General features: G+C 48.7%; 122 protein-coding genes, 1 pseudogene and 2 other annotated features (2 of these 125 running past the window's edge). Of the genes and pseudogenes, 87 read left to right on the forward strand and 36 right to left on the reverse strand.

Features of this window, described 5'->3' with window-relative positions; all coding sequences use genetic code 11:
- A protein-coding gene (locus KNP00_RS05470) for an ABC1 kinase family protein (RefSeq protein ID WP_215143027.1) crosses the window boundary here: on the reverse strand, positions 1–381 show its 5' end (the start). It extends 1,257 nt beyond the left edge of the window; only the first 381 of its 1,638 coding nucleotides appear in the window; it begins with the start codon at positions 379–381; the stop codon falls past the left edge of the window.
- A 93-nt stretch (positions 382–474) separates the two neighbouring features.
- Between KNP00_RS05470 and KNP00_RS05475 the strand changes: the two genes are divergently transcribed.
- The 3 genes from KNP00_RS05475 to KNP00_RS05485 all read left to right on the forward strand — a co-directional run bounded on the left by KNP00_RS05475 (position 475) and on the right by KNP00_RS05485 (position 3,398).
- The gene (locus KNP00_RS05475; protein ID WP_215143029.1) at positions 475–1,080 is read left to right on the forward strand and encodes a trimeric intracellular cation channel family protein; all 606 of its coding nucleotides are present in this window, start codon (positions 475–477) and stop codon (positions 1,078–1,080) included.
- Between the two features lie 12 nt (positions 1,081–1,092).
- On the forward strand, positions 1,093–1,458 hold the full coding sequence (locus KNP00_RS05480; RefSeq protein WP_215143031.1) for a DUF423 domain-containing protein: 366 nt from the start codon (positions 1,093–1,095) through the stop codon (positions 1,456–1,458).
- Positions 1,459–1,859: 401 nt separating this feature from the next.
- The gene (locus KNP00_RS05485) at positions 1,860–3,398 is read left to right on the forward strand and encodes a M23 family metallopeptidase (RefSeq protein ID WP_215143032.1); all 1,539 of its coding nucleotides are present in this window, start codon (positions 1,860–1,862) and stop codon (positions 3,396–3,398) included.
- Positions 3,399–3,482: 84 nt separating this feature from the next.
- On the opposite strand, the gene KNP00_RS05490 is transcribed toward KNP00_RS05485, so the two are convergent.
- The gene (locus tag KNP00_RS05490; RefSeq protein ID WP_240542747.1) at positions 3,483–4,796 is read right to left on the reverse strand and encodes an amino acid permease; all 1,314 of its coding nucleotides are present in this window, start codon (positions 4,794–4,796) and stop codon (positions 3,483–3,485) included.
- A 241-nt stretch (positions 4,797–5,037) separates the two neighbouring features.
- Positions 5,038–5,265, forward strand: a binding site (T-box leader).
- 48 nt (positions 5,266–5,313) lie between these two features.
- Positions 5,314–5,541, forward strand: a binding site (T-box leader).
- Positions 5,542–5,596: 55 nt separating this feature from the next.
- Between KNP00_RS05490 and trpD the strand changes: the two genes are divergently transcribed.
- The 5 genes from trpD to trpA are packed head-to-tail and all read left to right on the forward strand — an operon-like array spanning position 5,597 to position 9,822.
- Positions 5,597–6,586, forward strand: coding sequence for an anthranilate phosphoribosyltransferase (trpD, locus tag KNP00_RS05495; protein ID WP_215143035.1), 990 nt, complete (start codon positions 5,597–5,599; stop codon positions 6,584–6,586).
- The gene (trpC, locus tag KNP00_RS05500; protein WP_215143037.1) at positions 6,583–7,344 is read left to right on the forward strand and encodes an indole-3-glycerol phosphate synthase TrpC; all 762 of its coding nucleotides are present in this window, start codon (positions 6,583–6,585) and stop codon (positions 7,342–7,344) included. The genes trpD and trpC overlap by 4 nt, the downstream gene beginning before the upstream one ends.
- Entirely contained in the window at positions 7,320–7,874 is a 555-nt protein-coding gene (locus KNP00_RS05505) for a phosphoribosylanthranilate isomerase (protein ID WP_215143042.1), read from the forward strand. The genes trpC and KNP00_RS05505 overlap by 25 nt, the downstream gene beginning before the upstream one ends.
- Positions 7,871–9,058, forward strand: coding sequence for a tryptophan synthase subunit beta (gene trpB / locus KNP00_RS05510; protein ID WP_215143045.1), 1,188 nt, complete (start codon positions 7,871–7,873; stop codon positions 9,056–9,058). Before KNP00_RS05505 ends, trpB begins: the two co-directional genes overlap by 4 nt.
- Positions 9,055–9,822 (forward strand): tryptophan synthase subunit alpha, encoded by a 768-nt coding sequence (gene trpA, locus KNP00_RS05515; protein ID WP_215143047.1) that lies wholly within the window; start codon positions 9,055–9,057, stop codon positions 9,820–9,822. Before trpB ends, trpA begins: the two co-directional genes overlap by 4 nt.
- A 34-nt stretch (positions 9,823–9,856) precedes the next feature.
- Here the strand turns inward: trpA and KNP00_RS05520 are convergent, their stop codons facing one another.
- Complete coding sequence (locus tag KNP00_RS05520) at positions 9,857–11,353, reverse strand: potassium/proton antiporter (RefSeq protein WP_215143049.1); 1,497 nt, start codon at positions 11,351–11,353, stop codon at positions 9,857–9,859.
- A 147-nt stretch (positions 11,354–11,500) separates the two neighbouring features.
- On the opposite strand from KNP00_RS05520, the gene KNP00_RS05525 reads away from it, so the two are divergent.
- Positions 11,501–12,439, forward strand: a complete 939-nt coding sequence (locus KNP00_RS05525; protein ID WP_215143051.1) for an ATP-grasp domain-containing protein — start codon at positions 11,501–11,503, stop codon at positions 12,437–12,439.
- A gap of 3 nt (positions 12,440–12,442) precedes the next feature.
- Here KNP00_RS05525 and KNP00_RS05530 read toward each other — a convergent pair whose 3' ends face one another.
- Complete coding sequence (locus KNP00_RS05530) at positions 12,443–12,589, reverse strand: hypothetical protein (RefSeq protein ID WP_215143053.1); 147 nt, start codon at positions 12,587–12,589, stop codon at positions 12,443–12,445.
- 75 nt (positions 12,590–12,664) lie between these two features.
- Positions 12,665–13,441: a hydrogen peroxide-dependent heme synthase gene (hemQ, locus tag KNP00_RS05535; protein WP_215143055.1), complete on the reverse strand. Its 777-nt coding sequence runs from the start codon at positions 13,439–13,441 to the stop codon at positions 12,665–12,667.
- Between the two features lie 336 nt (positions 13,442–13,777).
- Between hemQ and pta the strand changes: the two genes are divergently transcribed.
- The 4 genes from pta (at position 13,778) to KNP00_RS05555 (ending at position 16,062) form a co-directional block, all read left to right on the forward strand.
- A complete protein-coding gene (pta, locus tag KNP00_RS05540) occupies positions 13,778–14,767 on the forward strand; it encodes a phosphate acetyltransferase (protein WP_215143057.1) in 990 nt (329 codons plus the stop codon).
- Between the two features lie 73 nt (positions 14,768–14,840).
- Positions 14,841–15,560, forward strand: coding sequence for a DUF2711 family protein (locus KNP00_RS05545; protein WP_215143059.1), 720 nt, complete (start codon positions 14,841–14,843; stop codon positions 15,558–15,560).
- Between the two features lie 38 nt (positions 15,561–15,598).
- Positions 15,599–15,898, forward strand: coding sequence for a rhodanese-like domain-containing protein (locus KNP00_RS05550; protein ID WP_215143061.1), 300 nt, complete (start codon positions 15,599–15,601; stop codon positions 15,896–15,898).
- A complete protein-coding gene (locus KNP00_RS05555) occupies positions 15,895–16,062 on the forward strand; it encodes a hypothetical protein (RefSeq protein ID WP_215143317.1) in 168 nt (55 codons plus the stop codon). Before KNP00_RS05550 ends, KNP00_RS05555 begins: the two co-directional genes overlap by 4 nt.
- Positions 16,063–16,097: 35 nt before the next feature.
- On the opposite strand, the gene folE2 is transcribed toward KNP00_RS05555, so the two are convergent.
- On the reverse strand, positions 16,098–17,009 hold the full coding sequence (gene folE2, locus KNP00_RS05560) for a GTP cyclohydrolase FolE2 (protein WP_215143063.1): 912 nt from the start codon (positions 17,007–17,009) through the stop codon (positions 16,098–16,100).
- A gap of 257 nt (positions 17,010–17,266) precedes the next feature.
- Between folE2 and KNP00_RS05565 the strand changes: the two genes are divergently transcribed.
- The gene (locus KNP00_RS05565; protein WP_215143065.1) at positions 17,267–18,097 is read left to right on the forward strand and encodes a TerC family protein; all 831 of its coding nucleotides are present in this window, start codon (positions 17,267–17,269) and stop codon (positions 18,095–18,097) included.
- A gap of 36 nt (positions 18,098–18,133) precedes the next feature.
- On the opposite strand, the gene KNP00_RS05570 is transcribed toward KNP00_RS05565, so the two are convergent.
- Positions 18,134–18,613, reverse strand: a complete 480-nt coding sequence (locus tag KNP00_RS05570; protein ID WP_215143067.1) for a GNAT family N-acetyltransferase — start codon at positions 18,611–18,613, stop codon at positions 18,134–18,136.
- Positions 18,614–18,688: 75 nt separating this feature from the next.
- Here KNP00_RS05570 and KNP00_RS05575 point away from each other — a divergent pair, with 75 nt between their 5' ends.
- Positions 18,689–19,069, forward strand: coding sequence for a VOC family protein (locus KNP00_RS05575; protein ID WP_215143069.1), 381 nt, complete (start codon positions 18,689–18,691; stop codon positions 19,067–19,069).
- 28 nt (positions 19,070–19,097) lie between these two features.
- Here the strand turns inward: KNP00_RS05575 and KNP00_RS05580 are convergent, their stop codons facing one another.
- On the reverse strand, positions 19,098–19,406 hold the full coding sequence (locus KNP00_RS05580; protein ID WP_215143071.1) for a winged helix-turn-helix transcriptional regulator: 309 nt from the start codon (positions 19,404–19,406) through the stop codon (positions 19,098–19,100).
- Between the two features lie 118 nt (positions 19,407–19,524).
- Here KNP00_RS05580 and KNP00_RS05585 point away from each other — a divergent pair, with 118 nt between their 5' ends.
- Entirely contained in the window at positions 19,525–20,016 is a 492-nt protein-coding gene (locus KNP00_RS05585) for a lactoylglutathione lyase family protein (protein WP_215143073.1), read from the forward strand.
- Between the two features lie 2 nt (positions 20,017–20,018).
- Entirely contained in the window at positions 20,019–20,999 is a 981-nt protein-coding gene (locus tag KNP00_RS05590; protein ID WP_215143075.1) for a zinc-binding dehydrogenase, read from the forward strand.
- Between the two features lie 142 nt (positions 21,000–21,141).
- On the opposite strand, the gene KNP00_RS05595 is transcribed toward KNP00_RS05590, so the two are convergent.
- The 6 genes from KNP00_RS05595 to KNP00_RS05620 all read right to left on the reverse strand — a co-directional run bounded on the left by KNP00_RS05595 (position 21,142) and on the right by KNP00_RS05620 (position 26,449).
- Positions 21,142–21,642 carry an SRPBCC family protein gene (locus KNP00_RS05595; protein WP_215143077.1) on the reverse strand — a complete coding sequence of 167 codons (501 nt, stop codon included), beginning with the start codon at positions 21,640–21,642 and terminating at the stop codon, positions 21,142–21,144.
- Positions 21,639–21,971: an ArsR/SmtB family transcription factor gene (locus KNP00_RS05600; protein ID WP_215143079.1), complete on the reverse strand. Its 333-nt coding sequence runs from the start codon at positions 21,969–21,971 to the stop codon at positions 21,639–21,641. Before KNP00_RS05600 ends, KNP00_RS05595 begins: the two co-directional genes overlap by 4 nt.
- Before the next feature lie 62 nt (positions 21,972–22,033).
- Entirely contained in the window at positions 22,034–24,325 is a 2,292-nt protein-coding gene (gene gshAB / locus KNP00_RS05605; protein ID WP_215143081.1) for a bifunctional glutamate--cysteine ligase GshA/glutathione synthetase GshB, read from the reverse strand.
- The gene (locus KNP00_RS05610; RefSeq protein WP_215143083.1) at positions 24,309–25,637 is read right to left on the reverse strand and encodes an MATE family efflux transporter; all 1,329 of its coding nucleotides are present in this window, start codon (positions 25,635–25,637) and stop codon (positions 24,309–24,311) included. The genes gshAB and KNP00_RS05610 overlap by 17 nt, the downstream gene beginning before the upstream one ends.
- Before the next feature lie 129 nt (positions 25,638–25,766).
- On the reverse strand, positions 25,767–26,243 hold the full coding sequence (locus KNP00_RS05615) for a hypothetical protein (RefSeq protein WP_215143085.1): 477 nt from the start codon (positions 26,241–26,243) through the stop codon (positions 25,767–25,769).
- Complete coding sequence (locus tag KNP00_RS05620) at positions 26,240–26,449, reverse strand: helix-turn-helix transcriptional regulator (protein ID WP_215143086.1); 210 nt, start codon at positions 26,447–26,449, stop codon at positions 26,240–26,242. The genes KNP00_RS05615 and KNP00_RS05620 overlap by 4 nt, the downstream gene beginning before the upstream one ends.
- 119 nt (positions 26,450–26,568) lie before the next feature.
- Between KNP00_RS05620 and KNP00_RS05625 the strand changes: the two genes are divergently transcribed.
- Positions 26,569–27,501: a ring-cleaving dioxygenase gene (locus KNP00_RS05625; protein WP_215143088.1), complete on the forward strand. Its 933-nt coding sequence runs from the start codon at positions 26,569–26,571 to the stop codon at positions 27,499–27,501.
- Positions 27,502–27,538: 37 nt separating this feature from the next.
- Positions 27,539–28,027: a hypothetical protein gene (locus KNP00_RS05630; protein ID WP_215143090.1), complete on the forward strand. Its 489-nt coding sequence runs from the start codon at positions 27,539–27,541 to the stop codon at positions 28,025–28,027.
- Positions 28,028–28,067: 40 nt separating this feature from the next.
- Here the strand turns inward: KNP00_RS05630 and KNP00_RS05635 are convergent, their stop codons facing one another.
- Positions 28,068–28,508 (reverse strand): RrF2 family transcriptional regulator, encoded by a 441-nt coding sequence (locus KNP00_RS05635; protein ID WP_215143092.1) that lies wholly within the window; start codon positions 28,506–28,508, stop codon positions 28,068–28,070.
- Between the two features lie 186 nt (positions 28,509–28,694).
- Between KNP00_RS05635 and KNP00_RS05640 the strand changes: the two genes are divergently transcribed.
- Complete coding sequence (locus tag KNP00_RS05640; RefSeq protein ID WP_215143094.1) at positions 28,695–29,795, forward strand: globin domain-containing protein; 1,101 nt, start codon at positions 28,695–28,697, stop codon at positions 29,793–29,795.
- A 49-nt stretch (positions 29,796–29,844) separates the two neighbouring features.
- Here the strand turns inward: KNP00_RS05640 and KNP00_RS05645 are convergent, their stop codons facing one another.
- From KNP00_RS05645 to KNP00_RS05665, 5 genes are all read right to left on the reverse strand, one after another.
- Entirely contained in the window at positions 29,845–30,402 is a 558-nt protein-coding gene (locus KNP00_RS05645) for a hypothetical protein (protein ID WP_215143096.1), read from the reverse strand.
- Between the two features lie 70 nt (positions 30,403–30,472).
- Complete coding sequence (locus KNP00_RS05650; protein WP_034770831.1) at positions 30,473–30,886, reverse strand: DUF350 domain-containing protein; 414 nt, start codon at positions 30,884–30,886, stop codon at positions 30,473–30,475.
- Entirely contained in the window at positions 30,883–32,112 is a 1,230-nt protein-coding gene (locus tag KNP00_RS05655) for a glutathionylspermidine synthase family protein (RefSeq protein WP_215143097.1), read from the reverse strand. Before KNP00_RS05655 ends, KNP00_RS05650 begins: the two co-directional genes overlap by 4 nt.
- Positions 32,109–32,477 (reverse strand): hypothetical protein, encoded by a 369-nt coding sequence (locus tag KNP00_RS05660; protein WP_215143099.1) that lies wholly within the window; start codon positions 32,475–32,477, stop codon positions 32,109–32,111. The genes KNP00_RS05655 and KNP00_RS05660 overlap by 4 nt, the downstream gene beginning before the upstream one ends.
- Positions 32,474–32,932 carry a hypothetical protein gene (locus KNP00_RS05665; RefSeq protein ID WP_215143101.1) on the reverse strand — a complete coding sequence of 153 codons (459 nt, stop codon included), beginning with the start codon at positions 32,930–32,932 and terminating at the stop codon, positions 32,474–32,476. The genes KNP00_RS05660 and KNP00_RS05665 overlap by 4 nt, the downstream gene beginning before the upstream one ends.
- Before the next feature lie 111 nt (positions 32,933–33,043).
- Here KNP00_RS05665 and KNP00_RS05670 point away from each other — a divergent pair, with 111 nt between their 5' ends.
- The 6 genes and pseudogenes from KNP00_RS05670 (at position 33,044) to desA (ending at position 37,879) form a co-directional block, all read left to right on the forward strand.
- On the forward strand, positions 33,044–34,063 hold the full coding sequence (locus KNP00_RS05670) for an ion channel (RefSeq protein ID WP_215143102.1): 1,020 nt from the start codon (positions 33,044–33,046) through the stop codon (positions 34,061–34,063).
- Between the two features lie 11 nt (positions 34,064–34,074).
- Entirely contained in the window at positions 34,075–35,202 is a 1,128-nt protein-coding gene (locus tag KNP00_RS05675; RefSeq protein WP_215143104.1) for a YfbR-like 5'-deoxynucleotidase, read from the forward strand.
- Between the two features lie 130 nt (positions 35,203–35,332).
- Positions 35,333–35,665 (forward strand): PadR family transcriptional regulator, encoded by a 333-nt coding sequence (locus KNP00_RS05680; protein ID WP_215143106.1) that lies wholly within the window; start codon positions 35,333–35,335, stop codon positions 35,663–35,665.
- Positions 35,662–36,189: a DUF2812 domain-containing protein gene (locus tag KNP00_RS05685; protein WP_215143108.1), complete on the forward strand. Its 528-nt coding sequence runs from the start codon at positions 35,662–35,664 to the stop codon at positions 36,187–36,189. The genes KNP00_RS05680 and KNP00_RS05685 overlap by 4 nt, the downstream gene beginning before the upstream one ends.
- An 87-nt stretch (positions 36,190–36,276) precedes the next feature.
- Positions 36,277–36,663: pseudogene (locus KNP00_RS05690) on the forward strand (alpha-amylase domain-containing protein); the annotation flags it as partial.
- Between the two features lie 202 nt (positions 36,664–36,865).
- The gene (gene desA / locus KNP00_RS05695; RefSeq protein WP_215143110.1) at positions 36,866–37,879 is read left to right on the forward strand and encodes a Delta(5) desaturase DesA; all 1,014 of its coding nucleotides are present in this window, start codon (positions 36,866–36,868) and stop codon (positions 37,877–37,879) included.
- A 34-nt stretch (positions 37,880–37,913) separates the two neighbouring features.
- Here the strand turns inward: desA and KNP00_RS05700 are convergent, their stop codons facing one another.
- Together KNP00_RS05700 and lipA are read right to left on the reverse strand one after the other, a co-directional pair.
- Positions 37,914–38,744, reverse strand: a complete 831-nt coding sequence (locus tag KNP00_RS05700) for a lipoate--protein ligase family protein (RefSeq protein WP_215143111.1) — start codon at positions 38,742–38,744, stop codon at positions 37,914–37,916.
- Between the two features lie 21 nt (positions 38,745–38,765).
- Positions 38,766–39,692 carry a lipoyl synthase gene (gene lipA, locus KNP00_RS05705; protein ID WP_338082264.1) on the reverse strand — a complete coding sequence of 309 codons (927 nt, stop codon included), beginning with the start codon at positions 39,690–39,692 and terminating at the stop codon, positions 38,766–38,768.
- Between the two features lie 288 nt (positions 39,693–39,980).
- Here lipA and KNP00_RS05710 point away from each other — a divergent pair, with 288 nt between their 5' ends.
- Entirely contained in the window at positions 39,981–41,927 is a 1,947-nt protein-coding gene (locus tag KNP00_RS05710; protein ID WP_215143113.1) for a glycoside hydrolase family 3 protein, read from the forward strand.
- Positions 41,928–41,964: 37 nt separating this feature from the next.
- Here the strand turns inward: KNP00_RS05710 and KNP00_RS05715 are convergent, their stop codons facing one another.
- Positions 41,965–42,810, reverse strand: coding sequence for a DegV family protein (locus KNP00_RS05715; RefSeq protein ID WP_215143115.1), 846 nt, complete (start codon positions 42,808–42,810; stop codon positions 41,965–41,967).
- An 8-nt stretch (positions 42,811–42,818) separates the two neighbouring features.
- On the reverse strand, positions 42,819–43,661 hold the full coding sequence (locus tag KNP00_RS05720; protein WP_215143117.1) for a lipoate--protein ligase family protein: 843 nt from the start codon (positions 43,659–43,661) through the stop codon (positions 42,819–42,821).
- A 107-nt stretch (positions 43,662–43,768) separates the two neighbouring features.
- Between KNP00_RS05720 and KNP00_RS05725 the strand changes: the two genes are divergently transcribed.
- Together KNP00_RS05725 and KNP00_RS05730 are read left to right on the forward strand one after the other, a co-directional pair.
- The gene (locus tag KNP00_RS05725) at positions 43,769–45,064 is read left to right on the forward strand and encodes an HD domain-containing protein (protein ID WP_215143119.1); all 1,296 of its coding nucleotides are present in this window, start codon (positions 43,769–43,771) and stop codon (positions 45,062–45,064) included.
- 22 nt (positions 45,065–45,086) lie between these two features.
- Entirely contained in the window at positions 45,087–46,673 is a 1,587-nt protein-coding gene (locus KNP00_RS05730) for a Na/Pi cotransporter family protein (protein WP_215143121.1), read from the forward strand.
- 38 nt (positions 46,674–46,711) lie between these two features.
- Here KNP00_RS05730 and KNP00_RS05735 read toward each other — a convergent pair whose 3' ends face one another.
- Positions 46,712–46,900: a 2-hydroxymuconate tautomerase gene (locus tag KNP00_RS05735; protein WP_215143123.1), complete on the reverse strand. Its 189-nt coding sequence runs from the start codon at positions 46,898–46,900 to the stop codon at positions 46,712–46,714.
- Positions 46,901–47,074: 174 nt separating this feature from the next.
- Here KNP00_RS05735 and KNP00_RS05740 point away from each other — a divergent pair, with 174 nt between their 5' ends.
- The 8 genes from KNP00_RS05740 to KNP00_RS05775 all read left to right on the forward strand — a co-directional run bounded on the left by KNP00_RS05740 (position 47,075) and on the right by KNP00_RS05775 (position 54,454).
- The gene (locus KNP00_RS05740) at positions 47,075–47,923 is read left to right on the forward strand and encodes a MurR/RpiR family transcriptional regulator (RefSeq protein WP_215143313.1); all 849 of its coding nucleotides are present in this window, start codon (positions 47,075–47,077) and stop codon (positions 47,921–47,923) included.
- Positions 47,920–48,387 (forward strand): GNAT family N-acetyltransferase, encoded by a 468-nt coding sequence (locus KNP00_RS05745; RefSeq protein ID WP_215143125.1) that lies wholly within the window; start codon positions 47,920–47,922, stop codon positions 48,385–48,387. Before KNP00_RS05740 ends, KNP00_RS05745 begins: the two co-directional genes overlap by 4 nt.
- Before the next feature lie 109 nt (positions 48,388–48,496).
- On the forward strand, positions 48,497–49,381 hold the full coding sequence (gene murQ, locus KNP00_RS05750) for an N-acetylmuramic acid 6-phosphate etherase (protein WP_215143127.1): 885 nt from the start codon (positions 48,497–48,499) through the stop codon (positions 49,379–49,381).
- Positions 49,382–49,392: 11 nt separating this feature from the next.
- Positions 49,393–50,766, forward strand: coding sequence for a PTS transporter subunit EIIC (locus KNP00_RS05755; RefSeq protein ID WP_215143129.1), 1,374 nt, complete (start codon positions 49,393–49,395; stop codon positions 50,764–50,766).
- 49 nt (positions 50,767–50,815) lie between these two features.
- On the forward strand, positions 50,816–51,865 hold the full coding sequence (locus KNP00_RS05760) for a DUF871 domain-containing protein (RefSeq protein ID WP_215143131.1): 1,050 nt from the start codon (positions 50,816–50,818) through the stop codon (positions 51,863–51,865).
- 55 nt (positions 51,866–51,920) lie between these two features.
- Positions 51,921–52,424, forward strand: coding sequence for a YwhD family protein (locus KNP00_RS05765; RefSeq protein ID WP_215143133.1), 504 nt, complete (start codon positions 51,921–51,923; stop codon positions 52,422–52,424).
- 155 nt (positions 52,425–52,579) lie between these two features.
- Entirely contained in the window at positions 52,580–53,857 is a 1,278-nt protein-coding gene (locus KNP00_RS05770; protein ID WP_215143135.1) for a dicarboxylate/amino acid:cation symporter, read from the forward strand.
- A 63-nt stretch (positions 53,858–53,920) separates the two neighbouring features.
- A complete protein-coding gene (locus KNP00_RS05775) occupies positions 53,921–54,454 on the forward strand; it encodes a TVP38/TMEM64 family protein (protein ID WP_240542736.1) in 534 nt (177 codons plus the stop codon).
- Here KNP00_RS05775 and cls read toward each other — a convergent pair.
- The 4 genes from cls to KNP00_RS05795 all read right to left on the reverse strand — a co-directional run bounded on the left by cls (position 54,430) and on the right by KNP00_RS05795 (position 58,700).
- On the reverse strand, positions 54,430–55,950 hold the full coding sequence (gene cls, locus KNP00_RS05780) for a cardiolipin synthase (RefSeq protein WP_215143136.1): 1,521 nt from the start codon (positions 55,948–55,950) through the stop codon (positions 54,430–54,432). The two genes, KNP00_RS05775 and cls, sit on opposite strands and share 25 nt — an antisense overlap.
- Positions 55,951–56,005: 55 nt before the next feature.
- A complete protein-coding gene (locus KNP00_RS05785; RefSeq protein WP_215143138.1) occupies positions 56,006–56,353 on the reverse strand; it encodes a hypothetical protein in 348 nt (115 codons plus the stop codon).
- 65 nt (positions 56,354–56,418) lie between these two features.
- Positions 56,419–57,603: a chloride channel protein gene (locus KNP00_RS05790; RefSeq protein ID WP_215143140.1), complete on the reverse strand. Its 1,185-nt coding sequence runs from the start codon at positions 57,601–57,603 to the stop codon at positions 56,419–56,421.
- Positions 57,604–57,749: 146 nt separating this feature from the next.
- Positions 57,750–58,700, reverse strand: a complete 951-nt coding sequence (locus KNP00_RS05795) for an EAL domain-containing protein (protein WP_215143142.1) — start codon at positions 58,698–58,700, stop codon at positions 57,750–57,752.
- A 201-nt stretch (positions 58,701–58,901) separates the two neighbouring features.
- Here KNP00_RS05795 and speE point away from each other — a divergent pair, with 201 nt between their 5' ends.
- From speE to KNP00_RS05815, 4 genes are all read left to right on the forward strand, one after another.
- Entirely contained in the window at positions 58,902–59,741 is an 840-nt protein-coding gene (speE, locus tag KNP00_RS05800) for a polyamine aminopropyltransferase (protein ID WP_215143144.1), read from the forward strand.
- Positions 59,738–60,619 carry an agmatinase gene (gene speB, locus KNP00_RS05805; protein ID WP_215143146.1) on the forward strand — a complete coding sequence of 294 codons (882 nt, stop codon included), beginning with the start codon at positions 59,738–59,740 and terminating at the stop codon, positions 60,617–60,619. The genes speE and speB overlap by 4 nt, the downstream gene beginning before the upstream one ends.
- Positions 60,620–60,979, forward strand: a complete 360-nt coding sequence (locus KNP00_RS05810) for a Na-translocating system protein MpsC family protein (RefSeq protein WP_215143147.1) — start codon at positions 60,620–60,622, stop codon at positions 60,977–60,979.
- 217 nt (positions 60,980–61,196) lie between these two features.
- A complete protein-coding gene (locus KNP00_RS05815; RefSeq protein WP_215143149.1) occupies positions 61,197–62,153 on the forward strand; it encodes a sodium-dependent bicarbonate transport family permease in 957 nt (318 codons plus the stop codon).
- A 170-nt stretch (positions 62,154–62,323) separates the two neighbouring features.
- On the opposite strand, the gene KNP00_RS05820 is transcribed toward KNP00_RS05815, so the two are convergent.
- Positions 62,324–63,076 (reverse strand): homing endonuclease associated repeat-containing protein, encoded by a 753-nt coding sequence (locus tag KNP00_RS05820; RefSeq protein ID WP_215143151.1) that lies wholly within the window; start codon positions 63,074–63,076, stop codon positions 62,324–62,326.
- Positions 63,077–63,473: 397 nt separating this feature from the next.
- Between KNP00_RS05820 and KNP00_RS05825 the strand changes: the two genes are divergently transcribed.
- Genes KNP00_RS05825 through KNP00_RS05860 form a run of 8 tightly spaced genes read left to right on the forward strand, consistent with a single transcriptional unit; the run spans position 63,474 to position 73,035 of the window.
- Complete coding sequence (locus tag KNP00_RS05825) at positions 63,474–65,387, forward strand: polysaccharide biosynthesis protein (RefSeq protein ID WP_215143152.1); 1,914 nt, start codon at positions 63,474–63,476, stop codon at positions 65,385–65,387.
- Positions 65,384–66,412 carry an NAD-dependent epimerase gene (locus KNP00_RS05830; protein ID WP_215143153.1) on the forward strand — a complete coding sequence of 343 codons (1,029 nt, stop codon included), beginning with the start codon at positions 65,384–65,386 and terminating at the stop codon, positions 66,410–66,412. Before KNP00_RS05825 ends, KNP00_RS05830 begins: the two co-directional genes overlap by 4 nt.
- On the forward strand, positions 66,412–67,755 hold the full coding sequence (locus KNP00_RS05835) for a phenylacetate--CoA ligase family protein (protein ID WP_215143154.1): 1,344 nt from the start codon (positions 66,412–66,414) through the stop codon (positions 67,753–67,755). The genes KNP00_RS05830 and KNP00_RS05835 overlap by 1 nt, the downstream gene beginning before the upstream one ends.
- 17 nt (positions 67,756–67,772) lie before the next feature.
- A complete protein-coding gene (locus tag KNP00_RS05840) occupies positions 67,773–69,140 on the forward strand; it encodes a phenylacetate--CoA ligase family protein (RefSeq protein WP_215143155.1) in 1,368 nt (455 codons plus the stop codon).
- 13 nt (positions 69,141–69,153) lie between these two features.
- Positions 69,154–70,479 carry a nucleotide sugar dehydrogenase gene (locus KNP00_RS05845; RefSeq protein ID WP_215143156.1) on the forward strand — a complete coding sequence of 442 codons (1,326 nt, stop codon included), beginning with the start codon at positions 69,154–69,156 and terminating at the stop codon, positions 70,477–70,479.
- The gene (locus KNP00_RS05850; RefSeq protein WP_215143157.1) at positions 70,467–71,597 is read left to right on the forward strand and encodes a glycosyltransferase family 4 protein; all 1,131 of its coding nucleotides are present in this window, start codon (positions 70,467–70,469) and stop codon (positions 71,595–71,597) included. The genes KNP00_RS05845 and KNP00_RS05850 overlap by 13 nt, the downstream gene beginning before the upstream one ends.
- 33 nt (positions 71,598–71,630) lie before the next feature.
- A complete protein-coding gene (locus tag KNP00_RS05855) occupies positions 71,631–72,380 on the forward strand; it encodes a hypothetical protein (RefSeq protein WP_215143159.1) in 750 nt (249 codons plus the stop codon).
- 4 nt (positions 72,381–72,384) lie between these two features.
- Positions 72,385–73,035: a hypothetical protein gene (locus tag KNP00_RS05860; RefSeq protein ID WP_215143160.1), complete on the forward strand. Its 651-nt coding sequence runs from the start codon at positions 72,385–72,387 to the stop codon at positions 73,033–73,035.
- Positions 73,036–73,044: 9 nt separating this feature from the next.
- Here the strand turns inward: KNP00_RS05860 and KNP00_RS05865 are convergent, their stop codons facing one another.
- Positions 73,045–73,806 (reverse strand): MerR family transcriptional regulator, encoded by a 762-nt coding sequence (locus KNP00_RS05865; RefSeq protein WP_215143161.1) that lies wholly within the window; start codon positions 73,804–73,806, stop codon positions 73,045–73,047.
- A gap of 47 nt (positions 73,807–73,853) precedes the next feature.
- Complete coding sequence (locus tag KNP00_RS05870; protein ID WP_215143162.1) at positions 73,854–74,318, reverse strand: GNAT family N-acetyltransferase; 465 nt, start codon at positions 74,316–74,318, stop codon at positions 73,854–73,856.
- A 213-nt stretch (positions 74,319–74,531) separates the two neighbouring features.
- Between KNP00_RS05870 and KNP00_RS05875 the strand changes: the two genes are divergently transcribed.
- From KNP00_RS05875 to KNP00_RS05900, 6 genes are all read left to right on the forward strand, one after another.
- Positions 74,532–76,232, forward strand: a complete 1,701-nt coding sequence (locus KNP00_RS05875; RefSeq protein ID WP_215143163.1) for a glycoside hydrolase family 13 protein — start codon at positions 74,532–74,534, stop codon at positions 76,230–76,232.
- Positions 76,233–76,355: 123 nt separating this feature from the next.
- Complete coding sequence (locus KNP00_RS05880; protein WP_215143164.1) at positions 76,356–76,775, forward strand: YwiB family protein; 420 nt, start codon at positions 76,356–76,358, stop codon at positions 76,773–76,775.
- Complete coding sequence (locus tag KNP00_RS05885; RefSeq protein WP_215143165.1) at positions 76,772–77,200, forward strand: hypothetical protein; 429 nt, start codon at positions 76,772–76,774, stop codon at positions 77,198–77,200. The genes KNP00_RS05880 and KNP00_RS05885 overlap by 4 nt, the downstream gene beginning before the upstream one ends.
- Before the next feature lie 167 nt (positions 77,201–77,367).
- Complete coding sequence (locus tag KNP00_RS05890; RefSeq protein WP_215143166.1) at positions 77,368–77,886, forward strand: GNAT family N-acetyltransferase; 519 nt, start codon at positions 77,368–77,370, stop codon at positions 77,884–77,886.
- 7 nt (positions 77,887–77,893) lie between these two features.
- Entirely contained in the window at positions 77,894–78,610 is a 717-nt protein-coding gene (locus KNP00_RS05895; RefSeq protein ID WP_215143168.1) for a hypothetical protein, read from the forward strand.
- A 92-nt stretch (positions 78,611–78,702) separates the two neighbouring features.
- Positions 78,703–80,829, forward strand: a complete 2,127-nt coding sequence (locus tag KNP00_RS05900) for a (Fe-S)-binding protein (RefSeq protein WP_215143170.1) — start codon at positions 78,703–78,705, stop codon at positions 80,827–80,829.
- Between the two features lie 36 nt (positions 80,830–80,865).
- Here KNP00_RS05900 and KNP00_RS05905 read toward each other — a convergent pair whose 3' ends face one another.
- Complete coding sequence (locus KNP00_RS05905) at positions 80,866–82,164, reverse strand: globin-coupled sensor protein (RefSeq protein WP_215143172.1); 1,299 nt, start codon at positions 82,162–82,164, stop codon at positions 80,866–80,868.
- A gap of 167 nt (positions 82,165–82,331) precedes the next feature.
- Between KNP00_RS05905 and KNP00_RS05910 the strand changes: the two genes are divergently transcribed.
- From KNP00_RS05910 to KNP00_RS05930, 5 genes are all read left to right on the forward strand, one after another.
- A complete protein-coding gene (locus KNP00_RS05910; RefSeq protein WP_215143174.1) occupies positions 82,332–83,645 on the forward strand; it encodes a hypothetical protein in 1,314 nt (437 codons plus the stop codon).
- Positions 83,646–83,728: 83 nt separating this feature from the next.
- The gene (gene rpoE, locus KNP00_RS05915; protein WP_215143176.1) at positions 83,729–84,208 is read left to right on the forward strand and encodes a DNA-directed RNA polymerase subunit delta; all 480 of its coding nucleotides are present in this window, start codon (positions 83,729–83,731) and stop codon (positions 84,206–84,208) included.
- 247 nt (positions 84,209–84,455) lie between these two features.
- Complete coding sequence (locus tag KNP00_RS05920; protein ID WP_215143178.1) at positions 84,456–86,051, forward strand: CTP synthase; 1,596 nt, start codon at positions 84,456–84,458, stop codon at positions 86,049–86,051.
- Positions 86,052–86,188: 137 nt separating this feature from the next.
- Positions 86,189–87,031, forward strand: coding sequence for a TVP38/TMEM64 family protein (locus KNP00_RS05925; RefSeq protein ID WP_215143180.1), 843 nt, complete (start codon positions 86,189–86,191; stop codon positions 87,029–87,031).
- Positions 87,032–87,062: 31 nt separating this feature from the next.
- Positions 87,063–87,608: a GNAT family N-acetyltransferase gene (locus tag KNP00_RS05930; RefSeq protein WP_215143181.1), complete on the forward strand. Its 546-nt coding sequence runs from the start codon at positions 87,063–87,065 to the stop codon at positions 87,606–87,608.
- 20 nt (positions 87,609–87,628) lie between these two features.
- Here the strand turns inward: KNP00_RS05930 and KNP00_RS05935 are convergent, their stop codons facing one another.
- A complete protein-coding gene (locus KNP00_RS05935) occupies positions 87,629–88,744 on the reverse strand; it encodes an NADH-dependent flavin oxidoreductase (protein WP_215143183.1) in 1,116 nt (371 codons plus the stop codon).
- Between the two features lie 261 nt (positions 88,745–89,005).
- On the opposite strand from KNP00_RS05935, the gene KNP00_RS05940 reads away from it, so the two are divergent.
- The 10 genes from KNP00_RS05940 (at position 89,006) to KNP00_RS05985 (ending at position 97,975) form a co-directional block, all read left to right on the forward strand.
- Positions 89,006–90,664 carry a glycerol-3-phosphate dehydrogenase/oxidase gene (locus tag KNP00_RS05940; protein ID WP_215143185.1) on the forward strand — a complete coding sequence of 553 codons (1,659 nt, stop codon included), beginning with the start codon at positions 89,006–89,008 and terminating at the stop codon, positions 90,662–90,664.
- Positions 90,665–90,786: 122 nt separating this feature from the next.
- Entirely contained in the window at positions 90,787–91,146 is a 360-nt protein-coding gene (locus KNP00_RS05945; protein WP_215143187.1) for a YxeA family protein, read from the forward strand.
- 90 nt (positions 91,147–91,236) lie between these two features.
- Entirely contained in the window at positions 91,237–91,596 is a 360-nt protein-coding gene (locus KNP00_RS05950) for a response regulator (RefSeq protein WP_215143189.1), read from the forward strand.
- Between the two features lie 161 nt (positions 91,597–91,757).
- A complete protein-coding gene (gene fba, locus KNP00_RS05955; protein WP_215143191.1) occupies positions 91,758–92,612 on the forward strand; it encodes a class II fructose-1,6-bisphosphate aldolase in 855 nt (284 codons plus the stop codon).
- 153 nt (positions 92,613–92,765) lie between these two features.
- Entirely contained in the window at positions 92,766–93,416 is a 651-nt protein-coding gene (gene fsa / locus KNP00_RS05960) for a fructose-6-phosphate aldolase (protein ID WP_215143193.1), read from the forward strand.
- A gap of 27 nt (positions 93,417–93,443) precedes the next feature.
- On the forward strand, positions 93,444–94,700 hold the full coding sequence (gene murA, locus KNP00_RS05965) for a UDP-N-acetylglucosamine 1-carboxyvinyltransferase (protein ID WP_215143195.1): 1,257 nt from the start codon (positions 93,444–93,446) through the stop codon (positions 94,698–94,700).
- A gap of 14 nt (positions 94,701–94,714) precedes the next feature.
- The gene (gene glpX / locus KNP00_RS05970) at positions 94,715–95,686 is read left to right on the forward strand and encodes a class II fructose-bisphosphatase (RefSeq protein ID WP_215143197.1); all 972 of its coding nucleotides are present in this window, start codon (positions 94,715–94,717) and stop codon (positions 95,684–95,686) included.
- 83 nt (positions 95,687–95,769) lie between these two features.
- Positions 95,770–96,696, forward strand: coding sequence for an ATP-binding cassette domain-containing protein (locus KNP00_RS05975; protein WP_215143199.1), 927 nt, complete (start codon positions 95,770–95,772; stop codon positions 96,694–96,696).
- Complete coding sequence (locus KNP00_RS05980; RefSeq protein ID WP_215143202.1) at positions 96,686–97,456, forward strand: ABC transporter permease; 771 nt, start codon at positions 96,686–96,688, stop codon at positions 97,454–97,456. Before KNP00_RS05975 ends, KNP00_RS05980 begins: the two co-directional genes overlap by 11 nt.
- Before the next feature lie 12 nt (positions 97,457–97,468).
- A complete protein-coding gene (locus KNP00_RS05985; RefSeq protein ID WP_215143204.1) occupies positions 97,469–97,975 on the forward strand; it encodes a DUF421 domain-containing protein in 507 nt (168 codons plus the stop codon).
- A 19-nt stretch (positions 97,976–97,994) separates the two neighbouring features.
- On the opposite strand, the gene KNP00_RS05990 is transcribed toward KNP00_RS05985, so the two are convergent.
- Positions 97,995–98,696, reverse strand: a complete 702-nt coding sequence (locus KNP00_RS05990; RefSeq protein WP_215143206.1) for a C40 family peptidase — start codon at positions 98,694–98,696, stop codon at positions 97,995–97,997.
- 393 nt (positions 98,697–99,089) lie between these two features.
- Between KNP00_RS05990 and rho the strand changes: the two genes are divergently transcribed.
- From rho to KNP00_RS06040, 10 genes are all read left to right on the forward strand, one after another.
- Positions 99,090–100,427 carry a transcription termination factor Rho gene (gene rho / locus KNP00_RS05995; RefSeq protein ID WP_215143208.1) on the forward strand — a complete coding sequence of 446 codons (1,338 nt, stop codon included), beginning with the start codon at positions 99,090–99,092 and terminating at the stop codon, positions 100,425–100,427.
- 82 nt (positions 100,428–100,509) lie between these two features.
- The gene (locus KNP00_RS06000; protein WP_012727387.1) at positions 100,510–100,752 is read left to right on the forward strand and encodes a type B 50S ribosomal protein L31; all 243 of its coding nucleotides are present in this window, start codon (positions 100,510–100,512) and stop codon (positions 100,750–100,752) included.
- 99 nt (positions 100,753–100,851) lie between these two features.
- Entirely contained in the window at positions 100,852–102,075 is a 1,224-nt protein-coding gene (locus KNP00_RS06005; protein ID WP_215143210.1) for a cation:proton antiporter, read from the forward strand.
- Between the two features lie 106 nt (positions 102,076–102,181).
- Positions 102,182–102,796: a thymidine kinase gene (locus KNP00_RS06010; protein WP_215143212.1), complete on the forward strand. Its 615-nt coding sequence runs from the start codon at positions 102,182–102,184 to the stop codon at positions 102,794–102,796.
- 79 nt (positions 102,797–102,875) lie between these two features.
- Entirely contained in the window at positions 102,876–103,946 is a 1,071-nt protein-coding gene (gene prfA, locus KNP00_RS06015; RefSeq protein WP_215143214.1) for a peptide chain release factor 1, read from the forward strand.
- Positions 103,943–104,803, forward strand: coding sequence for a peptide chain release factor N(5)-glutamine methyltransferase (gene prmC / locus KNP00_RS06020; protein ID WP_276312646.1), 861 nt, complete (start codon positions 103,943–103,945; stop codon positions 104,801–104,803). The genes prfA and prmC overlap by 4 nt, the downstream gene beginning before the upstream one ends.
- Positions 104,784–105,794, forward strand: a complete 1,011-nt coding sequence (locus tag KNP00_RS06025) for an L-threonylcarbamoyladenylate synthase (RefSeq protein WP_215143216.1) — start codon at positions 104,784–104,786, stop codon at positions 105,792–105,794. The genes prmC and KNP00_RS06025 overlap by 20 nt, the downstream gene beginning before the upstream one ends.
- Positions 105,795–105,815: 21 nt before the next feature.
- Entirely contained in the window at positions 105,816–106,316 is a 501-nt protein-coding gene (locus KNP00_RS06030; RefSeq protein ID WP_215143218.1) for a low molecular weight protein arginine phosphatase, read from the forward strand.
- Between the two features lie 4 nt (positions 106,317–106,320).
- Positions 106,321–106,761 carry a ribose 5-phosphate isomerase B gene (rpiB, locus tag KNP00_RS06035; protein WP_215143220.1) on the forward strand — a complete coding sequence of 147 codons (441 nt, stop codon included), beginning with the start codon at positions 106,321–106,323 and terminating at the stop codon, positions 106,759–106,761.
- Entirely contained in the window at positions 106,758–107,300 is a 543-nt protein-coding gene (locus KNP00_RS06040; RefSeq protein ID WP_420828312.1) for a TIGR01440 family protein, read from the forward strand. The genes rpiB and KNP00_RS06040 overlap by 4 nt, the downstream gene beginning before the upstream one ends.
- Positions 107,301–107,361: 61 nt before the next feature.
- On the opposite strand, the gene KNP00_RS06045 is transcribed toward KNP00_RS06040, so the two are convergent.
- Positions 107,362–108,138 carry an alpha/beta hydrolase gene (locus KNP00_RS06045; RefSeq protein ID WP_215143224.1) on the reverse strand — a complete coding sequence of 259 codons (777 nt, stop codon included), beginning with the start codon at positions 108,136–108,138 and terminating at the stop codon, positions 107,362–107,364.
- Between the two features lie 132 nt (positions 108,139–108,270).
- Between KNP00_RS06045 and glyA the strand changes: the two genes are divergently transcribed.
- From glyA to atpB, 7 genes are all read left to right on the forward strand, one after another.
- Positions 108,271–109,524 (forward strand): serine hydroxymethyltransferase, encoded by a 1,254-nt coding sequence (gene glyA / locus KNP00_RS06050; protein WP_215143226.1) that lies wholly within the window; start codon positions 108,271–108,273, stop codon positions 109,522–109,524.
- A 4-nt stretch (positions 109,525–109,528) separates the two neighbouring features.
- Positions 109,529–110,476, forward strand: coding sequence for a hypothetical protein (locus tag KNP00_RS06055; RefSeq protein WP_215143230.1), 948 nt, complete (start codon positions 109,529–109,531; stop codon positions 110,474–110,476).
- A 169-nt stretch (positions 110,477–110,645) separates the two neighbouring features.
- The gene (locus tag KNP00_RS06060) at positions 110,646–111,860 is read left to right on the forward strand and encodes a hypothetical protein (RefSeq protein ID WP_215143232.1); all 1,215 of its coding nucleotides are present in this window, start codon (positions 110,646–110,648) and stop codon (positions 111,858–111,860) included.
- A gap of 96 nt (positions 111,861–111,956) precedes the next feature.
- Positions 111,957–112,586 (forward strand): uracil phosphoribosyltransferase, encoded by a 630-nt coding sequence (upp, locus tag KNP00_RS06065; protein WP_215143234.1) that lies wholly within the window; start codon positions 111,957–111,959, stop codon positions 112,584–112,586.
- A gap of 638 nt (positions 112,587–113,224) precedes the next feature.
- Entirely contained in the window at positions 113,225–113,452 is a 228-nt protein-coding gene (locus KNP00_RS06070; RefSeq protein WP_215143237.1) for a hypothetical protein, read from the forward strand.
- Positions 113,449–113,856 carry an ATP synthase subunit I gene (locus KNP00_RS06075; protein WP_215143239.1) on the forward strand — a complete coding sequence of 136 codons (408 nt, stop codon included), beginning with the start codon at positions 113,449–113,451 and terminating at the stop codon, positions 113,854–113,856. The genes KNP00_RS06070 and KNP00_RS06075 overlap by 4 nt, the downstream gene beginning before the upstream one ends.
- Positions 113,856–114,567: the 5' portion of a F0F1 ATP synthase subunit A gene (atpB, locus tag KNP00_RS06080; RefSeq protein WP_215143241.1), read on the forward strand. Its footprint extends 26 nt past the window's final position; 712 of the gene's 738 nt are visible here — the first part of the coding sequence; its start codon is at positions 113,856–113,858; the stop codon falls past the right edge of the window. The genes KNP00_RS06075 and atpB overlap by 1 nt, the downstream gene beginning before the upstream one ends.

Genomic DNA, 114,567 nt, shown 5'->3' on the forward strand with positions numbered 1-114,567 from the left:
TGAGGCGGAAGCGACAGCATCGATCTCGACGTCTTTGACGACTTGCGTGTAAGGGACGCCCCATTCCGCTTCTAAAATCGCGCGCGACTTCTCCCAACCCGATGTCGGGACACGGTCGACGAGCTCAGATAGTTCGTTCAAGACGGCTGGCGGCAACAAGTCAGCACGGATGGACAAGAATTGACCGAGTTTGATCAATAAACCTTCGAGTCGAAGGGCGTTTCGTTTGTACTCACGCGCGAGCTTGAGCATGAGCGCCTCATATTCTTCTGTCGTGGCTACGCCTTGTTGTTGTTTGCGTGAAAAAGCGTACAGCCGAATGATGAATCGGGCGAACATGGTGACGATAATCCATATGCGGAACAAAGCGATACGTTTCATAGTAATACCGACATCCTTTACGACAGTCGCTCGACTGACCTGATTTTTTGTAACTATACTTTACCATACAATGCGTTGAAGAAAGGGCAAGGGATGTTCATGGAGTGGGAATTGCTCAACGTCGTCGGAACGATTGCGTTCGCGGCGAGCGGAGCCATCATTGCGATGGATGAAAAATACGATATTTTTGGGGTTTGGTTGCTCGCGTTCATCACAGCCTTTGGAGGCGGCGCGATTCGGAACGTCCTGTTAGGAAACCCCGTCAGCTTGATTTGGCAACAAAATGATTTGTTTGTTTTATGTTTTCTTGTCGCACTCCTCATCTTCCTGCTACCAAGTGTCGTATTGCCACATTGGGAACGGTGGGGCGTCATCGTGGACGCCATCGGCCTCGTCGCTTTCGCCTTTCAGGGAGCACAAGTCGCGATCAAACTCGACTTGCCACTTTCCGCTGCAATTGCGGCGGCTGTCCTGACCGGAGTCGGAGGAGGCGTCGTCCGTGACCTATTGGCAGGACGAAAACCACTCGTCTTACAGTCTGAGGTGTATGCGATTTGGGCGATTCTCATTGCGGTCATCACCTATTACTTTAAACTCGAAGGCGGTCTCGTCGTCTATGCGCTTTTAATTGTCGTAGCGACTCTTCGAGTGATATCCTACTATCGGAAGTGGAATTTACCAGCACGAAAAGTCAGGTAAGGGGGAACAAAAATGAAGTTATTGTTAATGATCGGTGCCGGATTGATGGCACTCGGTGTGGCGCTCGGTGCGTTCGGTGCCCATGCGTTAAAAGAGAGACTGACGCCTAACATGTTGGCGAACTGGCAGACCGGTGTGCTCTATCATATGGTTCATGCGCTTGGGATCATTGGCATTGCGTCACTGCTCATGCGTGTGAGCATCAGTCAATTTAATGTGGCCGGATGGCTCATGTTTGCCGGAATTGTCTTTTTCTCAGGAAGCTTATATGTGATGGCGTTGACAGGAATCACGAAACTTGGAGCCGTGACACCGATTGGTGGGGTCTTGTTCATCGCCGCCTGGATCTTTGTCATCGTCGGTGCGATGAAACTATAACTTGAGAATCAATTTATTCGACATCCATGCCTTTGCTCATGTTCACATGTAGCGAGGGCATGGATTTTTTTTGATGAGTCGTTCCATCAATTGGAAAACGATGATGCATCCTACACATTTATTATTTTAAAATAAGGTAAATCGTTCTCTATTTACATAAAATATTACAGTAAGATGTCAAATCAAGCGGTGAGAAAAGGTATTGGTAAATAATAATTTCTATGTATTCGTTGCCTGAACCTTTGTTCTTGCGTAATAAAATTGAAATATAACTTTAACAGGAAAACATCTAACAGTTAGATATAATTAACCGTGTTGAAACTTAACTCATTGATCGTTTTTGTTACATACTGAAACGGCTCTATATATAGGTTTGTTATTGAGAAAGGATGTACCTATTCATGAATTGGAAACGCACAGTCTCGACGCTCACGCTCGGTGTAATGCTGATTAGCACCCATACCGTCGCGGATGCATCGACTTCGATTAAAGAAAAGCAAGAGCAACAACAAAAAGTTCAAGACAAGCGAAATAGCGTAAAGAAAGACCAAGCCGATACGTCTTCGAAGATTAAAGTGAATAACGAGGAAATTTCGAAAGTGCAGGCAGAGGTCAATAAAATGGACGCGGAGCTACAAGACGTCATCAACGATGTGGCAATGAAGCGCCAAGAAATCAAACGCACCGAGATGAAAATCGAGGATTTAGAAGCCGACATTAAAGATTACCAAGAAAAAATGAAGGCGCAAGAAGCGATGATGAAAGAGCGAATGGCCACAATGCAGAAGAATGGTGGTAGTTCGATCAACTGGGCTGAATTCATTTTTGGTTCAAAAGACCTTTCAGATCTCGTCACGCGCATGATCACAGCTGGAACGATTCAGCGTAGTGACCAAGAGTTGTTCGATGACTATGAAGCGACACAGCGTTCGTTGAAAGAAGCACAAGCTGACTTGAAAGCAGAGCGTGCTTCACTTCTCGAACAACAAAAGGCACTCGAAGTGCGTCAAGCCGAGCTTGAGAAGAAAATGAAGCAGCGTGAAAAACGCATTAAAGAACTTGAAGAGAAGAACATCAAATTTGAATCACAAATTTTCGACCTTCAAGAGATTGAAGCGACGTTAGTGGCACAAGAACAGGCGATTGCGGCTGAAATCGAAGCGCAGCGTCGTGAAGAAGAGGAAGCACGTCGTCGTGCTGAAGAGGCTGCGCGTCAAGAAGCGGCTCGCAAGGCGGAAGAAGCTCGTCAAGAAGCGGCTCGCAAGGCGGAAGAAGAACGCCAAGCAAAAGCACGGGCGGAAGAAGCCCGTCAAGCTAAAGCTCGTGAAGCAGAGCGAGAAGCGGAAGCGGCTCGCCAAGCCGCGCAAAAAAAGCAGGACAATAATTCGAATACCCAGTCTTCTTCGTCTTCAAACAATACGGTTGCATCAAAACCAGCACCGAAACCGGCACCAGCACCAAAACCAGCGCCGAAACCAGCACCTGCACCGAAACCGGCCCCGACAACGTCGGCGCCAGCTCCGTCTAGCTCGATGTTCATTCAGCCAGCCTACGGACGTTATTCTCAAGGTTTTGGACCGGCAAGTGGCCAGTTCGGCTACACGTTCCATAACGGTGTAGACATCGCAGCTCCGACTGGGACGCCAATCCGTGCGTCTGCGACAGGTACTGTCATTCGTGCAGGTTGGGGTGGCGCTTACGGGAACCACGTCATGATCGCCCACGTCATCAATGGTCAAGTTTGGACGACAGTGTATGCGCACATGAACTCCGTAGCAGTCAGCTCAGGACAGCGTGTGACACAAGGGTCGAATATTGGAACACTTGGGAACACAGGGAACTCGTCAGGTCCGCACTTGCACTTTGAGATTCATAAAGGCGGTTACTCATACTCGGCAACGAGTGCAGGTAGCACCGTCAATCCGCGTCAGTTCTTCTGATGCCTTAAAAGAGCCCCTTTCGATTGCGAAAGGGGCTCTTTTGTGTACAAAAACATCCCTCCGCTACTTGCGAAGGGATGCTCATTAGTTGGCTCGCTTGATGTCGCTCGGACGATCTTGTTTTTTACGCATTTGTTCACGGACGTAATAGATGATCGTCAACCCAATCAACCATGGGACACCGAACTTCAACAAGATGTTGAAATCTGTAAACCATGTCGTGATCATCAGGCTTAAGAGTAAGACCGCCCCGAGTAATGGGAGAAACGGATAACCGATCATGCGGACCGGGAGTTTTCGTCCCGTCCACTTTTTGCGGAAGAACAGGTGGGACACAAAGACCATGAACCAAGTGAAGATGGCCCCGAACATCGAGATTCCCATCAAGAACGGATAAGACGACTCCATGAACACTTGTAAGAGGGCGGCCAACACAATTCCACCTGTTGATACGAACAGCGCGAAGGTCGGAATCCCGTTCTTACTGATTTTTTTGAACGCTTTTGGTGCGTCACCAGCTTCGGCAAGCGAGTACATCATACGTGTCGACGCATAGAGCTGCGCGTTCATGGCGGACAAGGCAGCAATCAAAATGACAAAGTTGAGGATACCTGCCGCAAATGGGACGTCGAACTGCTCCATGACGAGTACGAACGGACTTTGATCAATCCCTGCTTGTTGCCATGGGATGAGCATGAGCATAATCGTGAGCGTGACGACATAGAAAAACGTCAGGCGGAACACGGTCGCGCGTAATGCTCGTGGTACGGCTTGGTCCGGGTCTTTGGCTTCACCGGCTGTGACAGCGACGAGTTCGGTTCCGAGGAAACTGAAGAGGGAAATGAAAATCGTCACCCACATGCCGTAAAACCCGAAAGCAAAGAAACCTTCGTTCCCTGTCGTGATTGATTCGATCGGTGATCCTGGTTCGCCGAACAATGTAGCGGCACCGAGGACGATGAACAAAATAATGGCAGTTACTTTGATGAATGATAACCAGTACTCGGTCGTCCCGAACGTATGCACATGTCGGGCGTTTACGTAAATGAGCAGTCCACCAAACAGGGCGACCCAGACGAACCCGTTCACATCAGGGAACCAGTAACGCATATAGATGGCAATGGCACTGACTTCAACCCCTATGGCCAGGACGTTTGCGACCCAATAAGAGTAACGGACGAGAAATCCTGCGAGTGGATGAACGTAGCGTTCGGCAATCGTTCCGAATGATCCAGATGTCGGGTGGGCGACCGTCATTTCGGCAAGTGCGCCCATGAGTAAGAGGACGATGAAAGCCCCGATGGCATAACTGACGAGAACGCTTGGTCCAGCCGTCTGTATCGCGAGTCCGCTCCCGAGGAAGAGCCCGGTTCCGATGGCACTTCCGAGGGAAATCATCGTGAGTTGCCGGGTGGACAGCTCGCGTTTTAGTTTGTTTGTTTCCAAAATCAATTCTCCTTTAGCTGAGTGAAATGTTGTTGTGGACGACTATAGCAGACGGAAAAAAACGATGTCAATTCGAAAAATCGATGAAGGTTTCTCATTTTTGGATGCACATATAGAGACAAATTTTTTTAATTTTTTTATTTGACATGGTTTCGTCAGCCCTGTATAGTACGAGTTAACTTAACTGAAACGAATAAAGGCGTCGACGAAGAGAAGTAACGACAAGTCTTGTATGACAGAGAGCTGATGGGTGGTGCGAATCAGTATACAAGATGTCGCGAATGGACTTCTGAGCTCTAAACCGAACTTTGAGTAGGCTTTAGCGGGTTACCCACCGTTATCACGGGGAAGCGGATGATTGTCCGTGAAGTGGGTTCTTCAGAACCAACGAAGGTGGCACCACGGGTTACTCGTCCTTCTTGTAGCATAGGCTATGAGGAGACGGGTGACCCTTTTTTCGTTTCAATAACATAAATCGAGGATTGAGAGGAGTAGCGCGAGAAGACGTTTCGTCCAGAGAGTCAGGGATGGTGAGATCCTGACCGAGGCGTCCGCGTGAATGGGCTCATGAGAGCATGGCTGAATAGAGTAGGTCATGACGGCTTCCCCCGTTATCGGGATACGATGTGATTGCATCGGAGAGTGGATTCTTTTGAATCAACGAGAGGTGGCACCGCGGTCTAGAACCGTCCTCCATACGACGACTGTCGTGTGGAGTTTTTTTATACACATTTTTAGAGGGGGAACAGGCGATGATTCAACAATTGGAGACGAACTCATTATCGACAGCCGATATGAAAGTGGCAGCAAGCGAAATGTTCCAAGCGGACGAGAAACAAATCGAACGAGTGCTACTGGCGATGAAAGAAAGGGGGGAGACGGCAGAAGAGATGGCGGGACTTGCGGCGTATATCCGTGAAGCGTCACAGTTCACGGAAAGCGACCTCCCGGTACTCGATGTGTGCGGCACCGGAGGCGACGGGGCGCATACCTTCAATATCAGTTCAACCGTCGCGTTCGTCTTGGCCGGTCTTGGAATCCCGGTCGCCAAGCACGGGAACCGAAGCGTGTCGAGTCGATCAGGGAGCGCAGACGTTCTAGAGGCATTGAACGTTCCGATCGTGAAGACGGCAGAAGAAGTACATGCAGACTTGAAACAGATGAATCTCAGTTTTTTATTCGCTCAGCACGTTCATCCGATCATGAAACACGTCATGCCGGTTCGGAAACGACTCGCAACAGCGACCATCTTCAACCAAATCGGACCATTGACGAATCCACTTCGTCCGAAACGACAACTGGTCGGTGTCTATCATCCATCGTTACTCGAGAAGATGGCGACCGCGATGAGACATCTCGGCGTGGAGCGGGGCATGGTCGTACACGGTGCGGGCGGTCTCGATGAAGCGAGTCTCGCCGGTGTGAACGATGTGTACTTTTTTGACGGGAATCAGACGGCACGCTATGCGGTCGACCCAAGAGATCTTGGTTTGATGCGGGCACCTCTGGAAGCATTGCGGGGAGGGACACCGAAAGAAAACGCCGCGACGCTTCTCGCCGTGCTGAACGGAAAGACTGGTCCGGCACGAGACGTCGTCCTGTTGAACACGGCACTTGCCCTTTGCACGTACGGAGCGACTTCAACTCTCCGTGAGGGAGTGAAAGAGGCGAAACGTAGCATTGACGAAGGACACGCGTTACGCGTGTTACAACATTTACAACGTACGGAGGTCGAGGCATGAGTTATTTGACGAAAATCATCGGAACGAAAATCGAAGAGGTCAGTCGCATGAAGCCGATTGATGTCGCCGTGACGGAGCCGATTTCTCTATTGAATGTCATGAGTGATGGGTTCCATATCATTTCAGAAATCAAACGATCGTCCCCTTCGAAAGGGATGATTCGGGAAACGGTCGACGTCGCCGAACGGGCACGTCAATATGAAAAAGCTGGTGCGACGATGATTTCGGTATTGACGGACGCGACCTATTTTAACGGTTCTTTTGACGACTTACGAAAAGTCGCCGACGCCGTCACAATCCCGGTGCTATGTAAGGACTTTATCATCGATGAACGGCAACTTGACTACGCGAAACATCACGGGGCGAGTGTCGCGCTCCTCATCGTGGCAGCCTTACACCCGACACGTCTTCACGAATTGACGCGATATGCCCGCTCTATCGGTCTAGACGTCTTAGTCGAAGTACATGATGAGGCGGAGTTGTGCATCGCCCTCGAACTTGATAACGTGTTGATCGGCATCAATAATCGAGACTTAAAAACATTCGAGGTATCGCTTGAGACATCGGTCGATTTGATGAAACGCTATCCCGAGGTCACGTTCGTCAGCGAGAGTGGGGTCAGTACGGTTGAGGCGGCTGCGCGTCTACAAGAAGCCGGTGCAAGCGCCATTCTCGTCGGGGAAGCACTCATGCGAGAAGAAGATCCGACCCGGTTACTCGAGGAGTTGAAAACATGTTCGTTAAAATCTGTGGAGTAAAGACAGAGGAAGCTCTCCGGGCGGCGGTCGAGGCGGGAGCAGATGCGATTGGATTCGTGTTCGCACCAAGTTCTCGCCAAATCGACGTGGCGACTGCGAAGACGCTAGCCGCACACATCCCGCAATCGATTCGAATCGTTGGTGTATTTTTAAGTCCTTCAATGAAAGACATCGAACAAGCGATGGAAGTAGGGCTGACGGATTTACAAATTCACCACCGGACGCAGTCGATGGAGGACCTCCAAATCTTCGGGTTGCCGATCATCGATGCATCGACCGAGGAGACGGCGGATGTACGATTGATGGATCATCCGACCCCGGGAAGTGGACAGGTATTGGACTGGGGCGAAATCGACCGACCGAAACGTCCGTTTTGGCTAGCGGGCGGTCTATCTCCAGATAATGTGCGGCAAGCGATTCAAATGATCCGCCCAGACGGTGTCGACGTCTCGAGCGGTGTCGAGACGGACGGTCAGAAAGATATTAAAAAGATTCGCGCGTTCATTCAACGCGCCAAGGAGGAACTATGATGTATGCACAACCAGTGAACGGGAAGTTTGGACAATATGGCGGGAAGTATATTCCGGAGACGCTCATGCAGGCGGTCGAAGAATTGGAGGTCGCTTACGAAGAAACGAAGCAAGATCCTGAGTTTCAAGAACGCTTCTCTTCTTTATTACGTGAATACGTGGGACGTGAGACGCCACTCTATTATGCGTCGAACCTAAGTCGTCGCCTTGGGACGAACGTGTATTTGAAACGTGAAGACTTGAACCATACCGGTGCCCACAAAATCAATAACACAATCGGGCAGGCGCTCCTTGCGAAACGGATGGGGAAACAGAAAGTCGTCGCTGAGACCGGAGCGGGTCAGCACGGTGTCGCGACTGCGACAGTATGTGCCCTACTCGATTTGGAATGTACCATCTTTATGGGTGAGGTCGATGTCGAGCGCCAGGCGTTGAACGTGTTTCGGATGGAACTGCTCGGGGCGAAAGTCGTTCCCGTCAAATCAGGCAGTCGTACGCTAAAGGATGCCGTCAATGAAGCGCTCCGTTATTGGGTCAAACATGTAGATGATACGCATTATGTGATGGGTTCGGTACTCGGACCACATCCGTTCCCACAGATGGTACGTGACTTCCAAAGCGTGATTGGAACAGAGACACGTCGTCAAATCCTCGAACAGACAGGGCGACTACCGGACGCTGTCATCGCCTGTGTCGGTGGAGGGAGCAACGCCATGGGGATGTTCTATCCGTTCTTAAACGATGACTCGGTCGCACTCTATGGTGTCGAGGCGGCGGGAAGCGGTGTCGATACGGATCAACATGCGGCGACCCTTACAAAAGGAGAGGTCGGTGTATTGCACGGGTCACTCATGTATGTCCTGCAAGACGCGGCCGGTCAAATCGAGGAGGCCCATTCAATCTCGGCAGGGCTCGATTATCCAGGGGTAGGTCCCGAGCATAGCTTCTTGAAAGATATCGAACGGGTGCGTTATGCCGCCGTCACCGACGACGAGGCACTCGATGCATGTCTCGCTCTCAGCCGGCAAGAAGGCATCATTCCCGCCTTGGAGTCGTCGCACGCTCTCGCTTACGCAGAGACGCTCGCGAAGACGATGGGAGAAGACGATACACTGGTCATTTGTTTATCAGGACGCGGAGACAAGGACGTCCATACAATTCGAGAGAAGGTGGCGACACGATGAGATTAGAAACAGTGATTCGAGAACGAGAAGGAGCGGCGTTCGTTCCATATATCATGGCAGGCGACGGCGGGATGGACCGACTCATCCCGACGATCGTCGAGCTCGAGCACATGGGTGCGACGGCGATTGAACTAGGCATCCCGTTCTCCGATCCGGTGGCGGACGGACCGAGTATCGAGGCGGCTGGGATGCGCGCTCTTGAAGCGGGAGTGACGCTTGATGAGGTGTTGAATCATTTAATAGAAGGAAACGATCAATTTACGATTCCAATCGTCTTGATGACGTACTTGAATCCGGTGTTTCGATTTGGGGTTCAACCATTCTTTGACCGGGCGAGTGAATGTGGGGTAAGTGGGGTCATCATCCCAGACCTTCCATTTGAAGAGAGTCTTCAATTGTTCGCGGGTATCGATCGTCATGACGTTGCGGTCATTCCACTCGTCACGTTGACGAGCAGTGAAATGCGGACGGCATCCATATTGGAGAAGGCGGAAGGATTTGTCTATGCGGTCACGCTCAAAGGGACGACAGGAAAAACAGACGTGTTTCCCGACGAGTTGCTGGCGTATTTGACTCGCCTGACAGAACGGTCACGTATTCCCGTCCTGGCAGGATTCGGGGTGCATCGTCCGGAGCAGGTACAAACGTTGGGATCTGTATGTGACGGTGTCATCGTTGGAAGCTTTATCGTCGAGGCGCTTCATGAAGGAAGGAAAGAGGATGTCGCCACATTGATTCGTTCTGCGAAACAAGTGCATGCATAAATAAACCAGCGCTTCAGACGAAGCGCTAGTTTATTTATAACTCTACCCGTTCAAGACCGTCTTCGCCGAAACGTTTATCGAGCTGGTCGTGGCGATACATCGATGCGAGCACGTATAAGAGGTCACCTTGTTCGATTGCCGTCTGTCCATTCGGTGGAATCAAATATTCATTGCGGACAATTGCATTCACGACAGTGTTCGGAGGGAGGGTGATGTCTGCTAGCGTGTTCCCGATCATCGAGGAGCTCTCGGTAACGACATAAGGGACGAGTTTATGTTGAGACTGTTTGCTCGAAACGAGAGCAATGGTGTACGGGGACCGAATTTGATCAGGTCCGAGTAATCCTAGTTTTTCGGCAAGTGGGGTCAACGTCGTTCCTTGAATCAATGCACTCGTCACGACGACGAAGAAGACGGCATTGAACAACAGTTGGCTATTCTCTGTACCTGCAATGAGTGGGAAAGTTGCGAGCACAATTGGAACGGCTCCTTTTAGACCGGCCCATGAAATAAAAAATTTCTCTTTTCTCGTGAAAGACATACCGAGCGTTGATAAATAGACGGCGATTGGACGAGCGAGAAACATCAGGACAAATGAAATGAGGAGACCTTTCCAAATCAAATCAGGTTCGATGAGTTGACGCGGGAAAACGAGTAACCCAAGGATGACGAACATGATGATTTGCATAATCCAAGCAAGTGCCTCTGAAAATTGAACAATCGTCACTTCGTGTGCCGTATGTGCGTTTCCGACAATCATTGCAGCGACATAGACGGCCAATAAGCCGCTTCCTAACAAATATGCGGTAAGACCATATGTCAAAAATGCCATTGAAATCATGAGGACGGCATGCAGTCCGCTCGACTCGAGTCTCAGGTGGTTCAACATGAGGCGAGATAATTGGCCGAGTAAAAGTCCGACGAGTGTGCCGACGACGATTTGAAGAATAAACATCCATATACCATCCCATATGGTCGTTTCGGGTTTCATCATAAAGTCGAGTGCAAGGATCGTCAAAAACATCGCCATTGGGTCGTTCGTGCCGGACTCGGCTTCGAGTGTCGCACCGACTTTCGGTGAGATATTCTTTCCTTTAAACGCGGTGAAGACGGCCGCCGCATCGGTCGAGCCGATAATTGCACCGAATAGGAAAGCTTCAATCCAATCGAAACCAAATACGAAACGAACGGCGATCGCAACAACGGTCGTCGTGATCAATACACCGAACGTCGCGAGTGAAGCGGCTGGAGCAAGCACGCTCCGAATCGACGACCATTTCGTTTGAAGTCCCCCTTCAAACAAGATGACAATCAAGGCGGCGACTCCGATAAGTTGGGCTAGATTCGAGTCATCAAAGAAGACGAGGCCAGTGATGTCACTCCCCATGACCATCCCAATCCCCATAAACAAGATCAAAGCAGGTAAGCCGAATCGAGTCGAGATTCGTGTCGCCATGACACCTGCGACGAGAAGTGAACCAAAAAGTAAAACGAGTATATCGGTGTTCAAAGCAGGCACGGGCAAACACATCACGTCCTTTCTAATAGGAAACTATTGAGTTCATTGTACCATGAAATCGTCTTAACTTTCAGAATTGAAGATTATACAAACCATACACATTGGAATTATGAGTTATCGATATGGTAAAGTTAGAACATCATAGGAGGAGGGATGATGATGTCTAAAATTCACGTCATTCATGAGAACGAGGAATGGACGAACCACCTTGTTCACCGCTTGGAAGAATTGAAATTACCGTACGAATTGTGGCATTTGGATCAAGGGACGATTGACTTGGAGGCGGCGCCTCCAGAAGGCGTTTTTTATAATCGGATGAGCGCTTCTTCGCATACGCGCGGACATCGCTACGCACCTGAATTGACGGAAGGGGTCCTCGCTTGGCTAGAAGCGCATGATCGCACCGTGTTCAATGGTACACGTGCCATTCGATTGGAAGTGAGTAAAGTCAATCAATATACGGCGCTTCGACGCGAGGGAATCCGGGTGCCAAAGACGATTGCGGCAGTTGGTAAGGAGCAAATCATCGAGGCGGCCGAAAATTTAGGGGTCACACCATTCATCACGAAACATAATCGTGCCGGGAAAGGGCTCGGGGTTCAATTGTTCCATACCATCGATGGCTTGAAAGAATACGTGTATGGCGCCTCGTTCGAAGACTCGATTGACGGGATCACGCTCATCCAGCAATACATCGAAGCACCTGAACCGTATATCACCCGATGTGAGTTCATCGGTGGAAAGTTCATGTATGCGGTCCGCGTTGATACATCGGAAGGATTCGAGCTTTGTCCGGCAGATGCATGCTCGATTGAAGACCAGTTTTGCCCGGTCGGCGAGACCCCGCCGGCCAAATTTGAAATCATCGAAGGGTTCGATGACCCGATCATTCCGCGACTCGAAAGGTTTCTCCGAGTAAATTCAATTGATATCGCGGGAATTGAGATTATTCGCGACCGAGACGGCAGTGTCTATGCCTACGATGTCAATACGAACACGAACTATAATTCTGATGCAGAAGCGACAGCAGGGCGTTTCGGGATGCTCGAATTGGCCACTTTCTTAGGAGATGCGCTACACGTCACCGCAACGAAATAAGGGTCAGGCGCTCGCCTGACCCTTTTGCTGTGTATGTTTAAGTTGCTCTTCAAATCGATGTTGGACTAATTCTGCTGTCGGTGTCGTTCGTTCGATGAACGAATTTAAACGTTCCGCAGTGTCTCGATCGTTTTCTTTGAACACGCGCATCGTTGTTCACCTCGTTGATCAGGATTATTTGCTTACATCATCCTTAATTCCCGAAGTGCTATATGCGTAAACCTTTCACACGCTAAAGAATGTACTCAACTTTTCTTTCGGTAAGATGTTCCCGACATAAAACTCCCCGAATTCTCCATACTTGGCGCTCACTTCGTCGAAGCGCATCTCATAGACGATCTTCTTGAACTGGAGTGAATCTTCAGCGAAGAGCGTGACGCCCCATTCCCAAGCATCGAACCCGGTCGACCCACCGATAAATTGTTGAATCTTGCCGGCATAGCTCCGGCCAATCATGCTGTGACGATACATGAGGTCTTTGCGCTCGTCCATCGACAGCATATACCAGTTGTCTCCGTCACGACGAGCTTTACTCATCGGATAGAAGCAAATGTGTGCAGCTTTTGGTAACGTCGGATAGAGGCGTGAACGGATATGAGGATTTTGGTACGGGTCTCCATCCCCAGATCCGCGATACATGCCGAGCTCGATGACCGAGACGTATGAATACGATGGAATCATATAGTCACATAATGCTGTTTTGCGGAATGCGCGTTCGACTTCCTCAAGTTCATTGAATGTCGGACGAAGTACCATTAAAACGAGGTCTGCTTTTTGACCGAGAATGGAGTAGAAGGCATGGCTTCCCTCACCTTTTGTTTCTACTTCTTCAAGAGAAGCGAGAAACGTAGTGAACTCGTCAATCATTTGTTGGCGCTGATCGGCATCGACGAGCTTCAAGCGAGCCCAATCGATTGTGCGGAAATCATGTAGTGAATACCAACCGTCTAATGTTGCGGCGGCATGTTGTGTTTCCGTTGTAGGTACAGGACGTTCTGACATAAAAAAACTCCTTTCGTGACTTGGCTTCGCCGTCTATTTTACCATACACGCTTTGGGCACTGGCAAATTTGAAACACTGTGAGTGTTATCACGATTCACGAAGGGTAAAGAACAGAGGTAGACAGATATGAAAACGCTACAAAAATGGCTGTATCAGTCAGTTTTGAAAAACTGTTCTATTCATATAATGACTGATTTCAAGCGATTTATGACGAAATGGGCAGAATAGTTTATTTTGAAAAGGGTACTGTGTATAATTGAAATCGCGTAAAGACACAAGTCAATGGCAAAACCATAGCATTCATGCTGTAAAATAAGAAAAGGGGTTCATTCGATATGAAATTATTTGAAACGTTGAAGCAGAAAGTCAGCCCGGTTCGTCCGAGCATCGTCTTCCCAGAAGGCGTTGATGAGCGTGTTCTTGGAGCCGCTGTGCGATTGAAAGCAGACGGTATGGTGGAACCGATCGTGGTCGGGGCGAAAGCGGACATCGAAGCGGTAGCGGCGAAACACGGTTTCGACCTTTCAGGTTTGACACAATATGACCCGGCAACATACGAAGACATTGATGTTCTCGTCGAATCATTCGTCGAGCGTCGTAAAGGGAAGGCAACGCCAGAACAGGCGCGCGAACTCCTTACATCAGACGTGAACTACTTCGGGACGATGCTCGTTCACACAGGAAAAGCAGAAGGTCTTGTCTCAGGCGCTATGCACGCGACGGCCAATACGGTACGTCCGGCACTTCAAATCATCAAAATGCAACCAGGTATCAAAAAGACGTCAGGTGTATTCATCATGGTGCGCGATGACGAACAATACGTCTTCTCTGACTGTGCGATCAACATCGCACCGGATGCAGCAGACTTAGCGGAGAACGCATTCTTGTCAGCAGCGACAGCGAAGACGTTCGGGATCGACCCACAAGTCGCGCTTCTTAGCTTCTCGACAAAAGGTTCTGCGAAGTCACCTGAAACAGAAAAAGTCGTGGAAGCGACACGTCTCGCGAAAGAAAAGTCACCGAACCTTCCAATCGACGGAGAACTTCAATTCGATGCGGCATTCGTCCCTAGCGTAGCGGCGAAGAAAGCACCGGGTTCTGACGTGGCTGGTAAGGCGAACGTATTCGTCTTCCCAAGTCTTGAAGCAGGGAACATTGGATACAAGATGGTTCAACGTTTCGGTGGATTCGAAGCAATCGGCCCAATCCTTCAAGGTCTAAACAAGCCAGTAAATGACTTGTCACGTGGCTGTAACGAAGAGGACGTCTATAAATTGACACTCATCACAGCAGCACAAGCAATCGACGAGCGCAACGAAGCGTAAGTCCGGGGCATCCTTCTTTGAAGGGTGCTTTTTTTGATGGCCCGTTATAAACTATTCAAGAAGGGGTGATGGAATGGATGAACTAGATGAAAGTGTTTTGTTACCTGAAGGACATCGTTACGCCATGTTTGGTGGTGGGGATGACTACCCGATTAAGACTTATTATGAAGGGGTATTTGAAACGGTCTTCATCGCGTTTCATCCATTCCTTTCTCCAATAGATCACTCCGCCGCAATTAATCGTTATGCCGATTTGGACAAAAACAAGGTAGAGCAACAATTTCGGGCCGTTACATGGGAAGAGATGAGGCAAAGACTCGGTTTTCGTGACGTGAGCCGTATCGACCATGCGCTCCGAACAATGATTGAGGCACTGAAACCGCACGCTGAAGATCGAGCAGGGGCGAATCGAATCATCGAATATTGCGAACGTGAGAATGTGCTCCCACCAGGTGAAGGGGAACTATCGAATCTACAAAAGAATCAAGTGTTGCGTGCACTCTTGGAGATGGGAGAAGGATGGATCTGGACCGGGGATGAATTTTGTACGGAACGGCATCTCATCTATCTCAGTGAGGTGCTCGCTGCTGATACGTGGGGCATGCAACATCGGACGTTCTTCGGTTACGAACACGAATGGCTAATCCTATCACCTTGGGATAGCCATTTCACGTTGTTTTGTGGCAGTCGCGCATTTATCGAACAGGTCGTCGAACGATGCGAGCTCGAGGGCTTTTATTGTGACGCTGAGACGACCATCAATTGGAGTTTGTCGGAGCGTAAGCTGAGGTAAACTAAAAGAGGAATCCATGATTGAAAGGGGAACTATGTATGCAAAGCATTCATGCGACAGAATTACGAGAAAAGTTAGAGAACGGGGAGTCCCTCCACATCATCGACGTGCGCGAACAAGATGAATATGACGCAGGACATATTCCGAACGTACCACTTTATCCATTATCAGAGTTTCCACAAGTGACAGAAAAGTTGGCACAAGATAATGTGTATCACGTCATCTGTCGATCAGGGGGACGGAGTCAAACGGCGTGCGATTACTTAGAGTCACAAGGCTACAAAGTCATCAACGTCGACGGTGGCATGCTCGCTTGGGATGGCGACATCGAAGCGTGATGCTAGAAAATCCTTGGGTCGTCGTGCCGCTTCTCATCGTGCTTTACCTCACGGTCTATGCCGCGGTGAAGCGATTTGATTGGGAGAAGTGGCGACTCGTCTGGGCGGTCTGGGTGATGTTGATCATCATCCTATTGACGATGGAACTTGTAACAAGTCTATAAAAATGCGGAACCTTCTTAATGAGGTTCCGCATTTTTTATGCGTCGTTGCGCTTATCAAATGTGATTGATGCGATCGCATCATGCTGGTGAATGGATTCTTCATTACGGCATTCGACGAAGAAGTTCACGACTTGTTTCATCTCGTACAAGTCCGCCGCGATCAGGCGAACCATATCCTCGACGAAACGTGGGTTTTCGTACGCGATTTCTGTCGCACGTTTTTCATCCGGGCGTTTAAGGACCGGGTGAAGTGGTGCTGAGGCGTTCGACTCCGCTGCATCGAGAAGTGCTACACGCCAGTCAAATCCATCCATCAATGTCTCATCAAGACCTGCTTCAATCGTGATGTAACCGCGTTGGTTATGGGCGCTGTATTCACTGATTTCTTTTGAACATGGGCATAGTGTCGTGACGTTGATGATGAGACCGACCGTCACATTCGCGACGCCTGTTTCAAGATTGTACGTCACGCGATGCATGACGTCCGCGTTCATCAAGCCGCTAAGCCCTGTCGCGGGCGCTTTACGCGTGAAGAACCAAGGATAACGGATTGTCAACTGTCCTTCCGTTTGTTCCATTCGTTCCGCGAGCTCCTGCGCGAACTCAATCAACGAATGATTCGAGACCGTCCATCCTTGTTGATGGTACGCATCGAGTTGTTCTGTCAAACGAGACATGTTAATTCCTTTACGGTCTTGGACGAGCGATGTCGTCAATTCGAATGTGGCGACCGTAGATTGAACCCCATCCGATGTTTCGACGTTCACGGGATGCTTCACGTTCGAGATGCCGACGCTATCGAGTGCGAATAAGAAGTTTTTCGGTGTATTTTGTAAATCGACCATCTGTTCTTTCTCGGTCGGCTTTGTTCCTTTAATCGGCGGGACCGACCCGAACAATTTATGTCGTTCTGCTTTTGTAGGTAAAGCGACATGGCTTGTAGACATAATCGGATTCTCCTTTTTTAGAGTGGTTCAAACGCCCACCCTTTCTTGTTAGGATTTTATCACGAAATGATGGCTAAACGGGTATGATTTTGCTCTCATAACATGTTTTGAATATGCAACAGTTAAAAAAAAGTCCTTCATATATTGAAGAAAGAGGATTGATTTACTTTGTGAACGAGACTAAAATGTTCCTGTGAACTTAAAAAAGGACACCACTATTAAATATGAAGGAACTGAATCACAAAGGAGCTGTTTTTATGGATTGGCAGTTAGTTTTGCAGTATGCCTGGATCATCGTCGTGCTCGTCGGGCTAGAAGGGTTGTTATCTGCAGACAACGCGCTCGTACTAGCCGTCATGGTCAAGCATTTACCGCGTACAGAACAGAAAAAAGCATTATTTTACGGGCTTCTTGGGGCATTCGTTTTCCGATTTATCGCATTGTTCTTAATCTCGTTTTTAATTAACGTATGGCAAGTTCAGGCGCTCGGTGCGCTCTATTTAATCGGGATGAGTGCACGGCATCTGTATATGACTTATAAGGCCAGAAAGATGGAACCAATACAAGATTTGGCGGCCGAAGCGAAAGAAGAGACGGCCATCACTGAACGACCGGTCTCGAAAAAAGAATTTTGGCTCACCGTCGCCAAAGTCGAATTTGCGGACATCGCCTTCGCGGTCGATTCCATCTTAGCAGCGGTCGCGCTTGCGGTCAGCTTGCCGCCGCTCGGTCTAGGTGAAATCGGTGGAATTGACTCGGGTCAGTTCTTCGTCGTCTTGACAGGTGGACTCATCGGGGTCGTCTTGATGCGGTTTGCGGCGCGTATTTTCGTCAAGTTGCTCCATCAACGTCCGACGCTCGAGACAGCAGCCTTCCTCATCGTCGGTTGGGTCGGGGTCAAGTTGACAGTCCTCGTACTCGAGCATCCGGGATTCAAAGAGTTGATTGCCGATACACCGTTTGAAGTGATGGGACTTCCGGACGGCTTCGTCCACTCGGCAGCTTGGACGATTTTCTTCTGGTCGGTCATGGTCGGAATTGCGACATGGGGCTGGTTCTCATCGAAACCGACAGCGGTCAAACATTGAATCAAATCGTCACAATCATCACGAAACCCCCGGACATTAGTTGTTCGGGGGTTCGTTCTGTTCACGTGTCATCGAAAGAAAGGGGTATACGCCACCATTCGTCTCCTGCATGAACGTTTTCTCTCGCTTGAAACCGAGCGATTCATATAGTCGGATAGCACGTTTGTTGAACGTGGCGACGGCAAGACGCACTGTGCGAGTCCCATATGTCGCCTCGATCCAATTTAGGATTGAAGTGAGGAATCGATGTCCGTTGCCGCTCCCCGTCAAATCAGGGCGCATGCCGAGACCGATGGAAACAGCGTCTACTGATTCGAATTGCAACGTGACGAAACCGATGAGTTCGTCGTCAAGAATGGCGAACGTTGTATCACCTCGTTCATCCGCATCTAAAAATAAGGCGAGGTCTTCCTCATCAGCGTCCATATTATAAAACGCGTATTCGCCTTCATAGCGCCACTTGAAAGCAATCAATTCGGCTTGCTCTTGGGTGAGTGGTTGAAACGTATGGCTCATAAAAATTCCTCGTCTCTGATTGAAGTGGTCGTGCTACACTCAAATCGTATCATGAAAACAAGGGGAGGGAACATGATGGCAGTCAAATTGGACATGGTCGGAATCGTCGTGACGGATATGAAGCGGTCGCTCGACTTTTATCGGGCACTCGGGTTTGAGATTCCGGAAGCGATGAACGGGGAAGCGCATGTGGAGATTGATGAAGGAGGCGTGCGTCTCGCGTTTGATACGGTAGAAGTGGCTGAATCGGTATATGGGGAATGGAAACAGGGAACAGGACATCGAATCGAGCTCGCCTTCTTATGCGAAAGTCGTGATGCGCTCAATCGCTTGTACGATACGGTCCTTGAAAAAGGATATACGTCACACAAGGCCCCGTGGGATACTTTTTGGGGACAACGCTATGCGATTCTATATGACGCAGACGGGAACTTGGTCAGCTTGTTCGCCGCATAAAAATAATCCCGGGCCATGCGGCTCGGGATTATTTTTTGTCGTGGCATTCTCCCCATGAACAAAGAGCGTTCATGGCAGGTTGAAGGCCGAGAGCATCTTCAGTTAATGAATACTCGACATGGAGGTGCTTCTCTGTCGAATAATCGATTCGACGCACCATGCCGAGCTGTTCGAGCTCACGCAATTGGTCGGTCAACACTTTTCGGCTGACATCAGGAATCGCCCGTTGAATGTCAGAAAAACGGAGCGGTCCATCTTGAAGCGTGCAATACACTTGCGGGCGCCATTTGCCGCCGATGATCTCGAGTGCCCGGTTGACGGGAAACGATGTGGCCATGTTCAAAGAACCTCACTTTCGGGTAGTTACTTCAATGTGCGTACTTTTCTTCTTGCTTCAATGACAGTATCTTATCGTTATCCGCCAATTTGAGCAAATATAAAGGAGTAGATATGACATGACGTATCCAAGAACATTTTCACACATCGGCCTTTCCGTACCGAATGTAACAGAAGCCGTAAAGTTTTATGAAGAGGTCATGGGCTGGTATACCATCATGACACCATCGGACGTCGTCGAGGATGATTCGCCAATCGGGGTCATGTGTACCGACGTCTTTGGACCAGGCTGGGGTAAATTCCGCATCGCCCACATGTCAACAGGAGACGGGATTGGGATTGAGTTGTTCGAGTTCCCGAATAACGAGACACCGGAAGACAACTTCGAGTTTTGGAAGACCGGTATCTTCCACTATTGCGTCCAAGACCCTGATGTTGAGGGATTAGTCGAGAAGATTGTCGCCCATGGTGGCAAACAGCGGATGCCGATTCGTGAATACTATCCAGGCGAAAAACCGTATCGTATGGTGTATTGCGAAGACCCGTTCGGCAACCTCGTTGAAATATATTCACATTCATACGAACTTACGTATTCGGAAGGAGCGTATTAAACATGAAAGCATGGCTACTCGACCAACCCGGTCTTGATCATTTGCATATTGGAGATATCGATCGACCGACACCTGAAACGGGAGAACTGTTGATTCGTGTCGAAGCGGTCGCATTGAACCCTGTCGACTACAAAGTCGGCTCGAACGGGAACCCAAATTGGTCATATCCGCACATCCTCGGAGTCGACCTTGTCGGAGAAGTCGTCGAGGTAGGCTCAAGTATCGCCAACATCATTACGGGTTCACGTGTGGCCGTGCATACGAACCTTTCCAAATATGGCGGGTTCGCCGAATATGCGGTCGTCGATGCCCGGGCCTGTGCGGTCGTTCCACAAGGTGTGAGCGACGAGGCTGCTGCTTCAATCCTTTGTGCGGGGATGACAGCGTATGAAGCAGTCATGCAGAAGCTGAACACACGGGACAAGGAGACGATTCTCGTACACGCAGGAGCAGGCGGTGTCGGTGGCTTTGCGATTCAGCTCGCGAAGCGCCTCGGACTAAAAGTGTTCACGACGGCGTCTCCTGAGAACTTTGAGTGGGTTGAGTCACTCGGAGCGGATGTAGCAATTGACTATAACGTCGAGGACGTGACGGCACGGATTATGGAAGAGACGGATGGACGTGGTGTCGACTTGATTTTGAACACGGTCGGTCGCGACGTCGCAACAGCCGACCTCGATCGTCTCGCGTTCAGCGGACATCTCGCCTATATCGCCGGACCACCAGACATGACGAACATGAAAGGGTTCACCTTATCTCCATCGATTCACGAGGTGGCACTCGGGGCGGCGCATGCGAGCGAGGACGAACATGCGATTCGCAACTTGGCGTATATGGCCGAAGAGTTGATGAACTTACTCGATGCAGGTGAACTGAACGATCTCGTCACAGAAGTGCTATCGTTCGATCAGTTGAAAGAAGGTCTTGAAAAACTGCAAACGCGAAAAGTGCGTGGTAAACTCATCGTCCGCATTCGCGACTGAAAAGATGGCTCCCTGTTATATTGACAAGAAACTAAAGAAAAGAAGAAGTACGGGCGATTTGTCTCATGACGAGCGATTGTTTTAGTAGTTCAGACAAATAAAGACATGCACCATTCCTTTTTCGGGGATGGTGCATGTTTTTTTACTGGCTAACGATTGCTTCAAGACGATCAAGTTGGGAGGTGAACCCTTCGACAGCACCCATCTCGACGACTTGATGAAGGGCCTCTTCGTTCGGAAACTCGGAGCGGCTAATGAATAACGTGCCTTCCGGTGTATCGAGAAACTCATTCGTAATCGTCATGACAGGTAAGTCCGGGTTGACGTGCCCATCCGCATCCGAGAATGCATCCGTATAAACGATTCTTGAGGAAGGGTCGATCTCGATAAAAGTTGACTTCCCCCATGACTCCATACCGTAAAAATCACTCTGTTCTTTGTCGACGCATGTCATGCAATAATGCCAAATGCCACCTGGCTTGAAGTCGAAGCTATACACTTTTGTTTCCCATCCAGCCGGTCCCCACCATTTTTCTAAGTGTGCCGGTGTCGAGAACGCTTCAAAAACAAGTTGGCGTGGTGCTTTAAACAGACGTTCCATAATCAAAGTGGTGCCCTCTACATGTGATTTGACCGTACTCATGATCCATTCTCCTCTCGCTGTGACTCCGCTAAAAAGTTTTCCAACCGATCGAGTCGCGCCGTTTCCCGAGCGAGGTAGGTTCGCCAAGCATCTAACGGTTCGACAACTTGTGACTTGAGTGCATAGCGTCTACGATTGGCATCAATCGTTACAGTGACGAGACCTGCATCATGTAAGATGCGCAAATGCTTCGACGTTTGTGGTTGACTGATCTCCAGCTGTGTTGCCATCATCCCGACTGTCCACTCTTGTTTCCGTAACAACTCCATCATCCGCAACCGGTTCGGGTCGGCTAACGCTTGAAACAAAGATGCCAATTTCTCTTCCATTTTCGTCACCGTCCTCTTGCTATTATATATTCCCTCATTAGAATATTCGAAAACTAGAATATTCAGTTGCGGAACAATAAATTGAGTATGAGGTCGCCGATCGGTCGTTCTTTTCCTTCATAGGGGAACGCATGGATGTGGATGGCCGGGTTAAAGTTCAGTTCGATGATCCCATATTCGATGTGCCCATCATCGAGAAACGGGAGCATCATATCGACGCCGCAAATCGTAGCGCCGACCGACTGCGCCGCATCGACAGCAATACGTTTATAGACGTCAGGAATTTGGTCTGTGTAGTCGATGCTGTCGCCACCTGTACTGATGTTAGAGTTTTCACGCAAGAAAACACGCTCACCGACAGCTGGAATACTATCGGGTGTCTTACCTTGGGCATATAAAAACGAGATGACGATATCGTCGATTTCAATTTTCTCGAGTGGCGTCTTATATCCTTTTCCACGTAAGGGATCCTTGTTTTTTGTGGAAACGAGTTGATGAATCGTAGAGACACCGTCCCCTGTGACGTTTGCTGGGACGCGATGGAGGATACCGGCGACCTCATCTCCAATGACGAGGAAACGATATTCTTTTCCAGGTAAGAATGTCTCTAGTAAAACGACATCATCAAACGTTTTCGCATATTGGAACGCGGACAGCGCTTCTTCATACGTCGCTCCGTCTTTAAAAATATGAATGCCTACGCCAAAGTTCGTGGACTTTGGTTTTAAGACGATTGGTTTTTTTGAAAATTGATTCCATGCTTGTGATAAATCGGATTCGTTATGAAGTTCTACACCTTCCGGGACACGAATCCCGTGTTCGGCGAGTACATATTTCGTCACCGTTTTATTCTCCATCATCAAGACAGACACATAGTTGTCTTTTGATGTCTTCGTTGCCTGTTTGACGTACTCATAGCGTTTACCGTTATGAATGCGGATGAATTGATCGGATCGATCGATGACGTCGACACGATACCCACGTTTGATAGCAGATTTCATTAATACTTGAGTGGACAGCTCAAGGTCGGAATAACCGTGTATGCGAAAACGATTTGCATACGCGTCCTCATAAAAGTGTTCGGCCTGGGCCAGGGACCAAGCGTTATAACCCGTTTCAGTCATAATCATCTTCAGCCGAGAAGCGTACGTCATGTTCACGTGATCAATTTTTTCGCGTAGAGCGGGGAAGATGTCTTTGAAGCCGAGGTCATAGTGCGTGTCAAACGCATCGATGGCGTCGAGGAGCTCTGTCGCGTACGTGTGTAGTTGTACGTCGTCACCATTTCGAGTCAATGTACTCGTGGGTGACATGCCTTCTTTGGCGACGCGTTGTTGGTTATTGTACGCTTCAGCCTGCCAATCGGGATAAGTCGTCTCCTCAGTGAATGTCAAGTAGAGCAAAAACAGATGAAGAAACCGTAAATCTGAACGAGCAATCCCGGTCTTTTCAAACGGATTTAAATCAATATTGCGAATTTCGATGTAATCGATGCCGTCCGCCTCAAGCTTGTCCAAATCGTTCCCCCCTCGTGATGTTTTCAATCGAATCGGGGAGTAAAGTTCGTTCGGATGTGTAATGTCCCCTTTGGCAATGAATCGACGTACATCATCTGCATATGCGGAGAGGGTCATATAGTTTGGATAAAGTGGTGCGACATTCGTATAACCGCAGTCGCTATTGCGATACGACAGCGCTATTTTATTCGAAAAAACATCTTCACGAAGTGCCTGCATATGATTGACACATTCTTCTTCATAGCTTGTATGCACGGCCGGTGTGGCACCGAGCAAATAGACGATGAGCCAGCGCATTCTTAAATACTGACGAACCAGCTTCAAATAAATTTGGTCTTTGAAGTGTCTAAACTGCTCAGGCGAGCCTTCATGTAATGTCGATAACAGTTCATCGTCAAATGAGAAATTGAAATGAATACCGGAAATGAGTTGTTTTTTCGCACCGTATTTTTGTAGCAAATGCTGTCGATAACGACTGGCCTCGAGCCCAGACACGCCAAAGTCAGCAAGTGGAATCGTACCATCCTCGGGCAAGGCACATGGCATCGATTGTGGCCAAAGTCGTTCGTCTCCGATGTTTAGCGCTGTAATATCGTATAGCGTCTCTAAAAAATCGTGTGTCGCTTCGATGGTCGGAAACGTCGGGGTGACGAGTTCAACCTGACTTTCAGAGAAGTCGGTCGTAATATATGGATGTGTTGCCTTATGACCGAGTGCTTCTGGATGTTTCGTGACAGCGAGGGCCCCGTCAGACGTGACCCGTAACATTTCACGCTCGATGGCGAACGTTCCGCTCGTAAGGAGACGATGGGGTAATTGATTAAACTGCTTCTGCAAGGGAAGTCACTTCCTTTTTCGTTAATCGGACAAAGAGGGCGGAGACAAGCCCCTTGACGATACTTGAGATGGCGATACTCCACCAGATGGCATCGATTCCAAGATAAGGCTCAAGAAACAACGCGAGTGGGATACGGGCCACCGTGAAAACAATCGAGATGGTCGCAGGAATTTTCGGTAGTCCGAGTCCTGAGAAGTAGCCGTTTCCAATCATTTCAATCGAAGAGAAAACGAGAGAGACCCCGATGATTCGCAAATAGCTCGCCCCAATCTCGATGGTTCGAACATCATCGACGAATAGACCGATCAGGAGATTCGGGACGGTTAAAAATAACAACATGATGAACCCCGTATAGATCATCCCGAGTCGGGTCGTTACGCGGTACCCTTCATAAACTCGATTTACTTTTCGTGCCCCGAGGTTTTGTCCGGTATAACTGGCCATTGCCCCGTTGAGCCCTCCAATCATCATATAGGCGATCGACTCGATTTGGAGTCCGATGCGCTGTGCCGCAATCGCTTCAGTCCCATACGAACCGATCATGCGAGCGAGGAAAATGCTGATGACGGTGAATAAAATCCGTTGGGTCGCCATCGGAAATCCGAGACGAATGATTTCTTTATAGTCAGCTCGAGTCGGCCGAACGGTTTCTTCCCAATCGAATAAAGCACGGGCCCGACGCCAGAAGAACCCGAACATGACGACGTTGGCGACAAGTGTCGCAAGAGCAGCCCCAAGGACACCGAGTTGAAATGGATAAATGAAGATTGGCGAGAGAACCATATTGAGGATGACGCCTGTCGCATTGATTCGCATCGCTGTGGTCGTATTACCATAGGCACTGAATAGACGGGCAAACAATAAATTGAAGAAAGAGAAAATGAGCATTGGCGCGCTGACAAACAAGTACCCGTACGCGAGTTGCTCCACGGCAGGGTCGCTCATATTCAAAAATCCGATGAAGACGTGACCGAAAAAGATCAATAATAAGGCATATGAAAGACCGAGTGCTAGATTCAGACGTCTTCCGGCCCGAACGTAGCGCTGGACGAACTTCAAATCACGTTTCCCAATCGCTTGTGATGCCTTGATTCCGGCACCGACGACAATCAACGACTGAATCGCCTGTCCGAGCATGATGTAAAAGCTGGCCGCACCGACACTTGCGACGGCATCGCTCCCGAGCGCACCGACCCAAAACATATCGACGAGACTATACGTAAACTGTAACAATGAGCTGCCGACGAGTGGCAAGGCAAGGGCCAGAATGACACGTTGCACATTTCCAATCGTCAAATCGACGGTTTTCACAAAGCAAGACTCCTTTAACCCTTTATATAACCATTTAGTTATATATAAACATGATGTAATAGAATTAGCAATCAGGAAATCAGATTCGATGAAAAATGGACACAAAAAAAGGAACTCGTATCGAATTCCTTAACGTGTATAAGCGCGAATCCAAGTCACCATATAGACGAATGTCGCGATGATGAGCGTTGAGGCGAGTGCGTAGATTGGATAAGTAGGGAGTGCATCTTCAAATAGTGGATAGAACATGAACGATCCCATAAGAATGGGGACCGAAATACTAAAAGAGACATAGGCAGCTTTTGTCGCTTTCGCAGTGATGATTTGTTCACGTTCATCGACCTCACTGAATTCGGTCATTTGAACTGACCATTTCCAAAACGACAGATTTTTATTAGGTCGTGTCTTATAACTATAAATCGACCAAGAAATACCGAATAGGATAAGAGCGATCCAAGGTAAAGCATTCATTTGAAATATGAAAGCTTCGTCACGATGATAATGGTTCACAGTTTGGTATATACCAGTGGTAAGCGATCCGAAAGACAAAGCTGTCAATATATACAGGACGATGCTTGAAATAGATTGAACGACAACGTGTTTCATTGTGACTCCTCCTCGATTGTGAATATAGATTCGACCGGTTCCTTGAACACTCTTGCGATGTGCATCGCCAGCATGAGAGACGGCGTGTAACTGCCTTTCTCGAGCGAGATGATCGTCTGTCTCGTCACGCCGACCTTTTCAGCAAGGTCGCCTTGCGTTAATTGGTGCCGGGCACGTAGTTCTTTCACGCGATTGATTAATGGCATGGAGCCACCTCATTTCTAGGTTCTGTCACTAATGTAAAATAAACTATACATAATGTAAAGAGGACTTTACTTATCTAGTGGTGCTACAATAGCGATATAGTCGAAAGGGGAGATAGAGGGTGAAGGCGATTGGAGGACAACATCACGTGTCGGCGATGACCGGTGACGCCAAAAAGAACTTACGATTCTACACGGAAATACTAGGAATGCGACTCGTCAAAAAGACGGTCAACCAAGATGATCCATCGATGTATCACTTATTCTACGCGGACGAAACGGGGACGCCTGGAACAGATTTGACGTTCTTTGAGCTCCCGTTTCTCGGGCAGACGTACCGAGGATCAAACAGTATCTCCCGAACAGCGCTCAGGGTGCCGGACGGGGCACTCGCATATTGGCAAGAGCGTTTCGACGCGTTCGGTGTGACATACGGAAAAGTCGAATCAGTTCTCGGACGGGCGACGTTGTCGTTTGAAGATCATGAAGGTCAACGCCTCTGTCTCGTGGAAGGCGGGAGCGGGACACCTTGGGTAAATGGTCCTGTTTCCAAAGAAGTCGGTATCTTCGGTCTCGGGTTTAGTGAATGGACGGTACGGCGGATTGAGAAGACGGTACGAATTCTGGAGGAAGTGCTTGGCTATCGATACGTGGAGACATTTGAGCGAGATGGTCACGACGTGCGCGTTTTTGAAACAGGAGAAGGTGGCATAGCAACAGAAATCCATCTCGTCGATCATCCGGATTTGCCATCGGAACGACCAGGGCGGGGGAGTGTGCATCATGTGGCGATTCGAGTGGAAGAAACAGACGATATGACGAAATGGATTGAGAAGCTTGACGCACATGGCATCAGTCACTCCGGTCTCATTGACCGCTATTATTTCCAGTCGATTTACTTCCGCGAACCGAGTGGGATCTTAGTGGAACTGGCGACAGATGAACCGGGGTTCGCGACGGATGAATCAATCGAAGCACTTGGAGAGCGACTGGCCTTACCACCGTTTCTAGAGTCGAGACGATCGGAAATCGAATCGAGACTAGAGAAGTTGTAATCGAATGGAAATTCATAACTGTAATGAGGTGAATGAATTGGATACGCAAGCAGTCAATCTTGTGATTGCCAGATTGCTAGGTAAAATTATCGAGCAATATCCTCCTCATCAATGGACAAAAACAGAAGAGGCGTTTCCGCATCCTTATCAGTTCAATAAAGTGAGTTATGACTATTCTGGTGAGGTTGAACCGATGACGCTGGAAACATTTCAAGACTTAGTTAACAAGCTCGGAAATGACCATTGGTACTCATCCGAATTCGAAGAGTTGCTACACAACATTTATATCAATCGATGGGTGCCAACATTCACATCAAATTTCGGTAAGCATTGGCAATGCTACCACGACTTATTGTTTGATGCGTATAACGATTGGAAATATACACATTTTGAATTGTATGACGAAGATGGAAACGAACTCGATGAAGAGTTAGAAAAAAACCTGAATGAATGTTTTGAAGATTTCATTCATCAAACGTCCCCAGAACTATATGTGAAAAAAATGATGAAATTTTGGTGGCGATGAGTCCTGAAAGCAGAGACAAATAAAAAACCGACGGACTTTTTCAGTCCATCGGTTTTTGTATGCCCAATAGCAGGGCGAGTTCGTTCGTTCGGTTGGCGACGAGATCGGCAATCGTGTAAAGGTCAAGCACTTGAAAGAACGCCAGCATCGCCTCATTCAACACACTCCGTAAGTCACATGCCGGTGCGATCACGCATCGGCCTTCCCCGAAGCACTCCACGAGTTCGAGCGGTTCCATCGACCGAACCACCTCGCCCACGTTGATTTCTTCCATCGGACGCGCGAGACGGAATCCACCGCCGCGGCCACGCACCGACTCCAAATAGCCATGCTTGCCGAGCTCGTAAACGACCTTCATGACATGGTTTTTGGAGATGTTATATTGGTCCGCCACTTCTTGAATCGTGACGAGCCGATGCGAAAATGTGGCGCTATACATCAATGTTCGCAGTGCGTAGTCACACGTTTGCGTGAGTCTCATCCATCATCACCTCTCGTTTCATTGTACAAGACAATTCCTAAAAGTGCGATTCGGACAAATGTGAAAGGGTGATGGCGAAAATAAGTCAAAAGCGTGAAATCTACTTTAAACAAGTATTTAATATATTGCTTTAAAGTGACTTGACTCACATAATGAACGTGTACGAAACAAAAGGGGGATAAACACATGTTAGATCAACAAACGATTGAGATTGTAAAGGCGACGGCACCAGTTTTGAAAGAACATGGTGTGACGATCACGAAGCATTTTTATCAACGAATGTTTGAACAAAATCCAGAAGTGCGTCACTTCTTCAACCATACGAACCAAAAACGAGGACGCCAGCCGGAAGCGCTCGCGAACGCGGTCTATGCGGCAGCGCTTCATATCGACCGGCTCGAAGCTATTCTTCCTGCCATCCAACCAGCACTTCATAAACATAAAAGTTTGAACATCCGCCCGGAACACTATCCGGTTGTCGGTGAAAACTTGCTTGCGGCGATTCAAGACGTGCTCGGTGAAGCTGCAACACCTGACATCATCGACGCATGGGCAAAAGCGTATGGTGTGATTGCCGATGTCTTCATCTCACTTGAGAAACAGATGTATGATGACGCGCCATGGGTCGGATTCAAACCGTTCGTCATCGAAGAAATCATAGAAGACACAACGGAAGTGAAGCGATTCCGTCTCGTCGCAAAAGATGGGGTCGTCGGCACCGCCGTCCCAGGACAATATATTTCAATTCAAGCGCGCATTGCAGGAGAGGACATCCTACATCACCGTCAATATAGCGTCATCGAGACGACAGAAGACGGTTACTGGATCGCACCTAAAGCGGAGGGACTCGTCTCAAACTGGCTTCATGAACAGATGGTCGGAACAGAAGTCCCGATGAGCGCACCGGCAGGAGAATTCATCCTTGAAGCATCAGACCGTCCGCTCACACTCATCGCAGGAGGTATCGGAATTACGCCCCTCTTCAATATGGCGAAGACGGCACTTCGTCAAGGACGTTCTGTCACGTTATTGCACGCAGTTCGGAGTATGGACCTTCGTCCACTCGGAGACGAACTCGACGAACTTGTGAAAGAAGGGCTTCATCTCATGACACATGTGGATGACGTATCGGGTTGTATGAGTACGACGCAGCTCGAGGCACTTGATGTCGAAAGGCATGACGTCTATACGTGTGGGCCGAATGCGATGATGGAGACGGTCGTCCGTGTCATTCCTCAGGCGCGATATGAATTTTTCGGGCCGTCCGGGGTTCTCGCGACCAACTAAAAAAGACGACTGGAAAAAGTCGTCTTGATTCATAATATGGCGAGAAGGATTATTCCGTGAGTTCACTTAAATGTATGACTTGTTTGTTGGCATCCAACGTTTCAAGTGACCACGAGCCATCTAACGGTTTTGTTGTTTCAATGACATATGTCATGGTGTAGCTTTCGTTTTCGGGATCGTTGACGAGAAAATCTTTTGAGACATCGTCACCGTTTAACCGTAAATAGACGACATCTTCCGGGCGTTCTTTTAGATGGACACCGATGTACTCCTTGTTTTCAACATGAAGGGTGACGAAATCAAAAGACTGATTCGGTTCTATTTCTTTAGTGACAGACCCTAAGTTTCCTGTCGTGACATCAATCTCGGCTAGACCGATGACGGAGCGATCTTCGTTTGTGTAAAAAGAGAGAATGGACTGTTCTCTGTTATGAACTTCAAAACTATACCAGTCGTTTATCGTCATATAACGATTCATTTCTTTTTCGGCATTTTCGTATGAGTTGCCGGCCTGAATGTTAGTGTACGTGTAAAGTCCGACACCGACTGCGATTGCCACGACGATGAGACCGGAGACGATTGTGAGTAAGGTGATTCCCTTGGACATGATTTTTCCTCCTGTCTTTTATAAACATAGACACCCCATGCCACGCGTTTGCGTGCATGGGGTGTTTGAATTAGTACGTCAAGCTCGCGGCGACGATGATGCCAACGACGAGTGATGCGGCGAACAAACTGAAACCGATGGCCATGTTGCCGTTCTCGACTTCTTTTTCTAAGTTCACGCCTGGTGTAAGGACGTATTCAAACGTCCAAAACGCCAATACTTGGGCAGCGATGCCGACGAGTCCCCAGATGAACGCATCGAGCAAGTTGACGCTATTCGCCCAGACCGTGTAGATGACGATGGCGAGTCCGAGCGCTTTCCCCCAAAGTTTCAAGGCGACGGCCATGTTTCCTTCTTTGATTAACTTACGTTCCGAATACTTGGTCGTCAATGCGAAGATGATGAGGCCGGCGAGAATAAGGCCGAATCCCGTCCCGAGGTGGGCGAGGAAGCTTAAGATTGAATCAAGTGTGATGAATGTCATGAGTTTATCTCCTTTTGTGTAGGTGTGCCAACGGCCAAGTAGTAAGAATGGTTGTTCGTGATCATGCTACCGGCGCGAACGCCGATAGCGGACGGGTATCCGTTCAAGCAAAAGCACCCGACCATGTAATGTGTCTCGACATACCCTTTGACGGTCGTCGACATCCGTGTCGGAAGTTCGATGAACTGTTGATAAACAGCCGTTTCTTCCGCATACGTTTGCAATGCTTCTCGGTGAAACGGTTGGCCTTCTTTCGTGTACAAGATGACAGAGTCGCCTTCACGTCCAAACGCCGGTTTTTTGACATAATCCGATTCTCCGTGAAACGGTGTGTCTTCTAAGTAAGTCGGTAAAAAGTATGTACCGATGATGTCACGTTCGTCTTCGTCAAACAGTGTCTTCGTCTCAAACAACTCCCAAATGAGGGCTTGTACGCCCTTTGACTGCATGAGAAACGCAGAGAGCGGATTGAGGAGCGACACGTTTCGTTGATTGTTGAGTTCGAGCAACCGGACGCCAATCAAATCGCCGTCCGCTGCCCGGTCGTCAACGAGATGCTCGATTGGATACGTTTGACGATATAAGATGTCGATGCGCTCACCCGAAGGCGTATAAACACCATCTTCGTCGACGAGTAGGGCGTGAAGAGGAACGAACTCAGACGGTAAGTCGAGCGTTTCTTGTAAAAATCGAGCCGTCCATTTGTCCTCGATGTTGTCATCGTGTGCCGTGAAGACGATTTTCGGCGTGCCTTCTCGCTGAAGTCGTTGCCAGGCGGCGACGATGGCTTTTCGTAACTCACGCTTCAGTTGGGCGGTCGCTGCCGCATTCGGGTCGTGGAGACCGAATTCAGAAGCGACCACACTGTTCACGTCAAACAGTTCTTTAATGAACGTCGGTGTATCTGAGTTGAACTCCATCAGCTTGAGTTGACCGTCTTTCATGATCCAGTCATAGCGACCGATAATCGTCTCTTGGGGAATCGTTTTCTCCCGTAAATACGGAAGGCTTGCCTCGGGATACCCGAGTAGTCTGAGCGTCTCGTCAGGTAGCGTCCGCAACAGTTGATTCGTCTTTCGAAAAATCGAATCAACCGCCTCGGTTGCCTCTCGGATTGAGTCGACTTGCGAGGCGGACATTTCGAAACAGTCGTATAGTGCGTACTCCTCATCGTTTAAATCAGGCCAGAAATATGGGATTTGACTGTATAGCTCGTCACGCGTCATCCGCCGAATCCACCTTTAGAGCCGCTTCCGAGTCCAGATTTGGATGTTCCAGAATTAGATCCATTCGATACGGCGCCGGTTGCGCCACCGTTGGCTTTATACGTCTTATATGACGAAGAGCTTTTGAGTGCGTTTTTTGAGCGGAACAGGCTGCCTAGTAAGAAGTAGCTTCCGTAGTGAGGGGAGCGGTCATCATCGCAATAATAGGATTCTGTCACATCATCCCAGTCCCAATCGTCACATTCGTAGCCGGTCGGTTCTTCCGGGAGTGCCGCTTCTTCATATCCGTCGCCACCACAAGCGGCAAGGGAAGTGGTCAATACCGCTGCGGAAAGCCCACTCAAAATTTTCTTGCTTGTCTTCATATTGATTCCTCCAATTCATAACCCGTCGGTGTGACATAGATGACGTACACACCACGATCTTCATCTGTTTCTGCCGAATCTCGCTCATATTCCTTGCCGGCAACGTACAAGTACTGGCTCCCGAGCATGGCGAGCGCATCGAGGTGACGGTCTACATAATAGGCTTCCAGTAAAGGGTTGTCGAAGCGGTCGTCGAGCGTACGAATCTCGACTTTGATTTCGCTCGTTTCTTGTTGATCGATCGGTCCTTCTGTGTAACGATCCACATAAATCAAAAAGTATTGGTCGCCCTCTAGTGCGGATGAGCGTTGTTTATAGGTCATGCCGTCTTTAACGAAAAACTCGCATTCGCGACGGGCCAACACTTCGTCTAGGCCGAGAGACGTATAATGGTAAAGCGGTTCGAACGATATTTCATTTTTAAAGAGCCGATACTCTAAGACGATTGAATTCATAGGTCAGTCCTTCCTTTTCTCTTCTCTTTTTATACGGGGTCACCATCAAAATGGTTTCGTGAATCTTTTCATGAATATGTTTAGTATATAAGAGAGAAGGAGGGAGAAACAGTGCATATCTTATTTCGTGTATGGAAAGGATTGTCGAAATTATCATTTCTGAACGTCATTTTGGCCTCGGTCGGTATTGTCGTCGTCGGGACCGTGCTCGGCTACATATTGGAACGAGAGACGTTCGGGTCATTGTTCGACTCGTTTTGGTGGACGATGACGACGCTCACGACAGTTGGGTATGGTGATTTTTATCCATCATCCGTGGCGGGGCGTTGGCTCGGGATTTTCCTATTCCTATTTGGGATCGGGATTATCGGGGCATTGATTGGAAAATTAGTTGAAGTCGGCGCGACGTTTCAACGACTAAAGCGGGAGGGAAAACTAGTGTATCGTGGAGAAGGACATTTTGTATATATCGGGTGGTCCCCGAAAACGAAGAAAGCAATCGATGAAGTGCTCAACTATGAGCCGAAGGCGGAGATTGTATTGATCGATCAATTGGTAGAAGAACCGTACGTGCATGATCAAGTGCACTTCGTCTCCGGGGATGCCTCAGATGAAGCGGTATTGATGCAGGCGAATGTCTTGAAAGCAAGGAGAGTCGCTATTTTTGCGGATGCTCGGATCACCGAGACGTTACTCGCCGATGGGAAATCGTTATTGATTGCGTCAGCGGTCGAGGCGTTATCATCGGATCATCAAGTAGATTTGCATACCGTCGTTGAGGTGTGCGTAGAGAGAAACATATCGAAATTCAAGCACGTCCGAGTCGATGACTTTATTTTGGCGAACGACTCGGTCTCTCTTCTGATGGCGAAAGCGACGCTACAGCCAGGGACGACAGCCATTTTCCGTCAATTGTTAAGCAAACAGTCCGGTGGGAACATCCAAGCGTTGAAAGTGAAACCTGAATGGCAAACCGTTCGTCAGGCGAACACGGCGTTGCTTGAATCAGGCGTCACACTCATCGCAGTCAATGATCGATTGGATGTGGCGACGATGCTTGACTTACCGCTACAGGAGACAGACATGCTTTATGTCGTCTGTCACGACCATGTTTTCGAACGACTATCGTAAGGAGTGAAACCATGCATAACGGGACGTTTATCCGAAAGATGACACGTATGCAAAATGTGCAACGCTGGGACGAGTATGCTCCGCATTATCACGACAATGCCGCAAGTCACAGCTTTCGTGTCGCGGTCTTCAGCTTGATCGCGGCTTACGTGGAGAAGGAGAACGGGCGTGAAATCGATTTGCTCGACTTACTCGGGAAAGCCATCTTCCACGACATGAATGAAGTGCAGACGGGTCCGATCATGCATCGGACGAAGAAAGAACCGACGCTGATCGGTCACATCGAGCGAATGGAACGAACGGCGAGCCTCGGTCTTGTCGATTTGCTCTCGCAGTCGCTACGTCCTCATTTTCACAGCTTCCTTGTCGAAGCGGAAGATGAATCGTTCGAAGGGCGGATCGTCGACGGGATTGATTCGTTCGATGCGATGCTGTTCGTGCGACGGGAAGTCGCACATGGCTCTCCACATTTTGCCGAAAAATTAAATGAGATGAAAGCCGCACTCCGTCATCATCCGATTGATTCGGTCCGTTGGCTGTTCGGACAGGTCGAGGCAGAGACCGACGTGTTACGGTTCATCGAGAACGTCATGCGGATGGATAGTGTCCGTCGTTGGAAAGGTCGCTTCAACACGATTGACGACAACGATGCGATTCACGGTTTCCGCGCGGCCGCACTCGGGATGTTCAGTGGACTGTTAGAACGTGAAAAGTACGACGTCGATGTCGATGTCGCCGAGCTCGTGGCCCGTCTTCTCTGTCATGACTTAGTCGAAGGTGTGACCGGAGACGTGCTCGGACCGGTCAAACATTCGACGCAAGAGACAGGGGCTGCGTTCGAGGCGTACGAGCGGGCAGAGAGTGAACGTCTACTCGGATTGTTACCAAAATATATGCAGCCGGCGTTTCGTCGATATATGGCCGATTCGAAAGATGCCACATATGAAGGCATGCTCGTCGATATGATGGACAAGCTCGATGCCCTCATCAAGATGAACATGGAGCGGAAGATGAATGGGGCCGAGTATGAGGTCACGTATCGGGAGCAACTTCGTAAAGTCCAGATGCGTTATGAGAATCCGAGTATGATTTTCTTTCTCGCTTATATTTTGCATGATTTGGATTATGTCACAAGCTAAAATCAATCTATAAAAAGTCGCGTGCCTAATTGGCTGCGACTTTTTTTATATCATTTATTGACATATATCATTTAACGATATATATTGAATGTAAGAAGTGTATCATTCAATGATATAAGGGGGTAGAGAGATGCCGCGGACAGATTCTTTAGAGTTAGGAGAACTGACGGATAGCATGTTTTATATTTTATTGGCGCTCACGACGCCACGTCATGGCTATTTGGTCATGCAGTTTGTCGAAGAGACGACGCGAGGGCGAATGCAAATCGGTCCGGCTTCGATGTATACGATCATCAAAAAGTTGTTGAACGCCGGACTCATCGAACCGATAGATGGGGACGGTAAGAAAAAGAACTATCAGATTACGCATAAAGGGCGTTCGATTCTGACGGATGATGTGAAGAGACGACAGGCGATGGTCGAAGATGCCTGTGCCATTTTGGATATGGAGGGATCGCAATGAGACAGAAGTACATGTCAAGCTGGGGATTAGCGTTTGCTGAAGAACGTGAGATGCAAAAATTGGAGCGAATGGCGGCGAAGGGCTGGCATTTGAAGCAGTTTGCCCCGCTAGGATACACGCTCGTCGAAGGGGAGCCAGAAGACGTTCAGTATAGCTTGGACTATCGTACTCGTCCGGATGAAGATTACTTTGACCTGTTTGCGTCGAGCGGATGGCAACATGTTACATCGACCGGGGATGAGATTCATATTTTCAAAGGGGATCGAGATGCCAAGCCGATTTACTCGGACGTCGAAACAACAGAGGAGAAATATCATGACATGGAACGTCAGATGGGAAGGGCCGCGCTCATCCTAGGTATTCTATGGACTGCCCTCTTTTCGTTGTTTCAGTTTGATTGGCCGACCGTAGCCGAGGTGGTATTGATTGGTGTTCAACTACTCGTCACGATCGGTCTCGTGTTCACAGGACTTCCGTACATCGGCTTTCGTTTCAAGCGAAAACGAGTGAATCGTCAAGGGTGAGTAGGCGGATGGCACAAGCCATCCGTCTTTGTTTCGTTAAACTGAACTATTCAACCGGAAAATAGTTAGGTAAAGAGAACTGTTTTCGAAAGTTATCCGCCGCTCTTCTATGGCGATTATTATGGAACGAAGGGGACGACGAACCGTGAAATCCCGAACATGTCAAGGTCACTTCAACCGATTTTAAAGGCGCGTAAAGACTTCGCCTACGGTACACAACATGACTACATCAACCATCAAGACGTCATCGGTTGGACACGTGAAGGTGTGACTGACCGTACGAAGTCAGGCCTTGCCACGATCATGTCTGATGGTCCGGGTGGGTCGAAATGGATGTATGTCGGGAAGCGAAATGCGGGAGAAGTATGGAAAGACATGACCGGCAATAACGGGCGTCTCGTAACGATCAACGGAGACGGTTGGGGTGAGTTCTTCGTCAACGGGGGATCGGTTTCCATCTATACACAACAATGAATGCATTGGGCTTGTCTCTTTGAAAAGGGACAAGTCCTTTTTTGAATGATTACCATATAATTTTTATACATGATATAATGACCTAGTGTTAATTCTTAATGGGACTGCTTTCTGACCCATGAATTCACATTGAACGACGTTAAGTTGTTGGTTTTATCTATATTTTTTGCGTTGTGACGCTGTTGAGTTCAAGGAGGTTGTAATGAGTAAAGAAAAGATTGCCCAATTAAGAAAGCACGTCTCGCCATTTGAAAAGGCGGATATTCGAATTAGTGTAAGGCAAATGATCAATACGATTTTGCCGTTTCTCGTTTCATGGTTTTTAGCATATCAACTACTGAGTGTCTCCATTTTCTTGACATTACCGTTCACGTTGATTGCAGCAGGATTTGTGGTACGTATGTTCATTATCTTCCATGATTGTACCCACGGTTCGTTCTTTAAAAACAAGAAGGCGAACGCAATCGTCGGTACAATCACCGGTATTTTGACGTTGTTCCCATACGAGAAGTGGAAGCGCGAGCATGCGATTCATCATGCATCGAGCGGGAATTTGGATAAACGGGGTGTCGGGGACATTTGGGTCATGACGATTGAGGAATACGTAGAGGCCTCAAAGTGGACGCGATTACAGTATCGCCTATACCGTCATCCGCTCGTCATGTTCGGTCTCGGACCGCTCTGGCTCATTCTCGTGACGAGCCGTTTCAATCGAAAGGACGCCCGTAAGAAAGAACGCCAAAACACGTATATCATTAATACTTCACTCGTACTGTTATACAGCGCGTTAATTTATGTCATCGGATGGCAAGCTTTCCTCATTGTTCAAGGGACGACGATGTTCATCGCCGGCGTGCTCGGGATTTGGTTATTCTATGTCCAGCACACGTTCGAAGACTCGTACTTTGAGGATGAGCAGGAATGGGATTATGTGAAGGCGGCAATCGAAGGAAGTTCATATTATGAATTGCCAAAAGTGCTCCAGTGGGTGACGGGGAACATCGGGTTCCATCACGTCCACCACTTGAGCCCACGCGTACCGAACTATCATTTGGAGAAGGCGCATACGTCGACACCGCCGTTACAGCGGGCGACGACGATCGGACTGTTTTCAAGCTTGAAGTCGTTACGTTACAAGTTGTATGATGCGAATAATAAAACATTCGTCACGTTCCGGGATGTGCGCCATCTATTGCGCCGAGCGAACGCGGCATAAAAAAGATTGTCCCGTTTCACTCGGGACAATCTTTTTAGCGTTTCCAGACCCATTCGTCACTCTCATACTTCTTCACGAGCAACTCGATTTCGGCTCGCTGTTCTGTCGTAAAGACGAGCGGTTCGAACGTCAAGGAGAACGCGTCTTTGAAACCGGTCTCGAACGCGGCTGCCACTTCATCAAAGGAGACGAAGCGCTGTAGCGTATCGTTCAAGGCAACGGCTTTTTCGCTGAACCGAGTTTTGGCTTCGCGCTTTTCCGTCGCATCCATCGCAAAACAGTCGAATAGCACCTCATTGTCGACAGAGAACGGGATGGATCCATGTTGAAGAACCGCCCCTTGATGACGGACCTGGGCGCTACCCGCAATCTTCTTCCCGTCGACGGTGAGCTCATAATACGAGGCCGCGTCGAAGCAGACGGCAGATTTTGGCTTTCGAAGCGCCTCACGGTCCTCTTCTGTCAACGGCACTGAAAATTCGGCGGGGACGCCGAGTTCGTGATACCCGCGGCGAACCCCTTCTGTGAGCAGTCGGTAGCTCTCGATGATATTCGTCGGAAGCGTCGGTGTCGATTCGGGCAAGATGACGCTATACGTCAGTTCGTCCGCATGCAACACGGCCCGTCCCCCGGTCAGGCGGCGGACGACGGGAATGTTTTTCTTCGTGAGAGCGTCACGGTCCAAGTCTCGTGTCGCCCGTTGGAAGCGACCGACGCTAATCGCATGGGGTGCCCATGAGTAAAAACGGAGCGTCGGTTTGAGCTCTCCCTTTGCGACCCAATGAGCGACAGCTTCATCGATTGCCATATTCTCAGCCGGTGAAGCCGATTCGGTTGTAAGTAGGTGCCACGTCGTACCAGTCATAGTCTCTCTTCTTTCTATCAATTAATCGATTGGCAACATCGTATGACGACGTGCCTTGTGTACCTGTTCATCCGCATGATAAGACGAGCGGACGAGAGGACCTGCCTCACAATGTGAGAATCCTTTTGCTAGCGCAATTTCTTTTAACTCGGCAAATTCGTCCGGGTGATAGTAACGTTCCACCTCAAGATGTTTCTTCGTCGGCTGCAAATATTGGCCGAGCGTCAAGATGTCGACGTGATGCGCGCGGAGGTCGTCCATCGCTTCAATCAATTCCTCTTTCGTTTCCCCAAGTCCGACCATGATCGATGATTTTGTCGGTATATCTGGGTTCAATTCTTTTGAGCGTTTTAAGAACTCGAGTGTTCGGTCATACGTCGCTTTGGCACGGACTCTCGGTGTGAGGCGACGTACCGTCTCTAAGTTATGGTTCATGATGTCGGGGCTTGCGTCGATCAATGTCTGCAAGGCAGAGAAGTCACCCATCATGTCGGATGGGAGGACTTCGATCGATGTTTCCGGGTTCATCGCGCGGACCGACCGAACCGTTTCCGCAAAGACCGTCGCCCCGTAATCATTCAAATCGTCACGGGCGACGGCAGTGATGACGACATGCTTCAAGTTCATAAGTCGAACCGACTCGGCGACGCGCTTTGGCTCTTCCCAATCGAGCTCATTCGGCTTGCCGGTCGTGACGGCACAAAAGCGACAGGCGCGTGTGCAAATACTACCTAAAATCATGAAGGTCGCAGTCCGACGTACCGCCCAACATTCATGGATGTTCGGACATTTCGCTTCCTCACAAACCGTATGTAGATTCTTTTCACGCATCATGTTCTTCAGACCGGTGTACGTCTCGTTCGTGTTCAATTTAATCTTTAACCATTCTGGCTTTCTTTTCAGTTCCCCTCTTGCCATAATCGTTCCCCCTTTTAAGTTAACCTGTATCGAATTGAGTTTACCAAAAAACGAATGAAAAACGAACCACGTAAATTTTTCGTTTTGCCAATACAGTTCATGGTGTATCAGAACAGTAATATTGTTTCAAAATGGTTACGCTTTCAGTTGAGTGATTGTTTCTGAAAAATGGAGTTGCTATACTGTTGTTGACCACCTGAATAAGAACCAAATGTAACTGATGCGATCAGGCATGGGGTGAACGAGCGTTGATGAGGCAGCGCTTCTTCCTCCATGCCTTTTCGTTTGGAGGTCAGTCAAACGGGAGGGTGTGGGAACATGAACAAGACACTGAATTGGACGGCAACACTCGGATTGACGACGGCATTGCTCGTCTCATCCGTTCCGGTAGCAGATGCGGTCGTGGCGGAAGGTCCACCGACCATACCGATTGAGGAGCGCGTCAACATTCAATTGGAATCGATGACACTCGTCCAAAAAATCGGACAGATGATCATGCCGGACTTTCGATTATGGAACGGGGAGAACCATACGTCACTCGCACCGGAAGTGGCACGCGTCATCGATCGATTTGACCTTGGGGGCGTCATCTTGTTTGCGGAAAATGTAGAGGGAACGGATCAAACGACGAAACTCGTTCATGACCTTCAGGAAGTCGTCAAGCGAGACGACAGCAATGATATCCCACTATTCGTCACCATCGACCAAGAAGGTGGGATTGTGACACGCCTTGGGACGGGGACGAAATTACCCGGGAATATGGCGCTCGGGGCGACACGAAACAGTCAGTACGCATATGCTGCAGGAAAAATCATCGGTTCTGAACTACGCGCGCTCGGTGTGAACGTGAACTTCGGTCCGGTGCTAGATGTAAACAATAATCCGGAAAACCCGGTCATCGGCGTCCGCTCATTCTCGAGCGACCCAGGATTGGTAGGGAAGTTCGGCTTGGCGATGGCACAAGGGATTCAAGACCAAGGGGTCGCGGCGACGGCAAAACATTTCCCAGGACACGGAGACACGGCTGTCGACTCGCATTACGGATTACCGATCGTCGATAAGTCGCTCGATGAGTTGCGTGGGTTAGAACTACTACCGTTCCAACGTGCCATTACGAGAGGCGTTGATATGATTATGACGGCGCATATCGGCATGCCACAAATCGAAGACGAGGTCGTCGAATCGGATCGAGGCACGTTCCCGCTTCCGGCGACCCTATCGGACGATGTCATCACGGGAGTGCTTCGCGGGGAACTTGGCTATGAAGGGGTCGTGGTGACGGACGCGCTCAATATGCAAGCCATCGCAGACAATTTCACAGAAGCGGAGGCGGTCATCAAGACGTTCGAGGCAGGTGTCGACATCGCACTCATGCCGACGATCTTACGCTCAGAGGCGGACGTGACCAAACTCGAGACCATCTTTGAGGAAGTCATCCAAGCCGTGAAGAATGGGCGTTTATCAGAGGCGACCATCGATGAATCAGTCGAACGTATTTTGACATTGAAGGCAGAGCGCGGGATTTGGGGAGAGACGCTCGATTCCACTTCGCTCGAGGAGAAGCTTACAAGAGCGCATGCGATTGTGGGAAGTGCCGAGCATAAAGCGAAGGAGCGTGAAATGGCGGAGGCTGCCGTCACCCTCGTGAAGAACGAGGAGAAGACGCTGCCGTTCAAACCGAAAAAAGGGGACACGGTGCTCGTCTTGTCACCAGCGAAAGATCAGACAGATAGCATGGTGAAAACGATCAAGTCACTCAAAAAGAACGTAGGGAATGAGAAATGGAACGTCATCACGGCCAACTACTCGGCATCAACGCCTCATTTGGAACAAAATCCGGCCCTTCGGCAACAAGTCGGGGCGGCTGACTATATCATCGTCGGCTCGAACGTGAACAATAGCGCCAAACTGCAGCCGACGTCAGCTGAATATTATGTGCCGTCCGAGGTGTTCAGTTATGCGAACGAGGCAGGGAAGAAGGCGGTTTTACTTAGTTTGCGTAACCCGTACGATATCGCCGTTCAACAGGATGCTCCGGCGCAGCTACTCATCTATGGATTCAAAGGCGACCCGAACGGTCCGGACTCGGAAGCAGGCAACTTGAAGTCGGCAGGTCCGAACTTACCGGCAGGCATTCATGCCATCTTCGGTGAAGTGAAGCCACAAGGGAAGTTGCCGGTAGACGTACCGGAGTTCGTGGACGGTGTGTTTCAAGATGAGAACTATGCGCAGTTCGGTGACGGATTCAAGAATTGGAATCACTAAATAAAAACGAGCTCTCCGAATCGGGAGAGCTCATTTTTTATGCCTCGAAATAGGCGATGACGAGTAGACCCGGACCGGTATGGGCACCGATGGCAGAGCCGACTAACGTTTTCGTAATCTGTTTCGGTTCGAGATGTTCGCGGACCGTCTTCTCAAACTGTTCTGCCTTCTCGATGTCGTCCCCGTGACCGATGAAGAGTTCTCCTTTTTCAACGAGGGTTTTTGATTCGATCGTCCATTCGACCATGCGACGGATGACTTTTTTATGACCACGCACTTTTTCGATCGGGACGAGTTTTCCGTCCTCGACCGTCAATAACGGGAGAATCGTCAACAAGTCTCCGATAAAAGCGCTCGCTTTTGAGACTCGTCCGCCCCGCATCAAGTACTCGAGTGATTCCACCGTGAACAAGTGACGGATTTTGCCGACGAGAGAAGCTGCATACTCCACCGTCTCTTCATACGTATGGTCTTGGCTATACGCCGCGACCGTCTTGACGAACAATGCCTGTCCGACTGAGGCGGTCCGTGTATCGAGGATGTTGAACGTACGATCTGGATATTCTTCTTTCAACATCTCTCCGACCATGACAGCAGTTTGATATGTACCGGAGAGTTCTCCCGAAAATGCGAGATATAAGAACGGGATTCCGGCTTCGAGATGTTGGCGGAAACATTGCTCGATTCGTGGTGCCTCGATTTGGAACGTCTTCGGTGTTTTTCCTTGACGCATCGCATCGTACACTTCTTTCGGCTGAATGGTCTCACCGTCTAAAAATTCTTCATTGTCGATGATGACACCGAGTGGTAAGATCTCAAGACCGTATTCGATGATTTGATCGTCTGTCAAATCGGCACCGGTATCTGTAATCAGTTTAAACATTGGATGAATCACTCCTCTGTTAATTGTTGTTCAATGTCGCGTAACGGTTCATTCCGCTTCCACATGCGTTCGACTTGGCTAGCGAGCATTGTATTTTCATCTGCGGTAAGTGTCGCGTTTTGGAGCGAACTAACAGTGGAAAGAACGCGGTAGGCCCGAGTGAGGACATCTTGGACCGTGAGTGGAATACCGAGCAACTCTTCAAGCGAGGCCATCGTTTCCGGTACAATAGTAGGGTACGTGAATTTAGTCGCCTCTCCTTGGATCGCGAGGTTATAAAAGTCTCGTATAAGTTCTGCACGCGCACTGCCGCTCTGACGGACGCTCAAATAGATTTGAACGGCCACGCCACCACGGACGCGACGTTGTGAAATACCGGCGAACTTTTTACCGTCAATCGACAAATCGAAACTTCCCGGACAATAAGAGCCGACGACTTCACCTGGGATGATGGCGTTCGTGACATCTTGAAACATGTGTTGGATGAGTGAGGTCATGGCTTCATAGCCGCTGTCGATTTGAATCCCATCCTTCTCGGGTAAGATTAAGGATAGGTTGAGGACGTCATCGTCTAGCACGACGGCTAGACCACCGGAGTTTCGGACGACCGGTCGAAAGCCACGCTCGTATAGATGACGAACACCATCTTTTAGATGAGGCAACCGGGCATCCTGGATTCCGAGTACAATCGTATCGGTATGTACCCACGCGCGCAAGACGGCGCCTGATTGTTGGGTCGAAGCACATAGCGTATCGTCGGTCGCGAACGATTGTTCCGCTTGAAACATCTTGCCGAGACTCGACTGGTCGATGATTCGATAGCTCGGTTGTCGTAATAATGGATGGATCATATACATTAATTCCTTTTCACAAATAAATTTCCTTCTCATTATAGCATGGAGGGAACGATTCGTTTGAAGTCGAATTTAGAATATAACGAAATGTAGGAGGGCATGTCATGTACTCGTCACGAGGGCAACTATCAGGATCGAAAGTATTTAAGGATCCGGTACACCGATATATATATGTCTACGATCACCTCATATGGGAATTGATCAATACGAAAGAGTTTCAGCGATTGCGCCGCATCAAACAGCTCGGAACGTCCTTTTTGACGTTTCACGGTGCCGAGCACACACGATTCCATCATTCGCTCGGCGTGTATGAGATCGCACGTCAATTGATTGATCAGTTCCAACAATATCCGGAATGGGACGACCGTGACCGCGAGTTGTTACTAGCGGCTGCGCTTTTACATGACGTGGGACATGGTCCGTTCTCGCATGCATTCGAACATGTCTTCTCCGTCCGACACGAAGTATGGACCGAGCGAATCATTTTAGGGAAAACCGAGGTCAACAAAGTCTTGTCAGAGATGGGGGTCGGATTTGCAGAGGAAGTAGCTTCAATTATCAATAAAACGCATCCGAACCGTTTGATCGTCAATATGCTCAGCTCGCAGCTTGATGTGGATCGGATGGATTACTTGTTACGTGATGCCCACTTTGCGGGTGTCAGTTACGGGAAATTTGACTTAGAACGCATGTTGCGTGTTCTCAGACCAGATGAGGACCAGGTTGTCGTCAAACAGTCGGGGATGCATACGATTGAAGACTACATTATGCGTCGCTATCAAATGTATTGGCAAGTATACCTTCATCCGGCGACACGGTCGAGTGATCTTCTCTTGAAAGCGATTCTTGAGCGGGCGCAGGAACTTTATGAGAGTGGCTATGAGTTTAACATGATGCCGAAACATTTTTTGCCGATTTTTGAACGCACCGGGATGTCACTCGAACAGTATTTGAAGTTGGATGAGACGGTCGTCTATTTCTATTTTCAAGAATGGATGGAAGAAGACGACGCCATTTTGGCAGATTTGGCGAGCCGATTTGTGAACCGTCGCTTATTAAAGTACAAAAACTTCCCGGAAGCGAATCGTGTTCGTTATATGGAGCGCTTGCGACAGACGATGGAGGCAATCGGACTACCGCCGAGATACTATCTGCTTGAAGATCAATTAAGTCAATTGCCATACGACTTATATAAAGGGCAAGGCAAATACGAAGGGATTTATCTACAGATGAACGACGGGGAACGGAAGGAGATCTCGGAAGTGTCGATGCTTGTCCAATCGATTTTGAACTCGCGACAGTCAGACGAGAAAATCTATTATCCAGAAGATGTGTTGTTGAACTTAAAGGATGATGCGAATGAAAAATCGTGGATCTTATCTACATTGAAAAACGAATGAACACGCGAAGGGGCGTGACACGATGGAGATTGCGACACTGATTGGTGGAATCGGGATTTTTTTACTTGGCATGACACTACTCACAGATACGCTCAAAAAATGGGCGGGCATGCGACTGCGTCATCGCTTGAATCAATTCACTGATGGCTCGTTGTCCGGTGCGACACTCGGTGCGACATTGACGGCTTTGTTCCAATCTTCAACGGTGACGACATTGATGACGATTGGGTTTGTAAGCGCAGGTCTCATCACGTTCGCACAATCGTTACCCCTCGTCATCGGTGCGAACGTAGGTAGTGCGACGACCGGATGGATCATCGCCGTCCTCGGATACAACCTTGATGTGAGACAATTATTTTTACCGCTGATTGGCATCGGGATGGCGTTTCGCCTTTCGAGCTCACGTTTTCGACGTTTTGGACTGTTACTCGTCAGCATCGGTTTAATTTTTGTCGGGATCGGGACTCTCCAAGAAGCGATGCGGGATGTCGTCACGTTCTCTTTTGAATCAATCGACACGATGACGTTCTTTCAGCAGGCACTCTTGATTAGTATCGGTTTAGGGATGACGGCTGTCCTTCAATCATCGACGATCGGTCTCGTCTTGACGATGACGGCCCTCGCGACAGAGGCGATTTCGCTCCCGCAAGCAGCCTTTTTGATTCTCGGACAGAGCGCTGGGACGAGCCTTGTCGTGGCGCTCGGTTCGCTTGGAGGATGGAAGTCAGCACGGCGCATCGTGTTGGCCCATGCCATCTATCATGTATCGATTGTCATCGTCGGGTGGGTGACGTTTCCGGTTCTCTTCTCTGTCGTTAATCGTGTGGCGGATTTGTTTGACTGGAATGAACTCTTGCGGCTTGCTCTGTTTCATACGACATTTCATGTACTCGGGGTACTTTTATTCTTACCGTTTCATAAAAAATTTGCGAAGCGTTTGTTGCAATGGATACCGAGTCGCTCCGAAAAGCTGATTCACTTCTTGGACCCGAATATGTCACGACTTCCGACGGTGGCCCTTGAAGCGGCCAGACGGTCATTGCTCGAAATCGAACGCTATCTCGGAAGAGAGACCGAACTGTTAATACGGGCAGGGCGGCTTCGGGAAGATGAGTTGGCACTTGTCGACAAGACGTTAGGCGATGTTCGTGTCTTTTTAAGCACGATTCGCCTTGAGGATGATGGGAAGCAAAATGATTATGGGAGGCATCTATCTCTTCTGCATACGATTGATCACCTTGAGAGGTGGTTATACGTATTACGGGAAGTCGAGCCGGTCCATTCGCTGCGAGATACCGATTTTATAGCGGCGCGAGAACTCGTTCTTCATGAGCTCTCCCTCGTACGTCAGCTGACTCATCACACGCCGCCTGAAGACTCGAAGATGTGGAAACAGACTTCGAAACAATTGGCAGAGTATCGGAAGGCGCATCGCTCGGAATTATTAGAAGAGACGGCGGCGAAACAATTGGCGATGGACCAGACGATTCAAAAAGTACAGGTGTTGCTGTGGCTCGACCGCATTGGTTATCACATTTGGCGAGCGACCCGTCACCTCATCAAACCGACCGTATCAAGCGAGCGATTCGAAGTGAATCGGGAAGATTGAAGAAAAACGGACTCCGATTCAAGGAGTCCGTTCGTCACTCACTTTTTATCCGCGTGCATGATGCCGGCTTGTCCGTAATGCGTCGCATCCATCTCTTCGATGAAGACGGTAATATTTTCTTTCGGGGCGTTCGTTGTTTCAGAGACAGCGTCCGTCACTTTTTCAATCAACGCACGTTTTTGTTCCACAGTACGACCTGGAAGCATCTTTACGGTTACGTAAGGCATGGGTCATTCCTCCTTTGTTGAAGTCTCTTCTATTGTAGTGAATCCGCATCCGTGAGAAAAGAACATTTCTAAAAACTAAAATCAGGCGGCGGTATGACTGCGTATGTTGATTGGAATATATAGAAAGAATCCGCTATCATGAAAGAACAACAGTTGCAGGAAGGGGATGACCCGATGGAATCCTTACTTACAAAAATCGATCTAGCGAAAGGTGACATGACAGCGGTAGAGAAAAGAATCGCTGATTACATTTTGTCTCACTCAACGCTCATTCCGAATATGACGACGAAAGAGCTTGCAGTAAAAGCGGACGTGTCGGAGGCGAGTATCGTTCGCTTCGCCCGCGTGGTCGGAATCGACAGCTTTAAAGCCTTTAAGCTCGCCCTTGTGAAAGATTTGGCCGTCACCGAGACGACATTGACAGACTTCAACGTCCTTCAGCAAAAAGATACGCCATACGACTCGTTCCAAAAAGTCATTCACGTAAACAAAATGGCTATTGAAGCATGTGCTGAAGCGATGGATAAACGCGAACTCGAACATGCGGTGGATTTGTTTTCGCGCGCAAACCGAATCGTCTTTTATGGGGTCGGAGGCTCATCAACGGCGGCGATTGATGCGCATTACAAGTTCACGAAACTTGGATATGCGGCCACGACGTCTCCAGACTTTCATTATATGCTGTCGTTGATCCCACATTTAGGCGAGTCAGACGTGTTTGTCGCAATCAGTACGTCAGGACGCACGAAAGATGTGCTCGAGCTCGTCCGTTTCGCAAAAAAGAAGCGTGTGCCGGTCGTCGCGATCACAAACTTGGACAAATCACCCCTCTACCGGGAAGCGAACGTGCGACTCTGTACGCCGAACGTCGAGAGTGACTTTAGGATTGCGAGTATCGCGTCACGAATGACACAGCTGACGATTGTCGATACGCTATACATGGGGCTCCTACACCGAAAAGGAGAAGGATTGATTGACCGTTACGCAGAAGCGCGAGATGAGATGGTGAAGCTACGCCGATGATTCGACCGTATTCGAAAGAAGATCAACAAGAGTTGGAGCATTTCTTGGTGAGGCAACGCTCTTTCGCTCGCTTGAATGAACAATCCGTTGAAGAATTCCGCGATGAGAATGTGGCGGATTTCGAAGAGGACGGTACCGTCAGTTTAATTATTCGTGATAAGGGACGGATTGTCGCCATCGCGGACCTGTTAAAACGGCATCCAGTGGACAGTTCGCTTTGGCTCGGGTTGTTCGTCGTCGATGAAGTCCTTCAGGGGACGGACTTGGCGCAAACGTTATATGAACAGGTGGAAGAAGAGTACATGCGTCCATATCAGACGGTATTTCGGTTAGGGGTGCTTCCAGACAACTTTCGCGCTCGTCGGTTTTGGGAGCGGAACGGTTACGTATATGAAAAGGACTCTGTGACGAATAAAGGGACACGCGTCCATGTTCTCAAGAAACAACTCATTCACCCCGAGTGAGTTTTTCTTTCACAATTAATGAAATTAAATTTCTGTAATTATAAACATTAAATTGACTTTAAATTTCAATATAGTACGATGTCATTAAAGAAAAGGAAGGATGGTGGCGATGCTAGATAAATTAGCTACAGAAAGTCGAAATGAGCAGACGATGCATTTGGACGAGATGTCAATCGAGGAGCGATTGACGATTATGAACGCAGAGGATCAAAAAGTCCCACATGTGATTCAAAATCAAATTCCGGTCATCATGCAAGTCGTGGAGCGAGTCATCGCATCCTTTCAAAATGGCGGTCGTTTGATTTACATCGGGGCAGGGACGAGCGGACGTTTGGGGGTCTTAGACGCAGCCGAGTGTGTGCCGACGTTCGGGGTGTCACCAGATCAGGTCATCGGATTAATTGCCGGTGGCGAACGTGCGCTCATTCAGGCGGTCGAAGGAGCAGAGGACAATAAAGAACTGGCAGTTAAAGATTTGAAAGCGCTTCATTTATCGGCAAAAGACACGGTCATCGGCATTGCGGCGAGTGGTCGGACACCGTACGTAGTCGGGGGGCTCGACTATGCACGAGAGGTCGGTGCGGTGACGGCTTCGATTTCGTGTAATCACGATGCGGTCATCAGTCGACACGCAGATTATCCGATTGAAGTGGAAGTCGGACCAGAAGTGTTGACGGGCTCGACAAGATTGAAAGCGGGGACGGCACAGAAACTTGTCCTCAACATGATTTCAACGACGTCGATGATTGGAGTAGGGAAAGTGTATGAAAACCTGATGGTCGATGTGCAACCGACGAACGAAAAGCTTGAGATGCGTGCCAAACGGATGATTGCAGAAGCGACAGGGGTCGATAGCGAAACGGCCGCGCGTTATTTTGCATCATCAAACGGTCATGTCAAAACAGCCATCGTCATGATTTTAGCGGACGTCTCTTATGAAGAGGCCGTCAAACGATTAGAGCGTGCGAACGGCTTCGTTCGCGAGGCGCTATAGGGGGGATCGGGATGAAGAAAGAAGAGGTTTTAGCACGGGACATCCTCGCACAAGTCGGGGGGAAAGAGAACATTCGTCAACTCGCGCACTGTATGACACGGGTTCGATTGACATTGAAAGATACGACTAAAGCAAACTTGGTTGAACTTAAAAAGATTGATGGCGTCATGGGGGTCATTGATGACGACACACTGCAAATCGTCGTCGGTCCGGGGACAGTTAATCGAGTTGCGGACTATATGAGTCAAGAAACTGGACTTGCGATCGGGGAAGAGGCATTAGATGAAAACTTGACGTTAGAGGAGCGGGCGGCACTCGAGCGCCAAAAAGTGAAAGAGAAGCAAAAGTCACCGTTTAAACGCTTCCTTCGCCGACTCGGAAATATTTTCATTCCACTCATTCCAGGACTTGTCGCTTCGGGTATTATTAACGGTGCCGCGAACTTTGCGGTCAATGCCGGCGTTGACCGGACGGAGACGTGGATGCAGATTCTACTCGTTCTCGGTAGCACGGTCTTTGCGTACTTGGCGATTCTCGTCGGGTGGAACACGGCAAAAGAGTTCGGTGGGACGCCTGTTCTCGGTGCGATTGCCGGTGGGATCCTGTTCAACCCGCTCCTCGCAGACATCGTCATTTACGGGGAGCCGCTCGTCGTCGGACGCGGTGGATTGTTCGGTGTTATTTTTGCCGGTTGGCTCATGACGTATATCGAGAAACATATCCGCCGGTTCATGCCGGTATCGATTGATATCATCTTTACACCACTCTTTACGGTGCTCATTGTTGGATTTACTGCCTTATATGCAATCATGCCGGTCGCAGGATTACTATCAGACGGTATCATGCGAGGCATTAACGCGACGCTTGAAGTCGGGGGACCGGTCGCGGGGGCACTTTTGGCTGGCTTCTTCCTACCGCTCGTCATGGTCGGATTGCACCACGGTTTGACGCCGATTCATTTGGAACTCTTGAACACGGTCGGAACGACGGCGCTTCTCCCAATCTTGGCGATGGCCGGTGCAGGCCAAGTCGGTGCTGCGCTCGCCATCTTTGTCAAGACGCGCAACCCACGCCTACGCAATATTATTAAAGGGGCCATCCCCGTCGGGTTTCTCGGAATCGGTGAGCCTCTTCTATACGGGGTCACGCTTCCACTCGGACGTCCGTTCTTGACGGCGTGTCTAGGGGCCGCGGTCGGTGGTGCATTCCAGGCAACGATGAAGACGGCGGCGCTCGGAATCGGAGTATCTGGTCTATCGCTTACGCCGCTAATCGATAACGGGATGTACTTGACGTACATTGGTGGGCTGTTGATTTCTTATACGGCAGGTTTTTTGTTCACCTATTTCTTCGGCTTCAAAGAAGAGATGGCAGATGGAATCTAATAACGAGGATTGATTCTGATCGAAGCACCTTTCTTGAGGAGGGTTATACGTGAAAGGGATTTCTGTTTACTTAAGTGATGAATTGACGACCGAGTCCATCGGTTGGATTGAACGCATACGCGAAAGTGGATTTACAAGTATGTTCACGTCACTTCACATTCCTGAAGACGACTCGACGCTATACATGGAGCGATTGCGTCAGTTAGGTCATTTGGCAATGCGACTTGAAATGGAACTCGTGGCAGATATCGCCCCGTCGTCTTTACAGGCGCTCGGGAAAGATTGGGATGATGCCCATGCACTTACGGACTGGGGTGTCACGGGATTACGTGTCGATTATGGCATTACTTCAAAACAAATAGCGGATTTGTCACAACATATGATGGTCGCGCTCAATGCGAGTACGCTCACAGAAAAAGAATTTGAGGAGATGATGCGGCACGGCTTACGACTTGAACGCGTTGAAGCATGGCATAATTTTTATCCTCGTCCGGAGACAGGGCTCGACCGAACGTGGTTTGATGAAAAAAATGCCTGGTTAGCATCGCGAGGGATTAAAACGCAGGCGTTTATTCCTGGAGACGAGCAGTTGCGTGGACCGCTTCATGAAACGTTGCCGACACTCGAGGCACATCGTCACAAATCTCCTTTTTCATGCTATGTCGATTTGCATAGAAAGGTCGATCGTGTCTTAATCGGCGACCCGCGCGTGTCAGACGCGACGATCCAGCAGTTCAATGCTTTCGACGAAGGAGTGATGATCCTTCGGGCGATTCCCCTTTCTCGTGACGCCCTTCATTCGACGCGTCATACGAATCGGATGGATCCTGCTCGCGATGTCCTTCGATCGGTCGAGTCACGTGCTTACGGCCGACCGGGGGAAGGACGGATTCCGCCGCAACATACGGAAGCGAGACCACTTGGCAGTATCACGATTGATAACGAGCACTACGGTCGTTACGCGGGAGAACTACAAGTGACGAAGCGAGATTTGCCTGCGGACGAACGGGTCAATGTCATCGGACGAGTCATTGAGCAAGACCGTCAGTTGATTCATCATGTTGACAGTGGAGGTCGCTTTCAAATCGACTGGATATGACTCGGGATTGCCACCATCCTATATCATTGTGTACAGTAGAGAGGGAGGGTGGAACATGAAAGACATTAATTTTAATATTATTTCAGACGATGCGACGGACGGACATGGTGGTTTTGGTGTCGGTTCGCTTAGCTTGAATAACATGTCCCCGGTCATCATCGATGTCGAGGCGGGCACCGCGACAATCGATATGGGCGCAATGCACGCCAAATCTGCCATCGAAAAGCGAATCAAGTTTTTGACAGAGCGTGAAGCGGTACCGAATGGAAAACCGTACTGGATCGTGTGGGTGACGGTCGGTCGAAAACCAGAAGGCTTTTATTATGGCGGGGTCGCGGCATGTGATATGGTAGTGGACATTGAAGCGCGGCGAGGCTATAAATTATTGCCGTATCATGTCAACCAGATGGACAAATCGTTGAAGGGTCGGATTTTAATCGAGATGATGGACGCTCCGTCCCGTGACGTGTTAGCGACGTTCTTACAAGAACATCGTCCTGAAATTTGGGGACAGTCGACTGAACTTCATGCAGAGCTCGAGCGCTTAGGTGCTGAGTAAAAAGATTGGACGAATTTTCGTCTCCAATCTTTTTTGTTTCAACTTTTTGGAGTAAAAAGGAAATTATGTAACTGAAGAGATATTCATTTGTAATTGTATGAAAATTCAGTATTATGATATACTGTCTACATTGTGAAAAACGAAAGGGTGATACGATGAGCGAAACGAAAAAAATCTTAATCGGTCTCGCGCTAGGTGTTGTAGTTGGTCTCGGATTGGCGGGGTTGCCGGATTCGATTTATGAGATTGTGAATCCATATATTTTATCTCCGGTCGGAACGATCTTTTTGAATCTGATTAAAATGTTAGTCGTACCGATTGTCTTCTTCTCGATTATTTTAGGCGTCATGGGTCTCGGGGACCCGAAGGAATTAGGTCGGGTCGGGACGAAATCGATTTTGTTCTTCTTGACGACGACAGCTCTCGCCATCATGTTAGCGATGGGTGTCGCATCTGTCATACAGCCAGGGGAGCGCGGGGACTTCCAAACGACAGGTCTTGAATTTGAGTCGTCGGCGACGGAAGAATCATCGAATATCGTGCAGACATTCGTGAATATGATTCCGACGAATCCGATTACCGCACTCGCTGAAGGAAATATGCTTCAAATCATCGTCTTTGCGGCATTGATCGGATTTGCCATGATTGCTCTTGGGGATAAGGCGAAGACATGGCGTCAATTCGTCAAGCAAGGTGATCGCATCATGATGCATCTCATTCACCTCGTCATGAAACTGGCGCCATATGGTGCGTTTGCCTTGATTGCCTCTGCAATCGGGGGCATCGGTCTCGACGCAGTCGTCGCGATGGCATGGTATATGATTGCCGTCGTCTTGACGCTCTTCTTGCACGCGACCATCGTATACGGGGCAGCAGTTTACTTCGTCGGGAAGATGAGCCCACTTTTCTTCTTCAAGAATTTCTATGAGGCGATGACGTTTGCGTTCTCGACGTCTTCATCAAACGCAACGCTTCCAGTCTCGATGGAAGTGGCACAGAAGAAACTCGGTGTGCCGCGTTCGATTTCATCGTTCGTTCAGCCACTCGGGGCAACGGTCAATATGGATGGAACGGCTATCATGCAGGGGGTCGCGACAATCTTTATTGCACAGGTGTTCGCTTCTGACTTGTCAATCACACAGTTGTTGACAGTCGTGATCACGGCGGTGCTCGCTTCAATCGGGACTGCGGGTGTACCGGGGGTTGGGTTGATCATGCTTGCGCTCGTCCTTCAGTCGGTCAACTTGCCGGTAGAGGGAATCGCCCTCATTATCGGGGTCGACCGTATACTCGACATGCTTCGCACATCAGTCAACATCACGGGTGATGCGGCATGCTCGGTCGTCGTCGCAAAATTGGAAGAGAAGCATCTACCACCAGTCGATGAAGACTCGTGGGATGAAGCAGGTGCAACATCTTCATCATCGGTATAATCTAATGAAGGACCATGACGACATGTCATGGTCCTTATGTTGTGAATAGAAAGAGTGATTGCTATGGAATGGGAACTGCTCCCGATCCCTTTATTGATCATCATAAGTGTTTTACTAAATAGTGTGATTGCGGTTGCGGGGGTCCTACCGAGTGCCTTTTTGACGGCAATCAATGTGAGTGTCCTCGGTCTCGTGCCGGGCATACTCGTATCGATTGTCGGTGAGGCGGTAGGAGCCATCATCAGCTTTATCCTTTACCGGAAGGCATTGCATCGATATACATCTCCAGACAGCGGACGGTTTCAGCGACTCAGAGAAGCGGGAGGGGCCGAGGCGTGGTTTCTCGTCCTCGGGATGCGTCTCATGCCGTTTGTCCCGTCTGGCCTTGTCACGTTATCGGCAGCGTTCAGTCGCATGACACTTCTTTCGTTCGCGGTCGCGAGTACGATTGGGAAGGTACCTGCCTTAATAATAGAAGGGATTGCGGTGACGGCGGCGATTCGATTGACGGTGGGGTGGCAATTATTCCTCGTCGTCCTCGTCATCATGTCATACTTCATTTGGCGAATGCGTCAAAGAAGTGGTGAGAAGATATGACAAAACGCTTCGATGAATCGTTTTCTAGAAGATTTTTTCCGTAACATCGTCCAGTCGATTAAAATCGATTCTTCGAAATCGTTTAAGAACGTCTCATGAAGTTCTTGGATGGATGTCGTATCGAACTGGGCAATCATCATCTCATGATTGAGATACATGCTCCGAAAGTCAAAATTGGCCGACCCGACGAAGGCAACCTTGCCATCGATTAAGAGCGTCTTCGCATGAATGAAATGTCGATTATATTTATAAACCTTGATGTTTCGCTTGAGTAGTTGCTCGAAATAGTATTCGGTGGCATGAAAGCTGAACCATTCGTCTCCTTTGCCGGGTACGACAATCCGAACATCGATGCCGTTTTTTCCTGCGACTTCGAGAATGGCTAACAGTTCAGGTGGAGGAATGAAGTAAGGCGTTGTCAGCCAAATGGATTCTTTTGCATCCATCAATAAGCGCATGAATCCATCCCGAATCGTTACGTCATTTCCCGGTGATGTGACGAGAAGTTGGGTGGCACCGTTTTTTCCTTTCGGTTCATTCACAAAATAGCGAGACAGGTGTTCCTCATCCGCGAACAAGTCCCATGTCTCATCGATTGTTCCTTGTCCCGCATATAGCCAATTCTCGACAAAGAGTTGCTGAAGTTCTCGGACGATTGGACCTTCAAGACGTAAGTGTGTGTCTCGCCAAAAACCGAGTTTCTCGTCTTTGCCTAGATATTCGTCGCCTACATTCAATCCACCGGTCAAGGCGATTCGCCCATCCACGACAATCAGTTTTTGATGATTGCGGAAGTTGGCGTTGAAGACGAGGTAAGGATGCAAGACTGGATCGAACGCTTGGACGTGAACACGCGATTCTCGTAGCGGCTCGATGAAATCTTCTCCGATTTCTTGACTGCCCAATCCGTCGTACAAAAAGCGGACGGTTACGTGTTCGTTTGACTTTTTAATTAGTGCATCTCGGACTTTTAGAGAGATGTCGTCTGTTCGGAACAGATAGTACTGAATATGAATATGGTCTGTCGCTCCGTTAATCGCCTCGATTAACGCCTCAAATTTTTCTTCACCGTTGATTAGGAGTGTCGTTGAGGTATGTCCATCCGCACCAGATGCGCCAAGTTTTTCTAGTGAGCGTGTCAACGGGTATGTGGACCCGATGTCCGGCGAGGTCACAATTTTTTCACTTTCAATCGCTTGCCTGAGCATCCGGATTTCAGATGACGTCCGCTTGAACCGTCGATGGCGGCGTGGTGTCCGTCCGAACATGATCCATGCCAACACGCCGATGAACGGGATGAAGAAGACGGTAAGTAACCAGGCAAGTTTCCCTTGAGGTTGTACGTGGTCGAATAAAATTTGCCACCCGATGACAAACGGTGACACGATGGCAATCCCGATTAACAAAGGAATAAGAAGATCTAGCCAGACGAAGAGACCGACTAATAAAATGACGCTTAAGACCATGATAAATAGTTGAATGACACGACGTTTCACACGAACCACCCTCTTTTTATACATTGAAAACGAGGAGATTGGTCTCCTCGTTTCTTTAAATGCTGTTCAAGACAGCATTGATTTCGTCCGCATAGCGGGCAAAGAAGTATACATTCACTGCGAGAGAGAACAAAACGAGAAAGAGACCGAACTGTGCTTTTGTCCGATTTCGATTCCAATAGTAGAAGACGGACAAGAGTACTGCGAGTCCCACGAATAGAGCGATGACTTCAACGATTCCCCAGACGATATCTTTAGACAAAAACATGTCGACGATTGTCATGACGACAAAGATGAAGACGACAATCCCTATGATCACGACTAAAATAGCTAAGATGATGCTAATCCAATCCGAACTAACCGCGTCAATTAGATTTTCAATGGCGATCTCATATTCGCTCACAACCGTTCCTCCTTTCGGGAGATTGCATAACTATTCATCTCTTACCCTTTTTTTCATGTCTAAAATCAAGGTTTCGTTGGGGAGTGAATAAACGACGGGAGCGGAATTTTAGAAACGATGGCCACGACCGCGAATACATAGAGCCAACTATTTGGTGGGAAGAACAAGACGAGTAGGACGATGATAGCCAACGGTTGTCGCATCGCCGTCGCAAGTAAGGCGCTCGTCGTCAGTACGACGGAAAGCGTCATGTCGATCTCGAACAGGAGGCTGAAAAAGTAGCCGAGCGTGAACGATGAAAAAAGGAGCGGATAGATGTGTCCGCCTCGCCATCCGGTCGCCAAACAGAAAGCGGTGAAAAGTAGTTTTAACACGCTAAACAGAAGGAGAGTATATAGCGGAATCAAGTTCCAATCGTCGACGTACTCGAGGATGGTTTCTTCCCCGGAGAAAAGTAGGTCCGGATACAGTAGAGCCATTCCCCCGATCCCGATTCCCCCAAATGTGGTGAGTAGTAATATCGGGATGTTCGAAAAGAGTCGCATCATCGTATGTTCGCTTATCAGATAAAGCCAGCCGAGTAGGATACCGCCAAGGACGATGATGAGCATAAATATATCTAATTGGGGACTTTCGATTGCCGGGAACTTAATGATGAATGGGGGACGCTCGTCGAGTTGATTCAGTAAAAAAAACGTTCCGATGCCGGCGAGTGTCGCGAGAAGGTTTAGCATCGGTTGCTTTTTGTGCTCAATCTCACCGGCCGCAACCGCACCGAAGAGCGGCGCATTGAAGACGATTCCGAGAACGACGGCATGTCCCACTTCTTGTAGTTCACCTAACTCTTGTCGAACGTAGCGGATTCGCTCGGAGAACCATGTCGTGAGTCCGCCGACAATCCCGACGAGTGCCGCTTCCGGTCCGAGGCTCGCTCCTCCGATGAGGACGAGCAGAGCCGTCAACGTCGTGAATCCGATTAGACGATATTCAATCCGATCGGTAGCCTTACGTTCCTCGATCACTTCAGGCATGAGACGTGGCATCCGTCCATAACGCTGTTGCAACAGTCCGATGCAAATCCCGGCTAGGACGGGGGTGAGAAACATATAAAAAGGCATGTCGAACTGTTCAGGAATCGTATGCCACACGAAATGAATCCCTTTATGAGTGACCAATAAAAAGGCCCAGCTTACTAAGCCGATGATGATTCCGAGCACGACCGCATATGCACTTATAATCCATGACTTCATATCCTCATCCACCTCTTTCGTTCGCATCAATCTTCTATAATATTGCTATCTCCTGAACATCTCCGGCTGAAACCTAAAATCATGAATTGAGGTTTTGGCTAAAAAAGGAGTGCGGACGATGACGTCCACACTCCTTTGATATAAAGTCAAGAGCGAAGGGGGATTGACTGATTCGTCAAAGTACTTGCCGGGGCCGGTTTCCCGAACAAATAGCCCTGGGCCAAATCAAATCCGATTTCCCGACATACGGTCACTTCTTCGAGACGCTCTACTCCCTCGGCAAGGAGCATGATCCCCATCGAATGAGTTAACGCGCGAACTTCTTTGAGGAAAGCACGTTTTTCAGCGTCTTCATCACAAAACGAGATATACGAACGGTCAATTTTAACATAGTCCGGTTCGAGTCGTTTCAACATGTCGATTGTTGAAAAACCCGCACCGACATCGTCTAGAGCGACTTGCATGCCTCGCTTTTTATACGTCGAAAAGACATGTTGAAGATGATCGACGTCATGTACTTTCTCCGTCTCTACGACCTCAAAGATAAAGCGGTCAGGGGTGAGGTCATATCGGTCAATGATATCGAACGTATGTTGTAGACAATAGTCTGGGTTGTAAATAGTAGATGGTAAGAAGTTGATGAATGTCTTTTGATGAGGAGCCACGGCTTCAAACGTCGCCTTGATTGCCTCGGCACGGGCACGTTGGTCAAGTTTCGAGTGTAGTCCGAAGCGATTGGCCGCTCGGAACAGCTCACCAGGCGAGATGGATGCCTCACTTCGGAGGAGTGCTTCGTATCCAAACGTCTCCATCGAAGCGAGGGAGATAATCGGTTGAAGGTGGCTCTCGAACGTCCCATGTTGAATCTGTTCAATGATATGGCGGTGCGTGAGCTGGTCTTTAAGAGACTCGACGTCAACGGGAGGGGTCTGGCTGTTCGAATCGTGATTGACGCAATAGACGGTTCCCTCGACATGGGTGATGAGTGCATTCAATTCTTCAAAAGATGCATAGGCATATTCATTCGTTTTTGTAATGAGCTTTCCTTGAGGAATAAACGGGATGATCGTATTACAGGAAATACAGGGTGACCACATAGAATTCCACCTTTCTATTCGAAATTGGTTCATTTAGTATATCGGTCGTATCTCACAAAAAACTCACATTCGATTGTCATTCAGCAAAAAAATCGTGCAAAATGGGTACAGGTTTTGTATACTTCCTATCGTATGATTAAGAAGCGCCTCAAAACGCCACTCGCATACGAACAACTTTTTAATCAGAAAGGGGTTCTATCGATGGACCAAAAATTAAAGTTATGGTTTACGGAGCACCAAACAGAAGATTACGGGATTACGTTCCGTGTAAACCACGTTTATGAGAGCGAACAAACGGAGTTTCAACGACTAGAGATGGTCGAAACGGACGAGTTCGGTACGATGTTGTTACTTGACGGAATGGTCATGACAACGGATAAGGACGAATTCGTCTATCACGAGATGGTCGCACACGTCCCACTCTTTACACACCCGAATCCGAAGCATGTGCTCGTAGTCGGTGGAGGAGACGGCGGAGTCATTCGTGAAATCATGAAGCACCCATCCGTTGAAAAAGCGGTTCTCGTTGATATCGACGGGAAAGTGATTGAATATTCGAAGAAATACTTACCAAATATTGCGGGTGAACTCGATAACCCGCGTGTGGAAGTCATCGTCGGTGACGGATTCATGCATATCGCCCAGTCAGAAAACGAGTACGACGTCATCATGGTCGACTCGACTGAACCGGTCGGACCAGCAGCCAACCTCTTCACAAAAGGGTTTTATGCAGGGATTTCAAAAGCGCTCAAAGAGGATGGCATCTTTGTAGCTCAAACGGATAACCCATGGTTCACACCAGAACTGATCCAAACGGTTCAACGCGACGTGAAGGAAATCTTCCCGATCACGAAATTGTACACAGCAAACGTCCCGACGTACCCGAGCGGTATGTGGACGTTCACAATCGGTTCGAAGAAGTACGACCCGGAACAAGTATCGGCTGAGCGTTTCCATGACATCGAAACGAAGTACTACACACCGAAGCTTCACAATGCAGCGTTCGTTCTTCCGAAATTCGTGGAGGACTTAACAAAATGATCAAACGTTTTGATGAAGCATACTCAGGTAAAGTGTTTATCGCCAGCCTCCCAGAGGTGACAGAGGCGAAGACGGTTCTTTACGGGATGCCGATGGACTGGACGGTCAGCTTCCGTCCGGGCTCGCGTTTCGGTCCGAACCGGATTCGTGAAGTGTCAATCGGACTTGAAGAATACAGTCCTTATTTAGACGGAGATTTGGCAGACGCTGCGGTATACGATGCGGGAGATATCCCACTTCCATTCGGCAATGCGCCGAAATCGCTCGACCTTATCGAAAATTTTGTCAAAGATGTCGTCAAAGCAGGTAAGTTCCCACTCGGAATGGGTGGCGAACACCTTGTCACATGGCCGATCATCAAAGCGATGCACGACGTGTACGGCAACGACTTTGTCATCCTCCACTTGGATGCACATACGGACCTTCGAGATGAGTATGAAGGCGAACCGCTCTCACACTCGACTCCGCTCAAAAAAGCGGCAAACTTGATCGGACCGTCAAACTGCTATTCGTTTGGAATTCGTTCAGGGATGAAGGAAGAGTTTGAGTGGGCTCGTGAAGTCGGCTACAACATGCATCAGTTTGAAGTAATCGAACCACTTAAGCGCGTCTTACCGACACTCGCCGGGAAAAAAGTATATGTCACCATCGATATCGATGTCCTTGACCCATCGGCAGCACCGGGAACGGGAACACAAGAAATCGGTGGCATCTCAACGAAAGAATTACTCGAAGCGGTACATGCCATTGCGAACGCAAACCTCGACATCATCGGTGCAGACCTTGTCGAAGTGTCACCAGCATACGATCAGTCGGATATGACGGCGATCGCGGCAGCGAAAATTCTTCGTGAGATGATGATTGGATTCGTGAAGTAAATGCGAAAAAAAGGTCAGCTGGAAATGGAGCTTAGCGCGCGCATTACGCAATGGGAGAAAGAGTATCTTGGACGTGGGTCATTGACATGCAAATCGGACCTGCTTCGGGACCTCGCCATCGTTACGCTGCAAGGAGTTTTGACACCAGCAGAGTACGAGTTATCTACTACGATGACGGGTTGCGAGCAATTGAAGAAATACCGAAACAACTTGGTCGAGTCGGGAAGAAGTCAACTCGAATCGATTGTGGAGCAAGTACTCGACCGTTCAATCGTATCCCTCCATACCGATATCAGTACGAAGACAGGGGAGCGTTTGATCGTCTTTCGTTTGAATGCGCCCTGGGATAAATTGGATTGACAAGAAGAAATGTAGTTTGTACAATGAGGGTCAGAGACGTATAGGGAGCGGTTGAACGAGTCTACACGAAGCGTTCCTTCGAAATCCCGCTACGTAGCTGCTGATTCATTCAATCAACCGACAGTTGTCGGCTTGGTGGAGCGATCTATTCGAGCCGCCAGCATACAGCGCATACCTTTTTAGGTGTGCGCTTTTTTGTCGAAAAGGAGGAAGACGCATGGAATTGTTTTTATTCTTGTTGACGAGTGCTCCGGTGCTGTTATTTGTGACGGGTGTCGTTGCCGCCGTCGGTAAGTCAAATTTAAAAATTCCTGATTCATTGAACATTACATTAAATATTTATCTATTGATTGCGATTGGTTTGAAAGGTGGAATGGGTCTTGCCGCTGTATCGTTCGAAGAGATCGCACTGCCGTTGACGGTGACTCTTGTCATCGGTCTGTTATTACCGATTCTCGCATTTTTCGTAGGTGGACTATTCAACTTTTCTTTCCATGAACGGATTGCGATGGCCGCGACGTTTGGCTCGGTTTCACTCGTTACGTATGTGGCCGCGTCGACACAGCTCGAGCGACTCGGGATTGCGTACGAACCGTTCATGACGACGTTGGTCGTCGTCTTAGAAATCCCGGGGTTGATTGTGGCGTTACTGCTGTACAATCAGACACAGGTGATGGGGATCACGGCCACTTCAGGAAAAGCAAACTCATTTTCTGTCATTCGGGATAGTTTGTTCTCTAAAAGTATTCTTTTAATGATTGCGGGTCTTGTCGTCGGTCTCGTGACACCTGATGCGACGCCACTAAAACCATTTTTTGTAGACCTGTTCCCAGGCGTCTTGCTTCTCTTTTTATTAGGTTTAGGGGTAAAAGTTGGGCAACAACTAAGAACGATTCCAACGTATGGACTAAAATTTATTTTGATGGGAACGCTCTTTCCGCTAGTCGGTGCACTCGTCGGTTATGTGGCGGCGGGGATTGCCGGACTATCTGACGGCGGAACGGTCATATTGATGACACTTGCGGCGAGCGGTTCGTACATCGCAGCTCCGGCAATGCTACAAGCTTCGGTACCGGAAGCGAAGCCGTCTTTCTATTTGACGCTTTCTTTAGCTGTCACATTCCCGTTCAACTTATTGATTGGGATTCCAATGTATATTGCGATTGTCACGTGAAAAAGCATCGACTCGATCGAGTCGGCACAGAACGAACCCGGTCGAAAACATCGTCCGGGTTCGTTCTGTTTAGCGAATCAATACAGTCCCTCCTTAATTCCAATCAGCAAACATATCATTAAAAACCAGCGCAGGCTAGAGCCTGCGCTGGTTTTATGCGTTCATGCATGTCATTGCTTCACTTTTTGGTCCTCCATACATTTTAGGGCTGCTGTCCAGCTTCCGAATAGGGCGTTGATTGTCGACGTGCTTGGGACATGTCGACCTTCGGCCCATTTTCGATAATGAAGGATACTGAAGTGGGGCAATTCGGATTTTGCGAGCTGCAAAGCGTCAATGACGTCTTCCTCATCCCATTTTCGTTTCGGTGGGGCGATATCCAAAACAAAAAGAGCGTAACTCCACGAACCGTATTTTCGAGCGATCGTGGCCACTGTCGGATATCCTTTTTCTTGCGCCCATACCGCATAGTGTTGGGATGTTAGACGTTCCAATGTCTCTGAAGCTTCAATCAACGCTTGAATGATTCGTTCTTCATTGTTTCGGACCGTCGTGGTCTGAAGCTTTGCTTCGCGCAACGCGTTCGACCATGAGCCGAATCGACTGCTGATGAGCGTCAAGGACGGGGCTTGAGATACTTTTGCCCAGGCGCGATATGTTTGGCTCGTAAAAAGGTCGAGTTCTTCTGAAGCCTCGATCAGCGCGGTCAAAATATCTTCGTCAGAATAATAGCGATAAAGCATTTTAATCTCTGCCGCTTGAACGGCTTCCCGCCAAGAACCAAATTTGTAAATCACGGTCGATAGGGAGGGGACGTCTTTGTTTCGGGCCCACAATGTGTACTGTTTTGTGTCGAATTCTTCGAGTTCATTTGCTGCTTGTTTTAGGCATGAGAGGATCTGTTGCTCTGTCCATCGTTTCATCGTGATGTCTCTCCTTTTCAGAAGCAAACTATAGCTTCAAAGGTCGTGGTGTGGTTAAACAATGATGGTCCTAAAGGAAAGCTAAAACCTGATGTTCAGTGACGTGAGATGACAAATCAGACATTTGAATGTGTGGACTGCTGTGAGACATTGGCACATCAATAAAATTCCAAAGTGAAATTAATCCAAATGTCCTACCTTATACTTCCCATAATACCCATATAAAATAAAAATATTCACAAACGAAAGGAAAAATACATTACACATTTGTTAAACCGTTTCATGACGAAATGTCATTCGTATCAAAAAGCTATTCTTTTCTTTTGGATTGTGAATACTGAACGGGTACTTATCTAGCATCAACGCGATGCTGACTGGGATGGAAGGTGGTGAAGGAATGAGTACTCCAACTGTTCGCTCTCTTATTGATCGAAAAAACGCGTTACTCATGTTGCTCGACCTTATGATTGCTACACTTGCGATTTTTGTGACATTCGATTTATTTTTTGCAAATGATCCGACGGTAACATCTGTACCGCAAGATTTGATCACGATCCTCGGACTAAAGGCACTCGTTCTTCTCGTTTTAGGCTGGGTGACACGGGTGTATAGAATCGATTGGCGATACGGATCGATGCGTGAGTTGCAGTTGCTCGCCATCGTCTTGATTGTGAGCGATACGGTCGTCTTATTCGCTTCGTTTTTGTTATTGGATGCTTTTTCTTATCAAGCAATCTTTATTCAAAGCTTACTCGCATTTAACGGGATGTTATTTATCCGACTCGTCGCAAGAACACGTTCATTCTTTCAATTTCACGCGCCTGTTGCAAACGGGAAGGCGACGTTGGTCATTGGGGGAGGCGAATCGGGTCAAAAAATCATTAAGGAGTTAAAAGAACATCGAACGAATGTGCTCCACGTTGTGGGCGTACTAGATGATAACCCGTTGCTTCATCGATTGTACATTCATGGAAAACCGGTAATCGGTTCAATCGATTTGTTAGAACGAAAGATTGAAGAACTTAAGATTGAGGTTGTCGTGTTGGCCATCCCTTCTCTTCCGTATAGAGATCGTGTCCAACTATTGAAACGAATCGAGAAGACAGGAGTTGAGTCACATGCATTGCCGATGCTTTCAGAACTGGCATCAGGAAAAGTGTCATTGAACGAGATCCGGGAAGTGGCCATTGAAGATTTACTCGGTCGCGAGCCTGTTCAGCTCGACGTTTCTGAAATCTCTCAATCATTGAACGGATTGACTGTTTTCATATCGGGTGCAGGCGGATCAATCGGTTCTGAACTGTGCCGTCAATTGATTAAGTTTAATCCGGGCAAATTGATTCTGTTTGGACATGGTGAAAATAGTATTTATGCCATCGATCGAGAACTTCGTTCACTCGGATCCGATACAGAAATCTGTCCAGTCATAGGGGATGTTCAAGACCGGTCACGGTTAATGGAAGTATTCGATCAGTATCGCCCAGACGTTGTGTATCACGCGGCAGCTCACAAACATGTACCCCTTATGGAAGAAAATCCGAGGGAAGCGGTAAAAAACAATATTTATGGGACGAAAAACATGGTCGAAGCAGCTGACTTTTTTGAGGTAGGACGGTTTGTCATGATCTCTACGGACAAGGCGGTCAATCCGACGAACGTGATGGGTGCGACGAAACGTGTGGCAGAAATGATTGTTCAACAACAGGCGAGACATAGTGAAACGACATACTCGGTCGTGCGTTTCGGGAACGTCCTCGGGAGTCGTGGCTCGGTCGTTCCGCTCTTTAAAGAACAGATTCAACGCGGTGGACCGATCACGGTAACGCATCCGGACATGACCCGATATTTTATGACGATTCCCGAAGCGAGCCGGCTCGTCATTCAAGCGAGTGTGCGCGCGAGTGGAGGAGAAGTGTTCGTACTCGATATGGGAAATCCCGTAAAAATTGTGGATTTGGCCAAACGGATGATCACGTTGAGCGGCTTTACACTTGAACAAATTCCAATTCATTTCAGCGGGATTCGCCCGGGTGAAAAATTGTTCGAGGAACTGCTTGCCTCGAGCGAGCACACGAACGAACAAGTGTATGAAAAAATATTTGTCGGTTGTACAAGACCTTTCAAATCGGTCGATCCGATTTTGAAAACGATTGAGAACTTATTGGACCAATCAAATGGACTCACTTCATTCTTATTATTCGTCGCCAACAACGAATTACCAGAAGAAGTGATGGAAAGTATTTTTGCTCCACAAATTGAGCCAGTTCGGGTTCGGGTCAATGAGTCAGCGCAAAGGAGGAAGTCGTTATGAAGAAAACAGTGCTCGTCACAGGCGTAGCCGGATTCATCGGTTTTCATTTAGCTCGACGATTGTTGAAAGAAGGGCATCACGTCATCGGGATCGATATCGTCAATGACTACTATGACCCGAGATTGAAAGAATCGAGACTCCATGTGTTGACCCATCCCCACTTCAAGCTATATCGTGATGCCCTTGAAAATAAGATGGCCATCACTCGCGTCTTTGAAAAAACACAACCTCACGTCGTGGTCAATTTGGCGGCACAGGCAGGAGTACGGTATAGCCTAGAGAATCCGGACGCCTACATTCAATCTAACATTGTTGGTTTCTTAAACATTTTGGAGGCTTGTCGAGCTTATCCGGTAGAGCAGTTGATTTACGCCTCCTCGAGCTCGGTGTACGGATCGAACAAAGCGATGCCGTTCTCCGAACAACATCCAGTCGACCATCCGCTGTCACTATATGCTGCCTCGAAGAAGGCGAATGAGCTGATGGCCCATACGTACAGTCATTTGTTCGGTCTCAAAACAACCGGATTACGGTTCTTCAGCGTCTACGGTCCTTGGGGGCGACCGGATATGGCACTTTATAAATTCACCGAGGCGATCATGAATGGCGAGCCGATCGATGTATACAATTACGGCGACATGCAGCGAGATTTCACATACATCGATGACATCATCGAATCAATCGTCCGACTTATGGATATCGAACCGTTACCGGAAGAAGAGTTTGATTATGAACAACCTCTGCCTGATCGGAGCGACGTCCCGTTCCGCGTTTATAACATCGGGAATCAACAGCCTGTACCCTTGATGGACTTTATTCGAACAATCGAAGAACGGGTCGGTAAAAAGGCCATTCTCAAGTTGTTGCCACTTCAAGCAGGAGATGTGCCAGCGAGTTTTGCGGACTCATCTTCCTTGTATGAATCGATTGACTTTCAACCACGGACATCGATTCAGGAGGGAGTGAACGCATTCATTGATTGGTATATCGCCTATCATCAAGTGTTAAAGGAGGGGATTGAATAATGGGGATTTTACAAGATCAACTCTATGCACATTCACCGATTCGCCTCCAAAATTGGTTGATTTCTTTATATGGAATCAAATTGTATCGAGAGCGATACGGTCAATACTACGAACAGGAACTAGAACGACTGAGACGTGACCCGAACGAGGCAGCGCCTGATGCGAGCCTGAAGCATTTGAACGAGTTCTTACAGTTTTGTGCCCAGCACAACGCTTATTATAAACGACTATTCAAAGAGCACGGAATCACGTTGCCGCTTGAAAGTTTAGAAGACTTTAAGCGGGTCCCGCCTTTGGAAAAAGAAACGCTTCGCACGGATGAAACGATTTTCTCTGATCTTCACGCACCTATCATCGGAGTGACCGGAGGAACGACAGGGAAATCCATTCAAGTTCGTTTCACCGAATACGATTATCAGATTCGAATGGCGCACCTCGATTATTTCAAAGAACAACACGGTTTTTATCGGGGGATGAAACGCGCAAGTTTTACCGGTCGGATGATTTGTCCGCGAACTCAAAAGAATGCGGTGTATTGGCGTTACAATGCCCCGATGAAGCAAATGCTATACTCGGCTGTCCATTCAAATCCGATGACGATTCCACACTATATCGATTCGCTGAATGAGTTTCGACCGGTTGCACTTGATGGTTCACCGTCAGATATGATTGAAATCGCCAAATACTTGAAGACACACCAAAAGACGTTGGCGTTTCGACCGATTGCCTTGTTTCCAACCTCGGAGACGCTCACACCATCAGGACGGTCATTGTTAGAAGAGATGTTCCAAGCACCGGTTTATGATCAGTACGCCTCTTCGGAAGGGGCTCCCATCGTTACCGAATGTGAACATGGAAAGATGCATTTGCGACCTGAGATGGGAATCATCGAGACAGATGATTCTGGAGAAGCATTCGTTACGAGTTTTACGACGCATGGAACCCCCCTTGTTCGATATCGTATCGGAGATCGCATGACGATCAGTGAAGCAACTTGTTCATGTGGGCGCCGGGACACGATTATCGAATCAATTGACGGTCGTCAAATGAACTATGTTGAGACGCCGGAAGGATACAAGGTGTTTGAAGGTGATTTGACAGCGGCTGTCGGGGTGCTACCGAACTCGATTATTCAAATTCAGGTGTTACAGCACAAAATTGATGAAATCGAGATGTTATATGTGAAGGATGAGGCGCGCTTTGAGCCTGGACATGAAGTTGCCCTCCGACAGGAAGTCGAGCGTCTGTTTACGACACGGATGAACGTGTTCTTGAGAGAGGTGAAGAGCATTCAAAAAGAAGGGAACGGAAAGGTGCGTGTTGTAAAACGGCTCTACACTTAGCGAGAGGAGACTACACCATGGCAGGGATTGCGCTTCGCGACCTATACATGAAATCACCGATTCTATTGCAGCAATGGATGACGACATTATATGGACTGAAACTATGGCAAGAACGGTATGGAGAGGTGTATGAAAGGGAGTTAGTCGTTTTAGCGAATCGTTCGAATGAGAGAGAGGTCATTGAAGCTGATCAATTGAGCCGACTCAATGCGTTCCTCCAATTTTGTATGGATCATAACATGTACTACCAAGAGTTGTTCAAGGAACACGATATCATTCTTCCGTTTGAATCGGTGGAAGATTTGAAACGCATCCCTATTTTGGAGAAGGAAACGTTACGCAAAAATCCAAACATTCACTCGGACATCAAGACAGACATTTTGGGACGGACCGGTGGAACGACAGGAATGTCTTTAGAAGTACATTTTACAAAAGAAGACTACCAAAAACGGATGGCCCATGTTGACTTCTTCAAAGCTCAGTATGGCTTTGAAAGAGGAATGAAACGGGCTAGCTTCACCGGTCGAGTCATCTGTGACCCAAATCAAAAGAAGCCGATTTTCTGGCGTTACAATCGCCCACTTCGCCAAATGCTCATCTCACTTTACCATGTCAACCCACTGACCATCCCTCATTACATCGACGCATTGAATCAATTCAAACCTGTCGTATTAGACGGTGCACCATCCGCTATGATTGAAATCGCAAAATACACGAAAGAAAATCGAATCCAACTCGAGTTTCAATTACTCGCGATCTTCCCGACAGCCGAAACGATAACCCCTCAAGGAAGGGCACTGTTAGAAGAAGCGTTCCATGCCCCGGTTTATGATCAGTACGCTTCATCGGAAGGCGCCCCGATTTTAACTGAATGCATCCACGGAAATATGCACCTGCATCACGAAACAGGGGTGATTGAGTCGTATGGTGATCATGATGAGATATTAGTCACAAGTTTCACGACACATGGAACACCACTCATCCGTTATCGGATCGGCGATCGAATGAAGATTGGGGAAGGAACATGCCCTTGTGGCCAGGAAGGCACATTCGTCACGTCGATCGAAGGGCGTGAAAGCAACTACGTGATGACACCGAGCGGGAGAAAGGTATATGAAGGAGACTTGACGACAATCGTTCGCAGTCTACCGAACTCGGTCATTCAGACGCAATATCGCCAACGGGACCTGTACCATATTGAAATGAAATATGTACCGGATCTCGAACGCTTCAAACCCGAACATGAAGACACGTTACGACATGAACTTCACCTTTTATTCGGTCAAGACGTGACCATCACATTGACCCCGGTCCAACATATTCCACGGGGACCGAACGGGAAAATCGTTGTCATTGACAAAACTACATCATTCCGAAGCTCATAGGAGGCAGATGGACATGGATAAACTCATCTCAGAATCACGAACAACACGAAAAACCATTGCCAATCGTCACGTTGCCGTTGTCGGATTAGGATATGTCGGATTACCTGTCGCCGTTGCCTTAGGTGGTGTAGGTGACGTCATCGGAGTAGATATCAATGAAATGCGAATCAATGAGCTCAATCTTCATTTGGACAGTACACGTGAAGTTGAATCAATCGACCTTGAGCAAGCAGCGGTGCTTTACACGACGGATGTCGCCAAGCTAGAGGAAGCAGACTTCATCATTGTCGCCGTACCGACGCCGATCAACGATCAAAATCAACCTGATTTAGGTCCGATTTGTAGTGCGACCCGTGCTGTTGGGGCACATTTACGCCCGGGTACAATCGTCGTGTACGAATCGACCGTCTATCCCGGGCTGACAGAAGAAGAGTGTATCCCTTTACTTGAAAAGACATCAGGTCTAAGAGCCGGAATCGATTTTAAAGTTGGCTATTCTCCGGAGCGGATTAACCCGGGAGATCGTGAGCATACATTCCGGACAATCAAAAAGGTCGTGGCGGCCGAAGATGAGGAGACGCTCGATGTAGTGGCGGCCGTCTATGAAACAGTAGTCGATGCGGGTGTCCATCGTGCATCTTCTATTAAAGTGGCTGAGGCTGCCAAAGTCATTGAAAACACACAGCGAGACTTAAATATCGCGCTCATGAATGAACTGGCAATCATTTTCGAACGGATGAATATCGACACGCTCGAGGTGCTCGAGGCTGCCGGAACGAAGTGGAACTTCCTAAACTTCCGACCAGGTCTGGTCGGCGGTCACTGTATCGGTGTCGATCCGTTTTATTTGACGATGAAGTCAGAGATGCTCGGCTATCATCCGGAAGTGATTTTAGCAGGACGTCGGATCAACGAGACGATGGGACGATTCGTCGCCACGTCCCTCATCAAAACGATGATTAGTCAAAACATGGCCATTCTCGGATCTCGTGTAACGGTCATGGGTATGTCCTTCAAAGAAAATGTCAGTGATATTCGAAACTCAAAAGTAGCTTCTTTAATTAAGGAGGTCGAAGAGTTCGGCTTAGAAGTTCAAGTGTGCGACCCGCTCGTCGACCCTGAAGAAGTACGACGGGAATATGGCATCGAGGTCAAATCATATTGCGAACTAAAACCAGCGGAAGTCATCATCTATGCAGTGTCTCACGATGAGTTCGTTCAAGAGGGATGGAAGATTGCAGAGCGTCAACTGAAACTTGGTCGAGGTATCGTCATCGACTTGAAAGGGATGCTTGACCGTTCGATGAAGCCGGAGGAGGTGCACTTATGGCGCCTTTAAAGATCCTTCAGTTTTGTGCAGTTGATATGACAGCGGATGTGTTGCTCCGCCCCCTCATTGAATCACTAAAGGCGGAAGGGCATGAAGTAGATGTCGCGTGTGCTTACGGTGATCGGACGGATCGTCTTCGAGACGAGGGGTGGATCATTCACACGCTTCCGATCGATCGGAAATTTAGTCCGAAACGAAACTTACAGACGATCCAGGAGTTGGTCAGGTTATTGCGACGAGAAAAGTATGATGCGATCCATGTCCACACTCCGGTGGCTGCCGCTCTCGGAAGGGTGGCGGCACGAATCGCCAGAACGCCTCATATCCTTTATACCGCACACGGATTCTACTTTCACGAACGAATGGGACGAATCGCATACGAACTCGTCTTTTGGTTAGAGAAGTCGCTCGCGGCATTGGCGACCGATTGGTTGTTACTACAGAGCGAGGAAGATTACTCGTTGGCCAAAACGAAGCACTTCAAGCAAGACGAACGCTTGATGCATCTTGGTAATGGGATCGATTTAAATCGATTTTATCCGACAGAGAAACACATCTCCCCGGAACATTTAAAGTTTCTGTTCGTTGGACGGCTCGTTCAAGAAAAAGGAATTCTCGATTTACTTCAGGCATTCGATGAACTGACAAAAGAATATCCGAATGCGACCTTGACCATCGCCGGTGAATTGATGACGAGCGAACGTGATCAAGAGACAGCTAAACAAGTAACGTCACATTTAGAGAAAAATCCGCAAATCCATTACGCCGGATTCGTTCGGGATACCCCATCCTTGTTTGCGGCACACGATGTCTTTTTACTTCCTTCCTACCGGGAAGGGTTGCCTCGTTCCATTCTCGAAGCGATGGCGTCCGGCTTACCTGTCATCGCAACGGATATAAGAGGCTGTCGGGAAGAAGTGACAGATAGCGAGACGGGGTTTCTCGTCCCGGTCGGACAACCTGAAGCGTTGACTCTAGCGATGCGTTGGTTCATAGAACATCCTGAACAATGTCGTTCGTTCGGAAGACGTGGTCGCGAAGTGGTCGAAGAAAAATTTGACGAGTCAATCATTCTAAATCGCCAGCTCCATCTTTTTGCACAGATTAGTAGCCGTGAAGTAGGATGAGCAGACATTTCGCATACGTAAGGGGGAGGCGACATGGGAAAGGGACAGCTGATTGATCATTTAAAAGAGGCTTCTTCAGACGGTCGCCTCACCATTTATATGTATCAAAAATGGCAGCGAGTTCATGGCGGGGCACCGGTAGTCGAATTGTTAGAAAAGTACGGATCATGGTCGAATGTGTTGCGAGAGGCAGGGCTAGAACAACAAATGCCCCGATTTACAAAGAAAGAAATGATTCAAATGCTTCGTGAGGCGGCGAAGGAGCATGATTCGTTCAGTAGCGCTGATTATCGGAAGTGGGCCATGGCGAATGATGCCCCAACGTTGACAGAGGTCGTCATTCAATTTGGATCATGGAAGGTAGCGATGATTGAGGCGAATGTAAAAAGTGTCATCTCCCTCGATCAAAAATGTGAAATCATCCAATCGTTACTAGATGCTACTGAAGAACTGCATCCGCTGACCTCGACCGCCTATGCGCGATGGGCCAAGCAGAATCAGCGTCCGAGCATCACGAAAGTGGTGAGGCGTTTCGGGTCATGGTCCCAGGCGTTAGAAGAAATCGGAATTTCTACGCGCGAGTTGTTTACAGAGATGCAGATGATGGAGGCGTTGAATGAAGCAGAGCAAGAGGTAGAGTCGCTCTCACCGTGGGGTTATGAAGTGTGGCAAAAAGAAATGGGGAATCGACCGACGCTAAAGGACATCCAACAAATGTTTGGGTCGTTTGACGTGGCAGTCAAAGAGATGCGGCAAACCGTGAATCAACGTAAGGGAGGTTGAAAAGATGCGAATTGTGCTTTGTACGGGAGGACACTGGAGCTCACCCCTTGTCTATCAGGCGATTCGTGATTTAGGAGTGACGCATGTCATCGTCGAAGACGGTCCAGCACCAACTTACATCAAGACGTGGAGAGAACTATTGATTCAGTCATACATTCACCTCATGACCCCGGTGATGCGGCAGTTTAGTCGAGAGCGCATTACAGAGTTGAAAGCACGTTATCCATTTTGCGAAGATCCGATTCCTGATCAACGCATAACACGTGTTGTTTCCCTGCATGATAAAAAAGCCGAACGTGTCATTCGACACATCCGACCTGACGTGATCATCGTCCATGAAGCAACAGAAGTAGACGACCGATTCTTACAAGAGGTGAATTGTCCGATTCTGTCGATTACCCCATCATTGGCTAAGAGTCAACGACATGCGTATTGGGGATTTCATACGCATCCGTCCATGAAGAGAGTACAGATTTGTCAACGAACAAAGAAAGGGTGGAGCCCTCTTGTAAGCAACGTATTGTACACCGGTGGAACGGACAATTTTTCTACATTCCCGTATATTTATTTGGAGACAAGTCTCTCGATGTTGCGGGAACAACTGCAAAAAATGTCGCAACAAGACACCGAACGGCGACAGGAAGTCCAAGCTTGAGGCTTGGGCTTATCTGTTGCCACAGTAGAACTGGATTGCCTCGTTGTAATACGAAGCAAGACCAGATTCATAACGATCGTAAAAAGCAGTGAACCGCTCATCTGACACGTACATTTGTCCAAGCCCGCTAAACATGTCGATTGAACAATCGTAAAAATGTGTGTCGATGAATAGATGATTCTCTTTGACGATCGCTTGAACTCGTTCGTCCTGCACCGAAACACCGTCTCGGAACAACTCAACGAGTGGCGCAATCAAGTCAATCTGTTTTTGGTTTAGGCGTTCCCAGTCCTCTTTAGAACGTTTCGACGCCCGAGCTTGCGCTGTCTCATAAGCAGAACTGTCTCCCCAACGCTCTTGTACTTCCTCCTGGTGCTTTGCCTCATGAGCTTGAATCTCTTCATAAGACAATCCTTTGAATAACGATTTGTCTTCCATCGGAATCCCTCCTTTTAGTGAGGTGAGGGTCGCTTCCGCCGTCTCAGCAAGCCGGGCGTAGTAGCTTGCTTTCTGTCGTAACGCCTCGATATGCTCACCCAACACCTCGACCCGATCGAACGTCGTCGAATCAAGCAACTGTCTGATTTGATCGAGGGGGACATCGAGTGTTCGGTAGAGTAAGATAAGTTGCAACCGCTCTGCGTCGCTTGATGTGTAACGGCGGTAATCGTTATCATCGCGAGCGGGAACGAGAAGACCGATCGTGTCATAGTGTCGAAGCGTTCGCGTCGTCGTCCCGGCGAGTGCCGCAAGTTGTTGAATGGTGTACATCCCTTCACCTCCTTAACATCAGCGTAAACGTTGACGTCACGTCAAGGTCAAGCCTGTTTTTCAAATAACGAGAATCCGTCCCGTTCCCTGATGTAGCGGAAGCCGAACTGAAGGTAGTATCCGTTCAAGAAGGCATTGTCCGCGACGCAATCCAATCGAACGGTCGAAGTGGTGTGGGATAGGGCAAATTGCATCAGACGCTCGCCGATGCGTTCGCCTTTCGCACTGGAGTCCGTGACGAGTCGGTGCAAGTAGACAGCATCGTTCGGATGATCCCATAGATTGTGGTCCCAATCGGTCGGTGGGATGAGACTGACGGCACCAACGACTTGGTGGTCACGCTCATATACAAAAACGGTGCCCTTGGTTAAATCGTGTCGTACATAATCCGAGCGACTCGGTTCTAAATATTTGACCCATTGTGACTTTCCGGCTACCTGGAACTCTTTTGCTTTCTTTACAATCAATTCGTCGATCGCTGCAAAATCATCAAGTGTTGCAACTCGAAACATGATGGAGCACCTCGCTTTCATTTCTTTTCAAAATCGTGTAGGGTACACGATGAATAGGCTGATGAAACATCTTTGTATCATCGAATGTTTTTTGGTAAGATAAATTAGCGCCATCGTGCAAACGATTGCGCTAATGATATAAAGTTCGCGGCACGAATAAGATAATTATAAATGATGAGCAGTGAGTTTTGGGATAAGGAGCATCAACATCACATGCAACTTTTACAACGAGAACAAACACAAACGCTTAAACGCAACTGGTGGAAAGAAGCCGTCGCCTATCAGATTTATCCGCGCAGTTTTTATGACGCGAACGGAGACGGAATTGGAGATATTCAAGGAATCATTGATAAGCTCGACTATTTGAAAGACCTCGGCATTGACGTCATCTGGATTTGCCCGATGTATAAATCGCCAAACGATGACAACGGTTATGACATTAGTGACTACCAGGACATCATGGACGAATTCGGGACGATGGAAGACTTCGACCGTTTATTGGATGAGGTACACCAGCGTGGTATGAAATTATTGCTCGACCTCGTCGTCAACCATACGTCGGATGAGCACCCGTGGTTCATTGAATCGAAGAGTTCAAAAGACAATCCGAAGCGCGACTGGTATATCTGGCGCGACGGGAAGCTAGACGGGTCGAAGCCGAACAATTGGGAGTCTATCTTTGGCGGCTCGGCTTGGGAGTTCGATGAGGCGACGGAGCAGTACTACTTGCACGTCTTCTCGAAGAAACAGCCAGACCTCAACTGGGAAAACGCTGAGATGCGTACAGCCGTATACGACATGATCAACTGGTGGCTCGAAAAAGGAATCGACGGGTTCCGTGTCGATGCGATCAGCCACATCCGCAAGAATCCGACGTTCGCGGACTTGCCAAACCCGGACGACCTCGACTTTGTACCGTCGTTCGAGATGCACATGAACGTGGATGGGATTCACGACTATTTAGAAGAGCTTCGTGACGAGACGTTCGATAAACATGACATCATGACGGTCGGTGAAGCGAACGGGGTATCCCCTGACGATGCGCACCTTTGGGTCGGTGAAAAAGATGGGAAGATGAACATGGTCTTCCAATTCGAACACATGGACCTATGGAGTGAAGATGCCGATTCGAAACTCGATGTCGTCCACTTGAAGAATGTGTTGACGAAATGGCAAAAAGGACTTGAAGCCGATGGATGGAACGCACTTTACGTCGAAAACCATGACCAGACACGTACGGTCTCGAAATGGGGAGACGACGAGCGTTACTGGAAAGAGAGCGCCAAGTCGATTGCGATGATGTACTTCCTCATGCAAGGGACGCCGTTCATCTATCAAGGTCAGGAAATCGGGATGACGAATGTCAAATTTGATTCAATCGACCAATACGATGACATCGCGACACGCAATCGCTACTATATCGGTGTCGAGCAAGGGAAGAGTCATGACGAGATGATGCGCATCACGTGGAACTCGTCACGCGATAACACGCGTACACCGATGCAGTGGAGCGACGCTCCGAATGCCGGGTTCACGTTTGCGGAAAGACCGTGGTTCGGAATCAACCCGAACTATACACAGATCAACGTCGAATCACAGCTTGAGGACGAGGATTCAATTTTCAACTTTTATAAGGAGATGATTCAACTCCGGAAAGACGATGAGACGTTCGTGTACGGGGCATACGATGTCGTCTTACCAGACCATCCGGAAGTGTACGCATATACGCGTACGCTCGGTGAGACACAGTACCTCGTCGTCACGAACTTGACGGCGAAAGAGACGATGTTTGATATGGATGAGACTCTTCGAGTACAAGATGTCGTCTTGAGCAACATGCCGGTTGAAGGTGATGCGGAATCATCGCTCCTTCACTTGAAACCGTTCGAAGGTCGCGTATATAAAATCAGCTAATTCTTCTTGACCGGAAGACCGTGGACGACAACGTCTACGGTCTTTTTTTAATTTACAGAGAGACGCCGATAGAACGACTCAACACAGATATGGTACGATGAGTTGACGGAAAGGGGGATGAGCATGGCGATTGAACCACTTCGCGTGCGTGTCCAGCAAACAACACGGATGAGTGATATTCCGGAACCGATTGAGTTAACGGCTGACGGCTTGTATTATCCACTGAAAACGGGATTCATCTTAATGTTTGACCAACAGCAAGAGGACGGACCGATTCCGACGACGATCAAGTACACTCCGGAACGATTGGCGCTCATCTGTAAAGGACCGATTGAAATGAACCATTCATTCATCGAAGGTCGCTTCACGCAAAGCTTATACAAAAATGCATATATGTCGATGACGATGGCGACGACAACGTCACGACTCGACGTGTCCAAAGAATCGTGCACATTCGTATATGAACTATCTATGAATGAAGAGAACGTGGGTATATATGAAGTGCAAGTCACGTGGACATTTGAAGGGGGAGAGGACGAATGAATTTTACAGAACGCGTAAACAAGATTGAAGAGATGTTGAACGAAGACTGGTTTGAGATGCTCGAAACGAACGAGGAAGAGTATGAAGAATGGCGCGGTCGCCTCGAAGACCACGCCGAACAAGTCATCGCGCATTATGACCAAGAGAACGGCGTCGATGTCGGCTCAATCGATAAATTGCTTCAATTGAACGATGAGTTCCCACTTCTTTACGGGGAGGACACGGTTCGCCTTTACATCGCCCTCATCGAGGCGAGGTCAGAAGACAAAGCGGTTTACGATCGGTACGTTGATTATTTAGCGGCCATCAGCGATGCATCGCATGAACAGTTTCTACATTTCCATACGCTCGTCGAAGCAGGACGGCTCGAGGAAGCGAGACAACTTGCTCCACACATGCCGCAACGTCTCGGACTCGAAGAATAAATACATCGAAAGTGTCATCTGAACAAGATGGCGCTTTTTTCATGCCTGAAAGGGGACATCATGCATGACGGACGTCCATTTTACTTTGGGTGTGGGTCATTTATGATCAGGGAACAAGGAGATCGAGAAAAGGACGCGAATAGATTGTGAATAGAGGGGGAAATGTGATGTTAAGACTAATCAAGACATCGGTCGATCAAAAAGAACAGATTCTCGCATTTTTAGAGGAATGGTACGAACGCGATGAGCGAATCGTCCCGACCTCGGTCGACCGTGAAACGACGGACTTCGAGGCATACGTCAACACGTTACGTCAGAAAGAGTTGCGTGAGAACATAGAGGAAGGCTGGGTCCCGAGCACGACGTATTGGCTCACGGACGGGGAAGAGCTTCTCGGGGCGGCGAACATTCGTCACGAGTTGAATGAATCGCTCTTAAAGATTGGCGGGCATGTCGGGTATGGGGTGAAACCGAGTGCGCGCGGGCGCGGGCTTGCTACAATCCAACTACAACTTGCGCTTGAGAAAGTGAGAGCGCTCGGGATCGAGCGTGCACTCATCACGTGCAACCGAACGAATATCGCGTCCCGTCAAGTCATTTTAAACAATGGTGGCGTCGCAGACACACCGTATACGGAAGAAGACGGGACGATTGTCGAGCGATTTTGGATTGATTTGAAAGGATGAAGGCGGGATGGCGAACTGGATCATCATCTATTTGGCGTTAATCAATTTCTTCGGCATTTATTTGTTTCGTGAAGAGACGGTTCCTTCAAAGAAATGGTTCTCTTTCTCGAGCGGGATCGCCATCACGTACTTCTTCATGTATCTACTGCCGTCATTGAACAAGCGCCAGGACACACTCCGTGTCGATTGGTTGAACTTAGCCTTGCCTTCAGAAATATACGTCGTCAGTCTCATCGGATTCACGCTGTTTTATGGTACGATGCGGTTCGTTCGAACGCCTCATTTTCAAGATGAAGCGGTCGATCGGGCCGTTTCGTATTGGCTACAAGTGACACTCCTCACGGCATATATGACGTTCTCAGCGTACGTGGTGACAGCGGAATCCGTGACGTTCGTCGCGAGGAGCTTCTATGCGACGGCACTCGGAGTACACTTCTTGGCGCTCGGGCATGATTTGAATCGCCATTATGGTGAACGCTACATGAGACAAGGACGCTATCTATTGAGCGGTGGGATTTTGCTCGGTGGATTCTTTTCACGCTGGGTCGACCTGGCCCCACACATTGAGGCAATTTGTTTTGCGTTCGTAGCCGGGGCGATGATTCTAAACATCGTGAAGTTTGAACTCCCGTCTGACCGCAATCTGCACTTCCGCACATTCGTCTTAGCCGTGTCCGTTTATGGCGGGCTCCTCCTCATCTTGAAACATCTATTAAACTTCTGACGAGAACTTCATAAAAATGAATGACTGTTCATTCATCGTTTGGTATACTGAAATTAAGATTGAATCCGTTTTCATAAGGGGGAATTTTGGGGATGTCTACATTTTTGATCGTCAACTGGATTCTATTCTTGCTCGTCCTCGGCTATGGTGTGTATTTGTTCGCTTCGCTGGTTCATCAGCGTTATACGTTCATCAAGCTTGGGAAGAAGGCAGAGTGGAGCCAAACGAATAAAGAACGACTCGAACAGGTCATGATTAACGTGTTCGGTCAAAAGAAACTGTTGAAGGACAAGAAGAGTGGCGCGATTCACGTCATGATGTTTTATGGCTTCATCCTCGTCCAATTCGGAGCCATTGATTTCATTTGGAAAGGACTAGCGGTCGGCATGCGTTTCCCGCACGTTCCGCTCGGTCCGCTCTATCCGATTTTCACCTTCATGCAAGAAATCGTCATGCTCATGATTCTCGTCGCGGTCGTTTGGGGATTCTACCGTCGTTATGTCGAGAAGCTCGTGCGCTTGAAACGAAACTTTTTAGCAGGTCTTGCCCTCATCTTCATCGGGGGGTTGATGGTTTCCGTCTTATTCGGGAACGGTTTTTACCTCGTCTATAAAGAAGAGCTACCGATGTGGGGCGAACCGGTCGCTACACTGATCGGATCGGCATTTGTTTGGGTACCAGAATCGGTCGCTTTCGCCTTGTTCGTCATCTTTTGGTGGATGCACCTCTTATTCTTACTCAGCTTCATGGTCTATATCCCGCAAGGTAAGCACGCGCACTTGATCGCCGGAACGCTCAACGTCTGGCTCGGGCGCACACACAAAGTCGGGCGCTTGGCACCTGTTGATTTCTCGGCGATGGAAGAAGCCGAAGAGTCGGATGAAGAGATTGTATTTGGGGTCAACAAGATTGAAGACTTCAACCAAAAGCAACTCGTCGACTTATATGCTTGCGTCGAATGCGGACGATGTACGAATGTATGTCCGGCAACCGGAACAGGGAAGATGTTGTCACCGATGGACTTGATCGTCAAACTTCGTGACCATATGAATATGAAAGGTGCGGCCATCACGAGAAAATCACCATGGGCACCGGCGCTCATGTTCCAAAATACGCAAGGTGCTGAAATCGCTGCTGCTGCACAAGATGGTCATATGCTCGTCGCAGATGAATTGATTGGCAATGTCATCACGGAAGAAGAGATTTGGGCGTGTACGACTTGCCGCAACTGTGAAGATCAATGTCCGGTCATGAACGAGCACGTCGACAAAATCATCGACCTTCGTCGTTATCTCGTCATGATGGAAGGGAAGATGGACCCTGAAGCACAACGTACGGTCGCCAACATCGAGCGTCAAGGAAATCCGTGGGGAATGAACCGGAAAGAACGCGAGAACTGGCGCAAGGATACAGAGCTCGTCATCCCGACGGCCAAAGAGAAGAAGAAGGCAGGCGAAGAGTTCGAATACCTCTTCTGGGTCGGCGCGATGGGGTCTTACGATAGCCGTAGCCAAAAAGTCGCGCAGAGCTTTGCGAGCGTCTTGAACAAGGCGGGCGTCTCGTTCGCCATTCTCGGAAATGAAGAGAAAAACTCAGGAGACACACCACGTCGAATCGGGAACGAGTTGCTCTTCCAAGAACTCGCCGAAGCGAACATTAAACTCTTTGAAAAGTATGGCGTGACGAAAATCGTCACGGTCGACCCGCACGCATACAACACATTTAAAAACGAGTATCCGGACTTCGGACTTGATGGTGTGAAAGTGTATCACCATACGGAGTTGCTCGCCGAGTTGCTTGATACGGGTCGGATTCAGCCAGACCTCCAAGTGAATGAACGTGTCGTCTATCACGACTCTTGTTACCTCGGTCGTTATAACGGCGTTTATGACGCACCGCGATTCGTCCTCGAACGCATCCCGGGTGTCGAACTCGTCGAAGCGACCCGTAACCGTGAAAACGGCATGTGTTGTGGAGCCGGTGGTGGTCTCATGTGGCAGGAAGAAAAAGTCGGGACCCGTGTCAACGTGGCCCGGACGGAACAGTTGCTCGAAACGAAACCGACCGTCATCGGTTCGGCTTGCCCGTACTGTTTGACGATGCTGTCCGATGGGACGAAAGCGAAAGAAGTCGATGAAACGGTTGGCACGTTCGACGTCGTCGAAATGCTCGATCGCTCGTTGAAGGCTATCGAGACACCAGAACCGCTCATCCAATGAGAACAAGGCACGGTCCGCGGACCGTGCCTTGTTTGTTCATTGCATCTCAGCGGTAGACAGTAGGGACGAGGTCAAGTGTGATAAGCCTTGTGTCGTCTCGTTGATGGACGAAATCGTATCGACCATTTGTCCAAGATCTTGCTTGTTCCGTTCAAATGACAGAATGTACTGCCCCATTTCCTCTTGCACAGTTGAAAACCCCGATTTGAACGCATGGAGTTGTCGCATCGCCTCATCGTTCGTACGATGCATATGCCCCATTTGATCGAGGAGGGCCGCGATATTCGATTCGTTTTCATGAATGAGCACATTGATTTGACTGCTCAGCTGTTTCGCATTCTCCGCAAGTGTTCGTACCTCGGTCGCGACAACGGCAAATCCTTTCCCGTGTTCGCCTGCCCGAGCCGCTTCGATCGAGGCGTTCAAGGCGAGCAAGTTCGTTTGGTTCGCAATCTGTTCGATGCTCCGTGTCATACTGACAATATCTTGAGAACCTTCTTTGAGAGCGGTGATTCGATCGAGGGAAGTGTCTACATAAGTGGCCGATTGTTTGAATTCGGTCTCCATCTGTTCGATTTGTGCACCGTTCGTATGTGTCAACTCCATCAAATGGCGACTCATCTTTTCCGTTTGCTCTGTTTCTGCGAGAACTTGATGCGCGCGCGTACTCGTCTCAGACATGGCGTGCCCGGTTTGTTCCATTGTGGTCGCCACTTCTGTACTGACGCGTGACACATCACTCAACAGTGCGGCGCGGGCCTGGTTCGCTGACTCGACTTCATTGAGTCGGGCGTTGACGTATTGTTCGGTCACGATTTGCGCGTCTAAGTTCATCGCGTGTGATAACGCCAATAGAGATTCTGTCAAAGTGGCTGGGTCGTGTTGATACGTCTCGACGACTTTTGGGATGAGCAATGTATTGAATGCAGAATACGTCGCTAAAAACCAGACGACAGGGACGGCGAAGTGGTGATGTGTCTGACCCATCCGTTTACGCATCGCTAAAAATTTGTCATCGATGTTCCCCGTCAACAGACTGCGGAAGTAATCAGCGAAAACCTTCTTTAAACGTTCTCTCGTCGATGAGGCGTTCGCAATCTGAACCATCTCCGGTTGTAGCATGAGATGGTCGAGTACGTTGTCAAGAACACCGTCTAACACATCTTCAACGAGTGGGGCCATGTCTTCTAGTCGCTTCACTTGAGCGGAAGTGTAGCCCATATAGTGAGCGCGTCCACTTAAACTTAGGTCGGTCGGTTGAGCGATTGACGACTTTTCTGGGAAATCGAAGGAAGCGACGTAGCGATTTGATGTTTTTTTTCGAAAAAATGTCATGTGTTCTTCTCCTTTTAATCGTTCATGATATAAGTGTTCTTCATCTTTATCGGCAAACGTGTGAAAAAACTGAGAACTGAATGTGCTCATTGAAAAGTTCATAGCTCGATGAAAAGGGGAATTGTAGGAAAGGGCAGATCAAACATGTTCAGAATAGGAGGAGAACCATGAAAAATGTGATTGTATTATTGACGATCGTCAGTGCCTTAAGTAGTCAAATTCTACCGCAAATTCTATTTCTATCGATTATGGCGGTCGAAGATGGGGTGGGGCGTCTGATTCCATTCATGATTTTTTATGTGGCGAGTATGTCCGGTCTATTGTTATGGGTGTACGTCATCGGTCGTAAAGGTTCAAAAGACACTTTTTTAATCGCCCTATCCGTCCTTGTCATCGGTCTCGTTTGTTTTATTCTTCCGTTTGAACGCGCGATCGAATGGAGTGCGTTTTTAGTCGGGGTCGGCTCAATCGGGGTCGGTTCAATCATGACGACGATTTTATCGCAACTGAATGAATTGAAGCCAAAGACAGATGCGGAGTCTGAAGGTGGGAGTTCGTGGCCGTTAGTACTCATGCTAGTCGGTTGGATCGCGTTGTTCTCTTATGCGTTGACACAATCATATGAACTTGCCATCTTCCTTTTCTTAGTGAGTCTAATCTTGCCGTGGCTATTCGTCCGGAAATTACCGCTTCAAAAGTCAGCGACCTGGCAGTTTGACACCCGTTCTTTTCTCCGCGCCTTTATCGCGGTCACCGTCTTCACGTTGATCAGTCGTCTCCTCAGTCTTCTTGAAGGTGCACGCGGTTATATCGAAGTGTTTAGTTTAATGGCGATTTTACTTGTCTACGTCGGTTGGTTGTTGTTTCAAAAAAGGCTTCGAGCCTTCATCGGGGCGAGCCGTACTCGCCAAGTTCAATTGTTGTCGTTCGTCGTAGGGTTGTTCGGCGGTTGGACATTGATTGGGGCCGTTTTTGTAAGTCTTGCCTTATATTCGTTTCAAGTTTTGATTCTCTATGTGTTCGTCCCATTTTTAGCAGGTGTCATCGGTTGGATTTTGTTTAGTCGGATCTTTGATTTTGCGCGACATCCGTATCTCGTCTTACTCATTTCCTCACTCATCTTTTTTCTTGGCTTTCTAGAGCCTCTCGCGTTCATCCCGGTTTTGTTCATCAGTGGTTATACGCAGACGATGTACTCGAGTGTCAGCCATACGTATTTATTCGATCAGTATGGGGAGAACAGAGAGTTCGCTTCACTGCTTTTACAGTTGTGGAAACGGTTCGGGATGGTCGTGGCCTATTCATTTTTGATGATTGGTTTACTCGGGTACGGTTTGTACGTAGGTCAAACAGTGAATGCAGAATTGTCTTTTCAAATCCCGAGAGGATGGATGCTTGGTGTCATGGGGATGACGTGGGTCTTCAATATCGGATTGATCAGTCTGTATTGGTTCCGTGTTCAAACAAGGTCGAGTGGTTGATAATTTCCCCTAGCTTTTTCATATCGCTTTTGTTTATAATGAGGAGTGATGTTTAACTAGTGACGGAAAAGGAGTGTCCTTTAATGAATAAATCGTTGATTGATTTCGTTTATGAACTTCTCCAAGAAACTGGCGAACAGCCTGTTTCTTTTGATGAGATTCGCGAAAAGATCAAGCAAAACTATACGTTTGCGAGTGAAGAAGAAGAGCTCGAGAAAATCGCACAACTTTACACCGATTTGAACATCGACGGATTGTTCGTCAACTTGGGTGCAAACCGTTGGGCGCTTCGCGTATGGTATCCATTCGACAAGTCGGATGAAGATCTCGTCATCGAGGCACGCCAACGTGGTGAACTTGACGAATTCGAAGAAGAGTTTGAAGAGACAGATGAAGGCATCGTCGATATCGAGGATGACTTAGATGTGTTCGCAAAAGTAGAAGATTACGATTCATCTGAATTTGATGATGGGGATAGAGAAGAAAAAGTAGAGAGCCTTGATGACTTCAAGGATGACGACTTGGACGACGACCTTGACCTTGAAGACGAGGATGATTTATAAGAGACCGCAAAAAGCCGGGCATGACGCCCGGCTAGGCGTGTCTCTTTTTCTTTTTGGCTTTGTTGAAGTGCATTGAAAAAAGAAAAAAATAATATCTTGACGACTGTATCGTCTCTGACGTAAATTAGTCATGGGCTAGTTTAGCACGTAACGATGCAGCAAAAGTGTCCTCCATTCACGGGGGCACTTTTGCTTTTTTTGTTTTTTCGTTTCCCGACGGTTGGTATTCAAGAGAGGAGAAAGAAACATGACAAAGTACATTTTCGTAACAGGCGGGGTAGTTTCTTCGCTCGGTAAAGGGATCACGGCAGCTTCACTCGCGCGTCTACTCAAAAATCGAGGACTCAACGTGACGATTCAAAAGTTTGACCCATACATCAACATCGACCCAGGTACGATGAGCCCGTATCAACACGGAGAAGTATTCGTCACAGATGACGGTGCGGAGACCGACCTTGACCTCGGGCACTATGAGCGTTTCATCGACATCAACTTATCGCAAAATGCGAACGTCACATCAGGACGCATTTATTCGACTGTCTTGAAAAAAGAGCGTCGTGGAGACTATAACGGTGGAACGGTTCAGGTCATTCCACATATCACGAATGAAATCAAAGACCGTGTCTTCCGCGCAGGACGCGAGACGAACGCTGATGTCGTCATCACCGAGATTGGTGGAACAGTCGGAGATATCGAATCTCTTCCGTTCATCGAAGCCATTCGCCAAGTAAAAAACGATATCGGGAAAGAGAACGTCATGTACGTTCACTGTACGCTCGTTCCTTACCTTCGCGCGGCAGGTGAGATGAAGACGAAACCGACGCAACATAGCGTCAAAGAGCTTCGTAGCTACGGAATTCAGCCAGACATCATCGTGCTCCGTACCGAGCACGATATCCCGGAAGACATGCGTGAGAAAATCGCACTCTTCTGTGATACGCGTAAAGAAGCGGTCATCGAAGCGCAAGACGCATCAACGCTTTACGAAGTACCGCTCAACCTTCAAAAACAAGGGATGGACCAACTCGTCAACGACTACTTCGGTTTCAACACACCGACTGCCGATATGACGGCGTGGAAAGAGCTCGTTCACACGGTCACACACCTTGAGAAGAAAGTGAAAATCGCCCTCGTCGGGAAATACGTCGAGTTGCGTGATGCCTATATTTCGGTCGCAGAATCGCTCAAGCATGCGGGTTATGCGTTCAATGCGGATATCGACATCGACTGGATCAATGCAGAAGACGTGACGGCTGACAACGTCTCGGATATCCTCGGTGATGCAGACGGGATCCTCGTTCCTGGTGGGTTCGGCGAGCGTGGGATTGAAGGGAAAATCGAAGCGACACGTTTCGCTCGTGAAAACAACGTTCCATTCTTCGGGATTTGTCTTGGGATGCAACTCGCGACGGTCGAGTTTGCCCGTAACGTCTTGAAGTTGGACGGTGCCCATACGGCAGAAATTGACCCGTCGACACCGTATCCGATCATCGATCTTCTTCCAGAGCAAAAAGATATCGAAGACCTTGGTGGCACACTCCGTCTCGGACTGTACCCTTGTAAACTCGAAAAAGGAACGAAAGCCTATGCGGCGTACGATCAGGAACTCGTATATGAGCGTCACCGTCACCGTTATGAGTTCAACAACGAATACCGTGAAGCGTTTGAAGCGGCAGGATTCAACTTCTCAGGGACGAGCCCGGACGGTCGTCTCGTGGAAATCATTGAGATTCCAGAACACAAATGGTTCGTGGCATCACAGTTCCACCCAGAATTGATTTCGCGTCCAGAACGCCCACAACGTCTATTCCATGACTTCATCCAAGCGTCACTTGGAGAATAAGTGATTGAAAGCCACGGTCCAAAATGGATCGTGGCTTTTCTACATCAAAAGCATGAGAAGGAAGGCGCCCTCGGCAGGATACATATCCTTCATGTTGAGGGTAAACTATAAGTAGAACGGGGAGAGGGTGGTGGCTCATGAAAGAACGACATTCGATTTATCTTGGGTATGGACTCGGACTGATTGCACTCAGTTTGTTGCCGTTCGTCGTCTTGCCTTCCCTCTTGTTGCCATACCAGCTCGGCTGGACGGGGGTCGTCTTACTGGCACTCTCGGTCGGACTCCCCCGGGCGATTCGCGATGGCTCAAACGTCATCTTGAAGCAGATGTGGAAAGTCACGTTCTCTCTCTTTTTAATCTTCGTCCTCGTCTATTACGTCTCGTTCGGACTTGTCTTATACGATACGTATGGATTGGATCGTCTATTAGAACAATATGAACGACAGGCGGTCTGGGTGTTCGCAGCATTTAGCTTCCTACAACCGATTGCCTTACCGGTCCCGGAAGCGGTCAGCGTACCGATTGGAAGTGTGGCGCTCGGACCGTTTCGTGCCGCCTTGGTCGGGAGTATCGCGACGACGCTCGGTATCTTTGTCATGTATGGCTTGGCCCGGTTCGGTCGTGAGCGAATCATCCGTTGGGTCGATGAGGGGAAGTTGAAGACATATGACCGATATGTCGAAAAGTATGGTCTCGGCATCTTGCTCGTCTTATTCATCATTCCGATTTTGCCGGACGAGGTCATCTGTCTTGCGGCAGGATTCAGTCGCGTGCCGTTCCCGCGTTTCGCAGGCATTGCGTTCGGCGCAAAACTCGTCACGTCGTTCGGACTCGCCTACTCTGTCTCAATCGGACAATTGTTCGTAACGGGTTCTAGCCCGATTGTCATCACTTCAGTCATGGCGAGTGTGGTCGTCTTAATTCTTGCGTTCATTTGGCGCAAACGGAAAAAAGGAGATTCGAACGGGACGCAAGAATAAGGTAAGGACGATCTATAGAGAGGAAGACGAGATGCGACAAGATCAAGAAGTAGTCATTCGACCGATTGAAGAACAAGACTTAGCACGACTATGGGCATTGATTTACCGTGATGCGACACCGGAATGGAAGCAGTGGGACGCTCCGTATTTTGAACATAAGGCGATGTCCTACGAAGAGTTTCAGCAAATCGAGCAGTCGCTCATCCAAAAGGAAGACATGTGGGTCATCGAAGTGGACGGGACCGTGTATGGGACTGTTTCTTATTATTTTGAAGATGCCGGACGAGAATGGCTTGAAATGGGCATCATCCTGCATCAGTCCGACCGCTGGAATCGCGGCGTCGGGACACGTGCCCTTCGTCTGTGGACCGAGCATTTATTTGAGACGCTACCGGTCGTCCGTGTCGGCTTGACGACATGGTCCGGGAACGAGCGAATGATGCGGGTCGCTGAAAAAGTAGGAATGCAACTGGAAGGGCGAATTCGTCAAGTACGTGTCGTGAACGAGAAACGTTACGATTCGATTCGAATGGGCATGTTACGTGAAGAATGGATGACACAAAAACACCGCGGATGAAGAGTCCGCGGTGTTTTACGTTATGTCACTTTTTGGTCTTTAATCGGGAACCAGCCGGCCCGAGTCGTGATGGCATTCCACAGTGGTGCGGGGATGGCGAGTTCGGCTTGTTTATTCAAGTCGAGCTCCGTCTCGATTTCGTCCTCACGGTCCGATTTCACTTTTTCGAGCCATTCTGGGTCGATGATGAGTTCGCGACCGAGTGCGGCAAGGTCGACGACCTCGAGTGCGTCTTCGACTTGCGCCGGACGCTGAAGTTGCCCGACCCCGATGAGCGGGATGGCACCGTTGATCCGTTTAGCGATACGGTCGATCGAACGTTCCGTGACGTTTTCGTCACGCATCGAAGCTGTGTTGAAGTTCCAGAGAGAAGCGTGAATATAGTCGACACCTTCCTCTAAAATCATATCGAGCAATACATCTGTGTCGTCAAGAGTGATACCTGGCTCTTCGATTTCTTCTGGTGAGAAACGATAGCCGACCAAGAAGTCTTCTGCACCTGCAGCGGCTTCTTTGACACGTCGAATGACTTCGCGTGGGAACGTCAAACGTCCGTGGACGTCACCGCCGAAGCGATCTTCACGGCGATTTGAGTGCGGTGAGAAGAATTGTTGAATCAAGTATGTGTTCGCTCCATGAATCTCCACACCGTCAAATCCAGCTTCGATAGCGCGACGTGTGGCATCGCCGAACGCCTCGATGATGGCTTCAACTTCTGACGTTTCAAGTGCACGTGGTGTGACGGCACCTTCACGCACAGGTGCGACAGCACTTGCGCTGACCGGTTGTTCATTCGGGACGAGCGTAGGTGGAGACATTCGCCCTGCGTGGAAAATTTGAAGGACGGCTTTTGCACCCTCTGCTTTCAAGCTTTCTGCCAATTGACGGAGACCTGGGATGAACTTGTCGTCATTGACCCCGAACGCATTCGGGAACCCTCTCCCGTTTTCTGTCACATACGCGCATGCCGTAATCGCGAGTCCGACGTTTTGCGCCCGTTTCCGATAGTAGGCGAGCTCATGCTCAGATACTTCACCCGTCGGTTCTGACGAGTAATGCGTCATCGGAGCCAATACGAGACGGTTTGGTAGTTCGACGCCATTGTTAAACTGAAAAGGTTGTAGCATACGTTTCATCTGAAATCCTCCTTCAACATGATACTTTGAAGTCTATTCAACTCACTATGAAAATGCGAGCCGAATGCTTGTGAACGAACACATTGCAGATTCATCAAACGTGAAGGATGATTGAACTCAAAAGAATAGGGTATAATACAGGAGAAAAGTTGATATTCGGTTCGAGACAATAGAGAGACCACAACAGAAGGGGGAAGCCTTGTTTTTGTTGCGGTCTCTTTTTCTATATATTGAACCGTATTTATTATAGGAGGGAATAAGATGGAAATCAGAAATTTTTCAGCGAAAGATCGAGCGAAACGATATGAGCAACTGACAAGCGAACATCATGATGTTCTTGTTGTTGGAGGCGGAATCACTGGAGCTGGAATTGCGCTTGATGCGTCGTCTCGCGGGATGAAGACGGCAGTTCTTGAGATGCAAGACTTCGCAGCCGGGACATCGAGTCGCTCGACAAAACTTGTTCATGGGGGCCTCCGTTATTTGAAGCAATTCGAAGTGGCGCTCGTCGCAGAAGTCGGGAAAGAGCGGGCGATCGTCTATGAGAATGGCCCACACGTCACGGTCCCGGAACAGATGCTCCTCCCGATGCATAAAGGAGGCACGTTCGGACCGTTATCGACAGCAGTCGGGCTCATGGTATATGACTTCCTCGCAGGTGTGAAACGCGCTGAACGTCGCATCATGCTCAAACCAGATGAAGTAATCAAAAAGGCGCCACTCGTGAAAAAAGATGATTTAGTCGGTGGCGGTTATTATGTCGAGTATCGGACGGATGATGCACGAATGACGATTGAAGTGGCGAAAGAAGCGGCGAACCACGGTGCCCTTCTCATGAACTACGCCAAAGTAACAGGGTTGATTTACGAGAACGGCAAGGTCGCCGGTGTACACGTCGAAGACCAGATTGACGGGTCGACTTATGACGTCTATGCGAAAAAAATCATCAACGCGACCGGTCCATGGGTCGATGAGTTACGAGAAGAAGATCAATCAAAAAAAGGAAAGCAGCTTCGCCTCACAAAAGGGATTCACCTTGTGATTGACCAATCGAAGTTCCCACTTAAACAAGCGATTTACTTCGACACACCAGACGGTCGGATGATTTTTGCCATTCCGCGTGGGAATAAAGCATACGTCGGTACGACGGACACGTTCTTTGATAAGAACAAAGCACATCCTCGCATGACGACAGAAGATCGTGATTATTTGTTGGAAGCCATCCATTACATGTTCCCGGATGTCACCGTCACGGAAGATGATGTGGAATCAAGTTGGGCCGGGATTCGCCCATTGATTTATGAAGAAGGGAAAGACCCATCTGAGATTTCGCGTAAAGATGAAATCTGGCAATCGGATAGTGGTCTCATTACAATCGCTGGGGGGAAACTGACGGGCTATCGTAAAATGTCAGAAACCGTCGTTGACCTTGTCGCAAAACTGTTGAAGGAAGAAGCGGGTGTCGTCTACTTGTCGAGCCGGACGAAGCATATGCCGATGTCAGGTGGACATGTCGGGGGATCGAAAGGTTTCAAAGACTTCCTCGAGAAAAAGACGAAAGAACTTCAAAACCACGGTCTCGACGAAAGTCACGCAGAAGAACTCGTCCGCTTATACGGATCGAACATTGACCGTGTCATCGAGCGGATGGACTCGAACGCATATGACCTACCGGAAATCGTCTATGCGCAGTTGATTTATGGCATTGAAGAAGAGTCGGTCGTCCGTGCCATCGACTTCTTGATTCGCCGGACAGGTGCGATGTTCTTTGACATCGACTTCGTACGTCAATATAAAGAAGGAATCCTTCGTTTGATGACAGACGTGTTCAAATGGTCAGATGAGCGTCTAAACGAAGAACGAGAAGAAGTCGAGAAGGAAATTGAAATCGCGGTCGTTCCGGTCGTTGTCGAATCATAATGTATGCCGCGTCACCGAAGAGGCTCATTCTGAAAAGGGTGAGCCTCTTTTTGCGTAATGGTTTCATCGATTCGGAATAACGGTATACTTCATAATAACTCTCAAGTTGAAGGAGAACTTTCATGAAACGAAATCTAATCGCCGTGTTGATCATCGGCGTGATATTAGTGCTTGGTTGGCGTTATGTCGATCCGAATCGATTGCTGGCAGATGTATATTACGTTAAAGTTCCGAGTGCTGAAATGGCGACAAACGTGTCGGACGGTTATCGTTATGATCTCATTGGATACGATGAGGAGAGAAAGAAACGACCTTTAGCGATTACGACACCTTCTCTCTTACCTGAAGGGGACTATTTGAAAGTGTATGTGAGAGAGGAAAATCCTGAAGTGACGGACTATGAACGGGTGAATGCGTTAGAAGTACCTGAACAGTTGAAGGAAGAACAAGAGGGAGACGATTCCGAGTCATCGTTCCCATAATTTTAAAGAGAGGCGTCGCACAAAAAAGATGAGTTTGGTAAGGTTGAATTGTTTGAATATGGAAAATGAGGTATGAAAGAAGGGACATGCATGTCACGGATGTTAATCGCAGATGACCAGGATGGGATTCGTACGATGCTCGCGCAAGTGTTCACGAACATGGGTGTGGAAGTGGATACGGCAGAAGACGGGATTAGCGCTTGGGAATATTTAGAGCAAGCACAATACGATTTGGTATTGCTCGATATGAATATGCCTCGCATGTTTGGTCACGAAGTGTTGCGCCGAATGCGTGAGGAGAAGTTGGAAACACCTGTTATGATTATGACGGCTTTCGGAGAAGAAGCGGTGATTGAAGAGGTCCGTCGACTCGGGATTACGGCACAATTTGAGAAACCGTTCAATATTTATGGAATGATTGAAAAAGTGAAGGAAGTCTTAAACATTTGACATTTCGTCACGAAGATGACATATGTAAACGCTTGCGTCAAGCCATTTCTATGCCCGAATAGCATAGGCACACGTTTTTTGGTGTGTTATAATGTTAACGAATTGCACGAAGGGAATTTTCCTAAACGTGTATAATAGCGAACAGACAGGAGGATGTCATTATGCCATTAGTATCAATGACAGAAATGCTTAATAAAGCATTCGAAGGCAAGTATGCAGTCGGCCAATTCAACATTAACAACCTCGAGTGGACGCAAGCGATTCTTCGCGCTGCGGAAGACGAGAAATCACCAGTAATCCTCGGTGTATCAGAAGGTGCAGCGAAGTACATGGGTGGCTTCACAACAGTTGTCAAAATGGTTGAAGGTCTCATGCACGACTACAACATCACTGTTCCAGTTGCAATCCACCTTGACCACGGTTCTTCATTCGACAAGTGTAAAGCAGCGATCGACGCTGGTTTCACATCAGTCATGATCGACGGTTCACACCACCCGATCGACGAAAACGTCGAAATGACGAAACAAGTTGTCGAGTACGCGCACGCTAAAGGTGCTTCTGTTGAGGCAGAAGTCGGTACAGTTGGCGGCGAAGAAGACGGCGTTGTCGGTGGCGTACAATATGCTGACCTTGAAGAGTGTGTACGCGTTGTTAAAGAAGCGAAAGTAGATGCACTCGCTGCAGCACTCGGTTCTGTACACGGCGAATACCAAGGCGAGCCAAAACTCGGCTTCAAAGAGATGGAAGAAATCGCGGAAGCGACACAAACTCCACTCGTTCTTCACGGCGGTTCAGGGATTCCTGAGCACCAAATCAAAAAAGCAATCGAGCTCGGCCACAGCAAAATCAACGTCAACACAGAGTGCCAACAAGAGTGGACTCGTGCGGTACGTGAGAAAGTCGCTGCCGATGCAAAAGTATATGACCCACGTAAAATCATCGGACCTGGTATCGAAGCGATCTATAACGTCGTTACTGGTAAGATGCGTGAGTTTGGTTCAAGCAACCAAGCGTAATCCTGTTTGGAAAAGTCGGTTCTCTCAAGAGGGCCGACTTTTTGTATTTTCCTTTGCCACGCTCCACTGAATCAGACAAAGGGTGTAGTAATTCGTTTCGTCTTTCCTCATAATAGAGATTGTAAGCGATCACAAAATAAGGAGGAGACACATATGCGTTTTTTCATTGACACAGCAAATGTGGAAGACATCAAACAAGCTCATCAAATGGGCGTTATCGGAGGCGTGACGACGAATCCGTCGCTCGTCGCCAAAGAAGGTGTCGACTTCCATACAAGACTTCGTGAAATCTGTGAGATCGTCGGGGATCTTTCAGTCAGTGCGGAAGTTATTGCACTCGATGCATCGGGTATGGTGGAAGAAGGAAAGGAACTTGCTGCTATCGCGCCGAATATTACGGTGAAGGTACCGATGACACCAGCAGGAATGGAAGCGGTAAAACAGTTCAAAGAGCTCGGGATCAAGACGAACGTCACGCTCATCTTTAACGCGAACCAGGCGTTGCTCGCAGCACGTGCCGGCGCATCGTACGTTTCTCCATTCATCGGACGTTTGGATGACATCGGTCAGGATGGACTCGACCTCGTCGAGACGATTGCCAACATCTTTGCGATTCATGGCATCGAGACAGAGATTATCGCGGCATCTGTGCGTCACCCGGTTCACGTGACGAAAGCCGCTCTCCTCGGGGCCGACATTGCGACAGTCCCTTACAAAGTCATCGAACAAATGATGAAACATCCGCTCACAGACAAAGGTATTGAGCAGTTTTTAGCGGATTGGAACAACGCTCAATCCAAATAAGTCCGTCGTAGAAAGGTTTTGATCAGCGTGGAAATTCTCCATATCGTTGGGCAGCAAAAATTAGAAGGAACCGTCGAGATTAGCGGGGCAAAGCAAAGTGCCCTCCCTTGCCTTGTGGCGGCACTTCTCACGGAAGAGTCGGTGACGATTGAAAACGTCCCGATGATCGAGGATGTAGAAGTGATGGTCAACTTGTTACGAGAGTTAGGAGTTCGAGTGGAACGTGATGGCGAACGGATGTCCATTCATTCGAATGAAGCGGTTGCGATGCCTCTTCTCGGCTCCGAAACGCGCAAAGTTCGTGCCGCTGTCTATTTACTCGGGGTCTTCGCCGCCCGCTTCGGAAAAGGAGCGGTCGGGCTTCCTGGAGGATATGCGATTGGTCCACGACCGATTGATTTACATTTGAAAGCGTTGGAACGTCTCGGCATTCGTGTCGAAAATGAATCTGGTTTGTATCACGTCCGCGTCGATGAACTTGTCGGGAATCGAATTTATTTGGATTTGCGGTCGTTTGGGGCAACCGTAAGTGCGATGCTCGCCGCGGTCTTGGCGAAAGGGACGACGGTCATCGAAAATGCGGCCTGTGACCCTGAAGTCGTCGATGTGGCCACGATGCTCACATCGATGGGGGCTCATGTGAGCGGGGCCGGTACGGACGAGATCCGCATCAAAGGGGTGGAGCGACTACACGGATGTACCCATACATTGATTCCGGATCGTCTCGAGGCAGGGACGTTCATGATGTTCGGTGCGGTATCCGGTAACGTGACTGTGCAACCAGTCATTCCGACTCACCTTGAAGGGGTTATTCAAAAACTGTTGGATTTCGGAGCGGACGTGGAAGTCGGCGAGGAATCCGTCACTGTCATAGCGAATGAATTCATGCCGACGGACATTCGGGTGTTCCATTATTCAGGCTATCCGAGTGACTTGCAACCGATCATGTCAGCAGCCTTGTTGAAAGCCGATGGAACGAGCATCGTCACGGATAAACTGTATCCCCAACGATTCAGGCACATTGCCGAGATGCGTCGAATGAATGCACAAATCACACTCGAAGACGCTTCGGCCGTGATTCGTGGGGGAAACGATTTGGCAAACGCAGAAATGGAATGTACAGACGCGCGGAGTGCGGCGGCACTTGTCCTATCTGCGACTCAAGCATCAGGAGAGTCGACGTTGCTTCACGCAGAACGACTACACGATTCATATGTCGACTTCGTCGGCAAACTAAAACAACTCGGTGCGCTCGTTTGGGTAGAGGAACACACCGAGGGATAAAGGGGAGATTTCGGGTGGAACGAAGTTTATCGATGGAACTGGTCCGGGTCACAGAAGCAGCAGCACTTGCTTCAGCCCGATGGATGGGACGGGGTTTAAAGGTCGAGGCAGATGATGCAGCGACGACGGCGATGCGCGATGTGTTTGATACGATTCCGATGAAAGGGATTGTCGTCATCGGAGAAGGAGAAATGGACGAGGCCCCGATGCTTTATATCGGAGAAAAGGTCGGTAATGGCTATGGCTCACGTCTCGATGTCGCAGTCGATCCGTTAGAAGGAACAAACATCGTAGCGACAGGGACATGGGGAGCCCTCGCGGTCCTTGCGGTCGCGGACGCGGGAGATCTCCTTCACGCACCGGATATGTATATGGAAAAAATCGCGGTCGGACCCGAAGCGGCGGGTCTCGTCAGTCTCGACAACTCGATTGAAGAGAACATTGAAATCGTGGCGAAGGCGAAGAAGAAAAACGTGGAAGATGTCGTCGTGACGATTTTACATCGGGACCGACATGAAGAGATGATTCAACGCGTCCGGGCAACCGGTGCACGAATCAAGTTGATTCCAGATGGGGATGTCGCGGCGGCCATCAATACGGCCTTCCCGAAAACAGGCGTCGATTTATTACTTGGTTCTGGTGGAGCCCCAGAAGGCGTCATCGCAGCGGTCGCGATGAAGTGTTTAGGTGGAGATTTCCAAGGACGGTTGCTCCCGGAAGATGAGGCGCAGAAACAACGTTGCCATGACATGGGAATCGAGGACACCGATCGCATTCTTTTACTGAATGATTTGGTGAAAGGTGAGGATTGTATCTTTGCGGCGACGGGTGTCACAGATGGTGAATTATTGCGTGGCGTTCAATTCACATCGCAAGGTGGACAGACGCATTCCGTCGTCATGCGAGCCAAGTCTGGTACAGTTCGCTTCGTCGAAGGGAATCACTCCCTGAAGAAAAAACCAAAAATGGTCATGAAACCGGAATGACTCGAAACCGTGGACGTGCAGACGTTCACGGTTTTTTGATGAATTCTCTAAAAAACGGGAATGGATAGTCAAGGAGGGGTTCGATGATTGAAGTAGAGGGGCTTGTAAAAACATTTAAGGATGTTTCGGCGGTCGGAGGCGTTTCATTCTCTGTAAAAGAAGGAGAAATCTTTGCGTTTTTAGGACCGAACGGTGCAGGGAAATCGACGACGGTCCAAATGTTGACCACGCTCGTTCGACCAACGTCCGGAATGGCACGGGTCAACGGCTATGATGTCGTCAAACGAGAAAAAGAGGTCCGCTTGTCGATTGGTGTCGCCTTACAGGAAACGGGCATCGACAAAGTATTGACGGGGCGTGAGTTACTCGTCTTACAAGGTCGCCTGTTCAAGATGTCAAGGGAGGAGGCTGAACATCGGGCGAACGAACTGCTCAAAGTTGTGTCACTGACCGATGCAGCCGACCGTCGAAGTGGCACGTACTCTGGAGGGATGCGCCGACGTCTCGATTTGGCGCTCACGCTCGTCCATCGCCCGACCGTTCTATTTTTAGACGAACCGACGACCGGCTTAGACCCGGCAAGTCGAGTTGAGATTTGGAATGAAGTACGTCGATTGAACCGAGAGTTCGGCACGACGATTTTTTTAACGACTCAGTATTTAGAAGAGGCGGACGAATTGGCTGACCGAATCGCTATCATCCATCATGGCAAGATTGTGAGTGAAGGCACGCCAGAGGAATTGAAGCAACTCGTCGGGGGTGAGACGGTCGCGATGGATTTTTCAAATGAGTCAGAGGCAGCAACTGTAGCCTCGCATTTTGGAACGACTGCGAATGGCACTCACGTGGCGTTCGAGTTGCGCAACGTGACCTTGACTGAAATTGTACGGGCATTAGATGAACAAAAGCTACAACCAGAGCGCTTGACCGTGAAACAACCATCGCTTGATGACGTGTTTTTAAAAGTGACGGGTGAGTCGTATGAAGGGGGTGAGATTCATGTGGACTGAAACATGGCTGTTCACAAAACGGAGTTTACTGACGACGATTCGAAATCCGTTCTCATTTATCCCGAACTTGATCATCTCTGTATTCTTTCTACTCGTATATACGAGCGGGTTATCGAGTGTAGCCTCTCTTCCACAATTTGAAGGGAGCGATTATTTGAATTTCATCTTACCTGTATCGATCGTGTCGGGAGCAGTCGGTGGGGCGGGTGGAACGGGACAGGCGCTCGTTCGTGATATCGAGAGCGGGTATTTTGCACGGTTATTATTGACGCCGTCGACGCGTACGGCGATTGTGCTCGGACCGATGATAGCCGGGATGTTGCAATTGCTCGTCCAGACGTTACTCATCTTTGCCGTCGCCTTTCTTCTCGGTCTCACCATCCCTGTCGGAGTGGCTGGATTCTTCTTTACGCTCTTACTCGCAATCGGTTTCGGACTAGGGTTTGCAGGGTATTCAGTCGGAGTTGCGTTGAAGACACGGAATGCGCAAGCGGCACAGGCGGGGACGCTGTTATTCTTTCCACTCATCTTCCTGTCGACCACATTCGTGCCGAAAGAGCTGATTGAAGCCGAATGGCTAAAAGTAGCCGCGACGTACAATCCGACGACGTATATTTTTGAGGGGATGCGGGCTGTCTTGACCCAACCTGAAATCGACTGGGGTGCTCTATCGGCAGGGCTCGCGGTTGCGGGTACGATCAGTGTGGTGATGATTGTCTTTGCTGCGACGAATGCGAGAGGGGCGCTGACACAAAAATAAGGGAGGAGTTGGATGCAAGAACTTTCAACAATGATTCGCATCATCTTAACTGGGATTGGAGCGTATATATCAATCATTTTGATGTTGCGTATCTCTGGGAAACGAACGTTAGCCAAAATGAATGCGTTCGACTTTATCGTGACGGTTGCACTAGGTTCGATTTTAGCGACGACGTTAACAAGTCAACAAACGTCATTGCTCGCAGGGCTAACGGCATTTGGAACATTGGTCGCCTTACAATATATATTGGCAAAATTGTCTAAGCGATTTACAACGGTGAACCGAATGATTAAATCGGAACCGACGTTACTGTTTTATCGAGGGGACTATTTACGACATGATTTAAAAAAAGAGCGAATTTTAGAGATGGAAGTCATTCAAGCGATTCGTGCGAGTGGAACTCCTCTTGAACAAGTCGAGGCAGTCGTCTTAGAAACGGACGGGACATTCTCCGTACTGAAAGATTCGCGACACGTACTAGAACACGTGAACACATCAAAAACGACTCGGTTCCAATGAACCGAGTCGTGACATTATATTAGAGATATGATCCAGCACCGACGTAACGTGAAGCCCAGTATCCAGAAGTGAAGCTCGCGTATTTGACGCCGCCTGTTTCCGAGTTGATCATTTGTGTTTTACTAAGTGCCATCCCGACGTGTTGAATCGTTCCACCTGAGTGTGAGAAGAAGACGAGATCTCCTGCTTGAATCGATGACCTCGAGATTTTTTTCGCGCTTGAGTATTGCTGACGTGAAGAACGTGGAAGTGTTTTTCCGATTGCTTTTTTATATACATGACCCGTATAACCAGAGCAGTCAAATCCAGAAGTCGTCGTTCCGCCATAACGATAAGGTGTACCTAGATATTTTTTCGACTCAGCAACGAGTTTCGAACGTTTGCTAGAAGATGACGTTGAGACTGTTGTCGATGAAGTAGTTGAAGTTCTAGGCTTCAAGTACGTATACTTAGAAGATGCTGAAATGTAACGGTGTGTGCCTTTGTAATTGATTTTATAAAACGAACCGGATTTACCAAGGTATGTATAGCGTTGACCTTTATCCATTTTCGCGACAACTTTTGATGATGATAGTGACGGGGCAGTACGGATGTTCAAGCCGTTGACTTTCGAGTAAGCAAATATTCCGTTAGCGGCTTCTGCTTGTTCACCTGTTGAGAACATGAGACCCGAGAAAGCGACAGTGACAGCGACAACGATTGATGCGATACGCTTTAACATTGTGTAAATCCCTCCGTTTTTAAAATCAAGACGTTACTATATGAAAAAATCGAGTAGTATTTATAAGTAGAGCACAAGTTGCGAGTATACCCGGTTTCCTGTGCAAATAAACTATATCATGTGCGAGACCGATCGCATTTTTCAATCGCAAGTCAAAAAAACGCTTTCTTGTAACAGAAATGAAACAATATGTGGGTATAGTACTTGGTTTTGTTACAAAAACAAACAGACTCGTGTAAAAAATTGTATAAGAGGGAAATGCTTATTCGAAAAGCAACACATGTACAGTGACGGCACCGAATAAATATGATTAGATGATGACAGAACGAACGTGCAAAGGTTGTCATGAATGCGAATTGTGTTGAATGAAATGTAGAAAGATAGGTGACTTGAATGAGTCAACAGACAGAGCCGACAAAAAATTATACATTGCGTGAACTTGAAACAAAAACGTTAAAAGAACTGTATGAAATCGCAAAAGAAGTCAAAGTCCCGAATTTTAGGGAAGCGCGCAAGCGTGAACTCATGTTTCGCATTTTGAAATCACAAGCTGAGTCAAAAGATTTATATTTCCTCGAAGGTATTTTAGAAATCATCCCGCCGAATCCTCAATCCCAAAATGACGGAGGTTTTGGATTCCTCCGACCGATCAATTATTCTCAATCTTCCGAAGACATCTACATCGCCGCTTCTCAAATCCGACGCTTCAATCTTCGAAACGGGGATCTCGTCACGGGGAAAGTCCGAAAACCGAAAGAAAATGAGCGGTTCCAAGGGTTGTTGAGTGTCGAAGCGGTCAACGGGGAATCGACGGACTCGACACGTTCACGTGATTACTTCCCGGCACTGACACCGATTTATCCGGAACAGCAGATGGTACTTGAAACAGAACCGAGACACTTGTCCGTTCGTGTCATGGACATGATCGCACCTGTCGGATTCGGACAACGTGGGTTGATTGTGGCACCACCGAAAGCGGGGAAAACATCGCTCCTTAAGGAGATTGCAAATTCGATTACAGCGAACCATCCGAACGCGGAACTCATTATCCTTTTGATTGACGAACGTCCGGAAGAAGTGACTGATATTCAACGTTCGGTGCCAGATGCAGACGTGGCATTCTCAACATTTGATGAAACACCGGAAAATCATGCCCGAATCTCAGAGCTTGTGCTTGAACGTGCGATGCGTCTCGTCGAGCACAAGAAAGACGTCATCATCCTACTCGATTCGATCACGCGTCTCACTCGGGCATACAATCTCTCCGTACCACCGAGTGGAAGAACGTTATCGGGGGGGATCGATCCTGCGGCGTTTCATAAACCGAAAAAATTCTTCGGGGCAGCGAGGAATATCGAAGACGGAGGCAGCTTGACAATCCTTGCAACGGCGCTCGTCGATACCGGATCACGAATGGATGACGTCATCTATGAAGAGTTCAAAGGAACGGGGAACATGGAACTCCACCTGGATCGGAAGCTCGCTGAACGTCGTATCTTCCCGGCGATCGACATTCGTCGTTCGGGCACACGGAAAGAAGAGCTGTTACTTGGAAAGGATGAACTTGATTCGCTTTGGACGATTCGTCGTACGATGAACGAATCCCCAGACTTTGTCGAGCAGTTCTTACGCCGTGTCCGGGAGACAAAAACGAATCTCGACTTTTTTGCGGCGCTTGAAGCAGATAAGAAAAAAAGACGCCCTGTGAAAAAAACGAAAACAGACTTGTAAATCCTATAGTAGGGTGATATTATATCCTAGTGAACTTTCTCTAGGTTGAAAGAATACTTAGGGCCGAAGGAGTTGAAAAGCAATGAAACAAGGAATCCACCCAGAATACCGTAAAGTCGTATTCATGGACTCGACGACAGAATTCAAATTCATCACTGGTTCAACTCGTTACTCTAACGAGACAATCACGATGGAAGACGGAAACGAGTACCCACTCATCCGTGTCGATGTATCTTCTGATTCGCACCCGTTCTACACAGGTCGCCAGAAATTCGCATCTGCAGATGGTCGTATCGAGCGCTTCAACAAGAAATACCAACGTTAATCGTAAAGTTGTATGCTCACCGCCTAGGGATTGCCCTTGGCGGTTTTTTGATACATGGACGCGGGTAAAGAGACGAAAGAAAATCGTTAGGGGGCCTTTATGGAACTTATACTCATTAGTATCAGCTTGTTAATCGGAGTCGGCATCGTGTCGCAATGGTTGGCATGGCGTTATCAAATTCCAGCAATCATTATCATGACGCTCGCCGGTGTGCTGGCAGGTCCGATTCTCGGGCTGTTCGACCCGCGTGAATTATTAGGGGATTTATATAGTCCAATTATTTCGTTTGCGGTCGCGATCATCTTATTCGAAGGAAGTCTTGGCCTTCATTTCAGTGAGATCAATCAGTTCCGTCGGTCAATTGTTCGAATCGTCACGGTTGGTGTTGCGCTATCGTTTGTCGGAGCGTCGCTACTCATTCAACACGTCGGTGGATTACATTGGGTCGTCGCCTGGACGATGGGGGCACTCTTCGTCGTGACGGGACCGACCGTTGTCATTCCGTTACTGCGTCAAGCCCACCTGAAAGATCGAGTCGGTGCAATATTGAAATGGGAAGGGATCATCGTCGACCCGATCGGTGCCCTTCTTGGACTGTTCATCGTCCGATTAGGATATATTGCGTACGAAGGAATGGATTTATGGATGCAGCTCTTGTTTGCGGGTGCCTGTATCATCGGGATCGGGCTCGGTTTCTTGTTTGGTCATTTCTTGATGGGGTGGTTTGTCGCTGAAAAAGTGCCACGTTACCTCCGTGCCTCAGTCACATTGACATCCGTTTTGATCTTGTTTTCGTTAAGTGAGCTCATGATGCATGAAGTCGGGCTTCTTGCTGTGACGGCAATGGGGATGACGATGGCCAATACGAAACATCGTGATGAAGAGATTATTGAAGAATTGCAATCATTTAAAGAGGACATTTCTATTTTGCTCATCTCGTCGGTGTTCATTTTATTGACGGCATCGCTTTCTCGAGCGGAGCTATTAAACATTTTCCAATGGCCGCTCCTATTGACGATTGCCGGAATCCTCTTCATCGTGCGTCCGGTCGCCATCTATATGTCTACAGTTGGCGGAGGGTTGCCGCTTACGGAACGGGGGTTCATCGGTTGGATTGCCCCGAGGGGAATTGTCGCGATGACTGTCGCTGGATTTTTTGCAGAAGAGGTGGCGCATCTCGGAATCGAAGATGCAAGCCAAATGTTACCGCTCACGCTCGGTCTCGTCTTCATCTCGGTTACTTTGCATGGTCTCACAATCCGTCCGCTCGCTCGTAAGTTAAAGTTGATTGACGAGGAAAAAGAAGCGAATGGCGATGGATAAAGGGTGGATGTTCCTTTGACAGCGTTTGAAAGAAGTCAACCCTTTTTCTCAACTCGAAAGATAGGTATAATCGGAAAGCGATTATGGATGGAGAGGGCGAAGTGAAATGATGCATGTGACGAACCGATATGGTTGGATTGAAGTGATTTGTGGGAGTATGTTTTCGGGAAAGTCGGAGGAATTGATTCGTCGTGTCCGCCGTGCTCACTACGGAAAGATTCCGGTCCAAGTGTTCAAGCCAGCAATTGACGACCGGTATCATGAAGAGAACGTTGTCTCACACACGGGCAATTCGGTTGTGGCGGTTCCGATCGCCTCAAGTCAAGACTTGTACGATGCCGTACATGAAGAAACACAAGTCATCGCGATTGATGAAGTGCAATTCTTTGATGAAGGGATCGTCGATGTGATCGAGCAGCTTGCGACTGAGGATAAGCGCGTCATCTGTGCTGGTCTTGATATGGACTTTCGTGGTGAACCGTTCACGATGATGCCTGAACTACTGGCTCGAGCGGAGTTTGTGACAAAGTTGCAGGCGATTTGTTTGTCTTGTGGCGCACCCGCTTCACGGACACAGCGTCTCATTGACGGACAACCGGCTCGTTATGAAGACCCGGTCATCTTAGTCGGTGCCTCGGAGTCATATGAGCCGCGGTGTCGTCATTGCCATGATGTACCGAATAAACCACGTCCGGTCCGCCACACCGTGGCAGACAGATGAATCGACGGACCGCCCTCGGCGGTCCGTTTTTTTGCTATAATAGATAGAGTTTGATTTGACGGAGAAAGGACGGATCATCATGTTTGACCGTTTAAGCGTATTAGAAGATCGTTACATGCAATTGAATGAAATGCTCGCCGACCCTGAAGTGCTCAGTGATTCGACGAAGCTGAGACAATATTCGAAAGAACAAGCGCAATTGGAAGAAACGGTACAGATGTATCGCCAGTACAAAGAAAAGAGCGAGGCTTTCAAAGAGGCGAAGGCGATGCTTGAGGATCGGACGCTCGATGCGGACATGCGGGAACTTGCGAAAGAAGAGATGCAGCTATTAGAGCCGGAAGTGAAAGAGTTGGAAGCGAAATTGCGGATTCTCTTGCTCCCGAAAGACCCGAACGATGACAAGAACGTCATCGTTGAAGTTCGAGGGGCGGCTGGTGGCGACGAGGCGGCACTGTTTGCTGGTGACCTTTACAAAATGTACACGCGATTCGCGGAGCGTCAAAACTGGAAAGTGGAACTGATTGATGCGAACTATACGGAGCTCGGTGGGTTCAAGGAAGTGACGTTCATGATCAACGGCACCGGTGCCTACTCAAAACTCAAGTTTGAGAACGGGGCCCATCGTGTTCAGCGCGTCCCTTCAACCGAATCGGGCGGTCGGATCCATACGTCTACGGCAACGGTCGCAGTTCTTCCCGAGGCGGAGGATGTCGAAGTTCACATCGATATGAAAGATGTGCGAGTCGATACGTTCACTTCTTCAGGTCCAGGAGGGCAGTCCGTCAACACGACACAGTCAGCTGTCCGTTTGACACACATCCCGTCCGGCCTCGTCGTATCGTGTCAAGACGAGAAATCACAACACAAAAACAAAGATAAGGCGATGAAGGTGCTTCGGGCGCGTCTCTATGACAAAATGCAGAGCGAACATATGGAAGAGCTCTCTGCGCAGCGGAAATCCGCCGTCGGGACAGGTGATCGTTCAGAGCGCATTCGGACGTATAACTTTCCTCAAAGTCGCGTCACGGATCATCGCATCGGTTTGACGCTTCAAAAGTTAGACCGGGTGTTGACCGGTGAACTCGAAGACATCATCGATGCGCTCATCATGGATGAGCAGGCACGTTTGATGGAGGATGCGGAATGATGCGTGTCGCTGCGCTACTGAAGCAGACGGAAGAACAGTTAAACGAATGCGGGCGCGACCGTGCGGCTGCCGAATGGTGGCTCATGCATGTCCTGCAAGTCGATCGAACCGGTCTAATCATTCGATTGTCAGATGAGTTGTCAGCAGACGAGATGGCACGTTTCGAGGTAGGTGTTGAGAGATTGTTGACCGGAGAACCGGTACAGCACGTGATCGGGCATGCTCCGTTTTACGGGCGTTCGTTTGAGGTGAATCGGGATGTGTTAATCCCGAGACCGGAAACGGAAGAATTGATTGATTGGCTGCTCGGGCAAATTCGTCATGTCGAGGATGATGAGATTGTCGATGTCGGGACAGGAACCGGGGCCATCGCAATCACGTTGAGCCTCGAGCTCGATGTACGCGTGCAGACGGTTGACATTTCGCGCGAAGCGATTGAGGTCGCCAAGCGGAATGCGGCATCCCTCGGTGCAAAAGTTCGTTTTTATGAAGGGGATGGCCTCGCGCCTATTGAGGATCAGACGATTCGTATCCTCGTCTCGAATCCGCCCTATATCGAGGCGGATGAATTATTGGATGAGACGGTCGTTGGCTACGAGCCACACCTCGCCCTCTTTGGAGGTGTGGACGGGCTCGACATGTATCGGCAATTGATTTCGGAGTCGGTGCGCGTCTTACGTGCCGATTGGCAATTGATTGCGTTCGAAATCGGGTATAACCAAGGACAAGATGTGAAATCATTACTGTCAGAACGTTATCCTGAAGCAGAAACGGGTATTTTAAAAGATATAAACGGCAAGGACCGTATCGTCTATGCCGTGAGGGAAGGGATTGCGTATGGAAACGAAATGGATTAAATCGAATGAGATTGAAGAGGGGGTACGTCTTCTTCAAGCGGGTGACATCATCGCCATTCCGACAGAAACCGTTTACGGTCTCGCTGGAGATGCCATGAACGATGTGGCAATCCAAAAGATTTTTGAGGCGAAAGGACGTCCGTCGGATAACCCGCTCATCGTCCATATCGCTTCAATCGAGCAAACAAAGTTGTTTGTCGATTCGACCCCTCCCGTTGCCAAACGCTTGATGGATGCGTTTTGGCCAGGTGCTTTGACAATCATCTTGCCTTCGAACGGACGAGCTTCCTCGCTCGTAACCGCTGGACTTGATTCTATCGGACTTCGGATGCCGGACCATCCGACGGCACTCGAGTTGATTCGTGTGTCGGGATTGGGACTTGCGGCACCGAGTGCGAATCGTTCCGGGCGACCCTCGCCGACGACCGCTCAACATGTAGCGGATGACTTGAACGGGCGAATCGCAGGGATCGTGGATGGAGGCCCTACCGGAATCGGTGTCGAGTCAACCGTAATCGATTGTACGGGCGACGTGATCACCATCTTACGACCGGGTGGCGTGACGCGAGAAGAGATTGAGGCAGTCATTGGACCGGTCGCCTTAGATGCTAACTTGAGTGACGAAGAAGCTGCGCCAAGGTCGCCAGGGATGAAGTATACACATTATGCCCCGACGGCACCTGTCTTTTTAGTCGATGGCACGCGAGATGATTTGCAACGTGTCATCGAGGAGCGGAAGCGGGCCGGACGACGCATCGGTGCACTTGTATTCGATGAGAGTCCGACAGTGGCTGATGTCACCTATTCACTCGGTACATCGATGGAGATGGCGGCGCAACGGTTATATGATGCCCTTCGTCGATTTGATGAAACGGACGTTGATGAGATTTATGTGAATAAGATTGAACCGGTCGGGGTCGCATTAGCCGTTTATAACCGCCTGTACAAAGCAGCGGGAGGGAAGGTTGTGCACCCGACGAAAGATGCCTAAAGACATAGAGGAGGACACGCGATGTCAATGAAACGCGTATTATTCATATGTAGTGGCAACACGTGCCGAAGCCCGATGGCGATGGCCTTGCTCCGTTCGAAAATGACAGGGGATGAATTTGATATTCGTTCGGCCGGTCTTCGGACGATGCAAGGGTTCGATGCTTCTGAAAATGCACTGCAAGTTCTTAGGGAACGTGGAATCGAACTCGAACACGTTACCCAAACGTTTGATGGCGTGTTAGGGAATTGGGCGGACATCATCTTGACGATGACACGTGCGCACCGGGAAAAAATTCGGGAGACACATCCTGATTTGGCAGAGCGGACCTACACGCTCTACGAATTCGTGACAGGGCTTGAGCGAGACATCAACGATCCGTTCGGAGGATCGATGAATGTGTATCGCCAAGTCCGAAACGAACTCGAGCCACTCGTGAATCGACTTGTGTTAAAATTAACGAATGACGGGTCAAAGGTGACGAAACCACCGAGACGCCTACCAAAGAAGACGGGGGAATGAACGAATGAAAATTGCAATTGGCGCCGATCACGGCGGCTTCAACTTGAAAAAAGATATCGTAGCCTTGCTTGAAGAACTTGGACATGAGTATAAAGATTTCGGGACGCACTCGGCGGACTCGATTGACTATCCGGATGTAGCCATCCCGGTCGCAGAAGCGGTTGCGGCTGGTGAGTTCGACCGTGGCATTTTGATTTGCGGTACAGGAATCGGGATCGGGATTGCAGCGAATAAGGTCAAAGGGATCCGAGCGGCTCTCGTTCATGACTCATTCAGCGCAAAAGCGACACGTCAACATAACGACTCGAACATCATGACGATGGGTGAGCGCGTGATTGGACCGGGTCTTGCGGTCGATTTGGTGGCGACGTGGCTCGATACGAACTTTGAAGGCGGTCGCCATTCAAACCGTGTCGACAAGATGAGCGCATACGAATCGAAGTGAGGCCGATGAAGACGGAACTTCTCGGATTATTAACGGAGCTTCACGAACGGTTTCCGTTACATGATGAGCATATTCTCGTCATCGGTTGCTCCACGAGTGAAGTACTCGGAAAAACGATCGGGAAGGCCGGGTCCATCGATGTCGCGAGTGAGTTGATGGAGGCTTTCCTTGAGTTTAGAGAGAAGACAGGTGTCCATCTGGCGTTTCAAGGGTGTGAGCATATCAATCGTGCCCTCACCGTAGAACGTCGGACACTTAAACAGTTCGGTCTTATGGAAGTGACAGTCGTCCCTGTCCGCGCGGCCGGCGGGGCGATGTCAGAGAAGGCATATGCGAACTTCGAGAACCCGTGTGTCGTCGAATCGATTCAAGCGGATGCCGGAATTGATATCGGATCGACATTGATTGGGATGCATCTAAAACCGGTCGCGATTCCGGTCCGATTGTCGTCAAGACATCTCGGGGAGGCGTACGTCACGTTCGCGGTGACGAGACCGAAGTTGATTGGTGGACCACGGGCTCATTATCCGACTAAATAAAAAGCATCGCATTTAGGTTTTTCAACCGAATGCGATGCTTTTTTCATTCAGATTGCATATCTTAACTAAACAAATACGATACAACCATCGGGAAGCGTTCACGCCAGGCGAGTTCGTTATGAAGCCCATCCTCGATGATTTCGAAACGGGTCTGTTCGACCTTCTCTTTCAACAGTTCATACACGCGTTCGCTTGACTCGATATACAGCTCGCTCGTCGGACCGGTTTTCGTCGGTTCTTCCACTTCCTTCGTGCCGACATCCAAGTATAATCGTTCGATCCCGTTTAAGTCGTTCGCTTGAATGAATCGCTCGAGTTCTGTTTGGTTGAACCAAAATGCAGAAGAGAGCGCGGCCACTCGTTTGAATACGGTTGGGTAAACGCAGGCCGCATAAGTTGAGATAAGTCCCCCCATCGAACTGCCCATCATTGCCGTTTCATCCGGAATAGTCCGATAATCGGCATCGATTTGTGGCTTTAATTCTTGAGCGATGTATTCAATATAAGCCGAACCTTCACCACCGAGAGACAGATCGCGTCCGAGCCAGCTCTCTCCGATATACGGGTTCTCCCACGGTCCATATTCATCCAAACGCTTGTATTCAGGAGCACAGTCAATCGCCACGACAATCAAATCACGCTTCGAGGCATCTAAGTATTCACCGACGCGCCAACTCATCTTGTAGCTCGCGTCCTCGTCGTCGAAGCAATTTTGACCATCATGCATGTAGAGGACTGGATAGCGCTTCCCTGACGTCTCATAGTCTGCAGGTGTGTAAATTCGGATCGTCCTATTGCGTTCGAACGGTGTAATCGTAATATCTTTTGTCTCAATCATAAGTATCCTCCTCACAGTCGAATTCTTCTTAATCATACCCGACTTTTCACCAGATTATAGCGATACCCAAAAAAACGAGCGTGTGGTACGATGGGGGTGTTGATTTTTAGACATTTAGAGGGGGTCTTCCACATGGTAAACACGACGAAGTTGAAAGTGCAGGATGCGGAATTGTTTGAGGCGATGCAGCACGAGCTCGGTCGTCAGCGCGACAATATCGAGCTTATCGCGTCAGAGAACTTTGTTTCAGAGGCGGTCATGGAAACGCAAGGTGGCGTGTTGACGAACAAGTACGCTGAAGGATATCCGGGACGCCGTTACTACGGTGGCTGTGAATTTGTCGACGTCGCTGAAAACTTGGCGCGCGATCGTGCGAAAGCGTTGTTCGGTGCAGAACATGCGAACGTACAACCGCACTCAGGTGCCCAGGCGAACATGGCGGTGTACTTCACGGTGCTCGAGGCAGGAGATACGGTACTCGGGATGAACCTATCTCATGGTGGTCACTTGACACACGGTAGTCCGGTCAACTTCTCGGGTGTGCAATATAATTTCGTCGAATACGGTGTGGACAAAGAGACAGAACGCATCGATTATGACGTCATCGCAGCGCTCGCAAAAGAGCATAAACCGAAAATGATTGTCGCAGGGGCTTCAGCATATCCGCGTACAATCGATTTTGCGAAGTTCCGTGAAATCGCGGATAGTGTCGATGCGTACCTCATGGTCGATATGGCGCACATTGCCGGACTCGTGGCAGCAGGTCTGCATCCGAATCCTGTCGAGCATGCGCATTTCGTCACGACAACGACGCACAAGACGCTTCGTGGACCACGTGGTGGGATGATTCTTTGTAAAGAAGAGTTCGCCAAAGCAATCGACAAGTCAATCTTCCCAGGTATTCAAGGTGGACCGCTCATGCACGTCATCGCAGCGAAGGCGGTCGCATTTGGCGAGGCGCTCCAACCTGAATTCAAGGACTATCAGCGTCAAGTCATCGCCAATGCGCAAGCACTTGCGGCAGGTCTTGAAGAAGAGGGGCTCCGAATCGTCTCGGGCGGAACGGACAACCACCTTTTGCTCGTCGATCTTCAAGGCATCGACATCACAGGAAAAACGGCCGAGCATGCACTTGATGAAGCAGGAATCACGGTCAATAAAAATACGATTCCGTTCGACCCGGCTTCACCGTTCGTCACAAGCGGGATTCGTCTTGGGACGGCTGCGATGACGACGCGAGGGTTCAAAGAAACGGATATGAAAGAAGTGGCACGTCTCATCGGTCGTGTGCTCAAACATCATGAAGACGAGGCGGTACTCGCAGAGGCACTTCAAGACGTACGAACGTTAACTGCGAAATTCCCGCTTTACCCTGAACGAGGCTGAGTCGATGGATATCCGGACACTAGCAGAACGAGAGCTATCTGAACTTCCATTGATTGATATGACGGAATGGTTGGCTCGTAAAGGGGAACACGACCCGTCTTTCCGTCTTGTCGCCAGTGAGTTCGAGGTCATCACGACGCTACTTGATCATGGCTATTACGAAGAAGCGAGCGAGCGCATCGTGCCGCTCCTCGGGATGAAAGTGCCTGCTGCTTTCCATCGATTGGGTCTTGCGCTAGAAGTGAAGGCGAACGGTAAAAAAGCGGCCAAGCGCCGCTTTCGTTCGTTCTCATCGGTCGTCATCCAACATGCAGATTTAGCTGAATGGAGACGTGCGTTCAAGTTTGATAAAAAATGGTTAGGGCTACCACTCGTCGTCGGGCTCGCTGCCACTGCACTCATGTTTTGGCCAGATGCTGAACCGCCGATTGCTCCACTGAATGAGGCAGACCAAGTCGTCGTTGAGACGGTGACCGAGGAAGAGGCGCTAGCGGAGCGCCTTGAAGAACTCGAGGCAGAAGTCGCTCGTCTAGAAGAAGAAAATGAGAAACTTCAAGATTCGGATGAACAGAAACCCGAGGAATCGACTGAAGAAGCGCCGGGCACATCAACGGATGTCGTACCGCTCACCGAGGTCGAAGCGCTCGTTCAAGACAAACAGTACGAAGAGGCCGATCGCCTTCTTAAAGGAGAAGCAAAAGCTGGGCAGGAACAAGCGGTTGGGTTTTATCGTCTTCTTGTCGACAATAAGTTAGGAAAAGCGGAAATCTCTGATTACGCGAACTATATCGAATCTTATCCCGAATCCGGTTACAAGGCAGATGTCCTTTGGATGAAAGGGATTGCCGAGAAAAAAGCGAATGACCCGACCTATCGTGAGACGTTGACGACCGTGTCACAAATGGAAGGGACGTATTGGGCACCGATTGCGAAGTCTGTGCTCGAGGAATAAGGTGCTGCGTGAGCAGCGCCTTTTTTTTGGTCATCGCCCGGCGATGACGGGTCCACTTGAGTGAAGAAACGTAATATTCCTGAAATCATCACAAAAATAGGTTATATGTTATGATGTACAAGAAAAAATTAGGTGCTTTCCACCTAATTGGGAATGAGGAGGGACATCAATGCGTACGTATTGGGGGATCTTACTCAGTTGTGTCTTGTTGAGTGGATGTGGTGCCGAGACGTTGAACGCGATTGAATTACGTCCTTTGTCTTCCTATCGAGTCGAGCAAGATCCTGAGGTCATGTTAACGGAGAAAACGAAGCAACAACTACTTACATACTGCGAACGGCGTTCAGTCGACATTTTGCCAGAACGGAGAGCGAAGGTGGCGGAAGTGACGTTCCATCATCCGCTCTACGAAGTACTCGGTTCTAAAAAGGTGAAGTATTTTTCGGCGGGGGATGAACGTTACATCACCTGTGTGAACAGCAATCAACTGCTAGAGCGGACCTTTGCCGTGAAGCCGATTCAAGAATTCGAAGCGCTTGACAAAAACCGCTTCGAAGAGGCAGAAGTTGTCTCGACAATGGAGTTCGAGCGCGTCGACGACCTTGAACAGATTGCCGATGCGTTCAACTTGAATGATACGCATGAGGAAGTGATGTCCGATTCGGCTTTCCGATATACGACACCGGATACGGGGGCAATGTATGTGACATTTGAAACGATTCGAAGCGGACGTACGCTTGATCCGATTATCGAACCGAAATTGTTTCCTTTTGAAAGTGGGAGGAATGAGGGGTATGTCTTTTTGACGAAACGAGCCGATAATCGTCTCGCCCTTCGGATCGGAGGGGAACCGTCACTGAAGCAACTTGTCCTTCCGAGCATGTATGAAGCTTCTTATATGAGAGTCGATACAAAAGAAGAACAGCTCTCACTAAAGGGAGACCACCGCGAACTCATGAAACGGATTATCTTATCAGACCGACCGATCGAAGGGGAAGTGGCCGAGCAGACGTCCTTGTCGTTATCGAAAACGTATGGGACCGTCCTTGAGATTTGGGGTCACGTCCGTCGTCCCGTCTTAAATAAAATGTCGGCGCGACCGTCTGGAATTGAGACGCGGTTAGCCGTTTTTGAATCGGACCAAGGTACTACCTGGTTGGATGGACCAAAAACTCAGGAATTGTTTGATGCCTTGTCTCACATTCAACTGCGAGAAAAACCGACTGCAGCCGTTCATGCGGGCGAGTTGCATCTATATGAAGAATTGACTGAACAATCGTTCGATGTATGGACTACGAAAACGGAAATGTATGTAGTTGATCAAAAAACTTCTCAACCGTATGTACTCCCGGAAAATGACTATTTTCAAGCCCGTCAACCGTAATGGCGTCTGACCTTTGAAAAAAAGAAGTTGGCTCTACCCATCTCAACAGAGTTAGGGTACAATGCTCGAGAGAGAATGAGAGAGGAGTGAAGCAAGATGGGAAAAGTACATGTTTATGACCATCCTTTGATTCAGCACAAAATGACGATTATGCGTAAAGTAGAGACAGGGACGAAGCAGTTCCGTGAACTCGTCGATGAAGTTTCTTCGCTTATGGCATACGAAATCACGCGCAGCCTACCATTGACAGACGTAGAGATTGAGACGCCGGTCTCTGTCTCGACCCAAAAGATGATTGCCGGCAAAAAGCTTGGAATCGTCCCGATTTTACGGGCAGGACTTGGAATGGTAGATGGATTCCTCAAAATGATGCCAAACGTGAAAGTCGGTCATATCGGTCTCTATCGTGATCCAGAAACGCTTGAGCCGCATGAGTATTACTTAAAGCTTCCGACAGACGTCACAGAACGCGATTTTATCGTTGTCGATCCGATGCTCGCGACGGGCGGGTCGGCTGCCGATGCAATTGCTGCTTTGAAAAAGCATGGTGCGAAGTCAATTAAATTGGCATGCCTTTGCGCGGCACCTGAAGGCGTAGAACGTGTACAAGCAGAACATCCGGATGTAGAGATTTATCTCGCTGCACTCGATGAGAAATTAAATAGTCACGGTTATATCGTTCCTGGACTTGGGGACGCAGGCGACCGTTTATTTGGAACGAAATGATGGTGAGACGAGAAACGCATATGCGATTCTCGTTTTTTTATTGTGTATGAATCGAATCCGTTTTTGTCACACAATAGACACAAAATTAGAGAGACATGATACGGATTCAAGTGATTTTTTCCGTGTTACTACATATTTAATAGGAGTTAGACATTTTAAGGTGCCAGAAAGATGGATTATACATTCATATATCAATATGAGATTCCTCACAAAAAAATGGGCGAAATCACTCGACATTGTAAAAACATCCTCGGTATACTGAGACAGGATGTTGAAAACGATTTCAAAATCTGTTTCGTAACTCTTTGTGAACGTAAACGCTTACGGATTGAATTTTCCAAAACGTGGGGGTATAACTGAACTATTCTTCATCTGATTCCTTTTGTGAAATGTTATAAAGTCAACATTTTTATTTCAACGTTTCTTCACACTTACTTCGAAAAGTGCAGTAAACAATTAGTTTATAAAGTGGGTAAAACTATTGATATGACTTGATTTAAAGCGCTTTTATAATTGTGAAATTCATTGACTTCTTATGCCATTTCCATTACTCTGAACTTGTGTGACTTTTGATGGTCATGCGAGTGTGAATTACTGAAGAATAGAGAAACGCATTGATGTATGAGAGGGGGACAAGGATGGCGAAAAAAGACAATCGTTACCTATCCTACGCCTCACTCGCTTCACAAATCTCCACTGCACTCGCTGGACCGATCATCATCGGTTATTTCGTCGGCCAATACGGCGAAAGACGTGAATTTTGGGGCACGTTTGGTTGGAATGTGTCGATTATCCTTGGACTTGTATTTGGGATAACGGCGCTAGTTCTCACCCTTCGGAGTTTATTGACAGGAGAGGACGAATGAATACGATTCAAGCAGACAGAAAAGCACAAAAAGAGTTGATGAAGCGTTACACAAAATGGTTTACCGTTTGGTTTGCGATTTTGCTAGCAGGTGCCTTCATCGTCCCGGTGTATAAAGCCGTATTTCTCGGGTTGTTCATCGGTGGGGTCGGAAGTCTCATCATCCTACATATGCAAAATCGAAGCGTCATTCGCATGTATGACGTCATCGAGCATGGACGACGACCAAAGTCGCACGGAACCGTTTCAAGAATGGCGGTTGGTGCGTTAGCAGTGATAGTCGGTCTTTTCTATGAAGATCGAGTATCCGTCATCGCGGTGGTAACTGGTCTAATCGCCGGCCACATTATACAATTTGGCGAGTTTACACTTGCCCAGCTCAGCAGGAAAAGAGGTGAATATTAATGGGTCATGAGTTTCCCACATATTCTCTGAACTTTGGGGACTATACGCTATACGGGAGCTGGACGAACGTCATTACAGTGCTAGTTGCAGCGTTACTCGTCTTCACATTCGCCATCTGGGGAACAAGACGTTTGGCTATGAAGCCGACTGGCAAGCAAAACTTCATGGAATATTTCGCGGAGTTTGTTCGTGGAATCATCGCAAGTGCGATGGACTGGAAGACAGGGGGACGCTTTATCGGATTTGGGATGACGTTGATTTTGTTCATTCTTTTCTCAAACTTGATGGGTCTACCGTTTAACGTCATTTCCGGACACTACCTGTGGTTCAACTCACCGACGGCCGATCCTTACGTAACATTGGCGTTGTCGACACTCGTCGTTGCAATGTCGCACTATTATGGGGTGAAGCTACACGGATTGAAACACTACTCGACGGATTTCGTGAAACCAGTCTGGTTCTTGCTTCCGATCAAGTTGATCGAGGAGTTTGCGAACACGTTGACGCTCGGTTTGCGTCTATACGGTAACATCTTTGCCGGTGAAATCATGATTACCATCATCTTGGGACTCGCGATTACAGCCGAAGGCGCGCTCAACCCGCTCGGTGCAATCTTTGCGGTTCTCCCAATGATTCTATGGCAAGGTTTCTCAATCTTTATCGGGGTTATCCAATCCTACATTTTCCTGACGCTTGCAATGGTGTACATCG

Origin of the sequence: Exiguobacterium qingdaonense (assembly GCF_018617855.1) — a bacterium.
Taxonomy (GTDB): Bacteria; Bacillota; Bacilli; order Exiguobacteriales; family Exiguobacteriaceae; genus Exiguobacterium; species Exiguobacterium qingdaonense.

Coding starts and splice junctions, on each gene's coding strand:
- KNP00_RS05645 (WP_215143096.1), bottom strand. CDS start 30,402: ATGTCCAAGGGAATCACCTTACTCACAATCGTCTCCGGTCTCATCGTC.
- KNP00_RS05700 (WP_215143111.1), bottom strand. CDS start 38,744: ATGACTGGTACGACGTGGCACCTACTTACAACCGAATCGGCTTCACCG.
- folE2 (WP_215143063.1), bottom strand. CDS start 17,009: ATGTCTACAAGCCATGTCGCTTTACCTACAAAAGCAGAACGACATAAA.
- KNP00_RS05550 (WP_215143061.1), top strand. CDS start 15,599: ATGCAAAGCATTCATGCGACAGAATTACGAGAAAAGTTAGAGAACGGG.
- KNP00_RS05580 (WP_215143071.1), bottom strand. CDS start 19,406: ATGGCCACATCGTTTCCCGTCAACCGGGCACTCGAGATCATCGGCGGC.
- KNP00_RS05730 (WP_215143121.1), top strand. CDS start 45,087: ATGGAGATTGCGACACTGATTGGTGGAATCGGGATTTTTTTACTTGGC.
- KNP00_RS05860 (WP_215143160.1), top strand. CDS start 72,385: ATGCGAATTGTGCTTTGTACGGGAGGACACTGGAGCTCACCCCTTGTC.
- KNP00_RS05725 (WP_215143119.1), top strand. CDS start 43,769: ATGTACTCGTCACGAGGGCAACTATCAGGATCGAAAGTATTTAAGGAT.
- KNP00_RS05840 (WP_215143155.1), top strand. CDS start 67,773: ATGGCAGGGATTGCGCTTCGCGACCTATACATGAAATCACCGATTCTA.
- KNP00_RS05720 (WP_215143117.1), bottom strand. CDS start 43,661: ATGATCCATCCATTATTACGACAACCGAGCTATCGAATCATCGACCAG.
- KNP00_RS05590 (WP_215143075.1), top strand. CDS start 20,019: ATGAAAGCATGGCTACTCGACCAACCCGGTCTTGATCATTTGCATATT.
- KNP00_RS05620 (WP_215143086.1), bottom strand. CDS start 26,449: ATGCCATTAATCAATCGCGTGAAAGAACTACGTGCCCGGCACCAATTA.
- speB (WP_215143146.1), top strand. CDS start 59,738: ATGATCAAACGTTTTGATGAAGCATACTCAGGTAAAGTGTTTATCGCC.
- KNP00_RS06010 (WP_215143212.1), top strand. CDS start 102,182: ATGATGCATGTGACGAACCGATATGGTTGGATTGAAGTGATTTGTGGG.
- KNP00_RS05585 (WP_215143073.1), top strand. CDS start 19,525: ATGACGTATCCAAGAACATTTTCACACATCGGCCTTTCCGTACCGAAT.
- KNP00_RS05520 (WP_215143049.1), bottom strand. CDS start 11,353: ATGTGTTTGCCCGTGCCTGCTTTGAACACCGATATACTCGTTTTACTT.
- KNP00_RS05870 (WP_215143162.1), bottom strand. CDS start 74,318: ATGTTTCGAGTTGCAACACTTGATGATTTTGCAGCGATCGACGAATTG.
- fba (WP_215143191.1), top strand. CDS start 91,758: ATGCCATTAGTATCAATGACAGAAATGCTTAATAAAGCATTCGAAGGC.
- KNP00_RS05985 (WP_215143204.1), top strand. CDS start 97,469: ATGCAAGAACTTTCAACAATGATTCGCATCATCTTAACTGGGATTGGA.
- KNP00_RS05895 (WP_215143168.1), top strand. CDS start 77,894: ATGGCGAACTGGATCATCATCTATTTGGCGTTAATCAATTTCTTCGGC.
- KNP00_RS05885 (WP_215143165.1), top strand. CDS start 76,772: ATGAATTTTACAGAACGCGTAAACAAGATTGAAGAGATGTTGAACGAA.
- KNP00_RS05920 (WP_215143178.1), top strand. CDS start 84,456: ATGACAAAGTACATTTTCGTAACAGGCGGGGTAGTTTCTTCGCTCGGT.
- KNP00_RS06005 (WP_215143210.1), top strand. CDS start 100,852: ATGGAACTTATACTCATTAGTATCAGCTTGTTAATCGGAGTCGGCATC.
- KNP00_RS06045 (WP_215143224.1), bottom strand. CDS start 108,138: ATGATTGAGACAAAAGATATTACGATTACACCGTTCGAACGCAATAGG.
- KNP00_RS05815 (WP_215143149.1), top strand. CDS start 61,197: ATGGAATTGTTTTTATTCTTGTTGACGAGTGCTCCGGTGCTGTTATTT.
- KNP00_RS05735 (WP_215143123.1), bottom strand. CDS start 46,900: ATGCCTTACGTAACCGTAAAGATGCTTCCAGGTCGTACTGTGGAACAA.
- KNP00_RS05660 (WP_215143099.1), bottom strand. CDS start 32,477: ATGAAGACAAGCAAGAAAATTTTGAGTGGGCTTTCCGCAGCGGTATTG.
- KNP00_RS05925 (WP_215143180.1), top strand. CDS start 86,189: ATGAAAGAACGACATTCGATTTATCTTGGGTATGGACTCGGACTGATT.
- KNP00_RS05940 (WP_215143185.1), top strand. CDS start 89,006: ATGGAAATCAGAAATTTTTCAGCGAAAGATCGAGCGAAACGATATGAG.
- KNP00_RS05845 (WP_215143156.1), top strand. CDS start 69,154: ATGGATAAACTCATCTCAGAATCACGAACAACACGAAAAACCATTGCC.
- rho (WP_215143208.1), top strand. CDS start 99,090: ATGAGTCAACAGACAGAGCCGACAAAAAATTATACATTGCGTGAACTT.
- KNP00_RS05770 (WP_215143135.1), top strand. CDS start 52,580: ATGAGCGAAACGAAAAAAATCTTAATCGGTCTCGCGCTAGGTGTTGTA.
- KNP00_RS05850 (WP_215143157.1), top strand. CDS start 70,467: ATGGCGCCTTTAAAGATCCTTCAGTTTTGTGCAGTTGATATGACAGCG.
- KNP00_RS05855 (WP_215143159.1), top strand. CDS start 71,631: ATGGGAAAGGGACAGCTGATTGATCATTTAAAAGAGGCTTCTTCAGAC.
- KNP00_RS05930 (WP_215143181.1), top strand. CDS start 87,063: ATGCGACAAGATCAAGAAGTAGTCATTCGACCGATTGAAGAACAAGAC.
- rpoE (WP_215143176.1), top strand. CDS start 83,729: ATGAATAAATCGTTGATTGATTTCGTTTATGAACTTCTCCAAGAAACT.
- KNP00_RS05990 (WP_215143206.1), bottom strand. CDS start 98,696: ATGTTAAAGCGTATCGCATCAATCGTTGTCGCTGTCACTGTCGCTTTC.
- KNP00_RS05810 (WP_215143147.1), top strand. CDS start 60,620: ATGCGAAAAAAAGGTCAGCTGGAAATGGAGCTTAGCGCGCGCATTACG.
- KNP00_RS05835 (WP_215143154.1), top strand. CDS start 66,412: ATGGGGATTTTACAAGATCAACTCTATGCACATTCACCGATTCGCCTC.
- KNP00_RS06025 (WP_215143216.1), top strand. CDS start 104,784: ATGGAAACGAAATGGATTAAATCGAATGAGATTGAAGAGGGGGTACGT.
- pta (WP_215143057.1), top strand. CDS start 13,778: ATGAAATTATTTGAAACGTTGAAGCAGAAAGTCAGCCCGGTTCGTCCG.
- KNP00_RS05745 (WP_215143125.1), top strand. CDS start 47,920: ATGATTCGACCGTATTCGAAAGAAGATCAACAAGAGTTGGAGCATTTC.
- KNP00_RS05790 (WP_215143140.1), bottom strand. CDS start 57,603: ATGAAGTCATGGATTATAAGTGCATATGCGGTCGTGCTCGGAATCATC.
- prmC (WP_276312646.1), top strand. CDS start 103,943: ATGATGCGTGTCGCTGCGCTACTGAAGCAGACGGAAGAACAGTTAAAC.
- KNP00_RS05635 (WP_215143092.1), bottom strand. CDS start 28,508: ATGAGACTCACGCAAACGTGTGACTACGCACTGCGAACATTGATGTAT.
- KNP00_RS05565 (WP_215143065.1), top strand. CDS start 17,267: ATGGATTGGCAGTTAGTTTTGCAGTATGCCTGGATCATCGTCGTGCTC.
- KNP00_RS05575 (WP_215143069.1), top strand. CDS start 18,689: ATGGCAGTCAAATTGGACATGGTCGGAATCGTCGTGACGGATATGAAG.
- KNP00_RS05825 (WP_215143152.1), top strand. CDS start 63,474: ATGAGTACTCCAACTGTTCGCTCTCTTATTGATCGAAAAAACGCGTTA.
- KNP00_RS05530 (WP_215143053.1), bottom strand. CDS start 12,589: ATGCGCGTGTTCAAAGAAAACGATCGAGACACTGCGGAACGTTTAAAT.
- KNP00_RS05545 (WP_215143059.1), top strand. CDS start 14,841: ATGGATGAACTAGATGAAAGTGTTTTGTTACCTGAAGGACATCGTTAC.
- KNP00_RS05975 (WP_215143199.1), top strand. CDS start 95,770: ATGATTGAAGTAGAGGGGCTTGTAAAAACATTTAAGGATGTTTCGGCG.
- hemQ (WP_215143055.1), bottom strand. CDS start 13,441: ATGTCAGAACGTCCTGTACCTACAACGGAAACACAACATGCCGCCGCA.
- KNP00_RS05890 (WP_215143166.1), top strand. CDS start 77,368: ATGTTAAGACTAATCAAGACATCGGTCGATCAAAAAGAACAGATTCTC.
- KNP00_RS05710 (WP_215143113.1), top strand. CDS start 39,981: ATGAACAAGACACTGAATTGGACGGCAACACTCGGATTGACGACGGCA.
- KNP00_RS05875 (WP_215143163.1), top strand. CDS start 74,532: ATGCAACTTTTACAACGAGAACAAACACAAACGCTTAAACGCAACTGG.
- glyA (WP_215143226.1), top strand. CDS start 108,271: ATGGTAAACACGACGAAGTTGAAAGTGCAGGATGCGGAATTGTTTGAG.
- KNP00_RS05570 (WP_215143067.1), bottom strand. CDS start 18,613: ATGAGCCATACGTTTCAACCACTCACCCAAGAGCAAGCCGAATTGATT.
- KNP00_RS05865 (WP_215143161.1), bottom strand. CDS start 73,806: ATGTACACCATTCAACAACTTGCGGCACTCGCCGGGACGACGACGCGA.
- KNP00_RS05715 (WP_215143115.1), bottom strand. CDS start 42,810: ATGTTTAAACTGATTACAGATACCGGTGCCGATTTGACAGACGATCAA.
- upp (WP_215143234.1), top strand. CDS start 111,957: ATGGGAAAAGTACATGTTTATGACCATCCTTTGATTCAGCACAAAATG.
- KNP00_RS05775 (WP_240542736.1), top strand. CDS start 53,921: ATGGAATGGGAACTGCTCCCGATCCCTTTATTGATCATCATAAGTGTT.
- fsa (WP_215143193.1), top strand. CDS start 92,766: ATGCGTTTTTTCATTGACACAGCAAATGTGGAAGACATCAAACAAGCT.
- KNP00_RS05490 (WP_240542747.1), bottom strand. CDS start 4,796: ATGATTTCCCTCGGAAGTGCCATCGGAACCGGGCTCTTCCTCGGGAGC.
- KNP00_RS06060 (WP_215143232.1), top strand. CDS start 110,646: ATGCGTACGTATTGGGGGATCTTACTCAGTTGTGTCTTGTTGAGTGGA.
- KNP00_RS05680 (WP_215143106.1), top strand. CDS start 35,333: ATGCCGCGGACAGATTCTTTAGAGTTAGGAGAACTGACGGATAGCATG.
- KNP00_RS05740 (WP_215143313.1), top strand. CDS start 47,075: ATGGAATCCTTACTTACAAAAATCGATCTAGCGAAAGGTGACATGACA.
- KNP00_RS05950 (WP_215143189.1), top strand. CDS start 91,237: ATGTCACGGATGTTAATCGCAGATGACCAGGATGGGATTCGTACGATG.
- trpB (WP_215143045.1), top strand. CDS start 7,871: ATGATGTATGCACAACCAGTGAACGGGAAGTTTGGACAATATGGCGGG.
- KNP00_RS05475 (WP_215143029.1), top strand. CDS start 475: ATGTTCATGGAGTGGGAATTGCTCAACGTCGTCGGAACGATTGCGTTC.
- speE (WP_215143144.1), top strand. CDS start 58,902: ATGGACCAAAAATTAAAGTTATGGTTTACGGAGCACCAAACAGAAGAT.
- KNP00_RS05905 (WP_215143172.1), bottom strand. CDS start 82,164: ATGACATTTTTTCGAAAAAAAACATCAAATCGCTACGTCGCTTCCTTC.
- KNP00_RS05525 (WP_215143051.1), top strand. CDS start 11,501: ATGTCTAAAATTCACGTCATTCATGAGAACGAGGAATGGACGAACCAC.
- KNP00_RS05650 (WP_034770831.1), bottom strand. CDS start 30,886: ATGACATTCATCACACTTGATTCAATCTTAAGCTTCCTCGCCCACCTC.
- trpC (WP_215143037.1), top strand. CDS start 6,583: ATGAGTTATTTGACGAAAATCATCGGAACGAAAATCGAAGAGGTCAGT.
- KNP00_RS06030 (WP_215143218.1), top strand. CDS start 105,816: ATGTCAATGAAACGCGTATTATTCATATGTAGTGGCAACACGTGCCGA.
- KNP00_RS05755 (WP_215143129.1), top strand. CDS start 49,393: ATGAAGAAAGAAGAGGTTTTAGCACGGGACATCCTCGCACAAGTCGGG.
- rpiB (WP_215143220.1), top strand. CDS start 106,321: ATGAAAATTGCAATTGGCGCCGATCACGGCGGCTTCAACTTGAAAAAA.
- trpD (WP_215143035.1), top strand. CDS start 5,597: ATGATTCAACAATTGGAGACGAACTCATTATCGACAGCCGATATGAAA.
- KNP00_RS05655 (WP_215143097.1), bottom strand. CDS start 32,112: ATGACGCGTGACGAGCTATACAGTCAAATCCCATATTTCTGGCCTGAT.
- KNP00_RS05595 (WP_215143077.1), bottom strand. CDS start 21,642: ATGAGTACGGTCAAATCACATGTAGAGGGCACCACTTTGATTATGGAA.
- desA (WP_215143110.1), top strand. CDS start 36,866: ATGAGTAAAGAAAAGATTGCCCAATTAAGAAAGCACGTCTCGCCATTT.
- KNP00_RS05795 (WP_215143142.1), bottom strand. CDS start 58,700: ATGTGGTCACCCTGTATTTCCTGTAATACGATCATCCCGTTTATTCCT.
- KNP00_RS05945 (WP_215143187.1), top strand. CDS start 90,787: ATGAAACGAAATCTAATCGCCGTGTTGATCATCGGCGTGATATTAGTG.
- KNP00_RS05685 (WP_215143108.1), top strand. CDS start 35,662: ATGAGACAGAAGTACATGTCAAGCTGGGGATTAGCGTTTGCTGAAGAA.
- KNP00_RS05675 (WP_215143104.1), top strand. CDS start 34,075: ATGCATAACGGGACGTTTATCCGAAAGATGACACGTATGCAAAATGTG.
- KNP00_RS05480 (WP_215143031.1), top strand. CDS start 1,093: ATGAAGTTATTGTTAATGATCGGTGCCGGATTGATGGCACTCGGTGTG.
- trpA (WP_215143047.1), top strand. CDS start 9,055: ATGAGATTAGAAACAGTGATTCGAGAACGAGAAGGAGCGGCGTTCGTT.
- KNP00_RS06070 (WP_215143237.1), top strand. CDS start 113,225: ATGGCGAAAAAAGACAATCGTTACCTATCCTACGCCTCACTCGCTTCA.
- KNP00_RS05910 (WP_215143174.1), top strand. CDS start 82,332: ATGAAAAATGTGATTGTATTATTGACGATCGTCAGTGCCTTAAGTAGT.
- KNP00_RS05980 (WP_215143202.1), top strand. CDS start 96,686: ATGTGGACTGAAACATGGCTGTTCACAAAACGGAGTTTACTGACGACG.
- KNP00_RS05600 (WP_215143079.1), bottom strand. CDS start 21,971: ATGGAAGAGAAATTGGCATCTTTGTTTCAAGCGTTAGCCGACCCGAAC.
- KNP00_RS06055 (WP_215143230.1), top strand. CDS start 109,529: ATGGATATCCGGACACTAGCAGAACGAGAGCTATCTGAACTTCCATTG.
- KNP00_RS05505 (WP_215143042.1), top strand. CDS start 7,320: ATGTTCGTTAAAATCTGTGGAGTAAAGACAGAGGAAGCTCTCCGGGCG.
- KNP00_RS05765 (WP_215143133.1), top strand. CDS start 51,921: ATGAAAGACATTAATTTTAATATTATTTCAGACGATGCGACGGACGGA.
- murQ (WP_215143127.1), top strand. CDS start 48,497: ATGCTAGATAAATTAGCTACAGAAAGTCGAAATGAGCAGACGATGCAT.
- KNP00_RS05820 (WP_215143151.1), bottom strand. CDS start 63,076: ATGAAACGATGGACAGAGCAACAGATCCTCTCATGCCTAAAACAAGCA.
- KNP00_RS05830 (WP_215143153.1), top strand. CDS start 65,384: ATGAAGAAAACAGTGCTCGTCACAGGCGTAGCCGGATTCATCGGTTTT.
- KNP00_RS05900 (WP_215143170.1), top strand. CDS start 78,703: ATGTCTACATTTTTGATCGTCAACTGGATTCTATTCTTGCTCGTCCTC.
- KNP00_RS05615 (WP_215143085.1), bottom strand. CDS start 26,243: ATGAAACACGTTGTCGTTCAATCTATTTCAAGCATCGTCCTGTATATA.
- KNP00_RS05640 (WP_215143094.1), top strand. CDS start 28,695: ATGTTAGATCAACAAACGATTGAGATTGTAAAGGCGACGGCACCAGTT.
- KNP00_RS05935 (WP_215143183.1), bottom strand. CDS start 88,744: ATGAAACGTATGCTACAACCTTTTCAGTTTAACAATGGCGTCGAACTA.
- KNP00_RS06000 (WP_012727387.1), top strand. CDS start 100,510: ATGAAACAAGGAATCCACCCAGAATACCGTAAAGTCGTATTCATGGAC.
- KNP00_RS05485 (WP_215143032.1), top strand. CDS start 1,860: ATGAATTGGAAACGCACAGTCTCGACGCTCACGCTCGGTGTAATGCTG.
- prfA (WP_215143214.1), top strand. CDS start 102,876: ATGTTTGACCGTTTAAGCGTATTAGAAGATCGTTACATGCAATTGAAT.
- KNP00_RS05880 (WP_215143164.1), top strand. CDS start 76,356: ATGGCGATTGAACCACTTCGCGTGCGTGTCCAGCAAACAACACGGATG.
- KNP00_RS06075 (WP_215143239.1), top strand. CDS start 113,449: ATGAATACGATTCAAGCAGACAGAAAAGCACAAAAAGAGTTGATGAAG.
- KNP00_RS05665 (WP_215143101.1), bottom strand. CDS start 32,932: ATGAATTCAATCGTCTTAGAGTATCGGCTCTTTAAAAATGAAATATCG.